At 60.6% G+C, this 101,085-nt stretch carries 96 protein-coding genes, 9 tRNA genes, 1 rRNA gene and 2 riboswitches (1 of these 108 only partly in view); of the genes, 64 read left to right on the top strand and 42 right to left on the bottom strand.

The window, feature by feature from the left end:
* Positions 1-158 precede the first annotated feature (158 nt).
* The 8 genes from H8695_RS06985 (at position 159) to H8695_RS06950 (ending at position 2,660) form a co-directional block, all read left to right on the top strand.
* Positions 159-234 (top strand) — tRNA-Lys (locus tag H8695_RS06985).
* A 1-nt stretch (position 235) separates the two neighbouring features.
* A tRNA-Glu gene (locus tag H8695_RS06980) sits at positions 236-310 on the top strand.
* A gap of 66 nt (positions 311-376) precedes the next feature.
* Positions 377-493, top strand: a 5S ribosomal RNA gene (gene rrf / locus H8695_RS06975).
* Between the two features lie 7 nt (positions 494-500).
* Positions 501-576 (top strand) — tRNA-Asn (locus tag H8695_RS06970).
* Positions 577-622: 46 nt separating this feature from the next.
* Positions 623-699, top strand: a tRNA-Ile gene (locus H8695_RS06965).
* A gap of 442 nt (positions 700-1,141) precedes the next feature.
* Positions 1,142-2,131 (top strand): AEC family transporter, encoded by a 990-nt coding sequence (locus H8695_RS06960; protein ID WP_346726800.1) that lies wholly within the window; start codon positions 1,142-1,144, stop codon positions 2,129-2,131.
* Between the two features lie 9 nt (positions 2,132-2,140).
* Positions 2,141-2,533 carry an ACT domain-containing protein gene (locus H8695_RS06955; protein WP_249300258.1) on the top strand — a complete coding sequence of 131 codons (393 nt, stop codon included), beginning with the start codon at positions 2,141-2,143 and terminating at the stop codon, positions 2,531-2,533.
* Positions 2,534-2,584: 51 nt separating this feature from the next.
* Positions 2,585-2,660, top strand: a tRNA-Trp gene (locus tag H8695_RS06950).
* Positions 2,661-3,104: 444 nt separating this feature from the next.
* Here the strand turns inward: H8695_RS06950 and H8695_RS06945 are convergent.
* Both H8695_RS06945 and H8695_RS06940 read right to left on the bottom strand, forming a co-directional pair.
* Complete coding sequence (locus tag H8695_RS06945) at positions 3,105-3,890, bottom strand: DeoR/GlpR family DNA-binding transcription regulator (protein ID WP_249300257.1); 786 nt, start codon at positions 3,888-3,890, stop codon at positions 3,105-3,107.
* Between the two features lie 11 nt (positions 3,891-3,901).
* Positions 3,902-5,416, bottom strand: coding sequence for an FGGY-family carbohydrate kinase (locus tag H8695_RS06940; RefSeq protein WP_249300256.1), 1,515 nt, complete (start codon positions 5,414-5,416; stop codon positions 3,902-3,904).
* Between the two features lie 373 nt (positions 5,417-5,789).
* Between H8695_RS06940 and H8695_RS06935 the strand changes: the two genes are divergently transcribed.
* From H8695_RS06935 to H8695_RS06885, 11 genes are all read left to right on the top strand, one after another.
* Entirely contained in the window at positions 5,790-6,764 is a 975-nt protein-coding gene (locus H8695_RS06935) for an ABC transporter permease (RefSeq protein WP_249300255.1), read from the top strand.
* Positions 6,761-7,630 (top strand): ABC transporter permease, encoded by an 870-nt coding sequence (locus tag H8695_RS06930; protein WP_249300254.1) that lies wholly within the window; start codon positions 6,761-6,763, stop codon positions 7,628-7,630. Before H8695_RS06935 ends, H8695_RS06930 begins: the two co-directional genes overlap by 4 nt.
* A gap of 13 nt (positions 7,631-7,643) precedes the next feature.
* Positions 7,644-8,684: an ABC transporter ATP-binding protein gene (locus H8695_RS06925; RefSeq protein ID WP_249300253.1), complete on the top strand. Its 1,041-nt coding sequence runs from the start codon at positions 7,644-7,646 to the stop codon at positions 8,682-8,684.
* The gene (locus H8695_RS06920) at positions 8,677-9,645 is read left to right on the top strand and encodes an ABC transporter ATP-binding protein (protein WP_249300252.1); all 969 of its coding nucleotides are present in this window, start codon (positions 8,677-8,679) and stop codon (positions 9,643-9,645) included. The genes H8695_RS06925 and H8695_RS06920 overlap by 8 nt, the downstream gene beginning before the upstream one ends.
* A 70-nt stretch (positions 9,646-9,715) precedes the next feature.
* Positions 9,716-11,320 (top strand): ABC transporter substrate-binding protein, encoded by a 1,605-nt coding sequence (locus H8695_RS06915; RefSeq protein ID WP_249300251.1) that lies wholly within the window; start codon positions 9,716-9,718, stop codon positions 11,318-11,320.
* A 138-nt stretch (positions 11,321-11,458) separates the two neighbouring features.
* Positions 11,459-12,277: an MBL fold metallo-hydrolase gene (locus tag H8695_RS06910; RefSeq protein ID WP_249300250.1), complete on the top strand. Its 819-nt coding sequence runs from the start codon at positions 11,459-11,461 to the stop codon at positions 12,275-12,277.
* Positions 12,278-12,308: 31 nt separating this feature from the next.
* Positions 12,309-12,848 carry a hypothetical protein gene (locus H8695_RS06905; protein WP_249300248.1) on the top strand — a complete coding sequence of 180 codons (540 nt, stop codon included), beginning with the start codon at positions 12,309-12,311 and terminating at the stop codon, positions 12,846-12,848.
* A 41-nt stretch (positions 12,849-12,889) separates the two neighbouring features.
* On the top strand, positions 12,890-13,993 hold the full coding sequence (ulaG, locus tag H8695_RS06900) for an L-ascorbate 6-phosphate lactonase (RefSeq protein ID WP_249300246.1): 1,104 nt from the start codon (positions 12,890-12,892) through the stop codon (positions 13,991-13,993).
* A gap of 17 nt (positions 13,994-14,010) precedes the next feature.
* On the top strand, positions 14,011-15,048 hold the full coding sequence (locus H8695_RS06895; RefSeq protein ID WP_249300244.1) for a hypothetical protein: 1,038 nt from the start codon (positions 14,011-14,013) through the stop codon (positions 15,046-15,048).
* 2 nt (positions 15,049-15,050) lie between these two features.
* Positions 15,051-15,764, top strand: a complete 714-nt coding sequence (locus H8695_RS06890) for an L-ribulose-5-phosphate 4-epimerase (RefSeq protein WP_249300242.1) — start codon at positions 15,051-15,053, stop codon at positions 15,762-15,764.
* 1 nt (position 15,765) lies between these two features.
* Positions 15,766-16,620 carry an L-ribulose-5-phosphate 3-epimerase gene (locus H8695_RS06885; protein WP_249300240.1) on the top strand — a complete coding sequence of 285 codons (855 nt, stop codon included), beginning with the start codon at positions 15,766-15,768 and terminating at the stop codon, positions 16,618-16,620.
* Between the two features lie 181 nt (positions 16,621-16,801).
* Here the strand turns inward: H8695_RS06885 and H8695_RS06880 are convergent, their stop codons facing one another.
* A complete protein-coding gene (locus H8695_RS06880; RefSeq protein WP_249300239.1) occupies positions 16,802-17,683 on the bottom strand; it encodes a LysR family transcriptional regulator in 882 nt (293 codons plus the stop codon).
* Between the two features lie 303 nt (positions 17,684-17,986).
* Between H8695_RS06880 and H8695_RS06875 the strand changes: the two genes are divergently transcribed.
* From H8695_RS06875 to H8695_RS06850, 6 genes are all read left to right on the top strand, one after another.
* Positions 17,987-19,339: a sodium/glutamate symporter gene (locus H8695_RS06875; protein WP_249300236.1), complete on the top strand. Its 1,353-nt coding sequence runs from the start codon at positions 17,987-17,989 to the stop codon at positions 19,337-19,339.
* An 88-nt stretch (positions 19,340-19,427) separates the two neighbouring features.
* Entirely contained in the window at positions 19,428-20,417 is a 990-nt protein-coding gene (locus tag H8695_RS06870) for a carbohydrate kinase family protein (RefSeq protein WP_249300234.1), read from the top strand.
* Complete coding sequence (locus tag H8695_RS06865; RefSeq protein WP_249300232.1) at positions 20,395-21,261, top strand: class II fructose-bisphosphate aldolase; 867 nt, start codon at positions 20,395-20,397, stop codon at positions 21,259-21,261. The genes H8695_RS06870 and H8695_RS06865 overlap by 23 nt, the downstream gene beginning before the upstream one ends.
* Before the next feature lie 46 nt (positions 21,262-21,307).
* Positions 21,308-22,156 (top strand): transketolase, encoded by an 849-nt coding sequence (locus H8695_RS06860; RefSeq protein WP_249300231.1) that lies wholly within the window; start codon positions 21,308-21,310, stop codon positions 22,154-22,156.
* Positions 22,156-23,109, top strand: a complete 954-nt coding sequence (locus H8695_RS06855) for a transketolase family protein (protein WP_249300274.1) — start codon at positions 22,156-22,158, stop codon at positions 23,107-23,109. Before H8695_RS06860 ends, H8695_RS06855 begins: the two co-directional genes overlap by 1 nt.
* Positions 23,106-23,780: an aspartate/glutamate racemase family protein gene (locus tag H8695_RS06850; RefSeq protein ID WP_249300230.1), complete on the top strand. Its 675-nt coding sequence runs from the start codon at positions 23,106-23,108 to the stop codon at positions 23,778-23,780. The genes H8695_RS06855 and H8695_RS06850 overlap by 4 nt, the downstream gene beginning before the upstream one ends.
* A 53-nt stretch (positions 23,781-23,833) precedes the next feature.
* Here H8695_RS06850 and H8695_RS06845 read toward each other — a convergent pair whose 3' ends face one another.
* Both H8695_RS06845 and H8695_RS06840 read right to left on the bottom strand, forming a co-directional pair.
* Positions 23,834-24,193 (bottom strand): hypothetical protein, encoded by a 360-nt coding sequence (locus tag H8695_RS06845; RefSeq protein WP_249300228.1) that lies wholly within the window; start codon positions 24,191-24,193, stop codon positions 23,834-23,836.
* Between the two features lie 18 nt (positions 24,194-24,211).
* Complete coding sequence (locus tag H8695_RS06840) at positions 24,212-24,652, bottom strand: cell wall hydrolase (protein ID WP_249300226.1); 441 nt, start codon at positions 24,650-24,652, stop codon at positions 24,212-24,214.
* Positions 24,653-24,807: 155 nt separating this feature from the next.
* On the opposite strand from H8695_RS06840, the gene H8695_RS06835 reads away from it, so the two are divergent.
* The 3 genes from H8695_RS06835 (at position 24,808) to H8695_RS06825 (ending at position 31,292) form a co-directional block, all read left to right on the top strand.
* Positions 24,808-24,884: transfer RNA gene (locus tag H8695_RS06835), tRNA-Asp, on the top strand.
* A 185-nt stretch (positions 24,885-25,069) separates the two neighbouring features.
* Positions 25,070-25,145 (top strand) — tRNA-Thr (locus tag H8695_RS06830).
* 260 nt (positions 25,146-25,405) lie between these two features.
* A riboswitch (cobalamin riboswitch) is annotated at positions 25,406-25,642 on the top strand.
* A 187-nt stretch (positions 25,643-25,829) separates the two neighbouring features.
* Positions 25,830-31,292: an S-layer homology domain-containing protein gene (locus H8695_RS06825; protein ID WP_249300224.1), complete on the top strand. Its 5,463-nt coding sequence runs from the start codon at positions 25,830-25,832 to the stop codon at positions 31,290-31,292.
* Between the two features lie 122 nt (positions 31,293-31,414).
* On the opposite strand, the gene H8695_RS06820 is transcribed toward H8695_RS06825, so the two are convergent.
* Positions 31,415-32,092, bottom strand: a complete 678-nt coding sequence (locus H8695_RS06820; RefSeq protein ID WP_249300222.1) for a cyclase family protein — start codon at positions 32,090-32,092, stop codon at positions 31,415-31,417.
* A 219-nt stretch (positions 32,093-32,311) separates the two neighbouring features.
* Between H8695_RS06820 and H8695_RS06815 the strand changes: the two genes are divergently transcribed.
* The 3 genes from H8695_RS06815 to H8695_RS06805 are packed head-to-tail and all read left to right on the top strand — an operon-like array spanning position 32,312 to position 35,024.
* On the top strand, positions 32,312-33,808 hold the full coding sequence (locus H8695_RS06815; RefSeq protein ID WP_249300220.1) for an FGGY family carbohydrate kinase: 1,497 nt from the start codon (positions 32,312-32,314) through the stop codon (positions 33,806-33,808).
* A 3-nt stretch (positions 33,809-33,811) separates the two neighbouring features.
* On the top strand, positions 33,812-34,498 hold the full coding sequence (locus tag H8695_RS06810; protein ID WP_249300218.1) for a beta/alpha barrel domain-containing protein: 687 nt from the start codon (positions 33,812-33,814) through the stop codon (positions 34,496-34,498).
* Position 34,499: 1 nt separating this feature from the next.
* Positions 34,500-35,024, top strand: coding sequence for a nitroreductase family protein (locus tag H8695_RS06805; protein ID WP_249300216.1), 525 nt, complete (start codon positions 34,500-34,502; stop codon positions 35,022-35,024).
* Between the two features lie 59 nt (positions 35,025-35,083).
* Here the strand turns inward: H8695_RS06805 and H8695_RS06800 are convergent, their stop codons facing one another.
* Positions 35,084-35,863 carry a DeoR/GlpR family DNA-binding transcription regulator gene (locus tag H8695_RS06800; protein ID WP_249300214.1) on the bottom strand — a complete coding sequence of 260 codons (780 nt, stop codon included), beginning with the start codon at positions 35,861-35,863 and terminating at the stop codon, positions 35,084-35,086.
* Positions 35,864-36,060: 197 nt separating this feature from the next.
* Here H8695_RS06800 and H8695_RS06795 point away from each other — a divergent pair, with 197 nt between their 5' ends.
* Both H8695_RS06795 and H8695_RS06790 read left to right on the top strand, forming a co-directional pair.
* Complete coding sequence (locus tag H8695_RS06795; protein WP_249300212.1) at positions 36,061-36,888, top strand: transketolase; 828 nt, start codon at positions 36,061-36,063, stop codon at positions 36,886-36,888.
* Entirely contained in the window at positions 36,885-37,847 is a 963-nt protein-coding gene (locus H8695_RS06790) for a transketolase family protein (RefSeq protein WP_249300210.1), read from the top strand. The genes H8695_RS06795 and H8695_RS06790 overlap by 4 nt, the downstream gene beginning before the upstream one ends.
* On the opposite strand, the gene H8695_RS06785 is transcribed toward H8695_RS06790, so the two are convergent.
* Positions 37,830-38,621 (bottom strand): AraC family transcriptional regulator, encoded by a 792-nt coding sequence (locus H8695_RS06785; RefSeq protein WP_249300208.1) that lies wholly within the window; start codon positions 38,619-38,621, stop codon positions 37,830-37,832. The genes H8695_RS06790 and H8695_RS06785 overlap by 18 nt on opposite strands.
* Positions 38,622-38,862: 241 nt before the next feature.
* Between H8695_RS06785 and H8695_RS06780 the strand changes: the two genes are divergently transcribed.
* From H8695_RS06780 to H8695_RS06755, 6 genes are all read left to right on the top strand, one after another.
* Positions 38,863-39,738, top strand: coding sequence for a branched-chain amino acid ABC transporter permease (locus H8695_RS06780; protein ID WP_249300206.1), 876 nt, complete (start codon positions 38,863-38,865; stop codon positions 39,736-39,738).
* Between the two features lie 14 nt (positions 39,739-39,752).
* A complete protein-coding gene (locus tag H8695_RS06775) occupies positions 39,753-40,787 on the top strand; it encodes a branched-chain amino acid ABC transporter permease (RefSeq protein WP_249300203.1) in 1,035 nt (344 codons plus the stop codon).
* Positions 40,787-41,509, top strand: a complete 723-nt coding sequence (locus tag H8695_RS06770; RefSeq protein ID WP_249300200.1) for an ABC transporter ATP-binding protein — start codon at positions 40,787-40,789, stop codon at positions 41,507-41,509. Before H8695_RS06775 ends, H8695_RS06770 begins: the two co-directional genes overlap by 1 nt.
* A 45-nt stretch (positions 41,510-41,554) precedes the next feature.
* Positions 41,555-42,853 (top strand): ABC transporter substrate-binding protein, encoded by a 1,299-nt coding sequence (locus tag H8695_RS06765; protein ID WP_249300197.1) that lies wholly within the window; start codon positions 41,555-41,557, stop codon positions 42,851-42,853.
* A 65-nt stretch (positions 42,854-42,918) separates the two neighbouring features.
* Positions 42,919-43,629, top strand: coding sequence for an ABC transporter ATP-binding protein (locus H8695_RS06760; RefSeq protein ID WP_249300195.1), 711 nt, complete (start codon positions 42,919-42,921; stop codon positions 43,627-43,629).
* A gap of 17 nt (positions 43,630-43,646) precedes the next feature.
* Complete coding sequence (locus H8695_RS06755) at positions 43,647-44,561, top strand: DMT family transporter (RefSeq protein ID WP_249300193.1); 915 nt, start codon at positions 43,647-43,649, stop codon at positions 44,559-44,561.
* 77 nt (positions 44,562-44,638) lie between these two features.
* Here the strand turns inward: H8695_RS06755 and H8695_RS06750 are convergent, their stop codons facing one another.
* The gene (locus tag H8695_RS06750) at positions 44,639-45,919 is read right to left on the bottom strand and encodes a DUF1015 domain-containing protein (RefSeq protein WP_249300191.1); all 1,281 of its coding nucleotides are present in this window, start codon (positions 45,917-45,919) and stop codon (positions 44,639-44,641) included.
* A 183-nt stretch (positions 45,920-46,102) separates the two neighbouring features.
* Here H8695_RS06750 and H8695_RS06745 point away from each other — a divergent pair, with 183 nt between their 5' ends.
* Together H8695_RS06745 and H8695_RS06740 are read left to right on the top strand one after the other, a co-directional pair.
* The gene (locus H8695_RS06745) at positions 46,103-46,273 is read left to right on the top strand and encodes a hypothetical protein (protein ID WP_249300189.1); all 171 of its coding nucleotides are present in this window, start codon (positions 46,103-46,105) and stop codon (positions 46,271-46,273) included.
* Between the two features lie 141 nt (positions 46,274-46,414).
* Positions 46,415-47,119 (top strand): DUF6882 domain-containing protein, encoded by a 705-nt coding sequence (locus tag H8695_RS06740; protein WP_249300187.1) that lies wholly within the window; start codon positions 46,415-46,417, stop codon positions 47,117-47,119.
* A 58-nt stretch (positions 47,120-47,177) separates the two neighbouring features.
* Here H8695_RS06740 and H8695_RS06735 read toward each other — a convergent pair whose 3' ends face one another.
* From H8695_RS06735 to rsxC, 7 genes are all read right to left on the bottom strand, one after another.
* On the bottom strand, positions 47,178-48,164 hold the full coding sequence (locus tag H8695_RS06735) for a putative glycoside hydrolase (protein WP_249300185.1): 987 nt from the start codon (positions 48,162-48,164) through the stop codon (positions 47,178-47,180).
* A gap of 74 nt (positions 48,165-48,238) precedes the next feature.
* Positions 48,239-49,105 carry an RnfABCDGE type electron transport complex subunit B gene (locus H8695_RS06730; RefSeq protein WP_249300183.1) on the bottom strand — a complete coding sequence of 289 codons (867 nt, stop codon included), beginning with the start codon at positions 49,103-49,105 and terminating at the stop codon, positions 48,239-48,241.
* Positions 49,106-49,142: 37 nt separating this feature from the next.
* On the bottom strand, positions 49,143-49,727 hold the full coding sequence (gene rsxA / locus H8695_RS06725; protein WP_249300181.1) for an electron transport complex subunit RsxA: 585 nt from the start codon (positions 49,725-49,727) through the stop codon (positions 49,143-49,145).
* On the bottom strand, positions 49,720-50,376 hold the full coding sequence (rsxE, locus tag H8695_RS06720) for an electron transport complex subunit RsxE (protein ID WP_249300179.1): 657 nt from the start codon (positions 50,374-50,376) through the stop codon (positions 49,720-49,722). Before rsxE ends, rsxA begins: the two co-directional genes overlap by 8 nt.
* A 1-nt stretch (position 50,377) precedes the next feature.
* The gene (locus H8695_RS06715; RefSeq protein WP_249300177.1) at positions 50,378-51,061 is read right to left on the bottom strand and encodes an RnfABCDGE type electron transport complex subunit G; all 684 of its coding nucleotides are present in this window, start codon (positions 51,059-51,061) and stop codon (positions 50,378-50,380) included.
* A complete protein-coding gene (locus tag H8695_RS06710) occupies positions 51,051-52,019 on the bottom strand; it encodes an RnfABCDGE type electron transport complex subunit D (protein WP_249300175.1) in 969 nt (322 codons plus the stop codon). The genes H8695_RS06715 and H8695_RS06710 overlap by 11 nt, the downstream gene beginning before the upstream one ends.
* Positions 52,020-52,039: 20 nt before the next feature.
* On the bottom strand, positions 52,040-53,362 hold the full coding sequence (gene rsxC / locus H8695_RS06705; RefSeq protein ID WP_249300173.1) for an electron transport complex subunit RsxC: 1,323 nt from the start codon (positions 53,360-53,362) through the stop codon (positions 52,040-52,042).
* A gap of 362 nt (positions 53,363-53,724) precedes the next feature.
* On the opposite strand from rsxC, the gene gatB reads away from it, so the two are divergent.
* From gatB to H8695_RS06690, 3 genes are all read left to right on the top strand, one after another.
* A complete protein-coding gene (gatB, locus tag H8695_RS06700; protein ID WP_249300172.1) occupies positions 53,725-54,003 on the top strand; it encodes a PTS galactitol transporter subunit IIB in 279 nt (92 codons plus the stop codon).
* 30 nt (positions 54,004-54,033) lie between these two features.
* Positions 54,034-55,374: a PTS galactitol transporter subunit IIC gene (locus H8695_RS06695; protein ID WP_249300170.1), complete on the top strand. Its 1,341-nt coding sequence runs from the start codon at positions 54,034-54,036 to the stop codon at positions 55,372-55,374.
* A 131-nt stretch (positions 55,375-55,505) separates the two neighbouring features.
* Positions 55,506-56,861, top strand: a complete 1,356-nt coding sequence (locus H8695_RS06690; protein ID WP_249300169.1) for an MATE family efflux transporter — start codon at positions 55,506-55,508, stop codon at positions 56,859-56,861.
* A gap of 32 nt (positions 56,862-56,893) precedes the next feature.
* Here H8695_RS06690 and H8695_RS06685 read toward each other — a convergent pair whose 3' ends face one another.
* From H8695_RS06685 to H8695_RS06640, 10 genes are read right to left on the bottom strand one after another with little or no spacing between them, the layout of a single operon-like run.
* The gene (locus H8695_RS06685) at positions 56,894-57,568 is read right to left on the bottom strand and encodes an HAD family hydrolase (protein WP_249300167.1); all 675 of its coding nucleotides are present in this window, start codon (positions 57,566-57,568) and stop codon (positions 56,894-56,896) included.
* Entirely contained in the window at positions 57,565-58,233 is a 669-nt protein-coding gene (locus H8695_RS06680) for an HAD family hydrolase (protein ID WP_249300166.1), read from the bottom strand. The genes H8695_RS06685 and H8695_RS06680 overlap by 4 nt, the downstream gene beginning before the upstream one ends.
* 12 nt (positions 58,234-58,245) lie before the next feature.
* Complete coding sequence (gene yfbR, locus H8695_RS06675; protein ID WP_249300164.1) at positions 58,246-58,833, bottom strand: 5'-deoxynucleotidase; 588 nt, start codon at positions 58,831-58,833, stop codon at positions 58,246-58,248.
* 10 nt (positions 58,834-58,843) lie between these two features.
* Entirely contained in the window at positions 58,844-59,374 is a 531-nt protein-coding gene (locus H8695_RS06670) for a hypothetical protein (protein ID WP_249300163.1), read from the bottom strand.
* Positions 59,375-59,390: 16 nt separating this feature from the next.
* A complete protein-coding gene (locus H8695_RS06665; RefSeq protein WP_249300161.1) occupies positions 59,391-60,746 on the bottom strand; it encodes a polysaccharide deacetylase family protein in 1,356 nt (451 codons plus the stop codon).
* The gene (locus H8695_RS06660) at positions 60,737-61,567 is read right to left on the bottom strand and encodes a PHP domain-containing protein (protein WP_249300159.1); all 831 of its coding nucleotides are present in this window, start codon (positions 61,565-61,567) and stop codon (positions 60,737-60,739) included. The genes H8695_RS06665 and H8695_RS06660 overlap by 10 nt, the downstream gene beginning before the upstream one ends.
* Entirely contained in the window at positions 61,564-62,733 is a 1,170-nt protein-coding gene (locus tag H8695_RS06655; RefSeq protein ID WP_249300157.1) for a carboxylate--amine ligase, read from the bottom strand. The genes H8695_RS06660 and H8695_RS06655 overlap by 4 nt, the downstream gene beginning before the upstream one ends.
* Before the next feature lie 12 nt (positions 62,734-62,745).
* The gene (locus H8695_RS06650) at positions 62,746-63,504 is read right to left on the bottom strand and encodes a TatD family hydrolase (RefSeq protein ID WP_249300156.1); all 759 of its coding nucleotides are present in this window, start codon (positions 63,502-63,504) and stop codon (positions 62,746-62,748) included.
* Between the two features lies 1 nt (position 63,505).
* Positions 63,506-65,470 carry a methionine--tRNA ligase gene (metG, locus tag H8695_RS06645; protein ID WP_283243606.1) on the bottom strand — a complete coding sequence of 655 codons (1,965 nt, stop codon included), beginning with the start codon at positions 65,468-65,470 and terminating at the stop codon, positions 63,506-63,508.
* Positions 65,463-66,509, bottom strand: a complete 1,047-nt coding sequence (locus H8695_RS06640; RefSeq protein WP_249300154.1) for a DUF975 family protein — start codon at positions 66,507-66,509, stop codon at positions 65,463-65,465. The genes metG and H8695_RS06640 overlap by 8 nt, the downstream gene beginning before the upstream one ends.
* Before the next feature lie 727 nt (positions 66,510-67,236).
* On the opposite strand from H8695_RS06640, the gene spoVAE reads away from it, so the two are divergent.
* The 4 genes from spoVAE to H8695_RS06620 all read left to right on the top strand — a co-directional run bounded on the left by spoVAE (position 67,237) and on the right by H8695_RS06620 (position 68,820).
* On the top strand, positions 67,237-67,614 hold the full coding sequence (gene spoVAE, locus H8695_RS06635) for a stage V sporulation protein AE (RefSeq protein WP_249300153.1): 378 nt from the start codon (positions 67,237-67,239) through the stop codon (positions 67,612-67,614).
* A 60-nt stretch (positions 67,615-67,674) separates the two neighbouring features.
* Positions 67,675-67,763: transfer RNA gene (locus H8695_RS06630), tRNA-Leu, on the top strand.
* A 20-nt stretch (positions 67,764-67,783) separates the two neighbouring features.
* A tRNA-Met gene (locus H8695_RS06625) sits at positions 67,784-67,860 on the top strand.
* A 180-nt stretch (positions 67,861-68,040) separates the two neighbouring features.
* Complete coding sequence (locus tag H8695_RS06620; RefSeq protein ID WP_249300152.1) at positions 68,041-68,820, top strand: SDR family NAD(P)-dependent oxidoreductase; 780 nt, start codon at positions 68,041-68,043, stop codon at positions 68,818-68,820.
* A gap of 49 nt (positions 68,821-68,869) precedes the next feature.
* Here H8695_RS06620 and H8695_RS06615 read toward each other — a convergent pair whose 3' ends face one another.
* The 12 genes from H8695_RS06615 to H8695_RS06560 form a co-directional block, all read right to left on the bottom strand.
* Entirely contained in the window at positions 68,870-69,124 is a 255-nt protein-coding gene (locus H8695_RS06615; protein WP_249300150.1) for a hypothetical protein, read from the bottom strand.
* Positions 69,125-69,240: 116 nt separating this feature from the next.
* Positions 69,241-69,323: riboswitch (cyclic di-GMP riboswitch) on the bottom strand.
* Between the two features lie 177 nt (positions 69,324-69,500).
* On the bottom strand, positions 69,501-72,368 hold the full coding sequence (locus tag H8695_RS06610; RefSeq protein WP_249300148.1) for an ATP-binding protein: 2,868 nt from the start codon (positions 72,366-72,368) through the stop codon (positions 69,501-69,503).
* Positions 72,369-72,493: 125 nt separating this feature from the next.
* On the bottom strand, positions 72,494-73,495 hold the full coding sequence (locus H8695_RS06605) for a phosphoglycerate dehydrogenase (RefSeq protein WP_249300147.1): 1,002 nt from the start codon (positions 73,493-73,495) through the stop codon (positions 72,494-72,496).
* Between the two features lie 13 nt (positions 73,496-73,508).
* Complete coding sequence (locus tag H8695_RS06600; RefSeq protein WP_249300146.1) at positions 73,509-74,423, bottom strand: dihydrodipicolinate synthase family protein; 915 nt, start codon at positions 74,421-74,423, stop codon at positions 73,509-73,511.
* Positions 74,424-74,425: 2 nt separating this feature from the next.
* On the bottom strand, positions 74,426-75,355 hold the full coding sequence (locus tag H8695_RS06595) for a dihydrodipicolinate synthase family protein (RefSeq protein ID WP_249300144.1): 930 nt from the start codon (positions 75,353-75,355) through the stop codon (positions 74,426-74,428).
* A gap of 51 nt (positions 75,356-75,406) precedes the next feature.
* On the bottom strand, positions 75,407-76,129 hold the full coding sequence (locus tag H8695_RS06590) for an ABC transporter ATP-binding protein (RefSeq protein ID WP_346726799.1): 723 nt from the start codon (positions 76,127-76,129) through the stop codon (positions 75,407-75,409).
* Complete coding sequence (locus H8695_RS06585) at positions 76,107-76,910, bottom strand: ABC transporter ATP-binding protein (RefSeq protein WP_249300143.1); 804 nt, start codon at positions 76,908-76,910, stop codon at positions 76,107-76,109. Before H8695_RS06585 ends, H8695_RS06590 begins: the two co-directional genes overlap by 23 nt.
* Before the next feature lie 5 nt (positions 76,911-76,915).
* On the bottom strand, positions 76,916-77,914 hold the full coding sequence (locus H8695_RS06580) for a branched-chain amino acid ABC transporter permease (protein ID WP_249300142.1): 999 nt from the start codon (positions 77,912-77,914) through the stop codon (positions 76,916-76,918).
* 4 nt (positions 77,915-77,918) lie between these two features.
* On the bottom strand, positions 77,919-78,788 hold the full coding sequence (locus H8695_RS06575) for a branched-chain amino acid ABC transporter permease (protein ID WP_249300140.1): 870 nt from the start codon (positions 78,786-78,788) through the stop codon (positions 77,919-77,921).
* 54 nt (positions 78,789-78,842) lie between these two features.
* Entirely contained in the window at positions 78,843-80,051 is a 1,209-nt protein-coding gene (locus H8695_RS06570; protein WP_249300138.1) for an ABC transporter substrate-binding protein, read from the bottom strand.
* Between the two features lie 259 nt (positions 80,052-80,310).
* Positions 80,311-81,318: a 2-dehydro-3-deoxygalactonokinase gene (locus tag H8695_RS06565; protein ID WP_249300137.1), complete on the bottom strand. Its 1,008-nt coding sequence runs from the start codon at positions 81,316-81,318 to the stop codon at positions 80,311-80,313.
* Positions 81,315-81,992, bottom strand: coding sequence for a bifunctional 4-hydroxy-2-oxoglutarate aldolase/2-dehydro-3-deoxy-phosphogluconate aldolase (locus H8695_RS06560; RefSeq protein ID WP_249300136.1), 678 nt, complete (start codon positions 81,990-81,992; stop codon positions 81,315-81,317). Before H8695_RS06560 ends, H8695_RS06565 begins: the two co-directional genes overlap by 4 nt.
* Positions 81,993-82,473: 481 nt before the next feature.
* Here H8695_RS06560 and H8695_RS06555 point away from each other — a divergent pair, with 481 nt between their 5' ends.
* The 8 genes from H8695_RS06555 to mnmL all read left to right on the top strand — a co-directional run bounded on the left by H8695_RS06555 (position 82,474) and on the right by mnmL (position 88,686).
* A complete protein-coding gene (locus H8695_RS06555) occupies positions 82,474-82,734 on the top strand; it encodes a helix-hairpin-helix domain-containing protein (RefSeq protein ID WP_249300135.1) in 261 nt (86 codons plus the stop codon).
* On the top strand, positions 82,731-83,015 hold the full coding sequence (locus tag H8695_RS06550; protein ID WP_249300133.1) for a DUF503 domain-containing protein: 285 nt from the start codon (positions 82,731-82,733) through the stop codon (positions 83,013-83,015). Before H8695_RS06555 ends, H8695_RS06550 begins: the two co-directional genes overlap by 4 nt.
* Positions 83,012-83,560: an RNA 2',3'-cyclic phosphodiesterase gene (gene thpR, locus H8695_RS06545; RefSeq protein WP_249300132.1), complete on the top strand. Its 549-nt coding sequence runs from the start codon at positions 83,012-83,014 to the stop codon at positions 83,558-83,560. The genes H8695_RS06550 and thpR overlap by 4 nt, the downstream gene beginning before the upstream one ends.
* Positions 83,561-83,602: 42 nt before the next feature.
* On the top strand, positions 83,603-84,568 hold the full coding sequence (locus H8695_RS06540) for a 3'-5' exonuclease (RefSeq protein WP_249300130.1): 966 nt from the start codon (positions 83,603-83,605) through the stop codon (positions 84,566-84,568).
* A gap of 22 nt (positions 84,569-84,590) precedes the next feature.
* Entirely contained in the window at positions 84,591-85,307 is a 717-nt protein-coding gene (deoD, locus tag H8695_RS06535) for a purine-nucleoside phosphorylase (protein WP_249300129.1), read from the top strand.
* Positions 85,304-86,479: a phosphopentomutase gene (locus H8695_RS06530; RefSeq protein WP_249300127.1), complete on the top strand. Its 1,176-nt coding sequence runs from the start codon at positions 85,304-85,306 to the stop codon at positions 86,477-86,479. The genes deoD and H8695_RS06530 overlap by 4 nt, the downstream gene beginning before the upstream one ends.
* Positions 86,480-86,619: 140 nt before the next feature.
* Positions 86,620-87,735 carry a 4-hydroxybutyrate dehydrogenase gene (locus tag H8695_RS06525; protein WP_249300125.1) on the top strand — a complete coding sequence of 372 codons (1,116 nt, stop codon included), beginning with the start codon at positions 86,620-86,622 and terminating at the stop codon, positions 87,733-87,735.
* Between the two features lie 45 nt (positions 87,736-87,780).
* Positions 87,781-88,686, top strand: a complete 906-nt coding sequence (mnmL, locus tag H8695_RS06520; RefSeq protein ID WP_249300124.1) for a tRNA modification radical SAM protein MnmL/YtqA — start codon at positions 87,781-87,783, stop codon at positions 88,684-88,686.
* Between the two features lie 53 nt (positions 88,687-88,739).
* On the opposite strand, the gene H8695_RS06515 is transcribed toward mnmL, so the two are convergent.
* Positions 88,740-90,077 carry a CCA tRNA nucleotidyltransferase gene (locus tag H8695_RS06515; protein ID WP_249300123.1) on the bottom strand — a complete coding sequence of 446 codons (1,338 nt, stop codon included), beginning with the start codon at positions 90,075-90,077 and terminating at the stop codon, positions 88,740-88,742.
* 166 nt (positions 90,078-90,243) lie between these two features.
* On the opposite strand from H8695_RS06515, the gene H8695_RS06510 reads away from it, so the two are divergent.
* From H8695_RS06510 to H8695_RS06480, 7 genes are all read left to right on the top strand, one after another.
* Complete coding sequence (locus tag H8695_RS06510) at positions 90,244-91,554, top strand: Na+/H+ antiporter NhaC family protein (protein ID WP_430413289.1); 1,311 nt, start codon at positions 90,244-90,246, stop codon at positions 91,552-91,554.
* 106 nt (positions 91,555-91,660) lie between these two features.
* The gene (gene recQ / locus H8695_RS06505) at positions 91,661-93,496 is read left to right on the top strand and encodes a DNA helicase RecQ (RefSeq protein WP_249300119.1); all 1,836 of its coding nucleotides are present in this window, start codon (positions 91,661-91,663) and stop codon (positions 93,494-93,496) included.
* Entirely contained in the window at positions 93,496-93,837 is a 342-nt protein-coding gene (locus H8695_RS06500) for an arsenate reductase family protein (RefSeq protein ID WP_249300118.1), read from the top strand. Before recQ ends, H8695_RS06500 begins: the two co-directional genes overlap by 1 nt.
* 4 nt (positions 93,838-93,841) lie before the next feature.
* Entirely contained in the window at positions 93,842-94,054 is a 213-nt protein-coding gene (locus tag H8695_RS06495) for a DUF896 domain-containing protein (protein ID WP_249300116.1), read from the top strand.
* Positions 94,051-96,210, top strand: coding sequence for a Tex family protein (locus H8695_RS06490; protein WP_249300115.1), 2,160 nt, complete (start codon positions 94,051-94,053; stop codon positions 96,208-96,210). The genes H8695_RS06495 and H8695_RS06490 overlap by 4 nt, the downstream gene beginning before the upstream one ends.
* On the top strand, positions 96,203-97,213 hold the full coding sequence (locus H8695_RS06485; protein WP_249300114.1) for a CPBP family intramembrane glutamic endopeptidase: 1,011 nt from the start codon (positions 96,203-96,205) through the stop codon (positions 97,211-97,213). Before H8695_RS06490 ends, H8695_RS06485 begins: the two co-directional genes overlap by 8 nt.
* A gap of 48 nt (positions 97,214-97,261) precedes the next feature.
* Positions 97,262-98,707 (top strand): FAD-dependent oxidoreductase, encoded by a 1,446-nt coding sequence (locus tag H8695_RS06480; RefSeq protein WP_249300112.1) that lies wholly within the window; start codon positions 97,262-97,264, stop codon positions 98,705-98,707.
* Between the two features lie 28 nt (positions 98,708-98,735).
* Here the strand turns inward: H8695_RS06480 and H8695_RS06475 are convergent, their stop codons facing one another.
* Positions 98,736-99,557, bottom strand: a complete 822-nt coding sequence (locus H8695_RS06475; protein WP_249300111.1) for a metallophosphoesterase — start codon at positions 99,555-99,557, stop codon at positions 98,736-98,738.
* A complete protein-coding gene (locus tag H8695_RS06470; protein ID WP_249300110.1) occupies positions 99,554-100,561 on the bottom strand; it encodes a M15 family metallopeptidase in 1,008 nt (335 codons plus the stop codon). Before H8695_RS06470 ends, H8695_RS06475 begins: the two co-directional genes overlap by 4 nt.
* Positions 100,562-100,686: 125 nt before the next feature.
* Here H8695_RS06470 and H8695_RS06465 point away from each other — a divergent pair, with 125 nt between their 5' ends.
* Positions 100,687-101,040: an MmcQ/YjbR family DNA-binding protein gene (locus H8695_RS06465; protein ID WP_249300109.1), complete on the top strand. Its 354-nt coding sequence runs from the start codon at positions 100,687-100,689 to the stop codon at positions 101,038-101,040.
* Positions 101,041-101,073: 33 nt separating this feature from the next.
* Here H8695_RS06465 and H8695_RS06460 read toward each other — a convergent pair whose 3' ends face one another.
* On the bottom strand, positions 101,074-101,085 hold the end of the coding sequence (locus H8695_RS06460; RefSeq protein WP_249300108.1) for a winged helix-turn-helix transcriptional regulator. It continues 321 nt past the right edge of the window; only the last 12 of its 333 coding nucleotides appear in the window; its start codon lies beyond the right edge, outside the window; its stop codon occupies positions 101,074-101,076.

Below are 101,085 nucleotides of genomic sequence, written 5' to 3'. Positions count from 1 at the left end.
GTGTAAGTGCAGTAATGTATTTAGCTGACCGGTACTAATAGGTCGAGGACTTGACCTTACTACGGTTTGATTTGTGAGTTCTGCCTCTTCTCTTTTCATTCAATTTTGAGGGTGTGAACTGCCCTTCGATACCGAGGGGTGTGTGACTTCCCTGTTATGCGCCTTTAGCTCAGTTGGTAGAGCAACTGACTCTTAATCAGTGGGTCCCGGGTTCGAGTCCCTGAAGGCGCACCATGGCCCGTTGGTCAAGCGGTTAAGACGTAGGCCTCTCACGCCTGAAACGGGGGTTCGATTCCCCCACGGGTCACCATTTTTTCCCTCGTATGCGCGAGGGTTGACAATCAAATAGATAATGTAGTAATATACTATATTATTAGCCGGTGTCAATGACGCTGAGGATCCACCCGTTCCCATACCGAACACGGTAGTTAAGCTCAGCAGTGCTGAAAATACTTGGTGGGAGACCGCCCGGGAAGATAGGTCGATGCCGGCACAAACATTCCTCAATAGCTCAGTTGGTAGAGCATGCGGCTGTTAACCGCAGGGTCGTTGGTTCGAGTCCAACTTGGGGAGCCATGTCAAGCCGCCGATAGAGGAATTTATCGGCGGTTTGTTCTCTTTTGGGCCTTTAGCTCAGTTGGTTAGAGCCACCGGCTCATAACCGGTTGGTCCCGGGTTCGAGTCCCTGAAGGCCCACCAATAAAAAGGACGCACGCAGGTGCGTCCTTTTTATTGGTGGGCCTTCTTTCGGCAGAGCCGAAAGTGGGCTCGTTCATCGCCTGCGGCTCGAACTCACCTCACAGGGACATCGGGCTAAAAACATGCCACCGGCATGTTTTTTTAACGCCCTCACTGAAGGCCCACTGCTGTTGACGTATGCAGGTGCGTCCTTTTTATTGGTGGGCCTTTCTGCGCCTGCTGACGCAGACGAATTCACGCAGGATCCTCGAGATAACAAATATGCTGTAGAATTGGCGTTGCGTTGTCTGCCTCACTTTTTTATGACGGAGTTGGTATGGAATAGTATTGCCGCGCCATTGGACTGCACCAATGGAATAAATGGTATGTGCACAATGTGATTTTCTCAAAGGAACCACTGCTTTTCTCGCATCTGCAATTGCCCGGTGCGGGGCAATGAGTTATGATAATATCATACAATAATAATACAAGAGGGGAAGTAATTCCGTTGGGGAACCTACTGTTTAGTATCAATACTGTCATGCCACTGTTTCTTATTATGATAATCGGCTGGTTTTTACGCCGGCTTGGCATGATAACCGCCGAGGTAGTGCAGAAAGTCAACCAGATTGTCTTTTATCTTGCACTGCCGGCAAGTATGTTTCTTGACCTTGCCACGGCGGATATCCGAGAGGTCTTTGACGCCAAGTTTGTCCTATTCGCGGTGGGAGTGACTGTTGTTGGCTTCATCGTCGCGTGGGTGCTTGGTGAGTTGGTTCTCAAAGACAAATCTCAAGTCGGCGCTTTTGTGCAGGGGGCCTTTCGCAGCAACTATGTCTTTATCGGCGTGGCTCTCGTGAAAAATGTATTGCAGGTGGATGATGTCGCAGTGGCACAGCTGGTCATTGCCTTTGTCATACCGTTTTACAATGTTCTGTCTGTGCTTGCGCTTACCACGCGTGGTGTGACCAAAGAGAAAGTCACCGTGTCAAGACTGCTGAAAAACATTGCGACCAATCCTCTGATCATCTCCATTCTGATTGCGTTGCCGTTTTCGCTTTTACGGGTACAATTCCCGTTTCTCGTGACCAAGACACTGGACTACTGCGGAACCATTGCAACGCCTCTGGCACTGATGATGATCGGTGCCAATTTCAACTTCGGTAATATCAAAAGCCGCCTTGGCGGGACACTTCTCGCCTGCGCCTACAAGCTGGTACTTCAGGGGTTGATTTTCATTCCCATCGCTGTGAAGCTCGGATTTGGCACACAGGAGCTTTTGGTGTTGCTGGTCATGCTCTGCTCGCCCACGGCGGCAAACAGCTATATCATGGCGAAAAATATGGGTGGAGACAGTGAATTGGCATCCTCTATCATCGTCGGGACAACACTGTTTTCCGTGGTCACATTGACGGCCTGGATCTTTGTGTTCCGCACGGTCGGCATCCTGTAGGAGGCTGATATGGTCATTGAGGTTCTTCCATGGGAATTTTCGGTCTGCAAGGTTGAGGCCGTTGTGTCGAATCTGCTGAACCGGCCGTTTGTCTTTACCGCCACGACGGATATGGAGTGCTCGCTTGTCTGCCGTACACAGGATGTCCCACCGGAGACCGTGGCGCGGGAGGACGGGTGGAGGGCCATGCGCATTGAGGGACCGCTGCCGTTTTCCATGGTGGGTATCCTGGCAAAAATCAGCGGGGAACTTGCGCGAGAGGATATCAGTCTTTTCGCTGTTTCGACTTTCGACACAGATTACATACTGGTGCGGGCGGAGAACTTGAACCGGGCCGCAGTTTGTCTCGAGACACTGCCGGAAATCACGGTGCGACGGGGGAAAAGTGAAAGCGCTTCTTGACAGACTGCGCCGTTTGTTGGTATAATGAAATCCGCCGTAAAAAGGCGATATAGGGGTATAGCTCAGCTGGTAGAGCAGCGGTCTCCAAAACCGCGTGCCGAGGGTTCGATCCCTTCTGCCCCTGCCAAGAGAGAATCCGAGGAGACTCGGGTTCTCTTTTTTTGCGCGAAAACAGTACAAGCGGGATCGAACCCGAGAGGGTTTCGGCGTTAAAAAAACATGCCGGTGGTATGTTTTTAGCCGAAAGATCGTCGCCGCAAGCTCCATATCGTTTGCGACAACTTTTTTCAAAAGTTGTCGGCGCACTCATTGCGCTGCGCCTCCTCATCCCCACGAAAACCCCGTGTTTTCGTGGGGACCCCTGAACGAAAGGCCGAGCGTATGGGACGCGAAGCGGCCTGCGATCCCTTCTGCCCCTGCCGAAAGAGAATCCGAGGAAAATCGGGTTCTCTTTTTTGCGCTGCGAGATAAAAGAGCCGCCCTGCTGGGGCGGCTCTTTTGTTACTGGTGAAAAATTTATTTTGGCGAGCCCAACTCGAATTGGAGAAAGTGAATGTACAACAGCTTGTACTTATATTGTCTCGACCACATCCACGATGACGCCCGCTCGACGGATATCATCCAGCTTGGAAGGGTCTGCGTTGGAATCGGTAATGAGGCGGGTAACGTCGGCCAGATTGCCCGTAAAGAAGTTGTGTTCCAAGCCGATCTTGGTGTGATCCGCAACCACAATTTTTTCGCCCGAACAGCGCTGAAGCATGGTACGGTTGATGGCGGTCTCCTGGATGACGCGGCTTGTGATACCACCCTCCACACTGATGCCGCTGACGCCCAGAACACACTTTGTCGCTGTTATGCCGGAGAGCATCTGCACTGCGAATTCACCGACCAGACTTTGCTTGTTGCCCGAGACTTCGCCGCCGGTGAGCAGCAGCTCCACGTTGACGGGGCGATTGACCAGAAGACTTCGGCCGTTGTTGGTTATAACCATTACATTTTTGGTGATGTAGGGATAGATGAGCAGGGCGGTGGCACTCGAGTTGATAAAAACGGTATCGCCGTCCTGCAAAAGCTCGGCCGCCCGGCGAGCAACCGCCTGCTTACAGTCCAGATGCTGCGTGGTGGTGCTCAGGTAGGCAACCTCATCATCTTCGGTGACAGAACCAACTGCCTGGGCACCACCAAAATAGCGGGTAACCAGCTTCTGCTCTTCCAGGTAATCGAGATCGCGGCGAATTGTGATGGGGGAAACCTCCAACAGTTCGGCGAGATCACTCACCGAGGCAGAACGCCTCTGACGAAGAGTCTTGAGCAATTGGGTCTGTCGATGCTGGATGGTAGTGCGACTGTTTTTCATGAAAAACCTCCTTATAGACCCGGAGTGAGCAGGTCGGTGAGCTGCCGACCAGGGATGCTTTCATACAGGATTCGTCGGGCCTGGTTGATCCGTCTGTAAAGAGAGACACGCTCTGGATTCGGTGTGTAGTGCCCGTTCCCTTGGCTGCTGCTGAAAAGGGCGGCTTCCTCTGGGGAGCCAATCTGCCCCAGAGCACAGGCAGCAACTACGAACGCACCAATGGCTGTGGCTTCCTCATTATGGCATTTATTGACAGGAAAGTCAATCATATCAGCGATTATTTGATTGAATATACACGATTTGGTCAGCCCTCCGGTCACACTGAGACCAGCCAGGGAGGGAAGCAGTTCCCGAAAGACCTGATAGCACTCGGCAATCTCGGCGGCGAGCGCTTCCAGCATGGCGCGGGCGCAGTCTGAGCGGGTGGTGGAGAGCCCCATGTTATAAAAAATACCGTGGGCGTAATGATCCCAGTCCGGACAGCCCTTTCCCGCCAGATCGGGAAGCATTAAGACACCGTTGGCTCCGGGTGGAGCAGCTTCGATCTCGTGATACAGATCTCTCAATGGAGCACAGCTGCTCGAAGGGCCGTAGAAAGTGCGGTCGAACCAATCCTGTACGGTGCCGCTGGAAAGCGTGCTGGCCTCCAGAATCCAGTGCCCGGGCGTCACAGCGGCATTCAAGTTGACTCGAGCTTTGGAGTCGAAGACGGGCTGATTGGTAACGGCGGCCAGATATGCGCCACTGCCGCAGGTAAGCCCTGCCATGCCGGGGCGAAACAGGCCCTGCCCCAGAACGCTGCACTGCTGATCGCCGCCGGCCGAGACGACCGGAATTCCAGCGGTGAGACCGGTGGCCTCGGCAAAGGTGGGCGTGACGTATCCCGCGACGGACCCGGCTGGCAGCAGCTGGGCCAGCTTTTCCTGATCGACCTCAAAGATCTCCAGCAGACGTGGACTCCAGGTGAGAGAGCGGGCATCCATCAGATTGGTCCGGCTCGCCAGAGTCACATCGGTGACGAGTTCACCAGTACAGAGATAAATCAGGTAGTCATGGATGCCCAGAATTTTGTGGGAGGCGGCATAGATCCTGGGTCTGTGACGTCTCAGCCAGGCGATCTTGGGGGCGGAGAGAACGGGGGTGGGCAGCATACCGGCAATCCGATAGATCTCCTGAGCGTGGCGCTGCTTTAACTCTTCACAGATGGCTGCGGCCCGTTTGTCATACCAGGTCATAATGCGGCCGAGAGGCTTGCCCTCGGCCGATAGGGGCAGGATACTGCTGCGCTGGCTGGTGAAAGAGAGCGCGCCGATGGAGACGCCGCTGTCGCCGGCCCACCGGACACAGCAGCTACAGATCGCCTGAAGACAGCTCTCAAAATCGCCGGGGTCATACTCGGCGATGCCGCCGGGCGCAGTATACATGGTGTATTTTTGCTGCCTGGTGAATGCCATACGGCCCTCCTCATCAAACAGAATTCCGCGCATGCTGGAGGAGCCGGTATCGATGACCAGAATGGAAGACATGACAGATCACTCCCTATCTATCTGAACAACTTTACTTCTACAATAACGAATAATACTCAAAAAATCAATCATAAAAATATTATAATCTAAAATAAAAGAGTAAAATTCAGAAATATTTACAAATTTAGAATCGAAATTAGGACTAAAACAGAAATAAATCTGCTATTAAAACGCTAAAATAATCATTAAAAGATAATAAAAAGAATAAATTAAGACAAAATTCACGAAAAAGTCAAATTGATAAGAGTTGACTTTGTAGAAAAATGTGCTACAATACGCCTATAGATCAATATGGGTCATTAAAATAATCATAAAATAAATTATTTGTTCATTTAATTAGATCAGAGGGGAGAGGCGGGAAATGGTAAAGTATGTGTTAAAACGAATTCTTCAGCTCATTCCGGTACTCATTGCGGTGATCTTCCTGATTTATGTGCTCCAGTTTATGGCCAAGGGCGACCCCGCGTTGATGAAGCTGGGGCCTGACGCCACGCCGGAGCAGCTGGAGGAGTGGAGAGAATCTTATGGGTTAAACGATCCGCTGCTTGTTCAGTTCGGCAAATACCTGTGGGGCATTGTGACCAGAGGCGATTTGGGGACCTCCTACCGGACGGGTCAGTCGGTCACCTCCGAGATCCTCGCCCGCTGGCCGGTGACATTTGTTCTGGCCATTGCAACCAATGTGGTGGGCTTTTCGCTGGGATTGATTCTCGGGGTCGTATCGGCTCTGAACCGCGACACATGGAAAGATAATCTGGCCCGTGTCTTCGGCATGCTGGGAAGCTCAATACCGACTTTCTGGTTTGCGTTGATGCTGATCATTCTGTTTGCCGTCCAGCTCAAATGGTTCCCAGTATCGGGGTGGTATGGACCAAAATACTGGGTGCTGCCAGCTCTGGCGCAGGGCATTCTGTCCGCTGCGGCCTACATGAGAAATGTGCGCGCTTCGGTACTGGACAATGTGCGTCAGGATTTTGTCCGGACAGCGCGGGCCAAGGGGCAGAAAGAGAGCGTGGTGGTATGGCATCACATCATGGGCAATGCCATGATTCCCATCGTGACCGCAATTGGAATGCACTTTGCCACCGCCCTGGGCGGCACCATGATCATTGAACAGATGTTTGCCATCCCCGGGCTGGGCCGCTTCATGGTGGAGTCGATCAACAACCGGGACTTCCCCCAGCTGCGGGCCTCCATCATTCTGACTGCTATCACGGTTACGGTTATCAATCTGCTGATCGATGTGGCGTACGCCTTTATTGACCCGAGAATCAAAGGGACGTTTGCCCGGTCGGCAAAGCGCTCAAAAAAGAGAGAACTGCCGGAGGAAGGAGGAGCTGCAGCATGAGTAAGACCACGAGAACGATTCGCCAGCGCTCCCTCTGGAGCGAGGCCATGGGCCGCTTCATCCGAAACCCTCTGGGTGTGCTGGGCCTGTCCATTATTGTCATTATGGTAGTGGCCTGCCTACTTGCCCCGGTGCTCTATCCCGGCGGATACGATGTGCAGGACACCAGCCAGATGTTTCTCTTCCCCAGCGCGGCCCATCCCTGCGGAACGGATAATCTGGGGCGGGATGTTCTTTGTCGGCTGCTCTACGGCGGGCGGACCAGTCTGCTGATCGGCGCAGCGGCAACTGCATTCGCCACTGTGTTCGGCACGCTGCTCGGCGCGCTGGCCGGCTTTTACGGTGGCCGGGTGGACGCCGTCATCATGAGATGTATGGATATTCTGAGTTCCATACCCAGTGTGCTGCTGGCCATTGCCATTTCCTCGGCGCTGGGCGGAGGTCTTCAAAACGCGATTCTAGCCATCAGCATTTCCTTTGTCCCGCCCTTTGCCCGGATGATGCGCGGGCCGGTGCTGTCGGTCAAGGAGCAGCAGTACATCGAGGCTGCCCGCGCGACTGACGCCAACGATCTTCGGATTATCTGGAAGTACATTCTCCCCAATGTGTCGTCTCAGCTGATTGTGGAGATCACCATGCACATGGCTGTGGGTATCCTGACATCCTCCTCGCTGGCTTTTATCGGCCTGGGCGTGACGCCGCCTACCCCCGAATGGGGCAGCATGATCTCTGCCGGCCGAAATTACATTCTCAAGCAGGCATATCTGGTCACATTCCCCGGCATCTGCATTGCGCTCACCGTACTGAGTTTCAATCTGGTCGGCGACGCGCTGAGGGATGCGCTGGATCCCAGACTGAAGCGTTAAGGAGGGAAGAACAATGGCTGATGTGAAGCACGGCGTCATTCCGGGCAAAAAGGATGTCGAGCTGGGCGAGGAGCTTCTGAAGATCGACGATCTTTCTGTTTACTACATCTCCAGAGAGAGTACCAGCAAGGCGGTCAACCATGTGTCGCTCACCATCAACAAGGGAGAGACTCTGGGACTGGTGGGAGAGACCGGAGCGGGCAAGACCACCATTGCCCTGAGCATCCTGCGGCTGCTGGACAGTCCGCCGGGCAAGCTGGTAGGCGGGACGATCGAATACAAGGGCATGGACATCTACAGACTGAAAAAGAGAGAGATGCGGCAGATACGGGGCTTTGAGATCAGCATGATTTTCCAGGACCCCATGACCGCTCTCAACCCGGTCGATACCGTGGGTGAGCAGATCACCGAGGTCATCCGGCTTCACAGGCAGTGCAGCCGGATGGAGGCAAGGAAGCTGGCGGGAGATATGATGGAAACAGTGGGCATTCCCCGCGAGCGGTACGACGAGTACCCCCACCAGTTTTCCGGCGGTATGATACAGCGTATCGTGATCGCCATCGCCCTTGCATGCTCTCCGGAGCTGCTGCTGGCCGATGAACCCACCACCGCCCTGGATGTGACCATTCAGGCCCAGGTGCTGGATATGATGAACGACCTGAAAAAGAAATTTGGAACATCGGTGCTGATGATCACCCACGATCTGGGCATTATCGCAGAGATGTGCGACCGGGTAGCGGTGATCTACGCCGGCGAAGTAGTGGAGCTGGGCGACCTGGAGGCCATTTTTCACCACACCGCCCACCCGTATACCAAGGGTCTTTTTGACTCTCTGCCGAACGCTGCAGGGGACAGTAAGAGGCTGCAGCCCATTAAGGGGCTGATGCCGGACCCTGCAAATCTGCCGGAGGGGTGCAAGTTCTGTGAGCGTTGCCCCTACGCTACGCAGGAGTGTGAAAGCGCTCTGCCGGAACTCAGGGAGATATCTCCCGGCCATCTGGTTCGTTGTCATCACCACTCCTGCTTTAGAAAGGGGGAAGCCGATCATGTCTGAGAGAGAACCCATTCTTGACGTCAGACACCTGAAAAAATATTTCCCCGTCGCGGCAGGCGTTGTTCACGCGGTGGATGATGTCACCTTTACCATCGAGAAAGGCAAGACTCTGGGCGTAGTGGGAGAATCCGGCTGCGGCAAGTCCACTCTGGGGCGGACGATCCTCCACCTGCAGGAGAGCACCGCAGGACAGATCTTCTTTGAGGGACAGGACATCACGCATGTGAACCGCAAGGAGCTCTCCCAGCTGCGCCGGAAGATGCAGATCATCTTTCAGGATCCTTTCTCCTCTTTGAATCCCCGCATGAGCCTCTACCAATCCATCGCCGAGCCTCTGCGCATCATGACCGATGCAGGGGAAGAGGAGATCAAGCAGCGCGTCTATGAAACCATGAAGATCGTGGGGCTTGCCGAGCGATATGTGAACACCTACCCTCATGAACTCGACGGCGGACGGCGGCAGAGAATCGGCATCGCTCGGGCGCTTATCATCAATCCCAGCTTCATCGTCTGCGACGAACCGGTGTCCGCTCTGGATGTGTCCATTCAGGCGCAGATTCTGAATCTGATGCGCGACATTCAGGATGAGCGGCAGTTGACCTACATCTTTGTGACGCACGACCTGTCCGTGGTGAAGTACATATCGGATGACATCATGGTCATGTATTTGGGACAGACGGTTGAGAAAGCCGCGTCAAACGAGCTGTTTGAGTACCGGCTTCACCCCTACACGAAAGCGCTGTTGTCAGCTGTGCCTCTGCCCGACATCGACCACGAAAAGAAGCACATCGAGCTCAAAGGGGAGATCACTTCTCCCATCAATCCCAAGCCCGGCTGCCGGTTTGCTCCCAGGTGTCCCTATGCCGCCGACGTCTGCTTCCGGACTACGCCAGCCCACGAGGAGGTCAGACCCAATCACTTTGTATCCTGCCACCGTGTTCGAGAGCTGAACGGACTGTAGGCGTATGACTCTGTACCCCATCCGCGGAAACCGGAAAAATAAACAAAGACCAAGGAAAGGTGGAATTACCATGAAAAAGAGAATCATCGCGATCTTTCTGGCTGCCGTCCTGTGCCTGTCACTGGCGGCCTGCGGCCCCAAGGAGAGTGTCGATCCCCAGAATCCCGACGGCCCGCAGACTGGAGAGGTGAAAAAATCCTCCAAGGATACGTTGACCATCGCTGTGGCGGGCGATATCCCCTCGCTGAAAGGCGGACAGAACAGCCGCACCACTGCCAGCCTCTGCTGGCCGACGCTCTTCACTCTCAACGAAACTGCTGAGGGCGGCTACGAGTATGTCATCGATGAATACAGTGCCGCGGAGTCTGCCGAGTGGAGTGAGGATCAGAAGAGCCTCATCGTCACACTCAAAGATGGGATTACCATGCACAACGGAACACCCCTTACTGCGGATGACGCTGTTTTTTCCATCGCCTATGAGTGCACCACGGGAAACACCTTGAACGCCTCCCCCAATATGCCTGAGGATGGTTCCGGCGTGGAAAAAGTGGACGAGAAAACCGTGAAACTGACATTCAATACCGTCAGTGTAGACAACTGGAATCTGGCGGCACAGTTCCGTATCTTCGACAAGGAGTCCTTTGAGGCTTCGAATGCCTCCGATCTGACAGTCTACGGCGCAGACGCCAAGAACTTTGTCAGCTACGGCCCTTACAAACTTAAGGAATTTGCCGTTGGCGACCATGTGACCTTTGAGAAGTTTGACGACTACTTCGCCGGAAACGACTCCACCATCAAAACAGTGATCGTGCGTCGCATCGACGAATCTACCGTGGCCATGATGGAGCTTCAGACCGGCGGCGTGGATGTGATCATGTATCCTGCTGAGAGCGACATCGCGGATGTGGAGAATGGAATGTACGACAACATCAAGTACAACTCGGCGGCGGGACTCTATCAGCAGCTGATCGTATTCAATCTGGACGGCAACTCCCTGTGTTCCAACGTCAATGTCCGCAAGGCTCTGTGCTATGCCATTGACCGCAAGGCCATGTGGGAGGGAGCTTTTGAGTCCAGTGGTCTCTTCGCCGATACCCCCGTGTCCCGAACCCAGGAGTTCATTCAGACCTATGAGGAGCCCTATCCCCAGGATCTGGCCAAGGCCAAGCAGATGCTCGAGGCCGAGGGGATTGAAGAGGGCACCACGTTTACCGTACTCGTGGACAACGACGCCTACCGCACCACTGCTGTTGAGATGTTCAAGAATGTCATGGTGGAAATGGGTTACAACGTGGAGATCCGCACCGGTGACAATGCCGCGTACCTCAACGATGTGCTCAATACCACCGACTGGGATCTGGAGTTCGGCAAGTCCGGCATGATTGGCTCTGTTGCCTACTGGATTGGCAGCCAGTGGCCTTTCTTCCACCACGGCAACACCGCTGTGGAGGACTTCAGCGACTTCTACGCCATGCAAAACGCAATTCTGGCTGAGTTTGACGATGCCAAGCGCAATGAGCTGACCCAAGAGTTTATGGATGCCTATGTCAACGAGTACTGCATCAGCTACCCCATCCGCCAGGATGTCTATGGCAACCTGATGGCCAAAAATCTGGAGGGCGTGACCCGCTGGGGCGAGCAGTGGAATCTGATCGGAGCCTATTTCACCGAGTGATTTCCTCCACACTCGTGATTGCCTGAGAGGGGAATCACTGCTCAAACGAAACATCGCTGCGCCATTCCGACAGGCAGTTGCGTCGGAATGGCGCGGCGGTATGCCAGAGGACCATACGAAAGTTGAGAGGGATAACTTATGAACAAAGATTGTGAACAGGTGCTGTTTGTCACCTTTGCCAAGGACGGACTCTACCAGATCCAGTGCAGCGGGCTGGTTCCCGGCCCTGGTCATGTCTGCTGCACTCTGATTGTGGGGCAGGAGAAGTGCCTGCTGGTGGACAATGGCATTGGAGACGACGACTTTGACGATTTCCCGCCGGAACTGGTGCCGCTAATGGCGGGAAAGGAACTCATCTGTGCGGCCACCCACGGTCATCTGGACCATGTCGGCGGCTCAAAGTGGTTTGACTCCATCTGGGTCATGCCGCAGGACAACCATCTGGTAAAGAGCACATTCGGCTCAGAATACGATGAAAAGGCGGGCCTTATCGCCGGGAAGACTAGAGTTTTGCCTCTGGAGGACGGCCAGATCTTCGATCTGGGCGGCAGATCGGTCAGGGCCATTGCCACGCCCGGCCACACGTGGGGAAGCTGCTGCTTCTACGATGACAGGGCTGAAATCATGCTGACCGGAGACGCTTTGAACCGCCATGTGATGTATCAGTGTGAGATGCCCCCTGTCCCGCTGAGAGTCTGCGCTCAGGGCCTTGAAAATCTGCTGACCTACCCCTTTGACCTGTTTCTGGGCGGGCATCACGGCGAGCCGTTTGCGCGGGAGTTTGTCAGCCGGATGGTGAAGCTGATCCGGTCTTTCGACATTGAAAAAGCACCGCCCTACAAGCGGGAGGGCATGCCCGAAAACATCCGCAACTTCCACGTGGGGCGCGGTTACGGAGACCCGGAGTATGTCTCCATCATCGTCAATGCAGATTACCTGGAAGACTACCTCAAATAGACAGGGAGACTTCTTATCAGGAGGCGGCGGGATGAAAAAATATGCGGCGAATCCTGTGGGACTGGGCGTCTTTGCGGGCAGTGTTCTGATTCTGCTGCTGCTCGAGGCGGTCTATCTGGCGCTGGGCAATTTCCCCGCGGCGGCGCTCTTTTTGGGGTTGATTGTCCTTTACGCAGCCTTTCATGTCAGTTCCCTGCACACTGTCCATTTGAGCAGAAAAGGTATTTCAAAGCACATTCTCGGCTTTCAAAGTGCCGCCTATCACTGGTCGGAAATCCGTGAGGTGGGAGTGCTGTATCCAAAGGTCACAAAACGGCTGGGAAAAAACAGACGCGCCGGCCAGTGTTTCATCTACTTTTCACCTCGAAAGATGGACTCGCAGACAAGACTGAAAGCCTGTGTCAACTGGCCGCCAAAGGATATCATCGCGATGACCTATACCCCCGAGCGTTTTCGGCAGAGTGTTTCTCTGTGGGACGGGAAGTTTGTCTTTTTCAACATCACGACACGGGAGCTGTTTGGGCAGGACACCGCCCTTTTTGACTTCGATGTGCAGGAGATACGGTACTGAGGCCACAGATCTGCGACGCCGCAACAAAAGGAGAGATCAATATGAGTAAAGTGAGTGAGCTCACCAGAGAGTCCTGGATCATGTCCACTTTCCCGGAGTGGGGGACCTGGCTGGTTGAGGATATTGAAAACGAGGTTGTCCCGCCGGGGAATATCGCCATGTGGTGGCTGGGCTGTACCGGTATCTGGTTCAAAACACCGGAGAACACCAACATCACCATCGATTTGTGGTGCGGAAACGGCAAGCGAACACATGGCGATGGAAAGATGGCCGTGGGACACCAGATGGCCAATATGTGCGGGGCCAGAGCCATGCAACCAAACCTGCGCAATGTGCCCTTTGTCATCGACCCGTTTGCGTTCAAACACGTCGATGCCGTGCTGGCGACCCACTACCACCAGGATCACATGTCCGCTGAATGGGCGGCACATGTGATTCAGAGCGGTATGACGACCACGGATCATACGGGAAAGACCATTCCTGTGCCTTTCATCGGCCCCAGTAAATCGGTGGAGACCTGGGTGAAATGGGGAGTCCCGCCGGAGCGGTGCGTCACGGTCAGGCCGGGGGACATCGTCAAGATCAAAGACCTCGAGATTGTCTGCCTGGACAGCTTCGACCGCACCTGCATTGTCACCACCGACTCCACCGGTCCCGACCGGGAGGAGCTCAGCGGAAAATGTCCCACGGACATGGACGACAAGGCGGTCAACTACCTCATTAAGACCCCCGGCGGGAACATCTATCACTCAGGCGACAGCCACTTCTCGATCTACTTTGCCAAACACGGCAAGGACTACGACATCGATGTGGCGTTCGGCTCATTTGGAGAAAACCCCATTGGAATGCAGGACAAGATGTCCTCGGTGGACATTCTTCGCATGGCGGAGAACCTGCGCTGCAAGGTGGTCATCCCCATCCATTGGGATGTGTGGACCAACTTCCAGGCCGACTGTGAAGAGATCAGGCTTCTCTATGACTTTAAGAAAGATCGCAATGAGTACGGCTTTCATCCTTTCTTCTGGCAGGTGGGCGGAAAGTATGTCTATCCCCAGGACAGGGACAAACTCTACTATCATCATCCTCGGGGCTTCGAGGACTGCTTTGAAGCGCCGCAGAACATTCCCTACCGATCCTGCTTGTGAGAGAGGCGAAAGACGGCATGAAGTATCGTAAAAAAACAATACAGAAGCTCGACCACTGCTACGCCGTAAATGTGATGGATGTGGCAGGAGAACCCTACGCGTTTTTTGCCGCTGAGAATAAAAACCCGTGCATTGCCGTGGACTGTGCCACGCAGAGCAGACACCTCACAGTGTGGGAGGAGCCCGGCGGCACCATGGGCCTCGTGCCCATCCCCGGCCGGCCGGGTGAGTTTCTCGCCGGTCAGAAGTTCTATCGTCTCTACGAGTGGGAGGAGGCCTGCATCGCATGGGTCAAGCCCGACGGCAGAGGGGGTTACATCTCGAGAGAGATTTGCACCAAACCCTATCTTCACCGGTTTGATCTGCTTCAGCGTGACGGCAGAACCTGGCTGATTGCCTGTACGCTGGCCGCCCACAAACAGACCAGAGAGGACTGGACCTGGCCGGGAAGTATCTATGTTGCCCCCTTCCCCGACGACTGGGACGGGGAGCTCGACCTCACTGAGCTCAAAGGCGACTGCTTTCAAAATCACGGCTACGCCCGCATTTCCCGGGATGGCCATGATGTGGGGCTGGTCACCTGTGCACAGGGAGTGTTCGAGTTCTTCCCGCCCCGCGCGGGGAGTGAAGACTGGGAAATCAGACAGATCATGACCCAGGCCACCAGCGATGCCGACATCATTGACATCGACGCAGACGGCCAGGAGGAGATCGCAACCATTGAGCAGTTCCACGGCAGCTATTTCCGCATTTATAAGAAGATTGACGGGAGATACCAACAGGTCTTTGAGCATCCCGAGGTCACCGAGTTCTACCACGTGGTCAAGGCCGGCCGGCTGGCGGGAAGACCCTGCTTTGTAGGCGGATTCCGCCGGGGAAAACAACAGCTCTTCGTGGTCTGGTGGGACGAGCACAGACAGGAGTTTGTCGTTGATACTGTCGACGAGGGCGTGGGCCCCAGCAACGCCTGTATTTACAATGGCTCTGACGCAGACGCCCTGTATGTCGCCGACCGGGAAGTCGGTGAGGCAGCCGTCTATTTTGTGGAGGAATGAGCATGGAATACGAATCGCTCAGAGAGCGGGTGTGGAGAGCGAATCTTCTTCTGCCCGGATACAAGCTGGTCACGTTTACCTGGGGAAATGTATCCGAGGTTGACCGTGCCGCAGGAGTTTTTGCCATCAAGCCGTCCGGCGTGGAGTACAGCGATCTGCGCCCGGAGGATATTGTGGTGTTGGATCTGGCGGGACATGTGATGGCGGGGGCTCTGAATCCCTCGTCGGACACCGAGACCCACCTTGAGCTCTACAATGCCTTCCCCTCCATCGGGGGCATTGTACATACCCATAGCTCCCATGCGGTGGCATGGGCTCAGGCGGGGGAGGATATTCCCTGCTGCGGAACCACACAGGCCGATTACTTTTATGGGCCGGTGCCCTGCGCACCCCATCTGACACAGGCTGAGATCGGCGAGGCATATGAGAAGAACACTGGCCGCTCCATAGTCGAGACGTTTCTGAGCCGGGGATTGGATCCGACACATGTCCCCGGTGTTGTATGCGCCAGCCATGGCCCTTTCACCTGGGGCAGAGACGCGGCGCAGGCGGTCTATCACGCCGTGGTTCTCGAGGAAGTGGCCAAGACGGCGCTTTTGACCCGCCAGGTTTGCGGCGAGGCCCGGCCGGCACCGCAGCGCTATCTGGACAAGCACTTTCTGCGCAAGCACGGCCCCAATGCCTACTATGGGCAAAAGGCACGAAAGGGGGAATAATGTGGCGGAGTATCGGCTGGGGCTCTATGAGAAGAGCATGCCGGACACCTTGACGATCCGGGAGAAGCTCGAGCACACCAGACAGGCGGGCTTTGACTATATGGAACTCTCCATTGACGAAAGCGATGCCAAACTTGCCCGCCTCGACTGGACGGCGGAGCAGCTTTACAACCTGCGCGCGGACATGTGGCAGACGGGAACGCCCATTCACTCGATCTGCCTTTCGGGGCATCGCAAGTATCCTCTGGGCCATCCCGACTTCAAGGTGCGCCAGCGGAGCATGGAGATTATGGAGAAAGCCATCGTCCTGGCCTCCCAACTGGGGATCCGGCTGATTCAGCTGGCGGGCTATGACGTCTACTATGAAGAGGGCTGCGATGAGACCAGGGATTACTTCCTGGAGAATTTGAAAAAGGCGGTTCTGATGGCTGGGAAGTACGGCGTGATGCTGGGCTTTGAGACCATGGAGACCCCCTTTATGAATACCGTGGCCAAGGCCATGGCCTATGTGAACGCGGTGGGAAGCCCCTGGCTCCAGATCTATCCGGATCTGGGCAACCTGACCAATGCGGTCGGAGAGGAGGTCCCGACTGATTTGGAGGCAGGAAAGGGGCATCTGGCAGCACTCCACCTGAAAGAGACTGTCCCGGGAGTCTTCCGGGAGGTGCCCTTTGGCACGGGGCATGTGGACTTTGTCAGCGGCGCGGGAAAGGCCCTGGAACTGGGTGTACGGGCTTTTGTGGGAGAGTTCTGGTACGTCGGCGCGAAAAACTGGGAAGAGGAGCTGGCCGTGGCAAACTCTTTTTTGAGAGAGAAACTGCACGAGGGGGCGCAGCACAGCCGGACAGACAGCTGAAAACAGCCGCCGTTAGTCGGCGGCTGTTTTGACTGGCAGCGGAGAGGGTGCTCTGTGAAAAGAGCGTCGAACAGATTTTGTCCCACTGCGGCCGCGGGTGCCGGCAATGGCCTATGCAAGGCACGCGGGATATCGGGCAAAACCCCATAAAAAAAGAACCGTCTTTGAGACGGTTCTTTTTTTATCGTGTCCACTGCTGTGAAAAGCTGACAGCGGCGTCAATCAACGGGGAGGCGGCGTCACGCCGCCAGGATATGCCGACCTCTTTGACGATGGGCTCTCTGATTTTGAGCTCACGCACACCGGTGATGGAGCGGTGGCGAAACTCCTCCGAGGGGAGAAGTGCGACGCCGAGCCCACCCTGAACCATGTACAGGCTGGTTGTGGGGCTGCTGGAACGGCAGACAATGTTCGGCTCAAATCCGGCGCGCCGGCAGGCCTGCAGGCACAGCTCAGAGGCGACCTGGTTGCTCTGGTGAAAAATAAAGTGCTCCTCTCTCAGCTCCGACAGGCTCACACTGGTTCGGGCCGCCAGACGGTGGGGAATCGGTATGGCCAGAGAATAGCGGTCCTCCCCGAGCTTTTGAAAGTGGAGCTGTGAGGGAAGATGGTTGACGGGCCGGTTCATGATGGAAACGTCCAGACTCCGGTCGACCAACCGCTCAATCAGCTGATGGGTTCCCCCCTGCACAATGTTCACCGATATGTTGGGATAGGTGCTGCAGAAAGCCGACAGCATGCCGCCGAAGTCAATGCACTGCAGACTGGTGATGATGCCGAGATTCAGAGAGCCTTTCTGCACGCCGGAGAACTTTGCCATTTCGGCGTGAAGAGCATCCGCCTGCTGAATGATTTCTCTGGCCCGCCTGACAAACTCCTGCCCCGCCTGTGTCAGCGTGACCCCGCGGCTCCCGCGGGAAAAGAGCTGCACGCCAAGCTCGGACTCGGCCTTTGCAACCTGCTGCGACAGCGCCGGCTGCCCGACATGGCATGCCTGGGCCGCAAGCGAGAAGTTCTCGTGTTCGGCGACGGCTATGATGTAGCGCATGGAGTAAAGATCCATTTTGTCCCCTTTCGGCCTATATCACAAAATATGAGTGGCAAATTTGTACAAATAGCACAGAGCCTTTGACCAGGCGTTGCTCGTTGGGGGCACGCCACACCTGTAATATCCCTGTTTTTTTCGCATTTGTCAAGACAAAGCCCCCTTACTATTCATTTTTCTAATAGTAATTGATATTAAGAAGAATTGGACTTTGCACTGCCGATTGGCTATTCTTAAGCTACAGATTCACTCGTGAAGAGGCGCCTCGCGACGAAAGATTTACGGCTGTGAACTTTGAAAAAAAGAAAGGGGATTTGTGTTATGACGGTTGCGTCTATCTATGAAGACCTGGTTATATTCGGGCTGCTTCTGCTGGCCGGGTTTGCCGTGCGTGAGATCATCAAACCCATTCGCAAGCTGTATCTGCCCGCTTCGCTGATCGGCGGCGCGATTGGCCTGATACTCGGCCCACAGATCTGCGGTATCATTCCACAGCCCGAGAGCTTTTCGAGCTTTTCGGGAACGCTGATCAATCTGATGCTGACGGGCATTGTCTTCGGCGTGGTGATCAACAAAGACAAAGTGACAAGCTATTTGGACTACAGCGTTGCCAACCAGAGCGTCTACGGCATGCAGATGACGCTCGGGCCCGTAGTGGGTCTCCTGCTGGCAACCATCTGGACCTCTCTGCCCGAGAGTTGGGGCATCATGGGGCTCTACGCCTTTCACGGCGGCCATGGCACAGCAGCTACCGCCGGGGCTCTGTTTGAGGAGCTGGGCGTTGCCGACAACCAGACTGCGGGAGCCGTTCTCGCGACGATCGGCCTGATTGTTGCCATGACGATTGGCATGGCCGTTGTCAATTTCGGCATTCGCAAGGGCTGGGCAAAGTATGTTAAGGAGCCGCAGTCCCAGCCGGCGTGGGCTCTGGGAGGGCCTCTGCCCAAGGAAAAGCGCACGTCCATCGGCACCACGGTCACAAACTCCATTGGCATCAACCACCTGGCGCTTCAGCTCTCGTGGCTGTTTTTGTCCTACTTTGTAGGAAAGTGGCTGATCAAAGGCCTGACGATGCTCTGGCCCGCCGCGTCGAACATTCCCAGCATGCTCTACGGAATTCTGGGGGCGATGATTGTCTGGCCGCTGCTGAAAAAGCTGAAGCTGGACTGCTACGTTGACAAGCAGACCATCAGCCAGCTCTGCTCGCTGTGCATGGAGATTATCGTGCTGACCGTTGTGGCCACGCTGAACCTGAAATTCCTGGCGGCGAACATTGTTCCCATTTTGATCTACTCGGTGATTCTTGTCGCCATGACGCTCTTCCTGTCGTTCTATCTGCCCTACCGCTTTGCGGAGGACGAGTGGTTTGAGAAAGGCTGTATGATCTTCGGCCACACCACGGGCACCGGCGCGACCGGTTTTGCACTTCTGCGCGCCGTTGACCCGGAGTCGAAATCATCTGTAGGCGACGCCCATGGCGTCTACTCGGCGCTCTCCTGCTGGCAGAACGCGCTGCCGGCGGTTGTTCCTATCTGGATGATGTCGGGAATCGCTCTCACGGTCGGCGTCGGCGGTGCGATGCTGGTGGCCTGCCTGATCGTGGGATTCGGCTACTTTGCCCGCAGAAAGGCAAAGAGGAAAAAGGAAGACAGACAAAAGGTTGAAATCGGCTAGGCCGGTATTCACTCACAGGTTCCGGTACAGGCGGCCGGTGGCATGCGCCGCCGGCCGCCTGTACCACTCACTCGGGAGGAGTTTTTTTATGACGTTTGACATACTCTGCGCGGGGCTTGCCACATACGATACGCTTCTATCACCCATCCCGGAGGACATCATGCAAAAAGACGGTGCCATCGCGCAGGAAGTGCGCACCGGCAGCGGCGGCGATGCGGTGAATACGGCCATCAGCCTTGCGAAACTGGGAATCCGGGTCTGCGTATGCGGCTGCGTCGGCGACGATTCGTTTGCCGACATCATCCAGTCGGACCTGGAGCGCGCCGGCGCCTGCGCAGACGGGCTGGTGCGGGAGCCCGGCCTCTTTACCAACGCTCCGGTCGTACTGGTGTCGCCGACGGGAGAGCGCCACATCATCCGCACCGCAAAGGGCGGGAACCGTTTTTTCAACAGCGGGCACATCGCCCGCAGGCTGCTGGAAAACACGCGTCACCTCCATATCGCCAGCGTCAACATGCTGCCCGGGCTCGACGGAGAACCGCTTGCCGAGCTGTTTCGCACGGCTCACGAACTGGGCATCGGAACCTCGATGGACGCGTCCTTTGACCGGGAGGGCCTCTGGCTGAAACGCATTGAGCCGGCGCTGAGGCACTGTGACATCTTCATTCCCAGCTACCAGGAGGCGACCCACTATGCCGGCTCAGAGGATCTCGAGGAGATCACAAGGACCTTTTCGAAATATGGGCTGAAATACTTTGGCGTCAAGCTGGGGGCCGACGGCGTCTTTGTCACCGACTTTGAAAGGCGGCATTTCCTGCCGAGCTTCTTCCGGGGAAAACCGGTGGACACAACGGGGGCGGGCGACGCCTTTTTTGCCGGCTTTCTGGCCGGCTATCTCAGAGACATGGATTTGCCGCTCTGCGCCGCGCTGGGCAGCGCCCAGGCGGCGTCGGTCATGCGCGCAGTGGGCGCGAACCGCAGCGCGGGCTCGTGGGAGGACGCGGTGAGCTGCCTGAGAGAAAACGGATACGACTTACCAAGGAGGGATACGGCCGATGAGACTGGTAAACTGCAGTGAAATGCTGTGCCGCGCCGTGGCCGGACACTACGCGGTGCCGCAGTTCAACATCAATGGGCTCGAGTGGTGCAAGGGTGTGCTGGAGATCTGTCAGCAGCTGCGCTCGCCCGTTATTCTGGGAACCGCCATGCCTGCGGTGAAAGCCATGGGAGGCTATCGGACCGTAAGAAAACTGGTCGGGGGGCTTTTGGAGGATCTGGACATTACCGTCGCGGTCGCGCTGCATTTGGACCACGGCGACTACGAGGCCTGTCAGCTCTGTCTGAGAGCCGGCTACTCCTCGGTCATGTTTGACGGTTCCAGACTGCCGTTCTCTGAAAATCTGGCGATGACCCGCGAACTGGTGACGCAGTGCCGGGAGGCCGGCGTATCGGTTGAGGCGGAGGTGGGCGCCATTGGCGCCGTCAAAGGCGGGAAAGCGGGTATGGGCGAGTGCGCGGATCCCTCGCAGTGCAGAGAGATGGCCGCCGCGGGAATCACCATGCTGGCCGCGGGAATCGGCAACATCCACGGGGTCTACCCGCCCGACTGGCCCGGTCTGAGCTGGCAGCTGCTCGCAGAGATCAAAGAGGGCGTGGGAGAACTTCCGCTGGTTCTTCACGGGGGCAGCGGCATCCCTGTCGATATGCTGCAAAAGGCAATTGGGCTGGGCGTGGGAAAAATCAACATCAACACAGAGTGCCAGATCGCCTTTATGCAGGGCGCGCGCCGGTATTTTGAGACGGGCCGCGACAGGGAGGAAAAAGGATATTTTGTCCGCAATCTGACAGCCGTCGGGGTAGAGGCGATGAAGCCGGTCATCCGGGAGAAGATCGAGCAGTTTGGCTGTGCGGGCGCGGGTTGAATTCCGACGGAATATCGAAGACACATTCACAGGAAAGAGGGGTGCTTTGGTGAGCAGCTTCTACTATACAGCCGGCGATCTGCGGCGGCTCGAGGTGCAGGCGGCCCAAATCCGCAGGGACATCGTCACCATGATTCACGCCGCAAAAGAGGGACACCCCGGTGGTTCCCTCTCGGCGGTGGAGATCATCACCGCCCTGTACTTCAGCGTGATGAACATTGACCCGCAGAGGCCGCAGTGGGCCGACCGGGACCGGTTTATCCTCTCCAAGGGGCATGCGTGTGTGGCGCTGTACGCCGCCCTTGCGCGGCGGGGCTACTTTGACCCGGCGCTTCTGAGCTCGCTGCGCCGGTACCACTCCATTCTTCAGGGCCACCCGGATATGAACAAGACGCCCGGCGTCGACATGAGCGCGGGGTCGCTTGGAAACGGCCTGTCGGCCGGGGTGGGTATGGCTCTGTCGGGCCGGCTGCGCCGGCGAAATTACATGACCTATGTCATGCTCGGCGACGGCGAGCTCCAGGAGGGGATTGTCTGGGAGGCCGCCATGGCGGCGAGCCACCATCAGCTGAAAAACCTGGTCGCCATCGTGGACTGCAACGGCGTGCAGATCAACGGCTGGACCAATGACGTCATGACCGTTGAGCCGCTTGCGGAGAAGTGGCGCTCTTTCGGCTGGCGTGTGATCGAGGCCAACGGCCATGACATGAGGCAGGTGCTCGATGCGCTGCATACGGCGAGGACGATGTGCCACCCGACTGCGATGCTGATGCGCACAGTAAAGGGAAAGGGCGTCTCCTTTATGGAGGATGACGCCGGGTGGCATGGCAGACCGCCGGACGACGAAGAAATGGTCAGGGCCATTGCCGACATTGAGACAGGAGGTGCGGTGTGATGGTGCAGCCGCCGGCAACCAGAATGGCTTTCGGCCGGGAATTGATGGAAATTGCGAAGACCAACGACAGCTTCGTGGTGTGCAGCGCGGATACGAAGACCTGCGGCCTGGAGCAGTTCGGGCAATTTTTCCCCGGCCGGGAATTCTCCTTTGGAATCGCCGAACAGAATCTGGTGGCGGCCTCTGCGGGTCTTGCCGCCTGTGGGGAAAAGGTGTTTCTGGCAACCTTTGCGGTGTTTGCCTCCATGAGGGCATGCGAGCAGGTGCGCACATTTGTGTGCTACCCCAATCTCAACGTCACGATTATCGGCACCCACGCGGGTCTGCAGGTGGGCGGCGACGGGGCCACCCATGCGGCCATTGAGGATGTGGCGATCATGCGTGCCTTTCCCAACATGACCATTGTGCAGCCGGCGGACGCCGTGGCCGCCCGGGCGCTGGCCCATGCCGCGGTGGACTTCAGGGGGCCTCTCTACGTCCGTCTACACCGGAACCCGGTGGCGGACTGGTACTGTCCCGAGAGCTTTCACTTTGCGTGGGGCAGGGCCAACACAGTGGTTGAAAACGGCTGTGATATGACGATGATCGTCTCCGGCATTCTGCTCGGCAAGGCGGTGAAAGCGGCCGAGATTCTAAAACGGCAGGGTGTGGGGGTGCGCGTGCTGGATATGATGACCATCAAGCCTCTGGACCATGAGGCGGTTGTCCGGGCCGCCCGTGAGACCGGGGCGATCATGACCATTGAGGACCACACCGTCTTCGGCGGACTGGGGTCGGCGGTGGCGGAGGTTGTGGTGAGCAACTGTCCCGTGCCGATGGAGCTTGTGGGTGTGCAGGACCGCTTTGGCGAATCGGGGGACCCGGAGCTCATCTACCGGGATCACGGGATGGATGTGGAGTCTATTGTAGAAAAGGCGAGGGCTCTGCTGTTGAGAAAGAGAGGATCGAGATGAAAAAGCCGCATGTCTGCATTTTACAGACCAGCTTTGCCAGGCGGGATGACACCGTGGCATTTTTGAAAGAAAACGTTCCAGGAGTGAGAGTGGAATTCATCACCGACAGCACCATTCTCGCCGATGTGCGGGCAAATGGGGGCCCCACGCAGGAGATCATAGACCGGATGACGCTCTATGCCAGAGCGGCCGAAATATCGGGGGCAGACCTGATTGTCAACTCCTGCTCCACAGTGGGGGAAGTGGCTGACATCTATGCGCAGGCGGTTCACATTCCGGTCATGAAGATCGATCTGCCCATGGCCAGACAGGCGGTTGAGCTGGGTGAGAGAATCGCGCTCATTGCCACGCTGGAAACCACTCTCGGCCCGAGCGCACGGCTGATTGAGAGCGTGGGGCGGGAGCAGGGAAAACAGATGCGGTGCGACTCGTATCTGCAAAACGACGCCTGGGATGCGCTGCAGGCTGGAAGACCCGAGGAGCACAACCGTCTGCTGATGGAACAGATCCGCAAGCTGGACGGGATGCGCTATGACGCCATCGTCATGGCCCAGGTGTCCATGCGCGCACTGTTGCCGGAGCTGGGAGATGTGACAACGCCGCTGCTGTGCAGCTTTTACTCCGGCTACGGCGCGGTCGCAGAAAAGCTCAATGAGATGGCGGCTGTCTGATGTGAATTCAGCAAAAAAGGCGCCCGGCTGACAGCCGGGCGCCAAAACCATGTTCAGGATGGAAACGTGTTGAGATTGGGTACATTATTCAGTGAGGCGGGTCTTGTGCGCGAGTCGTAGAAAGTCACAAACTTGATGGAGTACATGTCGCAGACCGTGTAGTTGTCGGCGAGCGGGTCATAGAGCGTGACATAGTTGATGCCGACGGCATAGAGAACGCCCTCGCGCGCGACAAGCGTATTGGTGCCGATGAGAAATTGAATGACGACATAGTAGCCGATGTTGTCGGAGAGAACCCCCTGTATGGAGCCGCCCACAACCTCCTCGTTGGTCTGGGGATTCGCAAGGACCGCCTCGCTCTCCGTGGGGCGCGGCGACAGCTCCTCGGCCGGTTTGAAGTTGACATTGTACATGACAGATTCATTCCTTTCTCAGGTAGAATAATAGGCGTCAGTCGGGTTGTAAAAACAGTGGTCTCCGATGCGGACGACAAAAGTCCCGACGGTGGTGGGGAAGTAGGGGGGACAGGTCTCAGAGTAGGGGTTGAAAAACCACAGCGCCTGCCCCAGATTGTAAAGGCGGTTGCCCGCGATTGCCCAGTCGGCAATGTCGTAGTGAATCTGCTCCGGGCGCATGTTGTAGATGTTCTGCATATAGGGCTGCCCGCCGAGAGAGGTCTTCAGACAGGTGAACTGATCCTGCTGGTAGATGATGTTGCGGATGCTCTGCTGCCCGACGCGGGCATATTCGCCGCCCGGGGCATGCACACGGTTCATGACCACGCTCGCCACGGCACGCATGCCGTTGTCACCCTCGCCGCCGGCCTCGCACTGGATGAGACGCGCGAGCAGTTCCCGATCCGAATAGGCCATTGGCATCACTCCTTTCCAATAGTTCATCATATGAGACGGCGGGGGCAAACTATGAATAAAATCAAATAAGAACTTGACAGCAAAGGGCAAAGCCGATATAATAAATAAGCCGAACGGCCCAATATGCGTTGTGAGGCTTTTTTATTCGTCCATGTGGCCGAGTAGTTCAGCTGGTTAGAACGCTAGCCTGTCACGCTAGAGGTCGTGGGTTCGAGCCCCATCTCGGTCGCCAAAGACAAGCCCGGTTCTGTTTTCAACAGAGCCATGAAATAGAGAATCGCCCATTGGGCGAGAACCCGAGAGGGTTTCGGCGTTAAGAAAACATGCCGGTGGCATGTTTTCAGCCGAAAGCGGGAGGCCGCAAGGCCGAGCGTATCGCCTGCGCAGCAGGCGGGATCCCCATCCCGGTCGCCATATGCTGCTGTAGCTCAGTAGGCAGAGCACTTCCTTGGTAAGGAAGAGGTCACCAGTTCGAATCTGGTCAGCAGCTCCATAGAAAACCCGAAAGCCTTGATACAAGTGGCTTTCGGGTTTTTTCTTCGCCGGGGCTTTTGTGCGCTTTCTGCACGCGGAAAGCCTTGATACCAGCTAATTTTCATATCTTCAGAGTACCGCAGACGGGGAGCGGATACAGCGTGATTTTACTTCGGCGCAAAATGGGCTCGGGGGGAGAATTGGTCCGCTGAAATCTCCATTGGTCCACTTTACAAAGCCGGCGTGAAATGATATGGTAGAGACAGTTGATAACCTTAAAATGGAAAGAAGCTCTCTTGTGGCCCGCACCGGCATGTGTACGGTGCGGGATGAAAAGGGAATCAGGTAACCGCCGCCCGGCGGAAGTCCTGAACGGCCGCCGCCACTGTATGCGCTGAGGCTGTCCCCACGACGAAAGTCGGCCACTGGCTCTCGGGCTGGTAAGGCGGGGACAGACCGCTGACCTCTATGTCTGAAAGCGCAAGTCAGGAGACCTGCAAGAGAACTGCGGGTTCCGCTACGGTGTTGTATGGCGGACAGGCAAACAAAACGCGGAAAAACGGCCGCGGCATCATTCTTCTATGGAATGGCGCCGCGGCCGTTTTATTGTTTCCCAATAAAACGGCTGAATCCTGTCGGCGGGGTTGAAAAAACATAGCCACTGGCTATTTGAGATATTGTGCAAAGAATGAGGAGGTAAAACATGAAGAAGAGAATTTTGTCTCTGGCGCTTGTATTGGCGCTGGCTTTCAGTCTGCTGCCGGTGCCCGCAGTGGCCGCACAGGCGCAGACAACAACTCATATCATCGAGAGCGAAGAGGATTTGATCGCTCTCGGCGGTACAGAGATCACAGGCGACGTCGAACTCGCCTGCGATCTCAATATGGCAGGCAGACAGATGCAGCCCATTGCAAAGCTGACGGGCACGTTTGACGGCAATGGGTACACCATTTCCAATCTGAGTCTGTCGGGCGCGGCGGGAACCATGTGGGATCCTGTGTATACCGGCCTGATTGCAGAGCTCGACGGCACAGTACGCAATGTTGTCGTCGAGAATATCACAATAACGGCCGACCAGAACTACAACCATCTGGGTACTCTGGTTGGTGTGATACAGGCCGATGAAAGCAGCGTGGAAAACTGTCGGGTCAGCGGCGCGATCACGAGCACACATTCAACGGGCACCATTTACCTCGGCGGCCTGATCGGCTATGTCAACGGCGCAAGTGTCACGATTGAAAACTGTGTCACCGACGTTGCGCTCACCGGAACGGGAACGGATCAGCTCGGAGGAATGATTGGGTATATCGGCTATGCAAGCTCGGCGGCATTTGAGAACAGCGCGGTGCTGGGTGACGTCGCAGCTGGCAGCTCGAGCGGCCGAGGCGGCGGCTTCATCGGAAGCATTACCAGCGTTTCAGGCACCATTACGCTCAAAAACAGCTTTCTCGGCGCCAAGGTGACGGGCGGCAAAAAAGGCGGGATCGCCTATGTCGCATCGGGTACGCCGAGCGTTACTGTTTCAGACACTTTTTACTATGATAAGGAGAAAAACCCCGACAGCAGCGCATACAGCCCATTTGAAATGCTCCCCAAGAGCAGTGGGGCGGCGACACTGAACGGCACGGCTGTCGGGAAGACCACGGCCGAATTTGGTGAACTTGTGCTGGAGGGCTTTGTCAGCGACAGCACGGGCGGCTATCCCGTTCCGGCGTGGACAGCTGACCTGGCCGAGAGCGGCCGATCGCTGACTGTCACAGCGCCGGGAGCCAAGGCTGTCACACTGAGCGGGGACCACGTACTGAGTGCGCAGGGTGAAACCGATGCGAATGGCGTGCCTGCTTCGGGCCGGTTTGCCATTGAGGGCATTTCGACGGGTGTTTACACCTACAGCGCCACATCGGGCACGGCGGACAGAGGCGACGCGACCGGCAAGCTGGTTGTGGGCAAGATCCGGGAGAACAGCAAGACCATCGTCCTGCCCGAAAAGGTGCCGACCTACGCCGTTGTGCTGGCCGTGACACCGGTCCATGCGGAAGTGACCCTCTCGCGGGGAACCTCCGCCGGCGGTGAGACCGTCACAGCCAGTTCCTCGGAGAACGGCGCATGGACCTATGAGCTCGAGGCGGGCGACTACTACTACACGGCGGCTGCATTTGGCTATGAGAGCGGAACGGGGACTTTTCAGGTCTCTCAGGCCGATCGGATTGAGATCTCACTCGTCGGTGAGACGACAAGCGACGTCACTTTTGCCGTAGACGCAGGCGGTGAGACTGCAAGCGTGAGTGTCAAGCACGGTGAACTTGTCATGCAGCCGAAGCCGGACAATGCGCTCTGCTTTGCTCTGCCAGACGGGGAATACACCTACACGGTATCGGCTCCGGGCCATCTGCCAAAAGAGGGCAGCTTCACTGTCCCCGGCACAACACAGCTCGCTCTCACACTGGAGAAAAACACCGCCTGGGATGGTACCCTCGCCCAGTCGCTCGAGGGCGAGGGAAGTGAGCAATCGCCATATCTCATCCATGACGGACGAGAGCTCGCGCTGCTGGCCCAGAAAGTAAACGACGGCGATGCCGCCTACTCCAAGGCGTATGTGGAACTCGCCGGAGACATTGATCTGGGAGACGTCTCCTGGACGCCGCTTGGCAGCAAGTCGGTCAATCCCTTTATGGGTCACTTTGACGGAAAAGGGTATACGGTCAGCGGTCTCAACGTCGAGGAAGCCTTTGGTTACTATGGCTTCTTCGGTTGCCTTGTCGACGCAACGGTTGAGAATCTGACTGTTGACGGTGAAGTCTACTGCCCGGAGCCCTACGGCAGAGTGGGCGGTCTCACCGGTTATGCCCGCGGCAACGTCGTCATTCGCAACTGCACGAATCTGGCCACGGTCTCCTCGCTTGCGCGGGGCGGCGAGGGCATTGGCGGTCTGGTCGGCGGCTATGATGACAATGTGGAGTACCAGTGGGTCAGTGTCAGTCTGCAGATTGAAAACAGCTGCAATGCGGGCCTGATTGTCTGTACGGGCGCTGACGCCGAGCGCAAGGTCGGTGGACTGGTCGGCGCGAACAAGAACTGTGTTCAGCTGAAAAACAGCTATAACCTCGCCCCCATCTATGCGCCCGACGTCTGGGCCGCGGGGCTCCTCGGCGAGGCTGGCAGCCAGACGGGCAACTGCTACCCGTCCATCACAGATTGCTACAATACGGGAACAGTCACCGGCGCGACCGGCAAGAGTTTTGCGCTCTACGGCAAGGGGACCATTGCCCAGAGCCGTATTGCGGGCAGCTATTCTCTCGCCGGTGCGGCGGCAGATGCCCACGCGGGTACGGCTGTCGCCGATCTGGAGTCGATCAGAACACTCGCACAGAGACTCGGTCACACCTGGCCCGAAGTCTCCGAGGAGCTTCTCACCGAGTCGCTCAAATACAGCGATGTGATCGCGGCGCCGTCGGGAACTTCGATTCCCGGCAAGTTGACGCTGCTCAAGGACGGTGAGACCGCGGACCCCGATGTTGAGCTCATCTGCAGCCAGAGTGCCGATGATATTCAGAGCGGATATCTCCAGTGTGCAGACGGCGCCATTACGCTGATTAAGGCCAACATGCAAAACGAAGCGGTGACGGAGACGGCCACCCTGCGTTGGAGCAGAGACGGCAGACATTTCCGCAAACCGGTGTCGGTGGTCATCTATCCGTCCGCCTCTGTGCGCGCGACGATCGCAAACAACATTGCCAATTCCTATGTCGGAAAATCGGGAGACTGGGTCGTCTTCGACATGGCGGCGTATGAAAAGCTGGGCCTTGGTGAGGCAAAAACCTCTGAGGCTGCCCGGCAGAACTATCTGGATCTGACCATCAACGCTCTACAGAGCAGCAGCGCGCTTGTCACCGATCGCGCCAAGGCCGAGATCGTTTTAGCGGCAATCGGTGTTGACAGCACGCAGCTGACCGCGCTCGACGGTACCGTTTACAACAACGCCGAGAAGCTGCGTACAATGGACCTTGGCAGCAGTTACTATGCGGCGCCCTGGGTGCTTCTCGCCGATGAGCAGGGCAATGTGAACCTGAGTGAAAGCCAAATTCAGCGCATGGTCTCGCTGCTGACGGGTGCACAGGGAGACAACGGCCTGTTCTACTCCATCTGGGGCAATGAAAAATACGATGACGTCGACACCACCGGCACGGCTCTTGCTGCTCTGGCGCGATTCTATCTGGCACAGGAGGATCCCTACGGTGTCAAGTCATCCGTGACGGACTTTGTCGATCGGGCGCTCACGGGACTGAGTGCGGCTCAGGGGGCTAACGGCTCCTATGGCAACGTCAACTCCGATGCGATGGTGGTGACTGGGCTGGTCGCGCTGGGCATTGATCCGGGCAGCGACCCGCGGTTTGTCAAAAATGGCTGCAGCCTGAGTGATGCGCTCATGCTCTATGTCAATGAGAGTGCCACGGGTTTTACCGCCGGCTATGTGTCGGGCGAACAGGGGGAAAAGGCCCAGGCGCTGGCAACCGAGCAGGGCTTCCGGGCGCTGGTTGCCCTTGAGAGCTTTGAAGAACGAAACGGTGTGAGACGGGCGGCAGTACAGCCGTTTAACATCTACTGCGCAAGCGATGTGGTGGGCGGCGAACCCGTTCTGACCCCTGCTGGAGCCAATAGTGTTGGCAAGGTGGAGGCTTCCACCGAGCTCCCCGAGAGCGACACCAATGTGACGGTCGTATTCACGGTGCTGCCGGATGAGAGCAGCAGCTGGCTTGCCTCGAGCGTCACCATGCCTGAGGGCTCGAGCGTCGCACATCTATTGCAGAAGGCCTTTGCGGATGCCGATATGACCTGCGACGGCCTCAGCGACGGATACATCAAGTCCATTACCAAAGGGGCGGTCACTCTCGCTCAGTTTGACAGAGGGCCGAACAGCGGTTGGATGTTCAAAGTCAACGGCAAGATGCCGAGTGTCGGCATTGACGACTGCATTCTCAAGACCGGCGATCAGGTTGTCTTCTATTACACCGATGACTGGAGCAGAGAATCCGGCACCGATGACTGGGGCGCGGGCGGTACAACGGTCACAGCGCCCAGTGCGACTCTGACACCGAAAGCCTCGGTAGACGCTGACGGCAACGCCACGGCATCGGTGACAGCAGCCGAGGTCAAATCGGCAGCTGCTGCGGGTGGCCAGGTGGTTATCATCCCAGCTGATGCCGACGGAGCAGACAGTGTCGGCGTCACGCTGGCGAACGGCGCCGCACAGGCGCTCGCCGACGCCAAAGTTGGCGTCAGCGTTCAGACCGCGGTGGGAAGTGTGGCGCTGACCGCCGCCGGTGCGCAGCAACTCGCCGCCGAGGGCGGCGAGGTAAGGTTCTCCCTTGCCAGAGAGACCAGTGCCGCAGAGGAGACCGACACGTTTACCGTAGAGGTGAAAGTGGGGTCGCGGACACTTGAGACAATCGATGGCGGTATTCGGGTAAATCTGCCTGCCGGCACATCATCTGTGTGGGCGGTAGTCGCCGCTGTACAGACCGACGGAAGTCTCGCGGTGATCCCCAAGTCCGCTGTGGATAAGACCGGAGCGAAAGCTCTGCTGGATGGCACTGCCACGCTGTGTGTTATCGACAGCCCCAGAGCGTTCTCCGATGTCAGAGAGGGCGACTGGTTTGAGAGCAATGTGGCCTTTGCAGTGGCGCGCGGACTCTTCCAGGGGGTCAGTGAGACTCAGTTCGCCCCGAATGATCCGATGACCCGCGCCATGTTTGTAACGGTTGTCCACCGGCTCGAGGGGCTGCCGGCGGGCGGCGAGGGACGGTTTGACGATGTGCCGGCGGAGACGTGGTACTTTGAAGCGGTCAACTGGGCGGCGGAAAACGGCATTGTCGACGGCAAGGGAGACGGTTTTCTGCCGGAGGACTTCATTACCCGCCAGGAGCTCGCCGTCATGATGTTCCGCTATGCAAACACGCTCGGGATGGATCGGTCTGAGAGTGCAGAGCTCTCCCGCTTTTCCGACGGGGAGAAGACGGCCGACTGGGCAAGAGAGGCCATGCAGTGGGCGGTCGGCTCCTGGCTTGTTACAGGCAGGGAGGGAGCCGTACTCGACCCGACCGGAACCGCAAGCCGTGCGGAGGTTGCGACCATGCTTCAGCGGTTGATACAGGCACTTCTCAAATAGAAAAATTCAGCGCGAGAGGGCCGTCCTTTGGACGGTCCTCTTTTTTTGCTATGAGAAAGCCCGCTGCAGGCACTGTCTGCAGCGGGCTTTCTCTGTACGGGGGCAATAAGCGGCCTGGATGGTTACAGGCCGCGAACGGCGATGATCTGACAGGGAAAGGCATCCATGTGCTCGGCGGGCACCGGCAGAATAAACACGGTGGTACGCTCATTCTCGATCTCGCCGAGATTGGTCAGAGATTCCACAATGGCGACGTGGTTTTGAAAGCAGGTCACATGGATGGGTTCACCGTAGAGCTCTTTCATTCTCCCCGTGGGAGAGTAGCCGTCCACAATCTCGACGCCCGAGGCGTCTGTGCCCAGCACCTTGATGTCATTGCTCAGCAAAAATTCCAGCGCATCCATAGAGACATAGGGATACGGCTGCCAGTTCTCCTCGCGGAAGTACCGGTCGTAGCCTGTGTGGAGAAAGACGATATCGCCCGGGCGGATCCGGTCGGCATACTGTTTTAAGTCCTCGGCGGTGATGGCTTCACCCGGCGCCTTTCCCTCACAGTTCAAGACCACGCACTCACCGATGAGATCCTGCACAGGATAGCTCATGACGTCTGCGCCGTGCCGGTCGTGGTGGTAGGGTACCTCCACATGGGTCCCGCAGTGGGAGCCGAGTTTGCAGACACATTCGATATACCAGTCCTTGTCCTTTCGGCCGAGGCACTCCACCTCGTAGGGAAAGTTCTCCTTTCCATTGTCCAGCAGAGAATGACTCAGACTGACAATCTGATCTTCACGAAAAATCATAGCTTACCCTCCTTTTGATAAATTATGCTAACATTTTAGCAAGAAAAGCAAAAAAAGTCCAGCAAAAGTTATCTCTTTTTATAAATAATATTAAATTTCGTTTAATTTTAGCTTGATTGTTAAAAAGAAATGTGCTATTATTTAACCAAATTAAAGAAATTTATTAATAAAAGTGATAAAAATTAATAAATATTTCCTATTTTTACAAAAAGAGGGATTATGAAACGCTTTATCTTGGCCATCGACCAGAGTACAACATCCACAAAATGCCTGCTGTTTGATGAGACGGGCTCTCTGATTCAGCGCGTGGACCGGCGCCACCGAACGATTCGGCGCGACCCCGGCTTTGTTGAACACGACGCCCTGGAGATCGCGGCGATTGCCGAAGAGGGAATCACACGGCTGCTCGGCGAAGTTCCCGGCGAAATTGCGGCGATTGCCCTGTCGGTTCAAACGGGTGCGTTTGTCCTGTGGGACAGAACGACGGGTGAGCCGATCTGCCCCATGGTGGGCTGGCAGGACACACGCGGCGAGTCGGTTCTGCGCCGGCTTGACCGTTCGTATCTGTCCGCTCTCGAGCGGGCGGGCTATGCGCCGTCGGGCCGGACCATTCCGACAAAGCTGCTGTGGCTGCGCGAGCAGGTGCCGCGGTTTGATGAGCGTGCCCGCAGCGGGGAGCTGCTCTTCGGCACGGTGGACAGCTGGCTTGCCTGGCGGCTGTCGGGGGGCGGGAGACATGTCTGCAACGCGTGCAATGCAAGCATCACACGACTCTACGACCCGGCGGCAGGCGAGTGGAATCACGAGCTTTTGGAGCTTCTGGGAATTCCGCCGGTCATACTGCCCCGGGTGATTCAGGACGACGGGCTCTTTGGCACCTTTGAGACTGCGGGATGGAGGATTCCCGTCACGGGCGTTATGGGCGACAGCGCGGCGGCGCTCTTTGCGCAGGGCTGTTTTCATCCGGGCGATGTGAAAGTGACCTACGGCACAGGGGCGTCCTATCTTCTCAATATTGGCGGCACACCGCTGCCCCCGCCGCCCGGCATCAGCCTCAACATCGCCTGGAGCACGGAGTTCTCAAGGGTCTTTGTCTGGGAGGGAACGGTTGCCTATGCGGGAGCGGCGCTGTCGTGGCTGTCCGACAGCCTCTGTCTGCCCGTCGCGGCGGACGACTCCGAGCGGGGCGCCTCACGCCTCGCCGCCGCTCTGCCGGACAACGGCGGGGTCTACTTTGTGCCCGCATTCAACGGCCTTGGCGCGCCCTGCTTTGATTCCGACGCACGCGGATGCATCTGTGGAATCACGCCTGCAACAGGAGTTGCCCATCTGGCGCGCGCCGCACTCGAGAGCGCGGCCTATCAGGTCCGCGACATTGCGCAGTATCTCGCCGACTATGGAGGCGCTCCGCTTCCGAAGAGCATTGCGGCTGACGGAGGCGGCTGTGCCAACCGCTTTGAGATGCAGTTTCAGGCTGATGTCCTTGATGCACGGGTAGTGTGCGGCTGTGTTGAGGAGAGCTCGGCCCAGGGGGCGGCCTATATGGCAGGCCTCGCGGTGGGGCTCTGGAGCCGGCCTGAGGAGTTCTTGGCAGAGCGAAAGACGGGAGCCGTCTACTGCCCCGCGATGGAGCCGCAGACAAGGGAGAGGACCCTGCAGGGTTGGAGACGGGCCGTTCAAAGGACCCGTGACAATAAAAGGGAAACGGAGGACTGACCGATGGCACAGACGCAGCTGATTGTGATGCTGACCTGGCACGATGTGACGGTGCAAAACGCAAAGGAGATCTTTCTTGAGGCGAGGGACGCCCCGGCGAAATACTGGGGATTTAAGGATGTGGGAATCGATCCGGAGCAGATGAAAGATCTCGTCGCCTGCATGAAAGACGCCGGCAAGACCACGTTTATGGAGTGCCTTGCGACGGATGAGGCGGGCACCGAGAGGGGAATCCGAATCGCGGCGGACTGCGGCTTCGACTACCTGCTCGGCGCACACTACTATGAGGCGACAAACCGGCTTGCGGCCGAGAAGAAGCTGCGGCACATGCCCTTTGTCGGAACGCGGCGAAACCACAACCTCTACGGGACGATCGAGGAGATTGCCTCCGAGGCCGCACAGGTGTGCCGCAGTACGGTTACCGGCATCAACATCTCCGCCTACCGCTACCAGGACGGTGATCCGCGCGAACTCATCTGCTCGGTGCTCGCTGCGATTGACAAGCCTCTGAGCGTGGCGGGCAGCGTGAGCACCCTGGAGCAGATCGACTTTCTCAGGAGCGCCGGCGCCTGGGCTTTCACCATTGGCGGAGCATTCTTTGAAAAGAAGTTCGGCGAAACGTTCTCCGAGCAGATCGAGTTTGTCGATCGCCGCCTGAGGGAACCGTCCGCCGCCGGCGGGGAGGATTAAAATGGACGCTCTCACCTGTCTGATGACGCGCCGCAGCGTACGGGACTTTACCGGAGAGCCGCTCTCGCATGAGCAGCTCGAGGAACTCATTCGGGCGGGACAGCAGGCGCCGTCAGGTCACAATACACAGCCCTGGGTCTTTCTCAGCATCCGCCGGCGCGAGACGCTGCTGCGCCTTGTTCCTCTGACGCCCTGGTGGGGGCTGCTCGAGAACTGCGGCGCCGCAATCGTGGTATGTGCCGACACCAGAGTGCTCGGACAGAAGCCGATGCCCCGGGAGTTTCTGGTGCACAGCTGCGCTGCAGCCATGGAGAATATGCTTCTCGCAGCGCACGCGGCGGGCCTCGGCGGCGTCTGGCTCGGCATGTGCCCGGACGCGGAGAATTACGGGGAGTTTTGCCGCATTTTGTCCGTTCCGACGTGGGCCCGGGTGGTCGGCATGGCGGCCTTTGGCCGTCCCAGCACCACGCCGGCGCCGATCGCGCGCATGGATCCGGGCAAGTGGTTTGAGGAGCGATTCGAATAAAAAAGGCCGCCTCCCAAAGCTCACATGGCTCTGAGATGCGGCCGCTGCGCCGGTAGGTACTAGAGGGAGGACGGGGTCAGAAAACGGATGTTCTTCTCCCGGAAGAGTTCGCGGTAGCTGTCGGGGATGTCGTCGTTTGTGATGATGGTGTCGGCATACTCCAGATCTCCCAGCCGGAAGAACGCGGTGCGGTCAAACTTGCCCGAGTCGATGACAACGATGACCTCGCGGGCAATTTTGCGGATGAGCTCAAGCGTCTGACACTCGAGCACGTCGCCGACCGTGAATCCGGACGGGTCGATGCCGGCGACGCCGATGTAGGCCTGGTCCACCGTGAGCCCCACGAGGGCTTTCTGATACCACTCACCGTTGAGCATGAGATAGTTGTAGTGGCGGCGCAGATAGCCGCCGGGGATGAAGATCTCCACCGTGCTGCTCTCGCTGAGAATGACGGCGGCGTCGATGTTGCCGGTGACGACCCGAATGTTCTGGTTGAGCAGGCTTCTCGCTATTTCGCGGCAGGTGACGCCGTAGCCGAGCATCACCCACGACGCGCTCGCCACATGCCGCTGCACCACACCGCCGAGCTCGGCGAGACGCCGCATCTTTTCACTGGAGTCAGCTGGCACGGCTGCCGCAGAATCGGAGGCGTTCCCGTCCTTTCGCAGGACAGCGCCGCCGTAGGTGCGGTGGAGGAACCCCTCCTCCTCCAGATGGATCAGATCGCTGCGGATGGTGACCTTGGAGACGCCGGTGAGCGCACAGAGGGTCTGCGTATCGATCGCTCCCCGCTCGGTGAGAAGCTCTTTGATTTTCATCAGTCGTAAGGCCTTGGCCATAATGTTCTCCTATCTAAATATTGGTAATCGTATTATACCAATGCTTACAGAAAGTTACAAGTTTTTTGCAAAATTTATTTTGTTTGATAAGTTTTTGGCTGTTTGATAATGGCCGCGGAGAATGTGCGCTCCCATAGAGCGAACTTGCTTCACCATTCTTCGCTGCCTGTTAAAAAATGATGGAAAGCAGGTATGATATGGAGCTTAACGATTTAAAAAAGAAAGCGGTGGATGTGAGAGCGGGAGCCCTCGGCCTTGCCCACCGCTCCAAGGGACACATTGGCGGTACGCTGTCCAGCGCCGATCTTCTCACAGCCCTGTACTATCACATCCTGCGGTTCGACCCGGCAAAGCCAAACGACCCCGACCGGGACCGCTTCCTGCTCTCCAAGGGGCACACCTGTGAGGCCTACCTCTGGATTCTGGCGGACTGCGGCTATTTTCCGAAAGCCGAGCTGCAGCAGTTCAACGCATTCGGCTCAAAGTACATCTCCCACCCGAACAACGCCATCAGCGGTGTGGAGCTCAACACCGGTTCTCTGGGACACGGCCTGTCTCTGGCCTGCGGAATTGCTCTCGGGGCCAAGCTGTCGGGCAGGAGCTTTAACAGCTATGTTCTGCTGGGCGACGGCGAGACCGACGAGGGCTCCGTCTGGGAGGCGGCACTGTTCGCCTCGGCAAAAAAGCTCGACAATCTCTACGCAATTGTCGATCGCAATCACTTTCAGATCACCGGGCCCACCGAGCAGGTGCTGCCCCTTGAGCCCTATGCCGACAAGTGGCGTGCGTTCGGCTTTGAGGTGGTGCAGATCGACGGCAACGATATGGGCCAGATCCTGGGCGCCTTTGCCGACCTGCACGGCCGAAAGGGCGCGCCCAAGCTCATCATTGCCGACACCGTCAAGGGCAAGGGAGTCTCCTTTATGGAGAACAACAGAAAGTGGCACCACGGCTCGCTCACAGACGAGCAGTACCGCCTGGCGCTGACGGAGCTTGAAAGCACACGAAAGGAGCTGGAACAATGAGAGAAATGGCACTCAGAGAGGCCCTGACGCAAACTCTCGAGACGTTGGCGCAGCGGCGCGGCGACCTGGTTGTGCTGACCTCCGATGCGACCGGCTCGGCGAGCCTTGACGGGTTTGCAGAGCGCTGCCCGGAGCGGCTCATTGAAATGGGAATCGCCGAGCAAAACGAGATCTCGGTTGCGGCGGGCCTCTCCACCTGTGGATTTACGCCGTTCGTCTGCGCGCCGGCGGCCTTTCTGACCACCCGGGCACTTGAGCAGCTCAAAGTGGATGTGGACTACTCCGACACCAACGTCAAGATCATTGGAATCAGCGGCGGTGTGAGCTACGGCGCGACCGGAGCCACTCACCATGCGACGTCCGATCTGGCGGGCACATTGGGACTGGACCGGCTGACGGTTCTGCTGCCGGCGGACGCGGTGCAGATGGCCGCGCTGGTGCAGCAGATGGCCGACACCTGGGGGCCGTTCTACGTTCGCATCGGGCGAAATCCCGTCCCAGTTCTCTATGGTGAGGGGGAGAGCTTTCCGATTGGAAAGGCAAAGCTGCTGCGCGACGGCGAGGATCTGACCATTCTCTCGGCGGGCGAGGTGCTCTTCCATGCGCTGCAGGCGGCCGAGATTCTCGCCGCGCGCGGAATCTCGGCGAGGGTGCTCGACCTGTACAGTGTAAAGCCGATTGATACCGAGGCCATTCTGACGGCGGCGCGGCAGACCGGGCGGCTTCTGGTCGCCGAAGAGCACAACACAAAGGGAGGCATCGGCTCGCTGGTCTGCCAGATTGTAGCGGGCACTTGCTGCGGCGTACCGGTCAGGTGCCTCGGTATTCCGACCGGCCATGCCATTGCGGGCACAAGCGCCGAGCTGTTTCACTACTATGGGCTTGACGCCGAGGGGATTGCGCGGGCCGCGCAGACACTTGTGGGGGCCCCGACCCCGCTTTCAGCAGCCGCCCAGTAGCGCCAGAAGCTGGGCGGGGAGCATCCCGCAGCAGGCTTTGAACTCATGCAGAAAATGCGACTGGTCGTAGTAGTTGAATTCGTACGGGGTAAAGGGGACGTCTGTCGGCTTTACCAGCCGGTAGAGGGCATTTTGAAAGCGCAGTGCGCGGGAAAAGCTCTTGGGGCTCAGGCCGACGCGCCCGCGAAAGATGTTGTAGAGCTGGCGCGACGACAGCCCACAGGCGGCGGAGAGACCGGCGCCCGTAATCGAGCCGTTTGATACGATGATGTCCGAAATGGCCCTGTGCACGACGGGGTCAATGGGCGAATGCCGGAGCTTTGTGTCAAAGTAGGCGTTGATCGCCCTGCGCGCCTGTGCACGAACAGGCTCTCCGGACAGGGACCGGCACAGCTCGCCGATATCCGGGAATATGGCCCGCGCGTCGAGAACCCGGCCGGAGAACTCCCGCATACCGCCCAGAACCCGATAGAGCGCGTAGGAGGAGAGGGGAGTAAAACGCACGCAGTAATAGGCCCCCTGCGGCAGATCGAGACTGCGCTCCGGCGCATCGGCGGGCGCCGCCATCACGGGGTCAAAGTCCCCGCCGCAGCGCAGCAGCAGCGACGAAAAGCAGTCGGGCACCAGCTTCACCTGCGTGTGCCGGGCCAGTTCAAAGCAGGAGATCTCCGTTAGAAAATGGTCACGGGAGTGCTGCAGCTCGCAGTAGGTTCCAGCGGAGGCGGCCATGAGAAACGGCTGTACGGAGACCAGGCTGAGATGCGAGACGCTCATTGACGGTTCCTCTCTTTCCTCTTTCTTCACCTGGGGATGGAGCTTTCTGGAAATTCTTCTTTTGACTATTATAATAAATAAATTTTCTTAATTTTACAATATAAAATTAAGATATAACAGTAAAATGAACAAAAAATAATGTTTATATGGCAAAAAGTTGTTTTATTTAGACAGTGCGGCCGGGAGCAGGGGAAATGTTTCACGGCCGGCAATGAGAAATGGAAGAAGAGGTGGTTGCAAAGTGTACTACGGGGCAGTCGTTCAGGGTGTTGTGATGGGGTGTATCTATGGACTGACCACTCTGGGCGTCAACATCATTTTCGGAATCATGAAAATTGTCAACTGGGCCAACAACTCACTGCTGATGGTGAGCATGTACATCATCTTCGGCGTCGTCACCCTGACGGGAACCAATCCCTATGTTGCAATGCTGGTGGCGGCCCCCATCATGTTCTGCTTCGGGTGGGCCTTTCAGCACACGGTGATTCGCCCGCTCTACCGGCGTGAGACCGAAAAGAATCCCTACGGGCTTCTGCTGTGCACGGCGGGTCTCGGCATTGCGCTCGAGAACATCACGCTGATGCTGCTCAAGTCCACCCCGCGGACCATCAAGATGGGCATCACGCAGATCTATGTCGACGTCGGCTTCGGCGCATCGGTGAGTCTGGTGAAGATCATCGGAGCGGTCATCGCCGTCGCAACCACGGCCACTCTGTGGGCGTTCATGTCAAAGAGCTACGCGGGCCGGGCGCTGCGCTCCACCGCGCAGGACCGCGACGCCGCGCGGTTGATGGGAATCAACGTGATGCGCTACTACGATCTCGCTTTCGGTATCGGCTGCGGCATCTGCGCCATTGCGGGCTGCGTCTACTCCACCTTCTACCAGATCACCCCCTCGAGCGGGGCGACGGTCGGTCACAAGGCCTTTATCATCCTGGTGCTCGGCGGAATCGAGAGCGTACCGGGGTGTCTGCTCGCCGGCGTGCTGCTCGGCGTTGTCGAGGCCGTGGGGGCCATGCTGTTCAATTCCTATATCGGCGAAATGCTCTGCTTCGTGGTGTTCGTGCTGGTGCTGTTCTTCCGGCCCAACGGCCTGTTCGGCAGAAGAGCGCGCTGAGAGGAGGGGAGAAAATGAAAGCAAAACGATTCGGATCAGTCAAATTCATTCTCGGCGCTGCCGTGCTCGCGGCGGCCGTGGTGCTGCCCCGCTTTGTCAGCAACTACTACCTGTCGATCTTTGTGGAGATTGCCCTGTTCGCCTATCTCTCCTCGGCGTGGAACATTCTGGGCGGCTTTGCCGGGCAGTTCTCACTGGGGCACGCGCTCTACGTCGGGCTCGGCGCCTATACCTCCACGGTACTCTTCAACAACTGGGGAATCTCCCCGTGGCTCGGCATGCTCGCGGGCGGGCTGCTTGCGACACTGGTCGGCATTCTCATCGGGGTGCCCTGCTTCAAGCTCAGCGGCACGTTTTACACCCTCGCGTCGCTCGCGCTGTGCACCATCACCATGCTGCTCTTTCAGAGTACGCAGAAGATCGGTGACATCCGCATCGGCGGCGGCACGGGTCTGCCGGTCAAGGCGGTGCCGGGCAACAACTTCTGGCTGCTGCAGTTTCGCGACAAGATTTACTACTACTATGTGATGCTGGCGTTTCTGGCGGCGATTCTGCTGCTTTGCCGCTTCATCAAGAGATCCAAAATCGGCTATCAGCTCGCAGCTGTCGCAAACGACCAGAACGCCGCTGAGGCGCTCGGCGTCAATTCGCGAAATCTCAAGCTCAAGGCCATGGCACTGAGCACCTTTACTGCGGCGATGGGCGGTACGCTCTACGCGCAGTACATCATGGCGTGCAGCCCGGCGAAGCTCTTCGGCGAGCCCCTGTCGGATGAATTTGTCATCATCTCTCTCATCGGCGGCAAGGGAACCATTCTCGGGCCGACCATCGGAGCCTGTATCATCAAGCCGCTGGCACAGCTGACCACGGCTACCTTTGGGGCGAGCCTGCCGGGACTGAGCCTCGCCATCTACGGCATTCTGCTGGTGGTGTGCATCCGCTTCTTCCCGGATGGACTGTACTCTCTGCTCATCCGGCTCAAAAACCGCCTGGCGGAAAAGGCGGCACGCAGACGCTCCGTCGGGGAGCGGGCGGAGGTGAAGAAATAATGGAAATTCTCAGAGTGGAAAACCTGTCAAAGCAGTACGGCGGCCTCAGGGCGGTCGACGGTGTGAACCTTTCGGTGGAGAAGAACACCATTCACGGTCTGATCGGCCCGAACGGGGCGGGCAAGACCACCTTCTTCAGCCTGATTTCCGGCTTTGAGACGCCCACGGCCGGAAAGATCGTACTTGACGGCGAGGATATCACCGGCAAAAAGCCCTACACCCTGTGCCGGAAAGGACTCGTGAGGACCTATCAGATTGTAAAGCCATTCAAAGGTATGAGCACAGTCGACAACGTCATGGTGGGCAGTTTTGTCAACACCGACCATGTCGCCGCGGCCCGGGAGAAGGCCATGGACAGCCTGCGCCGGACCAAGCTCGACCACAAAGCCGGCGTCTTCGCGGGGTCTCTCAACCTCTGCGAGCAGAAGAGACTGGAGGTCGCCCGGGCACTCGCCAGCGACCCGAAGATTCTGCTGCTTGACGAGGTCATGGCGGGGCTGACCCCCTCGGAGGTCGCCGAGGTGATGGAGATCATTGTCGACATCAAAAGAGCCGGCGTCACCATCGTCATCATCGAGCACATCATGCAGGCGATCATGAGCATCTCGGATACGATTTCGGTGCTCAACTTCGGGCGCAAGATCGCCGAGGGCGGCCCGAAAGAAATCTCCACCGACCGGGAGGTCATTGCGGCCTATCTCGGCAGTGAATTTGCGCAATAACCGCATCCAACTGCGCGTTGCAGTTAAATAGAGAGGAGAAAAAACATGAAGATGAAGCGATTTCTGGCACTGTTTCTGGCGCTTGCACTGACCTTTACTCTCACGGCCTGTACCCCTGCTGACAATCCGGACTCCCCCGGCGGCACCGGAACCGAGGACGGGGAACTCGATCTCTCCCAGGGCGTCAAGATCGGCGTGCTCTTCCCGGTGACGGGAGCCGCCGCCTCAGTCGGCGAGGATGCCCGCAAGGGCATTGATCTCGCCATTGCCCACATCAACGAAAACGGCGGCATCGAAAATCTCGACGGGGCGAAGCTCGTGCCCGTCTACGGCGACACCCAGTCGGATGAGTCGGCGGCGGTCATCGAGGCCGAGCGTCTGATTGTGGAGGAGGAAGTCGTCGCAATCATCGGCTGCTACCAGTCGGCGATCACCATGCCCGTGCGCACGGTCTGTGAGCGGTATGGGTGCCCGCTGCTGATGTGCTGTTCCTCGAGCGACACACTCGTCGAGGGGGAGCACGAGTGGAGCTTCCTTGTGCATGAGACGAACTCCGTCAACAGCCGCTGTCAGCTCGACTACATCCGGGGCATCATGGACGAGGGCTTTGAGATCAAGACCGCGGGTCTGATGTACGAGAACAACGACAACGGCCAGGGCCTGCACGAGCAGTGGACCGCCGCGTTCAAAGAGATGGGCATTGACATCGTGGTTGACGAGACTTTCGCGATGGATGTCGCCGACGTCACCCCCATTGTGAATAAGCTCCAGTCGGCGGATCCCGACATCGTCATGTGCTTTGCAAACTTCGGCGCGATGGTGCTTTTGACCGACACCATGATGGGCAAGGGCTATGCCCCGAATCTGCTCATGTGCGCCTCGGGCGGCGAGCAGAACTCCGACTTCATCCCGACGGTCGGAAACAATGCGGACGGCTTCATGACCGGTATGGGCTGGGGCATTGACGTGCTCAACGCAAAACCCGATAAGCTCTGGATTGCCGAGGATTATGCCGCCGCCAACAACGGCGAGACTTTCACCGGCGAGTCGGCCGCCGGATGGGCCGATGTGTTCCTCGTCTACGAGGGTCTCAACGCCGCCGGCACGTACAGCCGCACCGCCCTGCGCGACGCACTGGCGGAAATTCACATCACCGAGGACGCCTCGTGGAACATCTACCCCTATGAGATTTGGTTTGATGAGACCGGGGCGAACCCCAATGCCATCACTCCCATCGGTCAGTTCCAGGATGCCGCGGTGAGAATCATCTGGCCGGAGAGCGCCGCGCTCGAGGGAACAGCCGTGGTTCTGCCCGGCAGCGAAATTTCCGCCATCAACAAGTAAACCGTTCTGCAGCGGGCCGGCTGCGGCCGGCCCGCTGCAGAACCCATAAGGGAGAGAGTATTGTCATGCATCTTCTGGAAACAAGAGATCTCTGTGTCAGCTACGGCGCCGTCTCGGCGCTCAAGGGCTGCAGCCTGTATGTCGACGAGGGAGAGCTGATCAGCATCGTCGGCTCGAATGGAGCCGGCAAGACCACTGTCTGCAAGGCGATTTCGGGGCTGCTCGACGCCGCGGACGGCGAGATTTTATTCTGTGGCGAACCCATCACGGCTGCGCCGAGCCATGACCGCGTCGAGATGGGAATCATCCAGTGCCCCGAGGGGCGCCATCTGTTCCCCGGCATGACGGTGATGGAAAACATCCAGATGGGCGCATTCTGCCGCCGCGCGCGGGCAAAGGCAGCCGAAAACACGCAGTATGTCTTCGGTCTCTTCCCCCGCCTGTTTGAGAGAAAGAGCCAGTATGCAAACACCCTCTCGGGCGGTGAACAGCAGATGCTGGCGATCGCGAGAGCCCTGATGGCCATGCCGAAGCTGCTGATTCTCGACGAGCCGAGTCTCGGCCTGTCGCCGATCAACGTGCAGCTGATCTTTGAGAAGCTCGAGGAGATCCGCTCCGGCGGCACAACGGTTCTGCTTGTGGAGCAGAACGTGGAGCGCGCGCTTCGGGAGTCCACAAGGGGCTATGTGCTGGAAAACGGCAGAATCGTCATGTCGGGCCGGGGCGATGAGCTGCTGGGCGACGAACAGCTGAAAAAAGCCTATCTCGGCATTTAGCGGCGCGGGGAGACTTAATGGGAAAGAGACAAACTCTGGGCATGATCTGCTCCGTTGCCTCAGCGGCGCTCTTCGGTCTGTGTGCGGCGCTGACAAAGCTCGCCACGGCCCGCGGCGCCTCGGTGGGAGTGATACTGTTCGCGAGAGGCCTGCTGGGAGCGGCCTTTCTGCTGCCGTACGGGGCACTGACCCGGCGGCCCGTGAGAGTCAGCCGGGGCAGTGGGAAAAAGGTGCTGCTGCTCGGCCTTGTGGGTACGGCCGCCACGCTTCTGCTTCTCAATCTCGCGTACTGCTTTCTCCCGGTGGGCACGGTCACCACCATACACTTTCTGTATCCTGCGGCGGTGAGCGCCATCTCAGCGCTGCTGTTTCATGAGAAAATTCCGCCCGTGACTGCGGTGGCGCTGGCCGTATCGACCGGCGCGATGGCACTGTTCTTCGAGCGCTTTACGGCCGACGCTCTTGCGGGGCTGCTCTGCGCCGCGGCCTCGGTGTTCACCTGGGCCTTTCAGCTTCTCTATCTCGACCGCTCGGGACTGCTTCACGAGAGCAAGAGCGCCGTCGCCTTTTGGATGTGCTGCATCACAGCGGCGGTGGGGGCCGGCTACGGCCTGCTCACGGGTGAGTTTGCACTCGGCGTGCTGCCGGAGATTCTGCCGGTCATGGCGGTGATCGCCGTGCTGAACAATGTCCTGGCGACCGTCCTCTGCGCGGCAGGGGTGGAGCATCTCGGCGCCGGTACGGCGGCGGTGTTCAGCGTCTTTGAGCCGATCGCGAGCATTGCGTTCGGCGCGCTGCTGCTCAGGGAGAGCCTGTCGGCAAAACAGATCGCTGCCAGCACGGCCATTCTGCTGAGCATTTTCACCCTCGTGAGCCATCGGGCTCTGACACAGAGGAAAAGCGCAAAGCGCCGGGGAGTGCGCCGCGCCTGACCCTGCATTTTGTCCCTCCACGCAAATGCAGAGAAAAAGGGGCGGGCCGCTGTGAAGCGGCCCGCCCCTTTGCGCCGTCACTCCTGCGGCGCGTCCATGATTTTGTTCATGACAAGACCCGTGATGAGCTTGGGGTAGAAGTAAGTGGACTTCTGCGGCATTTTTTCGCCCGCTGAGGCAACGGCGGCAATCTCGTCGACCCTCGTCGCATTGAGCAAAAACGCGGCGTTGCAGGAGCCGTTTTGCACGCTCTCGATCGCCTCGCGGATGCTGCGCGTGTAAATCAGGTTTTTCTGGGCGGCCATGTTGGCCTTGTCAATGCCCAGAAGCGGCTCGAGTATCAGATTGTGCAGAATCGAGACGTCGAGCATACACAGAGCGCCGCTCATTCCGGGGGCGGCCTCACGGGCAAAGGACTCGTCGCGCAGTGTGAGTTTGACATAGCTGTCGCCGCCGGTGTAGAGGGCGAGACATTTGCGGTCGCCCGCCGCAAGTTCCCGCTCGAGTGTGTCGAGCCCCGCCTTTTTCTCTGTGACAAAGGCGTGCTCAAGACCGCGCAGAAGCCGCTGCTCGTCAAAGCCGTCGAGTCCGCGGCAGAGCCGGTGGGTCGGCAGAACGACAAGACCCGGGTTCTCCATGGCGGTCAGGTGCATCATGACGAAATTCGCCTTGTGGTCGGGACCGTCGACAAGGCCGCGCTCTCTGAGCTCGTCGCGAAAGCGCAGCGCGGTCTCATAGCGGTGGTGGCCGTCGGCAATGTAGAGCTTGCGCGGGGCAAACTGCGCCTCGAGCGCGCGCAGAGCCGCCTCGTCGTAGACCGGCCAGAGGCGGTGCGTGACGCCGGCCTCGTCGACAAACGCAATCTGCGGCGCGCCGGCGCTGAGAGCGTCGATCAGCCGGCTCGTCTCGAGCCCCTCGTCGAAGTAGAGGCTGTAGATGGGGCTGAAGTTGCAAAAGGTCTCGCTCATGAGCTGAAAGCGGTCGTCTTTGGCCTTGGAGAGAGTCTCCTCGTGGGGCAGCACGATGCCGCGCTCAAATTCCTCGAGGCGGGTCAGACACAGAAAGCCCTTGACCCGGCGCACGACGCCGTCGAGCGAAAACTCCTCTTCGTAGATATAGATGCCGGGGCGTTCGTCCTCGGCGAGCAGATGGCGCTCGATGAGCTGGCGCAGATTGCTGCCCGCGTCGCGGTAGCACCCGTCGGGCAGCTCAAGGCGCACGATGTTGTGCAGATTTTTGCTCAGATAGCCACGCCGCTGCTCGGGGCTGATGATGTCGTAGGGGGGACAGCAGAGCTCGTCGATGGGACCGGCGGCGGGTGCAAAGCGCAGAGCGCGAAAGGGTTTGATTTCAGCCATGGGGGACACCTCGCTTTTTGCTTTTCTCTTATCATATCGGCCGCCCGGGCGAAAATCAATGAAAAATTTGAAATGCGTTCGCAAAAACAATGCTAAAATTTGCAGGTCATAGTTCGCTCTTTCTGTGCAAAAATAAAACCGTCGAGTTATGCTTCGACGTCAAAATGAAAGAGAGGGTTTGCTATGAAGATGGGCACATTCATTGGGGGCGTGGTCGCTTCGGCGATGCTGGGCACCGCGGCCGGCGTCATGCTCGCCTCCGACCAGAAGAGAACAAGACAGGTCAAGCGCAGCGTCAGCAAGGCGGTGCGGGCCGTCGGCTCGGCTGTCGACAGCCTGAATTTGATGCACTGAGGCGACCTCAGACAGGCTGGCGGCGCACAGGAAATTCCGTGCGCCGCCGTTTTACATATTGGACTTCGGCCGTCGATATGATAAAATAAAAATACGCAAAAAAGAGAGATTATCATGTTGAAAACCACGCGGAGGTGCGGTATGAAACGACCGGCAGAGAGCTTGATCAGCGCGCTGTCCCTTGACACCGGCAACTGGCATGAGGTCTATTGCGTGAGCCTCGGCAGGATGATTGCCACACAGAATGCCTGTCGCGAGCTTGTGGTGAGAGAGCAGAACTGGAACGTGGATTTTTCACGCGGCGTGATTCTGTTCGGCGGGCAGGAGTATGCGCTGCAGTTCATCGGCAGCGAGTCGGCATCAAGCGGCACCTGGCTCTGGGGCTGGGAGAACATCAACGGCTTCCCAGATGAGCTGATCGAGCTCGCCCGGCGGACAAGGCAGCTGGGTGAGCGGTGGGGTCTTGAGCCGCTGACGCAGGCCCAATTTTCGCTCGACGACACATTCAACGGCCACGCGCTGTCCACGGTGACCTGTGCGCTTGCCGGGGACTGCTGCTATTACCGGTGCCCCCACAGCGGCGGCGCGGCCTTTGTCGCGTTCTCCGGCGTGCCCGAAGAGGTGTTCGCGCCGGTCGACATGCAGAAATTTGTCTCCATCACCATGCAGTGCATCCGGGAGATCCCCCTCGACCACAGGCTCTTTGTGGAGGGCTTTCTGCTGGGCAACGGCACGCCCTACGAACGGGACGGCCTCAGCATCACCGCCCACTTTGAGCAGAAGCTGCATCTTGAATTTGAGCAGGCGGGCGGCGTTCTGCGCATCCGCTCCATCAAAAGCCGATAGCCGAATCAAAAGAGGCAGGCTCCTCCTGTGGAGGGGCCTGCCTCTGTCTGTGCGAATGCTACTGTTTGAGCGCGTAGTAGACGGTATCTTCGCTCAGAGCGGCGTCGAAAGTGCTGTGACTCTGCGGGAAGCGCTCCTCGGGAAAGAGCAGCCCTGCGTTTTGCGCGTAGGCGCTGTCGGTGAGAGCGCGCGACGGCACAGCGAAGAGGATGCTGTCAAAGGATTCGCCGAGGCGGCTCTCAAAGCCGTCGAGAAACGTGAGAATGGCGGCCGTGCGGTCGGTGTTTCCCACATCGGTGTAGCCGATGAGCCCCGTCTTGCCATAAGTCGGAAACGTGACGCTGGTGAGCAGCACATCGCGCAGACCGAGCGCCGCAAGTTCTTCGGCAATGTCAGCGAGATAGCCGAGTGACTGCTCCGAGTAGGGGGAGATCCAGCGGCGGTTGTTGCCGTCGAGCCAGTAGACTTTGTTTTTGGTGCGCACAGCGGCGTCGGGAATCTTCCTGTAGGCGCTGTTGTCCTCAAAGCAGCTCATCTGAGCGATCGGCGTCATGTCGTACTGCTCGCACAGGCTGAGCAGAGCCGTGAGATCGGCTGTGCTGTCGGCCAGCGCCGCTGCGGCGGTGCTGGCGTAAACGACTTTTCCGCTGACCGGCTTGACGTTGAGAAGCACCGCGGTGTATCCCTGCTCTTTCAGTGCGTTGAGCTCCTTTTCAAAGATCTCGGCCGAGTAGAGCGAGGCCGAGGAGACCGCCCCGATGCGGTAGACGGTGTTTGCCGTCGGCTGCGGGTCGTCGGGCGGCGTGACGGGCTGCGGATTGTCGCTGCCGGGCTCCGGCCCCGGGGTGGGGTCGGGGTCCGCCGGCTCGACCGGCTTTGCGTCCCCGCGCAGCGCCGAGAAGAGATTTTGTATGGACTGGCGAAAGTCCTCGTTGTTCTGGTAGGAGAAATAGAAAAAGCCCACAAGAGCCGCAAGCAGCAGCACGACCACAATCAGCACAGGGTGCCGGTTCTTCCTGCCGCGGTATCTGGGGTTGTATTTCATGGTATCCCTCCTCTGTTGCCGCCGGGACCGGGACTGGCCCCGGGCGGGCACATTGTCCATGTTCTGCGATGATATTATGGGATGTTTGCGGGCTGCTTAGTCGTCCCGCCCGGGCGGGACAGCTTTTTCTGTATGGCCGGCGTACGGCTTCTCAGATTCTGGATGATGCCGCGCGGGCACTTCTCGGCGCAGGCGCCGCAGTTTTGACAGCGGGAGAAATCAATCGCCGCGAGGTTGTCGCTCACGCGGATAGCCCCGTACTCACAGACTTTCTCGCAGAGCCGGCAGCCGATGCAGCCGACCTCGCAGACCTCGCGCGTGAGCGAGCCGCGGTTTTGAGAGGAGCAGCTCACCCCGAATTTGTTCTCATAGGGAATCAGCTCAATGAGATGCTTCGGGCAGGCGGCCGCGCACATGCCGCAGGCGGCGCACTTGACCTTGTCGACAAAGGCCACGCCGTCGACCAGGCTGATCGCGCCGAATTTGCACTGGCGCACACAGTTGCCGAAGCCCACGCAGGCGAAGGCGCAGTCCTTGTCGCCGCCGCCGACGAGCATGGCCGCGGCGCAGTCGCGCAGGCCGTTGTAGATGTATTTTTTTGTGGTGAAGCTGTCGCACCCGCTGCACTTGACATAGGCGCACAGCCGCGTGGTCTGCTCGGGCTCCACCCCCATGACCGCGGCGATTTTCGCCGCCGCCTCATCGCCGCCGACCGGGCAGAGGCTGCTCTTTGCGCCCTTTTTCACCACGGCCGCCGCGTAAGCCTGACAGCCCGAGTATCCGCAGCCGCCGCAGTTCGCGCCCGGCAGAATCGCCGTGATTTCGTCGATTCGCGTGTCGCTCTTCACGGCGAAGAGCCTGGATGCCCCGGCGAGAAGAGCGCCGAGCGCAAGGCCGCAAAGGCCCAGAGAGAGACAGGCCGCAACAATATTTAAAAACATAGTCGTCCATCCTTATGCCGTCTTGCGCGGCGTGTAATTAGAGGTTGATCTTGAGCCCCTGAAAACCGAAGAAGGCGAGGCTCAGCAGCGCCGCCGAGATCAGGGCAATGGGAAAGCCCTGAAAGGGCCTGGGAATGTCGCACAGCTCGATGCGCTCGCGCACCCCCGAGAAGATGACGATGGCGAGCAGAAAGCCGAGCGCGGCAAAGAAGCCGAATGCCACCGACTCGATGAAATTGTAGCCGCGCTGGATGTTCAAAAGCGCCGCGCCCAGCACCGCGCAGTTCGTCGTGATCAGCGGCAGATAGATGCCGAGCGACTGGTAGAGCGCGGGCATCAGCCGCCGCAGCGCCATCTCGACAAACTGCACCAGCGCCGCAATCACGAGGATAAACGCGATGGTCTGCAGATACCCCAGGTGAAACGGCTGCAGAATAAAGCGGTTGACCGCCCAGGTCAGCGCCGAGGAGAGCGTCATCGTAAAGGTGACCGCAAGCCCCATGCCCACGGCGGTGCCGGTTTTCTTTGACACGCCGAGAAACGGGCAGATGCCGAGAAATTTGACCAGAACGAAATTCTCAATGAGCATGGCGTTGATGGCGATCATGAAAATTTCAGCCATGTTTCCGGGCCCCCTTTCGCTGCATCAGGTACTGCACAAGCGCGATGAGACCGCCGAGCGCGAGAAAGCCGCCGGGCGGCAGCCCCATGAGCAGAGCGGGCTTGAAGCCCTCGCCGAACACGTGCACGCCGAAGAGCGTGCCGGCCCCGAGCAGCTCGCGCACCGCCGAGAGAACGACGAGCGCAAGCGTGAAGCCGAGCCCCATGGCGAGCCCGTCCACCGCCGACTTGCCGACGGGGTTTTTCGAGGCGAACGCCTCGGCGCGCGCGAGGATGATGCAGTTGACAACAATCAGCGGAATGAAGAGCCCGAGCGAGCTCGACAGCCCGGGCAGAAAGGCCTGAAGCAGCAGATCGACCGCTGTGACAAACCCCGCGATGATGACAACATAGGCCGCAATGCGGATTTTGGAGGGAATCAGGCGCCGCAGCGCCGAGATGACAATGTTTGAGCAGATGAGAACCGCCGTCGCCGCAAGACCCATGCCGAGACCGTTTGCAATCGAGGTGGTCGTGGCGAGTGTCGGGCACATGCCGAGCAGCTGCACCAGTGTCGGATTCTCATAGATCACGCCGTTTGCGAGCTGGCGCAGCAGCGCAGCGTTCGAAGACGGCTTTCTGCCTGGCTTTCCGGTATGTTCCGTTCTCATGTCACGACACCTCCCTGCCGGCGAGGCGAACCGCTTCGAGAGCGGCGTTGACGCCCTCGGTGATCGCCTTTGACGTGATGGTCGCGCCGCTGACGGCAAGGACCTCGTTTGGCTGATTGTGGGTGATCTTCTCGGTGATGATGGTACCCGATTTTCCGTTGTAGAGGGCGAGCTGCTGCTCCGCCGCAGCGTTGGTGCCGACGCCCGGCGTCTCGGAGAGCTTCAGCACCGACACACCGGCGACCTGCCCCTGCGCGTCGACGCTGACGAGCATCTCGATCTCACCGCCGAAGCCGTTCGCCGCGGCGCTCACACCGTAGCCGAGAAGCTCGTCGCCCGCGTAGACAGAGCGGATTTCGCTGACGGAGCGCGGAAGATCGATGTCCACGACGGCAAAGCGGTCAGCTTCCGGGAAGACCTCGGTGAGCGCGGCCTGCTTGCGCTGCTCGGCGTGCTGAGCGATGGGGCCGGCGGTGACGGCGTTTACAATGCCCAGCAGAAGAGCCACCACAAAGGTGATTCCGCCGAGCAGACAGCTCAGACGAAGCGGCTCGCTGCGCTTCCAAAGCGCGCGAAGCGAACCCAGAGCATCCGTTTGGCCGCCGCGTGCGGGACGCCGCTTTCTCGGGTGTTTGACCTCCGCCGGAGATGCGGCCTGCACCCGTTCCAGTGTCTTATTTTCCATGTGCGGCGCCTCCAAACTTTCGGGGTCTTGTGTACTTGTCAATGAACCAGACCATCAGATTCATCAGCAGTATGGCAAAGCTGACGCCCTCGGCATAGCCGCCGAAGCGCCGGATAAACACGGTGATCAGCCCGCAGCCGACGCCGAAGATCAGCTTTCCGACGCCGGTGCAGGGCGAGGTCGTGTAGTCGGTCGCCATGAAAATGGCGCCGAGCATGAGACCGCCCGAGAGCAGCTGGGTGAGCATGGCGTTTACAGGGTCCGCGCCGCCGGTGAGAAAGCTGATGAGCGCCACCGTGCCGAGAAAGCTGACGGGAATCTGCCAGGAGATGACCCGCCGGTAGAGCAGATACAGCCCGCCTGCCATCAGCAGCACCGCCGAGGTCTCGCCGATGCAGCCGGCGTAGTGGCCGAGCAGCAGCTCAAAGAGGGTCACATCGGGCGTGCCGCCCGCTTTCAGCACGGCGAGAGGCGTCGCGGAGGAGACCGCATCGGCGCCAATGTGGGCAAAGGGGCTGAACACCGGGTGGACAAAGCTGCTCATCAGGCTCGGCCAGGAGAGCATCAGAAACACGCGCGCCGCGAGCGCGGGGTTGACAAAGTTGCGGCCGATGCCGCCGTAGAGCTGCTTGACCACCACAATGGCGAAGAAAGCGCCGATGACCGGCAGCCAGTAGGGCACGCCGACCGGCAGATTCAGCGCCAGCAGCAGCCCGGTGACGGCCGCCGAGAAGTCGCCGATGTCGTTTGACTTTTTGAGCAGTTTCCGGTAGAGGTACTCAAAGAGCACGCAGCTTGTGACGCTGACGGCGACAAGGCCCAGCGCACGCAGGCCGAACAGATAGACCGAGAAGATCAGCGCCGGCGTCAGTGCGATGAGCACGTCGACCATGATGCCGCGCGTGCTGTCCGGGTGGCGCACATGCGGGGCGCTGGTCACGGTGAGTTTTTGTTCCACGGGTTTCACTTCCAATCCAGTCATCGCCCGGCGCGGCGGCGCTCGGCGATCAGGTTCTTTTTGACTTTGAACTGCGCGACCAGATGCATCCGGCCGGGGCAGACATAGGAGCAGGAGCCGCACTCGATGCAGTCCATGATGCCGAGGCGCTCGCACTCGTCAAGGCGGTCGGCCGCGGCGTACAGAGCGAGGTAATTCGGCATCAGGTGCATCGGGCAGGCCCGCACGCACCGCCCGCAGTGAATGCAGCTCGGGTGGTCGGCCTCCCGGGTCTCACGTCGGGTGATGCCGAGGATGCCGGAGGTGGTCTTGATGACGGGGGCGTCCAGCGAGTACTGGGGAATTCCCATCATCGGGCCGCCCATGATGACCTTGACCGGGTCCTTGCGAAAGCCGCCCGCCTGCTCAATGACATGGGAGAACGGTGTCCCGATGCGCACGGAGAACATGGAGGGCTTTGCAATCGCGGGCCCCGCGACGGTCACGATACGGGAGACAACGGGCTGACCAAAGCGCCACGCACGGCAGAGAGAGGCCACCGAGTCCACATTGAACACCACGCACCCCGCGTCGACGGGCAGCTTGCCCGAGGGGACCTCGCGGCCGGTGACGGCTTTGATGATCTGCTTTTCTCCGCCCTGGGGGTACTTGGTCTTGAGCACGGCAATCTGAATGGAGTGGTCGCTCACAACGAGGTTGTGCAGCGCGGCGATGGCGTCCTTTTTGTTGTCCTCCACGCAGATGGTCGCGCGCGAGAGCCCCAGACACCGCCGCAGAATCTGCGCGCCGCCGATGATGAGCTCAGGGTGCTCGAGCATGAGCCGGTGATCGCTTGTGAGATAGGGTTCGCACTCGGCGCCGTTGATGAGCAGCGTGTCGACCTTGCCCGCGGCGGAGGAGAGCTTGACGTGCGCGGGAAAGCCCGCGCCGCCCATGCCGACAATGCCGGCGGCGTGCATCAGCTCGATGGTCTGCCGGGCGTCCGGCAGAGGGTCGCTGTCGGTGTGGGGCGGCAGGGGAAAGCGCTCGCGGTCCTCAAAGTCGTTTTCGACGACGATGGTGAGCACTCTCTGGCCGTTCGGGTGAAGATGGGGCTCAATGGAGACGACCCTGCCCGAGACCGAGCTGTGAATGCGGCTTGAGACAGGCGCGTCGCTGTCGGCGATGCACTGCCCTACGGCGACGCGGTCGCCGACCTTGCAGACCGGCTCGCAGGGGGCGCCGATGTGCTGTAAAACGGGAAAGTAGAGCCGCGCAGGCGGCGGCAATATCTCGATGGAGAGGCCGGACGTCGCATCCTTACGGTATTCGGGATGGATGCCTCCCCGGAATGTATCTGCCATTTGGACACCTCGATTCTGCTGTTTGACGCATGACAAAAAGAGACTGAAAAAAGGGTATTCTCTCAAAATTATAGCACAAGCGCCCCCGCTTGACTAGAAACAAACGACTGTTTTGCGTAAAATGTGACGAAAAACGGTACGGAAACGGGGGGGTTTTCACAAAAGCTCTCTGCTGTTTTGGTCAAATCTCACTAAGATCGAGCGAAAATGTGGCTTTTTCTTATGGAACATGGTATGATGAGTCAAAAGCCGGAGTCACGGCGACACCAGAACCGGTAATGTATGGGCGGCCCGCGCGCGGCATATACATACCACAGGAAAAGGATATGTCGGCCGCCGGGCAGCACAAAGGGGGTGATTGCATGAAAAAGGTCATTGTAGCCTGCGGGGGCGGCGTTGCCACCTCGACGGTTCTGTGCGAGAAGATCAAGGAGATTGCGCGGGACAATGGGGTCGACGTCACACTGGCGCAGTGCACCGTCAACGAGATCGAGTCCCATCTCGATGGAGCCGATCTCATCGTGACCTCGGTCAAGGTGTCGAGAGACTACGGCATTCCGATGATTCTGGCGCTGAGCTACATCATCGGCATGGGACAGGAGGAGACGACCGAAGAGATCCTGTCCGTATTAAAGGGGTAGAAAAGGGATTCATTTAGAAGGAGAGAGTGTATGGAGATTATTCAAAACATCTTCGAAGGCATCAGCAATCTCGGTTCTCAGATCATGATCCCGCTGATGATTATGATCATCGGCCTGATCTTCCGACTTGGCTTTGCAAAATCTTTCCGCGCAGGCCTGACCATCGGCATCGGCTTCATCGGCGTCAACATGGTCACCAATTACATGCTCGAGTGCCTCGTTCCGGCGTCGAATCTGCTGCTTGACAAGTTCAATCTCAATCTGCAGTACATCGACGTGGGCTGGACGGTGGGCTCGGCCATCGCGTTTTCCACCTCAATCGGCGCATTTATCATCCCGTTTATCATCATCATCAACGTCATCATGCTGGCGACAAAGCTCACCAAGACCGTCAACATCGACATCTGGAACTACTGGCACTACGCTTTCTGCGGCGCCATGGTTGCGACCCTGACGGGCAACATCGTCTACGGTTTTATCGCGGCGGCTCTGCAGGCGGCCCTGTCGCTTAAAGTGGCGGACCTCGCGGCCGACAAGGTCCAGAGCGTCATCGGCATCCCCGGCGTCTCCATTCCGCAGGGCTATGCGGTGTCCTCTGTGCCGCTGGGACTTGCGATGGAGTGGGTCTACAACAAGATTCCGGGCTTTAATAAAATCAAGACCGACTCCGAGACCCTCAGCCGCCGTCTCGGCATCTTCGGCGAGCCGGCCACCATCGGCTTTGTGCTCGGCGTGCTGTTCGGGTTTCTCGTCGGCTACGGCCCGAAAGAGGCTGTCACTCTCGGCATCCAGCTCGGCGCTGTCATGCTGATTCTGCCGCGCATGGTCAAGATCCTCATGGAGGGCATGGTACCGATCTCGAACGCGGCGCGCGACATGATGAACCGGCGCTTTGCGGGCAAGTCGTTCTACATCGGCATGGACTCCGCGATCACTCTCGGACACCCGACCACAATCGCGGCAGGCATCCTGCTTGTGCCGATCACCATTCTGCTCGCGGCTGTGCTGCCCTACAACTCCATGCTGCCCGCGGCTGACCTCGCGGCCGGCGCGTTCTATGTGTGCATGTTCACGGCGCTCCACCACGGGGATCTCGTGCGCACACTCATCACCGGCACGGTGATGCAGGCATTTTTGCTCTTCTCGGCGTCCTACTTTGCGCCGGCCATCACGGCGCTTGCCAAGGCCAACAACTACGCGTTCCCCGAGGGGGCTGTCGGCGTCACCACCGCGGTCAACCCCTTTGCGACGCTCATCGCCCTCATCATGCAGAACAAGCTCATCGGCGCGATCATTGCCATTGCCCTTGTGGTTGCGTTCTTTGTCATCTGCACCATGTGGGAGAAGAAAAAGGCGGCCAAGGCGTCCTGACGCCTTGGGCAATCAGAGAAGAAAACAGGCGCGGCCAAGGCCGCGCCTGTTTTTTGTGCCCACCTTGACAGAGCGGGCGGCGGGGCCTATCATAGAAAGCAGTTTTGCAATTTTGACAGGGGGCGCACGCTTTGAACAACGACTATCTGATTCAAAAGAGACCGCTTCACGCGCTGATTCTCTTCGCGCTGCCAATCATCGCGGGCAATCTCTTTCAGCAGCTCTACACCATGGCCGACTCCGCGATCGTCGGGCGCTACGTCGGCGAGCAGGCGCTCGCGGCGGTCGGCGCCTGCTACGCGCTGACCAACGTCTTCATCTGTGTTGCCATCGGCGGCGGCATCGGCGCGTCGGTCATCATCAGCCGCTATTTCGGCGCGAAACAGTACGCCGACATGAAGACGGCAGTCACAACGGCGCTTCTAGCCTTTCTGGGGCTGAGCGTGCTGCTCGGCCTTGGAGGGCTTCTCCTGGGGCGGCAGATAATGGTCCTGCTGCGCACGCCGGCGGACGCCCTTGAGATGGCGGCGGAATATCTGCGCATCTACTTTCTGGGGCTGCCGTTTCTGTTTATGTACAATGTGCTCTCCTCGACGTTCAACGCGCTGGGCAAATCGGTCATTCCGCTTGCGTTTCTGATCTTCTCTTCGGTGTTCAATGTGGTGCTCGACATCTACATGGTCACGCAGCTCCACCTCGGGGTCGCGGGCGTGGCCTGGGCGACGCTGATCGCGCAGGGCATCAGCGCTGTGCTCTCTTTCGCGGTGCTCGCGGTGAAGCTGCGCCACCTCTGCCCGCAGCGTACACGCCTGTTTCACCGCGGGGAGCTCGGCCGCATGACCCGCATCGCCCTGCCCTCCATCTTACAGCAGTCGACTGTCTCCATTGGCATGATGCTCGTGCAGTCGGTGGTCAACAGCTTCGGCTCGTCGGTGCTGGCGGGCTTCTCGGCGGCCATGCGTGTGGAACAGCTGTGCATCGTTCCCATGACGGGCGTGGGCAACGCCCTGTCCTCCTTTACGGCGCAGAACATCGGCGCGCAGCGCATTGACCGGGTACGCCGGGGCTACCGCGCGGCCGTCGGCATGATCGTCTTTTTTGCGGCGGTCAGCTGTGTGCTGCTCGAACTCTTTCACATGCCGATTGTGTCGATGTTCCTCGACAGCGACGCGACGCCCGTGGCCCTGGCGACCGGCGCGGGATTTCTGAAGTTCATCGGCTGGTTCTATATTCTGTTCGGCCTCAAGGTGGTGGTCGACGGTCTGCTGCGCGGCGCGGGGGACATGAAGATGTTCACCATCGCCAACATGGTCAATCTCTTCATCCGGGTTGTGGCCGCCGCGGCGCTGGCACCGGTTTTCGGCGTCGCCATGGTGTGGATTGCCGTGCCGTTCGGCTGGCTTGCAAACTTTTTGATCTCCTTTGCCCAGTACCGCACGGGCAAGTGGAAGACCGTCTACACCGTCCGCACGGAACAGACCGAATGAAAAGAGCCCCCGTCCTCGGACGGGGGCTCTTTTTAAACCCGGTTTATCTCGCCGATGAGATCGGTGAGCTGGGAGGGGTGCTCGAGTATGGCCCGGGCTCCCGTCTCGCGCAGCACCTGCGTCGGCTGGTAGCCCCAGGCGACGCCCACGGGGAGCATGCCGGCGGCCGTGGCCGCGAGCATGTCCTGGCGCGAGTCGCCGACAAAGGCGCACTCGCCCGGCTCGACGCCGAGCGCGGCGGCAATTTTGAGCGCATGGTCGGGGTGGGGCTTGAGCGGTGTCACGCGGTCGTTGCCCTGCCAGGCGTCAAAGAGCGGCTCGCCGCCGAAGACACCGCGCAGAATATCGGGCAGATAGTCGTGCATTTTGTTGGTCTGAATGGCGGTTTTGATTCCCAGCGCGCGCAGGGTGCGCAGAAGCTCCACAATGCCGGGAAAGGGACGCGTCAGATCGGTCATGTGGGGGATGTAGTGCTCGCGGTAGAGCGCCCACATCCGGTCGACTGTCTCGTCGTCGTCCCACAGGGCCGCTGGCAGCATGCGCATGACAAGCTGGCGCTCCCCGTCGCCGAGAAAGGGGTAGAAGGTGCGCTCCTCGGCGTGGGTGGGGCAGCCGAGAATGGCGAGCGCCCGATTCCCGGCGGCGGCGACATCGGGCACAGTGTCGGCGAGCGTGCCGTCGTAGTCGAACAGGACGGCGCGAATCATGCCCGCCCCTCCAAAAGCAGACGGAGCATCTCATCGACCGAGTCGACAAGGTAAGTCGGCTGCTCCTCGACGAGCTCCTGCCGGGGGCGGTAGCCCCAACTCACGGCGAGTGTGTCCATGCCGGCGTTTTTGCCGGTGCGCACGTCATGGTAGCCGTCGCCGATGAACAGGCAGTCGGCGGGCTTGACGCCGATGGCCTCACAGACGAGAAAGGCCCCGTCAGGCGCGGGCTTTAAGGGGAAGCCTTTCACCCCGCCGCGCACGAAATCAAAGGCGCCGTCGCCGAAGTAGCGCCGGGCGCTGCGGTTGGCGAAAGCATCGTTTTTGTTGGTAAGAACCGCGAGTTTGTAACCGGCGGCCCGCAGTTTTTGCACCGCATCGACCATGCCGGGAAAGGGCGTGGTCAGCGTGTCGGCGTGGGCGGAAAAATAGGTGGAGTAGAGCTCGGAGAACTTCTCAATGTTCTCCTGCGTACAGTCCTCGGGCCGCAGAATCTTTTTGATGAAAGCCACCTGTCCGTCGCCGACGACATTGCGGTAGTAGTCCACATCGTGGGCGGCAAGGCCCATGCTGGTGAGCACATGGTTGCCGGCGGCGGCAATGTCGGGCAGCGTGTTCGCAAGCGTGCCGTCAAAGTCAAAGATCAGAGCCTGGTAGTGTTTCATTGGTATCATCCTTTACTTCAAGTCCATTTCATCCAGTGTCAGCTCAAAGCTGCCCAAAAAGTGCTCGCAGAAGTAGGTAAGCTCCGGCAGCTCGAGCCGGTCGAGCGCCTCGCGGTTTGAAAGCGCCGCCCTGTGAAACTCGCGGTTGCCCGCCTTGAGCTCCTCGAGGCATTTGATGTAGGCCGCGAGCTTGTCGGCCGCCTTGACATAGCGGTAGAGCTCCGCCTCGTTCTCCTCCCCGGTGAGGCAGGCGCGGTAGGCGGGCGCGAGCTCCTCGGGCAGCATGCGCAGCAGCTTTTCGACCGAGTCCTGCTCAACCTCGCGGTAGACGTCGCGCATCTTCTCGCTGTAGTATTTCACCGGCGTCGGCAGATCGCCCGTGATGATCTCGGGCGCGTCGTGGTAGAGCGCAAGGCACGCGACCCGCTCGGCGTCGATGTCGCGCGAATAGATCTCACGGCCGATGAGCGCGAGCGCGTGCGCGAGCACCGCGACCTCGAGCGAGTGCTCCTCGATGTTTTCGCTGACGGTGTTCTTCATCAGACCCCAGCGATTGATGTATTTCATGCGAAAGAGAAAGGCGAAAAAGGGATGCTCCATACTCTGCTCCTTAGATTGCTTTTTTGAGAAGCCGCCCGAAGAGGACGGCGAGCGCCCCGCCTGCGAGGGCGAAGACGAGTTGCGGCCAGCCGTAGACAAAGCGCACGCTCGCCGTGCGCAGAGACGCGGGCAGTAGCTTTGGAAAGAGCCCGAACGATACGAGACTGTAGAGAATGACGTACTTTGCCGTGGCGCTGATGAGAAGCGCAGCCGCACGGTTCTGGCGCAGCATGAGCCAGAAGATCAGAAGCTGCGCGGCGTTTGCCCCGAAGAGGACCAGTGCGAAGCGCCAGTCCGGAACGGGGCCCTGCCACAGGGCGAAAGCGAGGGAGACGAGGCTGACGATCAGCCCGCCGAGAAGCCCGGTCGCCGAGACCGCGCCGTAGAGCGTCATGTTGATGAGCACGCCGATGACGATGGTCGATACCACGAAAAGGCCCACCCGCGCATCGAAGCCCGGCACGCGCCGCAGCAGCTGTAGGGCGACCGCCAGCAGACAGAACAGCACCGTGCGCGCGGCGTATTTGGTGTTTTTGCGCATGGGTTCGCTCCTTTCCTCAGCGCCCGGCGCCGCTGCCGCCAAGCAGGGTGAAGAGCGTCGTGAGAATGTCGGCGCGCGCGGTCGAGACCTGCACGTCGCTGCCGCCGAGCTGCGGGTAGAGGCCCTGCAGATCCGCCGGGGTTATGGGGGCCGCCGGGTCAAATTTGCCGCCGGCGAGGGAGAGAAGCCCCCGCTCGAGCGTGTAGCGCACCGCGCCGTAGTAGGGGTGGCGCGCGTCGAGCCCGCCGATGGCGGAGAGCGGCTTTCCCTCCATGCGCTCGCGCACCGTGCGCACGAGCTCGTCGCGGGGGGTGACGAACATCGCAAGCTCCCCGCGGGTGACGGGCAGATGGAGCTTGACGCGGTTGTCGCGGTAGACGACGGTGTAGCCCGCGCGCAGCAGGCCGCTCACAGTCGGATAGAGCGGATCGTCGGGCCCGAGGTCCTCAAACTGCGACAGGGCCGTCAGCTCCCCGACCGGGACGACGCGGTAGCCGTATTTGCGCAGCAGCTCGAGCTGCTGCGCAAGGCCGTCGGCCACGGGCGTGCGCTTTTGCATGTTGTAGCCGTCTTTCTGGAAGACGATCTGGCCGCACAGGGCGTCCGGATCCGCCTCGAGCAGCGCGCGCATGGGTTCGACCATGGCGCGCACCTCCTCGTCGTAGGTGGGCTTTGGCAGCCAGCCGTCGCCGTCGAAGCTCGCGCCCATGTACTGGTAGCCGAGCAGCAGATAGATGTCGTAGGATGTGAGTCCGTCCGGCAGCCTGTCGACATAGTGCGGCGGACGGCCGAGGGAGAGGCTGTAGCCGTGGTATTCGCGCAGCAGGTCGTCGAGCTTTTTGAGATCGTCATAGACCTCCCGGCCGCTTTGCAGATACCGGCGCTTGCCGTAGATGACGCCCTTTTTGCCGAAGATGATGTGGCGGTAGCCGTGGTTTGACAGGTCGTGGCCCTCGGCGAGAATCCGGCCGATCAGACGGCTCTGGCTGACGGCGCCGGCCATGTCGTCGCAATTGAGGTCGGGGTAGTGGTCGTAGGCGATGCCGCCCCACTGGGGAGTGCCGGGCTTTCCCGCCCGGTCGGGGTAGTTTTCAGCCGTGGAGCCGATGACGTCAAACGTGGCGTGCGCGCCGTACTCGCGCAGCACGTCGAGAAGATGGTCGGTCAGCGCCCGGCCGCCGGTGTGGTCGGGCTCCGGGGGCAGAGCGGTCGGCCCGTCGTCAAAGGTCATGGCGCAGACGCGCTCGGACAGGGCGACGCGGTTGATGCGGCGCACGGGGCTGAGCACGCCGCGCTCGTCGACCGGACGCAGCTTTTTGAGTGTCCGCTTGGCCCACTTGGCCGTGCGGATGATCTGGGCTTTCATGGACATGTCAGTTCTCCTCCCTCGATGAGTGTGGCGCCGCGGTTTTTCGGCTTGATGTGCAGGGCCTTGAGCAGGTCGATGCCAAAGGAGGCGGCGTAGACCGCCAGCCGCCGGGGCAGCTTGTGAAGACACTTTGGCCAGGGCCGCTTGAGACACTTGTTGAGCTGGGCGCGCGCGAGCTTGGCGCGGCTCGCGTCGCGGCCCCAGACCGAACCGCGGCGCCTGAGCAGCGCCGTGCGAAAGCCGTCGAGAGTGAATTCGTCGAGCTCCAGCGTCAGCACGGCGTTGCCGATTTCGCCGGGGTTGTGCGCGTCGCTGCCGGCGGTAAAGAAGAGCCCGCGCCCGATGGCCGCGCGCGCCGCAAGACGGTTTGCACCGTCGTAGCCGTCGCGGATGCCGACGTGGCCGTTGTGGGCCTCGACGCCGTCGACATGGGGGAGCGCGGGATGGTTTTCCAGAGTGTAGCGGGCCTTGTCAAAGGGGTGGGCCACCACGGCGAGCCCGCCCGCCGCGTGGATGCCCTCGACGACCTCGCGAAATTGAAAGTGGTAGTCGTCGATGGGCACGAGATAGCGCTCCTCGAGCTGGTGGGGCACGAAGAGCGCCAGAATATGGCCGCACTCGGTGGCATACTCCGCCGAGGGAACGACGAGAAGTCCCTCAGGGGCGAGAGCCTGCAGCTTTTCGGAGCCCGAGTAGGAGTTGTGGTCGCTCACGGCGATGATGTTGAGACCCGCCGCACGGGCCTCGCGGACAATCTGCTCGAGCGACAGGATGCTGTCGACACTGTCGAGCGAGTGGATATGTAAATCGGCCTTGCAGATCAAATGCCCTGCTCCTTTCTGCGGTGGAGGATGGCCCGCAGATACACAAACGCGGGCTTGGGATCGTCCCAGGTGAAGATGCCGCCGCTGACACGCGGGTTGAAAAAGCAGCCGACCGCCGAGAAGAGCGGCCCGATGTGTCCCGCTTTGAGCCAGCTCAGCGCAGCCATCAGGTCGGAGACCGAAAACTGCATGCGCTTTGACACCTCATAGGGAATGGTGAGCTCGTCGAGGGGCTCTGCGATGCCGAGCGCGGTCTCGGCCCAGGCGGTTGCGAAGCGGCAGCCTGCCGCGTAGGTCAGCGGAAAAGTGCCCCAGATGCGGGGGTTGACCTCCATGAGGGTGTAGCCGGTCTCGGGCGAGCCCTTGAACTCGACCATGGCCACGCCCTCGAGCCCCGCCGCGCGCAGCAGCCGAACGGCCTGCGCGTGCAGCGTCTTGTCGTACACCGTGCGCGCGAGGGTGGAGGGGCCGCCGCCGATGGGATACTCGCGCAGCCGCCGGTGACAGATGTAGCTGTAGACTTCGCCGCCCTTCATGAGCACCGAGACGCCGTAGCCGTCGCCCTCGATGTAGCGCTGAATGAGCGTGCCCGGGTCGCGCGCGGCAAAGGCGGGATAGTACTTTTGAAACTGCGCGCTGTTTTTGACGATGCGGTAGCGCCCGGCGGCCTTGATGCCGAGCGCCTCGCCGTTTCGGTACTTGATGACGGCCGGGTAGGGCACGCGCGCGGCAAGTGATTCAACCGTCTCACCGTCGCGGCAGACGATCTGCTCCGGCACGGGGATGCCGAGCTCGGCCGCGAGGGAGAGCACCCGGCTCTTGTCGCCGAGCAGCTCGAGCGTCGCCTGGTCGGGCACATGGGTCCACGCGGCGTCGCGAAAGCGCGCGTCCGAGGCGATGAGCGCCGTCGTGCGCGCGCCGAAAGGCAGAAGAATCGGCCGGTCGCCGTCGCGCCTGCGGTAGTGCTCGCAGAGCTCGAGCAGGCTCTCGGCGTAGCGGGCGCTCTCCAGAACGTGTCTGGCGCCCACACAGTTCGATGAGAACGCAAGCGGCAGAGCGGGTTCGCCGTCGTCGGTGGTGGCCGCGACAAAGAAGCCCTCCTTCGAGAGCTCCCGTATGGCAGCGAGCGTCATGCGGTATTTGGCGTCGGTGATGATGACGGTCATGAAGTCCCCCTGTCAGTCGATGGCGAAGAGCTCACAGGCGTTTCGGCAGGTGAGACGCGCCATTTCGTCGAACGACACGCCCTTGATCTCGGCCAGGCGCTCGCAGGTCAGGCGCACCAGCGTCGAGTCGTTGCGCTCGCCCCGGTGGGGCACGGGCGCGAGATAGGGCGAGTCGGTCTCAATGAGAAGCCGGTCAAGTGGAATGACCTCGGCGGCCTCCACTGCCCGGCGGGCGTTTTTGAATGTGATGACCCCGGTAAACGAGATGTAGAACCCGAGCGCGAGCAGCTCCTTTGCCATCTCGGCGCTGCCCGAGTAGCAGTGGACTACCCCGCGCGGCCGGTGGCGGTGCAGAAGCTCCATGGTGTCGGCGTGAGCCTCGCGGTCGTGGACGATGACGGGCAGCCCCAGCCGGTTTGCGAGCAGAATCTGCCGCTCGAACCAGTCGCGCTGAAGCGCGCGCGGGTGGAACTCCAGCGCGTAGTCGAGCCCGATCTCGCCGATGGCAACGCAGCGCTCATCGGCGGCGTAGCGCTCGATCTGTTCGAGCGCGTCAAAGCCGTAGGCGCCGCACTCGTGGCAGTGGATTCCGGCCGCCGCCCAGACGTGGGCGTAGCGGTGGGCGAGCTCCAGGGAAAAAGCGGTCTCCTCCGGCGTGGAGGGGCAGGTCAGAACATGGCTGATCCCGTGCGCCGGCAGGCTTGAGAGAAGCTCGTCCCGATCGTCGGCAAAGCGCTCGTCGCAGTAGTGGGCGTGGGAGTCAAAGAGCATCTCAGCGCACCTTTGCGCCCGGCTCACAGCAGTCGGCGAAGAGCACGCGCACACCGTCTTCGCCGTTGTCGGCGGCGAGAATCATACCCTGGCTCTCAATGCCGCGCAGCTTCGCGGGCTTGAGGTTCGACACGAGCACCACACAGCGGCCGACAAGATCCTGCGGCGCATACCACTGGCGGATACCCGAGACAACCGTGCGCTCCCCGCTGCCGAGGGTGACGGTGAGCTTCAGGAGCTTGTCGCTCTTTTTGACCTCCTCGCAGGCGAGAATCTTCGCGACACGCAGCTCCACTTTCGAGAAGTCGTCGATGGTAATCAGGGATGCGACCCCCTCGGGCGCGCCGGCGGGCGCTTCGGCCGGCGCCGCGTTTTTCGCGGCGGCCTCGGCCATTTTCTTCTCAGCCAGAGCCTCGAGCTCGGCCAGATCCTTTGCGACGTCGATGCGCGGGAAGAGATTGTCGCCCTTGCTCACGCCGAAAGAGCCGACCGGCGCGATCTCGCCGAGGGACTCCCACTGCACATGGGGCGTGCCGGCGAGGCCGAGCTTTCGGGCAATCTCCGCCGCCGTGTCGGGCATGGCGGGGGTGATGAGAATCGAGACGGCGCGGATGGTCTCGCAGAGGTTGAAGATCACCTGCTCGAGGCGCTCGCGCTTCGACTCGTCCTTGGCGAGCACCCAGGGCATGGTCTCGTCGATGTACTTGTTCGCGCGGGAGATGAGCTTCCACACCTCGGCGAGCGCGAGCGGGAACTGGAGCTCGTCCATCAGGCGCGCATAGTTTTCGATCACCTCGCGGCGCAGCGCGACAAGCTCGCCGTCGAGGGGCTCGTCGGCGCCGGTGTTTCTCACGGTGGCGCCGAAGTACTTCTCGCCCATGGCGACTGTGCGCGAGACGAGGTTGCCGAGATCGTTTGCAAGGTCGGTGTTGATGCGGTTGATCAGCGACTCGTTGGAGAAAATGCCGTCCGAGCCGAAGGGAATCTCGCGTAACAGATAGTAGCGAACAGCGTCGCGGCCGTACTTGTCGATGAGAACGATCGGGTCGACGATGTTGCCCTTGGACTTCGACATCTTGCCGCCGTCGAGCAGCAACCAGCCGTGGCCGAAGACTTTTTTCGGCAGCGGCAGATCGAGCGCCATGAGCAGCGCCGGCCAGATGATGGTGTGAAAGCGCACGATCTCCTTGGCCATCATGTGCACATCGGCGGGCCAGTAGTGCTCAAAGTCGTGGTAGCGCTCGTTTTCGTAGCCGAGCGCGGTGATGTAATTGGTCAGAGCGTCGACCCAGACGTAGACGATATGTTTGTCATCAAAGCTCACGGGAATGCCCCACTTGAAGCTCGTGCGCGAGACGGCGAGGTCCTGAAGCCCGGGCTTGATGAAGTTGTTGAGCATCTCGTTCATGCGGCTCTTCGGCTCCATGAAATCCGGATGCTCCTCATAGAGCTTGACAATGCGGTCGGCATAGGCCGAGAGGCGAAAGAAGTAGGCCTCCTCCTCGGCCTCGTAGACCTCGCGCCCACAGTCGGGACACTTGCCGTCGACGAGCTGCGACGGGGTCCAGAACGCCTCGCAGGGGGTGCAGTACATGCCCTTGTAGACGCCCTTGTAGATATCGCCCTGGTCGTAGAGACGCTTGAAAATCTTCTGCACGGCTTCGACATGGTAGTCGTCGGTCGTGCGGATGAAGCGGTCGTAGCTGATGTTCAGGCGGCTCCACAGGTCCTTGATGGTCACGACGATGTCGTCGACATACTTCTGGGGCGTGACGCCTGCGGCCTCGGCCTTCTGTTCGATTTTCTGGCCGTGCTCGTCGGTGCCGGTCAGAAACAGAACGTCACACCCGCGCATTCTCTTGTAGCGCGCCATGGTGTCACAGGCCGTGGTGGTGTAGGCGTGGCCGATGTGGAGCTTGTCCGACGGGTAGTAGATGGGGGTTGTGATATAAAATTTCTCAGGCATGCTGTTCGTCTCCTTTGTCATTGTCAATGGGGGCCTGGGGCTCAAATACCGGCCCCACAGGGCGCGGCGGCTCGGCCGGTGAGATGCTCTGCGGGGGCTCTGGCGGCTCGGGCTCGGACACGGCCTGCGGCGCAGGCTCCGGCTGGGGCTGCGCCGGCGGTGCGGGCGCCTCATCTGGGACAGCCGACGCCGTGTCGTCGCCCCGGCGCATTCGAAGCTCGTGAGTGTCGTGGCAGTAGTTGTAGAAGACTGTGTAGCATTCGCGCAGATAGGGCATGGTGAAGATCAGAGACAGGCCGAATGTGAGAGCCACGAGCAGAAACCACCCGAAAAAGGAGAGGGTGAAGACCACATGCTCGAGCTTGTGGCCGCGCATGAAGCGGCAGCTCTCGCGGATGATCTGGCGGATTTTTTTATCGGGGTCGCGAACCAGCAGATAGTCGCACATGGCATAGCGCCGCGTGAAGATCAGAAACCAGACCAACGCCACGGCTGTCACCAGAATCAGCGCGCCGGTGATAAGCCCCCCGAGCAGCGGGTCGAGCGCAAGGTCGGTGAGCATCCGCCCGACAAAGATGGCCGAAAAGACGCCGGCCGCCACAGGGATGGATCCCCAGAAGACCAGGCGCAAAACCACATTCAGCCGCAGGGCGAGGCATTTGAAATAGAGCTTTGCGCTGCCATACCAGTTGAACAGGGTCACAAAGCTGCCGGGATTTTCGTCGGTCAGGTGATAGTGCCACTCGCAGATGCCAAAGGAGAGCGGCAGCACGATCAGCGAAATGACAAACAGCGCCCCGCCGTAGAGGCCGAGCTGCCACAGCGGCAGAAAGAGCCGGCCGCGCATGAGATTCTCGATGTTTTCAACTGTGAAGAGATTGACGCGGAAGACCGTGAACATGGTGTTCTGCACGGCCGTGATACCGAGCAGGATCAGCAGATGGGTCAGCAGCATCGCGATCCCCGTAAAGTAATACCCGTTCAGACAGCGCCGGGCAATGCGCTTGATGTTGCGTCTGACGACGCCCTGATCGGCCATAAGCACTCTCCTATAAGCAAGATTCGAGGCGCCGGCAAAGCCGCCGCCGAAGTGATGAAACAAAACAGACGTCCCCTCGGCAAAGAGCCGCGTCTGCGGCCGTGTTTTCGCCGAAGCTGCCGCCGGGCAAGCAAAACATGTTTTCCTTATCATAGCCGTTTCGCGGCGATTATAAACCATGAACGCCACGCGTTCATGGTTTATACGGCCATGTTTTTCGGTTGCCCCGAAAGGGGCGAGAAAAACGGCCTAAATTCCATATCACAGCCGCAAATGCGGCTATGATACCATGAACGCCACGCGTTCATGGTTTATACAGCCATGTTTTTCGGTTGCCCCGAAAGGGGCGGGAAAAACGGCCTGAATTCCATATCATAGCCGCGAATGCGGCTATGATACCATGAACGCCACGCGTTCATGGTTTATACGGCCATGTTTTTCGGTTGCCCCGAAAGGGGCGGGAAAAACGGCCTGAATTCCATATCATAGTCGCGAATGCGGCTATGATACCATGAACGCCACGCGTTCATGGTTTTTTATGCGGCCGGTTTTTCAGCTGTGCAGGAGCACGGCTGGAATCCCGTTATAAACAGCCGCTTTGCGGCTATTATATCACAAAAGAAAGGTATTTTTAACGGAATTTGACAAGTTTTTCTGCACAGAAAGTTTGTCCCGCATGCGGCGCATATTTGGCGGGGTGAATCGGATACTAAAGAAAACTGTTTGAATGCGAGGAATCACTATGTTTGCGGAATTTGTCAAGACGTTTGTCGTGGGCGGGCTCATCTGCGTCGTGGGCCAGCTTCTCATCGACCTGACCAAACTCACTCCGGCGCGCATCGTCGTACTCTTTGTGACGGCGGGTGTCATACTCACCGGCGTCGGCGTCTATCCGAAGCTCGTCGAGTACGCCGGCTGCGGCGCGACGGTGCCCATTGTGGGCTTTGGGTATCTGCTCGCGACCGGCACCAAACAGGCCATTGCCGAAATGGGGCTCATGGGCGCCATGACAGGCGGTGTGACGGCGGCGGCGGGCGGCATCACGGCGGCGGTCTTCTTCGGATACCTGTTCGCGCTGCTGTGCCGCCCGGCGGAAAAAAAGTAGGGTCTTGACTTCACCACTCCGGCGTGCTATACTTATTAAGCGTTCAAGATCGGCGTTCACGCCGGAGTGGCGGAACTGGCAGACGCCCGGGACTTAAAATCCCGTGAAGGGTGACCTTCGTACCGGTTCGATCCCGGTCTCCGGCACCACTTCCGCCAAAACCAGATATCGCAGAGTGGAGCAGTCTGGCAGCTCGTCGGGCTCATAACCCGAAGGTCGTAGGTTCAAATCCTGCCTCTGCAACCAAAAAAATCAGCTCCCGCGTCAGCGGGGGCTGATTTTTTGGCCATAGGGGTGAATCCAAACGGAGTGCCGAAAGGTTGCCGCAGAGTGGGAAGTTTGACGAATACCCGGCAGCGAAGTATACTGTGACAAGAATCGAGGAATGCTCTAAGAGCACCAAATATATGAGGAGATGGATTTATCATGGGTATTTTTGACGGAAAAGTTGCCATTATCACCGGCGGCGGCAAGGCCAAGTCGATCGGCTACGGCATTGCGGTCGCCTACGCCAAGGAGGGCGCAAATCTGGTTCTGACCGGCAGAAACGAGCAGAAGCTGCTCGACGCGAAAGAGGAGCTTGAGCGCCTCTATGGCATCAAGGTGCTCGCGCTGCAGGCGGACGTCACCCCCGACGAGGAGTCGGAGCAGCGGGTCAAGGAGGTTGTCAGGCAGACCGTCGACACCTTTGGCCGTATCGACGTGCTGATCAACAACGCCCAGGCCTCGGCCTCGGGCATTCCGCTTGCCATTCAGACGAAGGACCACTTTGACCTCGGCATCTACTCGGGCCTCTACGCCACATTCTACTATATGAGAGAGTGTTACCCCTATCTCAAGCAGACCCAGGGCTCGGTCATCAACTTCGCCTCCGGCGCCGGCCTGTTCGGAAATTCCGGCCAGTGCTCCTACGCAGCGGCAAAAGAGGGTATCCGCGGCCTGTCGCGCGTGGCTGCCACAGAGTGGGGCCCTGACAACATCAATGTCAATGTGGTTTGCCCGCTTGCCATGACAGCCCAGCTTGAAAACTTCAAAAAGGGCTATCCTGAAGCCTATGAGAAGAACCTCAAGGCCGTTCCCATGGGCCGCTTCGGCGACCCGGAAAAGGACATCGGCCGCGTCTGCGTGCTGCTCGGCTCGCCCGACTTCAAATACATGTCCGGCGAGACCCTCACCCTCGAGGGCGGCATGGGCCAGCGTCCCTGACACAATGTAAAAAAGCAGCCCCCGCCTCTTGCGGGGGCTGCTTTTGTTTTCAAATGGCGCACGGCAGCCCGTCCTCCACGGGAACCGCATAGCCGGTGATCGGAGCCGGCCTCGCGAAAAAGTCCTCAAGCTCGTCCGCGAGGTGACACGGCGCCAGAGCGCCGTGGTTGCACTGTGCCAGAAAGGCGGCGAGTGCCGGCCTGTTTGTCGTGACGTCCTCAATTCTTGTGTCGCCGCATTGGATCCCATAAGATGTGTAAGATCTCCCATCCAACCGGTAGGTACCGCTGATCATCTGATACATTCTCTTATCCCTTTCCCTCTGCGCGTCGTGACAAAACAATGACCTGCGAGACAAAGTCCTGCAGGCCGGCGGGCGCAACGATTTAACCGCTTCCCCCCTCCAGAGTAAGCGCGTTGAACCGCAGCTGGCTGCCATGTCCGAAGACGAAGACCCTCTAGCTTTGCGTCGCCGGTTTTCACCGGTTTTGCCCATTGTTGAATTGCATCTACCATATTAGATTTTCCTATAAATGTCAATTACAATATTGAAAAATTAGCAGTTTATTAACGAAAAGTATAGTTATTTGGCGCGTAAAGAGAGGACCGGCAGTTGCCGGTCCTCTCTCAGGGGAAAAATCCATATGCCGCCGGGCAGTGGAGGACCCGGGGCGGAGATGTCACACGGGTTGGGGCTTGCCGCTCTCGTTGAGGCGCTGATAGATCTCGTCGAGCAGCGCCGGCATCTGGTTGTCCCGCAGCAGCTCGGCTATGCGCAGCGCCTCGTGGTAGTGGCCGACCGCCTGCTCGGCCGCCCCCTGCCGCAGCAGCAGAAGCGCAAGGTGTGCCTCAACCCGCTGGCGGCCGTAGATCACACCGGTCTTCTCGTGCAGAGCCGCGGCCTCGCGGTAGTAGGTCTCGGCCTCGTCGAACAGGCGCGCGTGATAGAGGGCCTGGCCGGCGTTTGCATAGATGCAGGGCAGGGCATTTACCAGCACGGTCTTTTTGCCGATGCGAATGGCCTGATCGAAGTAGCGCAGCGCGGTCAGATCGTCCCCGCAGGCGCTGTAGCAGAGCCCGAGGATGTTGTAGCAGCCCGGCACGCCGGTCAGGTAGAAGCTGTGTTTGGTGTTGCACTTTTTGTGCAGATCGAGCGCGTCGAGCAGCACATTCTCCGCGTCCGTGTACTGCCTCTCGCGCAGCAGGTAGAGCCCCCGCATCTGCATGAACCAGCACCGCTCGAGCATATCCTCCCGCCGCTCAAGCAGGGAAAACGCCCGCCCCAGGTAGTCGCGCATCACCTCCTGGTTTGCGGTCAGAAGACTGTGGTAGACCATCTGGCGGTAATTTTTGAGCTGCTGCACGTCGTCCTCAAGGCGCGCCGCGAGTTCCATGCTGCACCGCAGATGCTCGAGCGCCGCGACGCTGTCGCAGGCATGCACAGCGCTGCGTCCGAGCACAAAGCTCATCTTCATGGCAAGCGGCAGCGCGTCGTCGTCGCGCTGGGCGAGCTGTGTGACCTCGCCGTGAAGCTGTCGGATTTCCTCGGGATCGACGACAATCTCCCGGTTTGCCGCGCGGCGCTCCACCGGTCCCTCGAGAATGGGGTACAGTTCGTGGTAGAGGGTCAGCACGCTCTCAAGGTAGTCCACACGGTACTGGTAGACGCCTGCCTCCCGGCCGCACTGGCGGTAGTGGTAGACAATCTTGGGCAGAAGCTCGGCGCTGTGGGAGCGGTGGTAGGACTGCTCAAAGTCCTGGGCGATGCTGCTGTGGAGCACATTGCGCTTGCCGAGGGACATCTGGGTGTGGATGTAGTCGCGCAGCAGCGGGTGGGTGAAGTGGTAGCGCACCGAGCGGCCGGCCGGGCTCTCAATGAGAATGCCCTTGGCGAGAAGCCGCTCGATCACGGCGAAAATTTCGAGCTCAGGCAGCGGCAAAAGCCGCTTGAAATCGGCGAGTGATACCTCGTCCGGGTAGAGAGAGGCCATCTGCAAAAGCTGCCCCTCGCCCTCGGAGAGATCGAGTAGCACACTCTTGAGCGCGTTTGTAATCCGCGGCGTCGGCTCGCCCTCTGCGCCGCGCTCCAGTGTGCCGAGAAGTTCCAGAAAGAACAGCGTGTTGCCGCCGCAGCGGCGCGAGAGCTTCGCGAGGGTCTGCCCGTCACAGTCGGGGCAGAGATCTCCCGCGAGGCGGCGCATGTCGGCCTCCGTGAGCCGCGGAATGGCAATCTCGGTGAGAAGTTCCCTCTCGAGCAGTGGCACCACAAAGCCGCCGAGCTCGGGGCGCCAGTCCTCCCGGCAGCTCGCAATGAGGATGATCCGCCCCGGTCCCAACTGGGAGAGCAGACTCGATAAAAGCTGTCTGCCGATGGCATCCATCCACTGGATGTCGTCGAGCAGCAGCACAACTTTCTGATTTTTCAGCTCATGGGAGAAGAGATCGGTGATCAGATCCTCCGCGTATTTGACGCGGTGGCGCCCGGACGGACCGCCTGTGACGAGATCGCCGGCGGCTGTGGTGGGAAAGAAGTTCATCAGCTTTCGCTCGGCCTCGGCGCTGAGCGAGACGCCCCCCTGCCGGGCGGCACGCGCAAGCTGCGAGAGCATGTCATACCACGACTGGAGATACAGCTCGCGCTCGGCGCGCGTACAGGTGTGAAACAGGGTCAGAAGATCCTCGTTTTCGGCGAGATGCCGCGCTGCGCGCAGCAGCGTCGTCTTGCCGATTCCCACCTCGCCGCAGAGCAGAATCGAGGCGGCGCGGTCCTTTTTGAACTCGCCCAGATGGGTCGCAATCTGGTAGTTGCCGGGAAACCACTCAAAGGGCGTCGCGGCGGCTGCGGCGCTCTCGGGCTGCTCCCCCTTGAGGCGCAGAATGTCCCGAAAGAGCTGGGTGGTCTCCGCGGACGGCTCCTCCTCAAGATCGGTTGAGAGAACCGAGCAGAGCTTATAGTAGAGTTTGACCGCCGAGCCATAGTCCCCGTTGCGCGCATAGATGCGCATGAGGTGGCGGTAGGTCTCCTCGTTGTAGATGTCGTTTTTGATGAGCAGAGAGCTGTACTCGCTGATCTCCTCGAGGCGCCGCTCGTCGGCCATACGGCCGAGCTGGTCCTGAAGCGCCAGCTTGTAGAGCCTGCGGCAGACGCCGCGCTGGTCCTCGACCCAGCTCTCAAACTCGTAGCAGTTTTTGATGAAGAAGTAGCTTAAAAAGTCGCCTTTCCACCGTGAGAGGATATTCTCGCCGCTGAGATCGTCCAGATCGGTGACGATTTTGGCCTGGGGATTCAGACGGACCGTGGTGTTGCCGCCCATTAGAAGCACATCCTCCCCGAGGACACGGCGTATTTTGTAAATCGCGTCGCGCAGATTCTTCTTGGCGGTCTTCTCATCGCTGCCGGCCCAGAAGATGCCGGTGGCCTCCTCGCGGGTGATGCTCTTTCTGACGCAGAGAAAATAGAAGAGCCCCTCCGCCTTGCGGTAGGGAAAACCGACGGGTTCCCCGTCCCGGCGGATGGACGGCGTGCCGAGCATCTGAACCTCAATCATGCGCAAATCCCCTCCTTTTTCTCCTATTATAGCGAATGGAGCCAGTAGATGAAAATCCAATTTCATCCGTTTGAAATGAAAATGGGGAGGCGTCCCGCGGCTGCGGCGGCGCCTCCCCCGGGGGCCTATTTCGCGAGGGCAGCCATGACGTCGGGGTTGACGATGTTCTGCCGCGGGGGCAGGCCGTTTATGACGTCCTCGATGTCCTCGGTGAGAAGCTTTGCGATGCGAAAGACCGTCTCCGGCGTGTTGGCGCCGATGTGGGTCGTGGTGATGACCGACTCAAATTCCGCGAAGATGTTGTCCATGTAGGGCTCCTGCTCGAAGACGTCGAGCCCGGCGCCCGCAATCTGGCCGTTCTTCAGGGCGTTGTAGAGCGCGCGCTCGTCGACGACACCGCCGCGGGAGGCATTGATCAGGTAGGCCGTCGGCTTCATCAGCGCGAGCTTTTCACGCCCGACAATTCCCCTTGTCGAGGGCAGTAGCGGGGTGTGGATGCTGATGTAGTCCGACTCGGAGAAGAGCGTGTCGGAATCGACATAGCTCACGCCGAACTGCTCGACAAGCTCGGGATTCTCCACCAGATCGTGAGCCAGAATCCGCATGCCGAAGCCGCTCTTGGCAATGCGCGCGAGCTCGCCGCCGATGGCGCCGACGCCCATGATGCCAAGCGTCTTGCCGTGCAGCTCCGTGCCCAGCCGCGAGCGCCAGAGGTTCTTTCTCATCTCGTCGTGCATCTCGGGGATGTGCCGCGAGAGGGAGAGCATCATGCCGAGCACAAGCTCCGCCACCGCGATGGCGCCGCCGCCGCGGCCGTTGACCACCGGGATGCCCCGGGCGGTGGCGGCCTTGACGTCGATGTGGTCGTAGCCGGCGCCAAAGGTGGCGATCATCTTCAGATTCGGCGCGAGATCCATCATCTCGGCGGTCAGCTTCCCGAGACAGACCACGCACACGTCGCAGCCGGCGAAGAGGCGGTTGACCTCCTCCTGGCCGATGACGTCGAGGTCGTTGCCGTACACGGTGCGCACGTCATAGCCCCGCTCGCGGAACTGGTTGACAAAGCCCGGATAGACCCGATCGTAATTGCGGGTGGTCTCAATGTAGATTTTCGGCGTATGATCCATGACTGCCGCCTCCTTACACGCGGTAGAACTGCTCGACGGGCTTGAGAAGTTCATCCATCTCGGCATAGTTTTCGGCCTTGTACTTGAAAGCGCGCGAGCGGAATTTGTCGGACTTTATCACGCCGCGCTTTTTGAGAATGTAGTAGAAGCTCGGCCCCCAGTACATCCCCTCATAGAGCAGAAGCGGCGCGCACTGCTCGTGGATTTCCCACGCGCGGTCGAGATTGCCCGCCTCGAGCTCATCCCAGATGCGCACGAAGATGTCGCCGAGGTGGTTCGCCGGCATACAGCCGCAGGCGCCACGCAGATAGTTCTCGATGATGGTCAGACCGCTCTGGCCGCTCATGACGCCGCCGAACACGCCGGGAGCCTCCGCCTTGCCCATCTCGACGAGCTCGCTGATCAGCGGCATCTCAAAGGGAGTCTCCTCCTTGACAAAGCTGACATGCTCGCACTCGCGCGAGATCTGCATGATCTGCTCGGCGGTCATGACGGGGCCGGTGGGGGGAGCGTTCTGGATGATGATGGGCAGATTCGTCGCCCGGTCGAGATCGTGGAAGAAGCGGCGCATCTCGTCCCAGGTGACGGGCTTTGTGACGGGGGGCATGCTCATCACGGCGTCCATGCCGATGGACTCGGCGTACTTCGCGTGGAAGATGCAGTGCTCGGTGGAGCGGCCGTTGATGCCCATGACGAGCGGCACACGCCCGGCGGTCTGCTCGGTGATGACGCGGTTGAGCTCGTGGTGCTCCTCGTCGGTGAACGTGTAGAACTCCGCGGCGTTGACGGTGGTGACAATGCCGTGTACGCCGCAGTCGATGGTGAAGTCGGTCATCTTTCTGACATCGTCCCAGTCGATCTCGAGATTGTCTTTATAGGGTGTGATGACCGGAACATAGATGCCTCTGTAGTCAAATTTTACGCTCATCTTCAGGCCCCCTTCCCAGTGTGTGCCAGTTTTTTCTTCAGTGATGCGAGCGTGCGGTCGAGGTCGCGCTCGTTGCGCTCGTCGAACTGCGGCCGCCCGGTGGAGCGCAGCGTCGTGTGGGCAATGACGCCGCGGCGCCGGAGGATACTCTTCTCCATGTCGAGGGGATAGAGGCGCTCGATGAGATAGACGGGGCTCACAGCGTACTGGAGCTCCTTTGCGCGCGCCTCGTCGCCCGCCTCGAGGGCGTTCCACAGCGCCACCGACAGATCGCACAGGTGCACGCCCGGCGAGAAGAGTCTGGCGCCGCGCCGGTAGTCGTGAATCATGTCGTAGCCGTTCTCGCCGGTTGACACGCCGTCAAAGGAGCCGGAGGGGAGCTTTTTCGCCGCGTCGAGAATCGAGGTGATCGCGGCCTGTAGCGTCGCGGTCTCGGTCTTGACATAGCGCACGTTTTTGAGCAGGCCGATGACCTGCATCTGCTGACCGACGCCGATGCCGACGCCGCGCTCGGGTGCGTCGAGCAGCATGATCGGAATGTGCAGCGCCGCATCCATGGGCTTGAGGCCGAGCTCGACCACTTCGTCCCAGGCGTAGCCCGACAGGTAGGGGAGCCCGAAGAGCACCGCGGCCGCGCCGTGTTCCTGCGCGTGGACGGCCCACTGAACCGCGAGCATGGGGCTCATGGCCGACACGCCGACGATGACCGGCACCCGGCCCGCCGTGTGGCTGAGTACGGTCTCGACGACCGCGCGGCGCTCGTCGTCGGTGAACTTGACAAATTCGCTGCCATAGTCGCAGACCGTCAGGCCCTGCACGCCCTTTTCAACCGCGAAGTCGACCACGTTTTTGAGACTTTCAAAATCGATCTCGCCACCCTCGAAAAAGGGCGTGGGCAGCGAGGGAAAGATCCCTTTGAGTTTCTCTTGCATATTCCATTTCTCCTCATAAACAGTTGGTTGTGTTGTACGTTTGTCCGTGGATCAGCCGCCGCCGCCGAGATAGGCCTTGGTGACGGCCGGATCGTGAATGAGCTCGCTGCTTGCCCCGTGCATGACCATCACACCGTTTTCGAGCACATAGGTCTCATTCGAGACCTCCATGGCCATGTAGGCATTCTGCTCGACCAGGATGATGGAGATGCCCAGGCGCTCGTTGATCTGCCGGATGATCTGAAACATGTCGTCGACGATGATCGGCGCAAGGCCCAGAGACGGCTCGTCGAGCAGCAGAAGTTCGGGCTTGTTCATCAGCCCCCGGCCGATGGCGAGCATCTGCTGCTCGCCGCCGGAGAGAGTGCCGCCGTTCTGGCTGTTTCTCTCACGAAGCCGCGGGAAGATGTCGTAGACCTCCTCGATGTCGCGCTGGAGCTCGCTCTTTTTGATTTTGCGGCTGAAAGCGCCCATCTCAAGATTTTCGCGGACCGTCAGCTTCGGGAAAATCTTGCGGCCCTCCGGCACACAGGTGACCCGGCGCTTGACGATGTCGTGGGTCTTGAGCCCGGTGAGCCGCTCGCCCTTGAATTCGACCGAGCCGCTGCGGGTCTTGACGACCCCCATGATGGTGTTGAGCAGCGTCGTCTTGCCCGCGCCGTTGGCGCCGATGACCGAGACGATCTGGCCCTCGTCGATGGCGAAAGAGACGCTGTGCAGAGCCTGGACCTCGCCGTAGAAGGAATTGACCTCATTGACCGTCAGAATTGCCACTTTGTGCTCCTCCCCTCTTTGCGCCGAGATAGGCCTTGATGACGTCTTCGTTTGTCTGCACCTCACCGGGCGAGCCCTCGGCGATTTTGACGCCGAAGTTCATCACGCTGATGCGCTTGGAGATCTTCATGACAACGTCCATGTTGTGCTCGACAATGAGCATCTTGACGCCGGTGTCAAAGAGCTTGAGCAGCATCTCGATGAACTCGGCGCGCTCGGTCGGGTTGAGACCCGCCGCCGGCTCGTCGAGCAAGATGAGCTTCGGGTCGGCGATCATGGCGATGGCAAGCTCGGTCATCTTCTGAATGCCGTAGGGCAGCGAGAGCACGTTTTCGTTTTGAAAGCGGCTCACCCCGAGAAATTCGAGAATGCCCCGCGCCTTGTCGGCGAGCTCGCGCTCCTCGCGCCGGTAGGTGCCCGGCATGAGCACGGTCTTCACGACGCCCGCTTTCGCCTGCATGTGGGCGCTGACCATGACGTTTTCAAGCATGGTCAGCGACCCGAACAGCTTGAGATTCTGGTAGGTTCGCCGCATGCCCAGCCGTGCGATCTGGTAGGGCTTTCTGCCGGTGATGGGCTGACCGTCAAAGAGGATCTCGCCCTCATCGGGCTTGAGCACGCCGGTGATCATGTTGATGGTCGTGGTCTTGCCGCAGCCGTTCGGACCGATCAGGGCGTGTACGCCGCCCTCCTCGAGGTCGATGGAGAGATCGGAGACGGCGACCAGCCCGCCGAAGCGCTTGGTGATGTTTTTGATCTGTAAGAGCGGTTGTTTTTCCAAGCCGATCAGCGCTCCTTTCTCTTGCGCAGGCCGAGGTTCTCAAGGAAACTCGAGTGCACTTTTTTGTTCTTGCTGAAAAGGGAGATCAGACCGCCCGGCATCGCAATCGCCATGATGAACACGACGATGTAGAACACGAGCCAGTAGTAGTCGCCCAGGAACTTGAGAAATTCGGGCAGTAGCGTGACCATACCCGCGCCGAGCAGACCGCCGAAGACGTTGCCCCAGCCGCCGACCATCATCATCAGAATATAGCGGTTGGACAGATCGCCCGAGAAGTCGTTGGGGGTGATGTAGCCGGCCATGCTGGCATACATGGTGCCCGCGACGCAGGCGAAGATGGCGGCGGTGATAAAGGCTTTGATCTTGATAGAGGTGACGTTGATGCCGCAGGTCTGCACCGATTCGTCATTGTCCTTGACGGCGAGGAAGACACGCCCCCACTTGGAGTGCATGACCCGCCAGCAGAAGAGCACCGAGATCACCAGAATCACCAGAAACACATAGTAGATCGAGGCGTTGCTCTTGAGCTGTTTGCCGAAGAACGTGAAAGACGGAATCTGGCTGAGACCGATTGCGCCGCCGGTGAACTCCGGCAGATTGATCAGCATGATGCGCACGATCTCGGCAAAGGCCGAGGTCATCAGCACGAGATAGATGCCCTTGAGGCGCAGGCAGGGGCCGCCGAGGCCGACGCCGATGATGACGCCCATTCCGACGGAGGCGATCAGGCCGATCCACACCGGCACGCCCAGGCGCAGAGCCAGAAGCGAAGAGGTGTAGGCGCCGAGGGCGACCATGCCGACCGCGCCGACGTTGAGAAGCCCGACGTAGCCCGAGAGCAGATTCAGCCCCAGAACCACGACCATGTTGACAATGGCCTGGTTGATCAGGCGCCCCCAGTAGGCGCTTTTGACAAAGACCGGCACGAGCAGGGCGAGCACGAGAGCGGCCGCCGCGAGCGCGATCTTGAGAGATTTGGAGTGGTGCAGCTTCTTTGTCATGCGCTCAGCCCCCTTTCTTGCCCAGAATCCCCTGCGGGCGGAACATCAGAAATCCGACGATCAGCACAAAGGAGATGATGTCCTTGTAGATGCCGGGGCCGCCGAGAATGGAGTAGATCGCCTCGACGATGCCGACGAACAGGCCGCCCGCGATCGCGCCGTTGAGGCTGCCGAAGCCGCCGACAACACCGGCGACAAAGCCCTTGGAGCCGATCATGGTCGTCATGTTCAGGCTGATGCCGTACAGCGGGATGAGCAGCGCGCCGATCAGGCCGCAGATCGCGACGCTGACGCCGCAGGCGAGCAGCATCATGCGGTCGACGTTGATGCCCATCAGCGGGGCCGCCTTGTAGTCCTGCGAGACGGCGCGCAGGGCCTTGCCCATCTTGGTCTTGGTCATCAGCAGCCACTGGAGAACCAGAATGAGGATGCCGACGATGATCATGGCGATCGAGGCCTTGGTGATGGGCGCGGGGCCGATTTTGACGACGCCGCTCAAAAAGTCCGGAACGGTGAAGCTGACCGCGCCGTAGACCAGCCGTGCGATCTCGCGGAGCATCAGCGAGAGCGCGAGGCACCCTGTGATGGCGTAGGTCGTCGGCAGGTGGCGAAGCGGGTTGAAAGCCACCTGTCCAAGCGCCACGCCGAGGGCGGCCATCACGAGGATGGTGCCGATGACGCCGGCGAACCCGCCGATGCCGAAGCCCAGAACAAAGGTTCCGCCGAAGATGTAGGCGCCGAACATGATGTATTTGTCGTGGCCGAAGTTGATCAGTCCGCTCGTGTTGAACAGAAGCGTGTATTCAATCGCAATCAGACAGTAGATAAACCCCATGGCCACGCCGTTGACGAGCAGCTGGATTGCACTTTGCATGGCGTTGACCACCTCCCAATCTGTGAAATATCGACCATGCAGACGGGGCGATGGTTACTCGGGATCGACGCTGAACAGGTCGATGAAGCTTCTCTCGCCGTTTTTCATCTCATAGACAATGCCGCTGTGGCAGAAGTCCTGATTGGAGTCGCAGGTGAGATAGCCGGTGATGGCCGGGAAGTCCTTGGTCTCGCGAAGGGCCTCGGCGACCTTTGCAGGGTCGGTGCTCTGGGCGCGCTCGATGGCGTCGCAGTAGAGGTAGATGGCGGGCACGAGCGAGCAGACGTTGTTGTTCGGGGACTCGCCGTTGAATTTCGCCTTGTACTGCTGCTCAAACTCGGTGAAGTACTCCCACTGGTTGCCGGGGCAGGACTCGCCGATGGCCACAATGCCCTCGGACTCCTCGGTCGAGACGAGGTTGTTGAAGTCCGGATTGCCGATGCCGTTGCTGCCGAAGACCGGAACATTGTAGTCGAGTTCCAGCCGCTGGCGGACAAGAATGGCGTACTCCTCCTCATGGCCCCAAAGAAGCATGGTGTCGCAGCCGGCATTTTTCAGAGTGAGAAGCTGGCTGTAGTAGTCTTTCGCACCGACGGTGTAGCCGTCTGCGATGAGCTCTTTGCCGTTCTTTTCGCAGTAGCCCTTGGCGACCTCATAGGCCTGGGTGCCGTAGTCGTCCATGCTGTAGATCATGCCGAGCTTTTTGGCGCCCATCTCCTGGAAGACATACTCCACGGCAAGCGTGACCATCAGCTGGTCGTTCGGGCGCATGCGGAACAGCCAGGGGTTGTTAAGCTCCCAGATCGAGGGGCTCGAACCGCCGTACAGCACCGGCCGGCCCGCCTCCTTGGCGATGTCGGAGATGCCCATGACCTGCGAGCTGTACATGAAGCCGAACACGCCGACGACGTTCTTGTCGGAGAACTGGCGGTTGATGGCGTTGACCGAACCCTCAACGGTGCCCTGGGTGTCCTCCTGCTTGATGACGAGCTTCTTGCCCATGACGCCGCCCTCGGCGTTGATCATGTCGGCCACCATCTGATAGGCCTTTGCCTCACCCTCGCCGTTGGAGGCGCCGGAGCCCGAGAGGTCGCTGCACGCGCCGAGGACGATCTCGCCGTCGAACTGGTTCTCTGTACCGCTCTGACCCGGGTCAGAGGTGCCGGGGTCGCTCTGCGCCGGCTTGCAGCCCACAAAAACCGCCGCCAGCATGACTGTGGCCAGCAATATGGCCAACCATTTTTTACCGTTTCCCTTTAACATGTCGTACCCTCCTTAAATTGTGTTCTCTGCCGGAATATCGGATCGATCGCCTGGTGATGCTTTCATCTTATCGTCGAAACGTCGAAAAAATGTCTATAATTTGGGCGAGGCAACCAAAAAACCAAAAAAAGGCAGTGAAAAATTGGGCAGTTTTGTTGTGCAAAATGCGCAACAGGGCGGGGAGGAGCGACTGACGGGGTGGCACGGGCGCAAAAAAAGGGCACCTGTCCGAAGACAGGCGCCCCGTGGGACGGAGAGATTACAGCAGACCGAGCCGCTGTGCGACCATACGCGCGCCGAGCGCAGCGAGCGGCGCGCCGTCGGATGGGCGCTCCTCGCGAACCTGGGCAAATGCGCCGGTGTCGCGCAGCACATCTGCGATGGCCTGGCGCAGAGGCTCCTTGCCGGTGACGACGACCGTGGCGTCGCGCCCGGCCCGGAGCGCCGACGAGCCGAGAAGTGCGGCAGCGTCGTTTTGAAGCACCGCACCGAGGATGAAGTTTGCAATTTTTTCGGCGTCGTTTTGGGTGAACTGGCTGAGGATGCGCCCGGCGAAACAGGCGCGCCCGAGCCCCACCCGCTCGGCGGTGCGCCGGCCGAGCAGGACCATGTCGCGGTCGTAGCTCTGCGCGGTGACAAAGCCGTGCCCGACGGCGTCTGCGATGATGGTGTTTTTGGTGATGACATCGAGCAGTTCGCCTGTGATCGACGTCACGCAGGCGCTGATACGGCCGTCGGCTCCGACGCCGACAAATTTGGTGTGGGAGCCCGGCAGGACCAGCAGCAGGGGCAGCTCCCCGCGGTGGCTCTCGATCAGCGGCAGGCACTCGGCCTCCTCGCCGCGCATCATGTCCATGCGCTCGAAGTTGCCGGTGTCGACGGGGGTGGTGAAGTTTTTGACCCCCGGAATAAACCAGATGGGCGTGGGGCAGACATCCTCGAGCAGTACGCTCTTCGCGCCTGCCGCGAGCTCGTCGACCCCGGCGGGGGCGGCGACGTGTGGCAGCTCGTAGAGCCCCACATTCGAGGTGATCATGCCCGAGGCGAGCACACACTGCAGCTGCGCCCCTGTGAGCGCCGCGCCCTCGAGCAGTTCCCGCACGCAGTCGCGCACCGCCGCGCGCAGCTTTTCGCTGTTGCCGTCAATGGCGGTATTGCGCACTCCCACCGGTCGGGAGGCCGAAGCAATCAGGGCAAAGTCCTGGTCAAAGAGATGTACGCGGGTGTTTGTTGTGCCCGCGTCGATGGTGATGACATACCGGCTCATTCTGCACTCTCCTCTCTCTCAAAGGCGTCGACGGCCTCGCGGCAGAGGCGGGCCGACTGTGTCAGAGCGTCGAAGTTCTTCGACGCAATGGCGGGCAGACTGACGAGCTTGCCGCCGAGGCCGAGGCAGCAGGCCCCGGCGCGCAGAAAGTCGGCGGCGTTTTTCTCGTCGACGCCGCCGACGGCCGAGAAGAGAAGATGGGGCAGCGGGGAGCGCAGCGCCCGCAGATAGGCCGGGCCAAACTGGCCGGCGGGGAAGAGCTTGACAATATCGGCGCCGCACGCGTGGGCACGCACAGCCTCGCTCGGCGTGAGCGCCCCCGGCATGGACACAAGGCCGAGGGCCTTTGTCGCGGCGATGACCGCCTCGTCCGTGTTCGGCGAGATGATGTAGCGGGCGCCCGCATCGGCCGCCGACACAGCTTCGTCGGCGGAGAGCACCGTGCCCGCACCGAGCAGCAGCCGGCTGCCGAATGCCCTGTCCAGCGCGCGAATGGAGGCGAGCGTCCGGTCGACACCGTCCTCGCGGGAGTGGTCGAGAGCCAGCTCCAGACAGTCAATGCCGCCTGCCAGAAGAGCCTCGGCCACGGGGCCGACGTCGTCGGGCGATACGCCGCGCACAATGGCGATCAGGCGTCGCTCCCTGATTTTTTGCAGCACAAAACCTGGTGACATGTGAAAGACTCCTTTCCATTTCACCAGGCTCTTCTTGCGATCCGATCGATTCCAGTGTCAGACTACATCAAACAGGGGTGTCCTGTCAACTGCTTTGTGGTATAATAGCCGCAAAGCGGCTATTATATGGAATTCAGGCCATTTTTCTCGCCCCTTGCGGGGCAACCGAAAAATATGGCCACATTATATCATGATCGCTTCGCGCTCATGATATAATAAACCGCAAAGTGACTATTATATGGAACTCAGGCCATGCTCTCGCCCCTTGCGGGACAGTCCCTGCGGGACGGCTGAAAATATGGCCGCACCACCGTTTGCATTGCGCGCTCATGGCGTTTATGCTGCAGAGCTGCTGGCAACATTGATTTTGGGCCGTACGCTCGCCCCCGCGGGAAGTCGAAGACATGGCATCGTATGCCCGCGCCCGTTCGGGTGCGGCAAGACAGACAAGAAAATGATACAAAAGGGGTGCAACCGCACTGTGAAGACGGAACTCAGAACCATTCCGGGTGTGGGGCCGGAGACCGAAAAGGATCTCATCGCCCTCGGCTATACCACGATTGAATCCCTGCGCGGCGCCGATCCGGAGGAACTCTACCGCCGCGACTGCCTGCGCCGGGGCGTGCAGATCGACCGCTGCCAGCTCTATGTCTACCGGTGCGCGGTCTACTTTGCCGAGACCGAGAACCCCGACCCGGAGAAATGCAAGTGGTGGAATTGGAAGGATGGTGGACTCAGATGAATATCGGCTTTCTGGTGCTCGATTTTGTGGCACCTTTCTGCAACTCGCTCAAGGACAAGCGCATGATTGTCCGAAGTCTGCGCGACAAACTGACAAAGCGCTTCAATGTCGCCTTTGCCGAGGTGGGCGAGCAGGACAAGTACCAGCGCATTTTGATCGCTCTCGTCACCATCGCAAACACGCCCGAGCGGGTACACGAGGTGCTCGACCAGGCGCAGGCCTTTGCCGAGGCAAACGCCAAGGGAGCCGAGCTTCTCTCGGCTGAGAGGGAGATGCTTTGAGCGCCGCCGAGCGGCTCTTCGCGGCGATTCTGCTCGATGAGGACTGCCGGACTGCGGCCGCGCAGGCGATCGACGGGCTGCGCGCGGGTGCGGCGGCAGGCAGCTTCACCCCGCGGGAGAATCTGCATCTGACGCTCGTCTTTCTCGGCGAGACCGACCGCGCCGACGCGGCGCGCCGGGCGCTTCGGTCGGTGGAGGGCGCGCCCTTCCCGCTCACGTTCGGTGCGGCCGGCCGCTTTCGCCGCGACGGGGGCGACATCTGGTGGCTGGGCGTCGAACCCTGCGCACCGCTTCTCGCCATTCAGCGGCGTCTCGCCCAGGCTTTTCGCGGCGAGGGCTTTGAGCTGGAGCGCCGCGCCTACCGGCCCCATCTGACCCTCGGGCGGCGGGTGGCGCTGCGCCCCGGCTTTGGCGCCGGGGAGTGGAGCGCGGGTCTGCCGAAGCTGCGCTGTCCCGTCCGGGCGCTGAGCCTCATGCGCTCCGAGCGCACGGCGGGCGGCATGCGCTACACCGAAATTGAGAGACAGCAGCTCTCGCGTGGGTAGCTCCTCTTTGCAAAGAGGGACGCGCCGGTGTAAAATAGAGCAATGTTACTTGGAAATGAGATGGAGATCGAGATGAACTACATTGTGTTCGATCTGGAGTGGAATCAGCCCTGGAACAAGCCGGCTCCGGGAACGCTCGGCAACGAGGTCATCCAGATCGGTGCAGTCAAGGTGGACGAGAGCGCAAAGCCGGTGGCGGAGTTTGACCGGATGATCCGCCCGGTTCACCACAAAAAGCTTCACCCCTATGTCAAAAAGCTCACGGGTCTTCGAAGCGCCGACGTCGCGCGCGGGGGCTCCTTTCACGAGGCGGTGTCCGATTTTCGCGCCTGGTGTGGAGAGGAGGCCTGCTTTGTCACCTGGGGCGGCGAGGATGTGCCGGTGCTGAAAAACCACTTGTCGTTTTGCGGCCTTGCGGACGACTGGCTCGACCCCTGGATTGACTTACAGCGCATCTTCGCCTCGCAGGCGGGCCTCGGCCGTCAGCAGAAGTCGCTGCAGTTCGCGCTGGAGTACTTCGGCATGGAGCAGGAGAAGACCTTTCACGACGCCTGCAACGACGCGCGCTACACCGCGCAGATCATGGCGCGGCTCGACATGGCGCGGGGCCTCGCCGAGTACGAGAGCCTGATCGCCCCCGAGCCAAAGCCCGGGCTTCGCGTGATGAAGACGCTCACCGGCCTTGCCACCCGGCGCGACGCCCTGCGGCACGAAGAGGTGTCCCAGATGCTCTGCCCGGACTGCGGCGCTCTTCTCGACGAGAGCCGCCCCTGGCTCAGCCAGCCGGGCCGGCGCTATATGCGGGTGGTGCGCTGCGGCGAGCACGGTGAGTTTCTCGAGCGCCTCAAGATGACAAAGACCGCCGACGGCTGCCTTGACGCCACGGCCATGCTCTTTGACGCGCAGGAGGAGAGCCTTGCGCTCTATGACCGCCGCGCGGCGAGCCGCGACGAAAAACGACGCGCCCGCCGCGCAAACAGACCAAAACCGGAGCAGCCCCGGCAGTAGAATGAAACCAGGAGGGATTGCAATGTCACAGGTTCCGACACCCCACATCGGCGCGCCGGAGGGCGCGTTCGCCCCGACGGTGCTCATGCCCGGCGACCCGCTGCGCGCTAAATTCATCGCCGAGCGCTTTCTCGACGAGCCGCAGCTTGTCACTTCGGTGCGCGGCATGCTCGGCTACACGGGCGTCTACCGCGGCGTGCCACTCTCGGTGATGGGCAGCGGGATGGGATGCCCGTCCATGGGCATCTACTCCTATGAGCTGTTCCACTTCTACCAGGTGGAGAACATCATCCGCATCGGCTCGGCCGGGGCCATTCACCCCGATTTGAAGCTGCGCGATATCGTCGCGGGGCTCGCGGTCTGCACCGACTCGCACTACAGCGACCAGTTCGGTCTGCCCGGCACCTTTGCCCCGGCGGCCTCATACACATTGCTCGAGCGGGCGGTGACGGCCGCGCGGGAGCAGAATGTCGAGCTCGTCGTCGGCAGCCTGCTCTGCTCGGACAAGTTTTACGACGATGCGGCGGGCCTCGAAACATGGCGGCGGGTGGGAACGCTCGCCGTTGAGATGGAGTCGGCGGCCCTGTACGCGAACGCCGCGCGCGCCGGGAAGAGGGCGCTCGCCCTCTGTACCATCTCAGACCGGCCGCTCGAGGGCGAGTCGCTGCCGAGCGAGGAGCGCGAGCGCAGCTTCACCCAGATGATGCGCATCGCGCTGGAGGCGGCGATCAAACGATGAGCGTGCGGCGGGTCTTTGTCATTGTGATGGACAGCTTCGGCATTGGCGCGCTGCCGGATGCCGGCCGCTTCGGCGACGCGGGCAGCGACACGCTGCGCGCCGTCGCGGCACAGTCGGGCTTCTGCGCGCCCACACTCGCGTCGCTCGGTTTATTCAACATTGCGGGTACGGACCACGCCCGTGCGGTCCGTGCGCCCCGGGGCGCATTCGGCCGCATGGCGGAGCGCTCCGCCGCCAAGGACACCACCACCGGCCACTGGGAGCTCGCGGGACTGATTTCCGAGAGTGCGCCGCCCACGTTTCCCGGCGGCTTCCCGCAGGATTTCATCGACCGCCTGGAACAGGCAACCGGCAGAGGGACGCTCTGCAACCGCCCCTATTCGGGCACACAGCTTCTTCTCGACTACGGCCGCGAGCACGAGGCGACGGGAAAACTCATCGTCTACACCTCGGCCGACAGCGTCTTTCAGATCGCGGCCCACGAGGCGGTGGTGCCGCTGCCCGAGCTCTACGCCGCCTGCGAGACGGCGCGCGGGCTGCTCACGGGGCCGCTCGCCGTCAGCCGGGTGATCGCGCGCCCCTTTGTGGGCGAGTATCCGCGCTACACCCGCACGGCGAACCGCCACGACTATTCTCTGCCCCCGACGGGCCCCACCATGCTCGACCGGCTCACCGGCGCCGGGTACGATGTGATCGGCGTGGGCAAGATCGGCGACATCTTTGCGGGCGTCGGCGTCGGGGAGAGCCTGCGCACAACGGGCAACGCCGACGGCATGGCGCGCACGCTCGACTGCCAGAGGAGGGACTTTACAGGGCTCTGCTTTGTCAACCTCGTCGACTTTGACATGCTCTACGGCCACCGAAACGACGCGGCGGGCTACGCTGCGGCCGTCATGGAGTTTGACCGGTGGCTGCCGGCCTTTCTCGGCGGCATGCGCGGGGGAGATCTGCTCTTTGTCACGGCCGACCATGGCTGCGACCCCTCCACGCCGAGCACGGACCACTCGCGCGAATATGTGCCGCTGCTCGCGGCGGGCCCCACGGTGCGCGCCGGGGCGGATATCGGCACACGCGCCTCTTTCGCCGACCTCGCAGAGACGGTTCTCGACGCGTTCGGCCTCGACGGGCTCGGGACGGGAACGAGCTTTCTGCACGATATTGTATCAAAGTAAATACAATCAATCAAAAACCGGGGCAACCTGCATGGGCGCGCCCCGGTTTTGCGCGCCCGGGGCGTGACAGCGGGCAAAAAAAGTGGTACATTGTACTTAAAACGAACGGCGCGCGGCGCCACTGGAAAAGAGGAGTACCAATGAGACAGTTTTTACTCAAGACGGAAATTCACAAATTTGCCCACTTTGACGAGTTCGCGCGGGAGTTTTCCCTCGGCGAACACGATCTGATCCTGACGCAGGAGTTCATCTACAAGCCCTTTATGGAGAAGCTGAAACTGCCCTGCCAGGTGGTCTTTCAGGAGAAGTACGGCGCGGGCGAGCCGACCGATGAGATGACCGACGCCATTGCGCGCGACGTGTCGGCGCGCCGCTATGACCGGGTGATCGCCGTCGGCGGCGGCACGGTCATCGACATTGCAAAGGTGCTGGCGCTCAAACCCTTTGAGCACCTGACCGAGCTCTTCGACGACCCGGCGCGCATCGTCAAGCAGAAAGAGCTTATCATCGTGCCCACAACCTGCGGCACGGGCAGCGAGGTGACCAATGTCTCCATTTTCGCGCTGCTGTCGCGCCACACCAAGATGGGCATTGCAAACCCCGAGCTCACGCCGGACTATGCGGTGCTCATCCCCGAGCTGATTTCGACGCTGCCGATGAAGTTCTTTCTCTACAGCTCCATCGATGCGCTGGTTCACTCGGTCGAGAGCTATCTCTCTCCGCGTGCGAGCGTCTACAATGAGATGTTTGCCGAGCGCTCCATCGACATCATTTTGAAAGCCTACCAGAGGCTGCTCGCCGAGGGCGAGGGCATCCGCCCCGAGATTGAGGAGGATGTGCTCATCGCCTCGAATTTCGGCGGCATCTCCTTTGGCAACAGCGGTACGGGCGCGGTTCACGCCATGAGCTATCCGCTCGGCGGAACCTACCATGTCGCCCACGGCGAGAGCAACTACCAGTTCTTCTGCGCAGTGCTCAAGCGCTACGAGCAGAAACACGACGCGGGCAAGCTTGTCGCCCTCAAAGAGCGGCTCTCAGGGCTTCTCGGCTGCGCGCCCGGCGAGGCGTTCGACCAGCTCGACGCGCTGCTCGGCCGGCTCATTGAAAAGCACAAGCTGCGCGACTACGGCATGAAGCCGGAGGAGATCGAGCGCTTTGCAAAGAGCGTCATCGAGGGCCAGCAGAGGCTGCTTGTCAACAATTTCGTGCCCCTGAGCGAGGAAGAGATCGCCGACATTTACCGCAAACTCTATTAAAACAGTGAGAACCCCCGCCGGTCGGGGGTTCTTTTTGGAGGACGCATGGAGCGCTATCGTTCCTTTCGGCAGCACTGCCTTGAGCGCTACGGCTGCCGGCTCTACAAGCTCGCGCTCGACGGGGGCATGACCTGCCCGAACCGCGACGGCACACTGGGAACGCGGGGGTGCCTCTTCTGCAGCGCGGGCGGCTCGGGCGAGTTTGCCGCGCCCGCCGCGCTCGGCGTGGCGGCCCAGATTGAGCAGGCAAAGAAGCTTGTCGCGCGCAAGAGCCGCGAGGGGGCCTATATGGCCTACTTTCAGTCCTACACCAACACTTACGCGCCGGTGGAGCGGCTGCGCGCTCTCTTCACCGAGGCGCTCGCCCAGCCTGGCGTCGCCGCGCTCTCGGTCGCGACCCGGCCCGATTGTCTGCCCGATGAGACCGTGGCGCTTCTCGCGCAGCTCAACCGGGAAAAGCCGGTGACGGTAGAGCTCGGTCTGCAGACGGCGGACGAGGCGACGGCGAAGCGCATCCGGCGGGGATATGAGCTGCCCTGCTTCGACGATGCGGTACGCCGCCTCGCGGCGGCGGGGCTCGAGGTGGTGGCCCATGTGATCATCGGCCTGCCGGGCGAGGGGGAGCGCGAGCTCAGCCATACGATCGGGCATTTGAACGCCCTGCCGGTCGGCGGAGTGAAGCTGCAGCTTCTGCATGTGCTCGAGGGCAGCGACCTTGCCGACCTCTGGCAGCGCGGGGAAGTTGAGACGCTCACGCCCGAGCGGTATGCGGAGCTTCTCTGCGGCTGCATCGAGCGGCTGCGGCCGGACATCGTCATCCACCGCCTCACCGGCGACGGGCCGAAGAGGCTGCTGCTCGCGCCGCTGTGGAGCGCCGACAAAAAGAGGGTGCTCCAGTTTCTGCGCGACGAGATGGAGCGCCGCGACACCCGTCAGGGGCGGCTGTTTTAAAAGCAGAGAAGAGGCCGGGACACTGTCCCGGCCTCTGTCGTGTGGTGTGGGGCTCACGGCGTCTGTGAGCGAAGCTCTTCCGCATAGCCGAGCAGTACATCCCGCTCGTTTTGACAGCGGCCCTCGATGACGGCGTCGAGCAGTTTCTGCAGCAGCGCGCCGAGCCCGGGGCCGGGCGGTATGCCGAGGGCGATCAGATCGCCACCTTTCACGGCGAGATCCCGCAGGCAAAAACAGGCCCCCTGCTCGAGTACGCGCGCGAGAATCGACTCGACCTCGTCGAGCTGCTGGGCGCGGCTCGAGACGCCGGGCGCATGGGCGGCATTGTCGGCGCGCTTGACTTCCAGCAGAAGCCGAAGCCGCTTCTCGCCGAGCCGCCCGAGCCACCGGCGCACCGCGCGCTCGGAGCGCTCGATGGGAATGTCGTGGGAGAGAATCAGCTCGCACACGGTGTCAACGGTCTCGTTGTCAAAGCGCAGGCGGCGCAGTATGTCACGCGCCATCTCGCTGCCGCGCAGCGCGTGGCCGTAGAAGTGGCCTGCTCCGTCGCGGCCGAGAGTGAAAGTTTCGGGCTTTCCGACGTCGTGCAGCAGCAGAGAAAGCCGCAGCACGGGGACGGGGCGCACTGCCGCGAGCGCCTCGACGGTGTGGGTGTAGACGTCGTAGAGGTGGTATTTGGAGCGCTGCTCAAACCCGACCATGGGCAGAAGTTCCGGCACAAACACCCCGAGCACGTCGGGGTACTCGAGCAGGATCTCCCGGGCATCCTGCCCGCAGAGAAGCCGCACAAGCTCCGCGGCGATCCGTTCGGCCGACACACGCTCGAGAAGCGCGCGGCACTCATGCACGGCGCGGGCTGTGTCAGCCTCAATGGCAAAGCCGAGAACCGAGCCAAAGCGCAGCGCGCGCAGAATGCGCAGTGCGTCCTCCTCAAAGCGGTGGGCGGGCTCGCCCACCGCGCGCAGCAGCCGGCGGCCGAGATCGTCCCGCCCCCCGAACGGATCGACAAGCTCCCCCTTCGGGGAGAGGGCCATGGCGTTGACGGTGAAATCCCGCCGGGCGAGGTCCTGCGTGAGTTCGTCGGTGAAGCGCACCGAGTCAGGGTGGCGGCCGTCGGAGTAGCCGCCGTCGACGCGGTAGGTCGTGACCTCGACGGCCTGCCCGCCGGCGAGCGCCGTGACGGTGCCGTGGCGCAGGCCGGTCTCGATCACCCGCAGGCCGCACAGCGCACATTTGACCTGTTCGGGCAGGGCGCTGGTCGCCACGTCAAAGTCGTGCGGCTCACGCCCCATGAGCAGATCGCGCACACAGCCGCCGACAAGATGGGCCTCAAATCCGAGGCCGGTGAGCCGCCCGAGCACCTGCCGCACGCCGTCCGGTATCGAAAACAAATCGCCGCCCCCTCTCTTTTTATGGTATCGTGTGTCCCCCCACAGGAACCTGTCCTGCGGGGGACACACGCTCTGCGTTTCGTATATGGCCATTTTCAACTATTATATCATTTTGGCTTGCCGTCTGTCGAGTGAGCCCTTGCGCGCCGCGGGAGCGCAGGTTACAATAGAAGACAGACAAACGGGGGTGGAAACAGTGAACAAAAAGGGAAATCCTCTGGCGCTGCTGCCGATCGGGGTCTTTCTTGCACTCTTCGTCGGCGTTGGCGTCGCCTCGGGCGACTTCTATGTCATGCCGGCGGTGGTGGGCTTTGTCATCGCCTTTGCAGTGGCGCTCTGCCTGAACCCGAAGAGAAAACTCTCGGACAAGCTGGCCGTTGCCGCGCGCAGCATGGGCGAGGAGAACATCATGACTATGTGTCTGATCTTCATTCTCGCGGGCGGCTTCTCGGGAGCGGTGTCGGCGGCGGGCGGTGTCGAGAGTACGGTCAATCTCGGCCTTTCGGTTCTGCCGGCGCGTTTCGCGGTGGCGGGGCTCTTTGTCATCGGGTGCTTCATCTCCCTGTCGATGGGCACCTCGATGGGAACCATCGCCGCTCTCGCGCCGATTGCGGCAGGCATCAGCGAAAAGACCGGGATTGAGATGGCCATCTGCATCGCGGCGGTGGTCTGCGGCGCCATGTTCGGCGACAATCTGTCCATGATCTCCGACACCACCATCGCCGCTGCGCGCACCCAGGGCTGCGACATGCGCGACAAGTTCACGGAGAACTTTCTCATTGTTCTGCCCGCCGCGGTGATCACGGTCGGCATCTTTCTCGCGCTGACCTGGAACAGCTCCTTTGAGCTGCGCGAAGAGCTCACTTTCAACCTCTGGCGCGTGCTGCCGTATCTGGTGATTCTCGTCGGCGCGCTCGTGGGGGTCAATGTGTTTGTGGTGCTGCTCTCGGGCACGGCGCTCGCGCTTGTCGTGGGCATTGCGACTGGTGCGTTTGCCCTCGCGGAGTGTTTTCAGGTCGTGGCGGGGGGAATCGAGTCCATGTATGAGATCACGGTGATCTCCATGCTGGTGGCGGGCATTGTCGGGCTCGTGCGCGAGGCGGGCGGCATCGACTGGATCATGGGGCTCATCCGCCGGCGGGTACGCAGTGAGCGCGGAGCCGAATTCGGCGTGGCGGCGCTTGTCTCAGCGGTGGATGTGGCGACCGCCAACAACACCGTGGCCATCGTCATCGCGGGGCCCATCGCAAAGGAGATCAGCGACGAGTTCCACGTCGAGCCCAAGCGCACGGCGTCTCTGCTCGACATCTTCGCCTCGGTCTGGCAGGGGGTCATACCCTATGGGGCCCAGCTTCTGTCCGCGGCGGAGCTGACGGCGCTGACGCCCTTTGCGATCATTCCCTATCTCTTCTATCCGCTTCTGATGGCGCTGAGCTCCGTTGGCTTCATTCTGCTGAGAAAGAGAACCCCGAGATGACAGAGGGCGCGCAGCACAGCGCGCCTTCTGTATGCGCCGCGGGCTTTCCTTGCCGCCGGCTTTCTGGTATACTGTAAACTCAAGCAAACAGGAGAGGAAGACCACAGTGGACGAACTGTCAGTCTTAAAGGAAATATTCGGCTACCAGAGCTTTCGCGCGGGGCAGAGCGAGCTCATCGCCGCCGTGCGCGGCGGCCGCGACGCGCTCGGCATCATGCCGACGGGCGCGGGCAAGTCGATCTGCTACCAGGTGCCGGCGCTGCTATTTTCGGGCATCACACTCGTGGTGTCGCCGCTGATCTCGCTGATGAAAGACCAGGTAGGCGCGCTGCGCCAGGCGGGCGTCGCCGCGGCGTTTTTGAACAGCTCGCTGACTTCGGCACAGTTTCTGCGCGCGCTGCAAAACGCCGAGGCGGGCGAGTACAAAATCATCTACGTCGCGCCCGAGCGGCTGCTCACCGATTCGTTTCTGCGCTTTGCCGTGCGCGCCGACATCTCGATGGTGACGGTCGACGAGGCCCACTGTGTGTCGCAGTGGGGGCAGGACTTTCGCCCGAGCTATCTGAAAATCCCCGAGTTTTTAGAACAGCTGCCGCGGCGGCCGGTGGTGTCGGCTTTCACGGCGACCGCCACCGCCCAGGTGCGCGAGGACATTGTCGCCATGCTGGGGCTGCGCGACCCGGCGGTTGTCACAACCGGCTTTGACCGGCCGAACCTCTACTTTGAGGTGCAGCGGCCGCCGGACAAATTTGAGGTGCTCTACCGCTATCTGGGGGAGAACCCCGACCGGTCGGGCATCGTCTACTGTGCCACCCGCAAGACGGTCGAGGAGGTCTGCGGCCGTCTGCAGCGGCTCGGCGTCGACGCCACGCGCTACCACGCGGGGCTTGAGGACGAGGAACGCGAGCGAAACCAGGACGACTTTCTCTATGACCGCGCGCGCGTCATGGTGGCGACCAACGCCTTTGGCATGGGCATCGATAAGTCAAATGTCGGGTTCGTCATCCACTACAACATGCCGAAGAATATGGAGAGCTACTACCAGGAGGCGGGCCGCGCCGGACGCGACGGGTCGGCCGCCGACTGCATTCTGCTCTACTCGGGGCAGGATGTGGTCACCAATCGCTACTTCATCGACCACGCCAGTGAAAACGAGGAGCTCGACGCCGAGACGCTCGCAGCCGTGCGCGAGCGCGACCTCGAGCGCCTGCGCCAGATGACATTCTACTGCACGGTCACGACCACCTGTCTGCGCGCGGCGATTCTCGGCTACTTCGGCGAGCAGGCCCCCGCCTGGTGCGGCAACTGCTCGAGCTGCCTTGCCGTGCACGAGCAGACCGACGTCACCGAGACCGCGCGGCGCATTGTCGACATGGTGGCGCGCAGCGGCGGCCGCTACGGCATCGGCCTGATTGTGGATGCGCTGCGCGGCAGCGCAGGGCGGCGGGTGAGCTCAAGCGGCCTCTTCCGCCAGCCCTCCTACGGCACGGAGCGCGGACGCGACGAGAGGGAGCTGCGGGTCATCATCGACCATCTGCTCGCCAAGGGCTATCTCTACCAGACCGAGGGCGAGTATCCGGTGCTGCGCCCCGGGGAGCGGGCGCGCGAGCTCATGCAGGAGGGGGAGTTTCTCTTCGTGGAGCTGCCCGAGAAAGCCGAGGCCAGGCAGCCGCGCGGCAAGAAGCGGCGCACGGCCTGGCTCGCGGGGGAGGACCACGATCTCTTCGAGCGGCTGCGGCGGCTGCGCGCGCGGCTTGCGGCCTCGCAGGGAGTGCCCGCCTACGCGGTGTTCACCGACGCCACGCTCCACGAGATGGCGCGCAGCGCACCGCGTTCGCCGGAGGAACTTCTGGAGGTGCCGGGCGTCGGCCACGCCAAGCTCGCGCGCTACGGCAAGCTCTTTCTCGGTGAAATTGCCGACTATATCGCGGAGGGCTTCTGATGAACATACAGATTTTCGGCCGGGCGAAGTGCTTCGACACCCGAAAGGCGGAGCGCTGGTTTAAAGAGCGCGGCATCCGCTTTCAGAGCGTCGATCTTATGCGAAAGGGCCTGAGCCGGGGCGAATACGAGAGCGTGCGCCGGGCGGTGGGCTCGCTGCGGGCGCTCATTGACGAGCGATCAAAGGAATATGAGCGGCTCTTCATCGCCCACCTCGCCTACGAGGCGGACATCGAGCAGAAGCTGCTGGAAAATCCCGGTCTCTACCGCACGCCCATCGTGCGAAACGGCCGGCAGGCGACCGTGGGCTTTGCCCCGGACGTCTGGAAGACATGGGAGTGATGACATGGAACAGAGTAAAATAGAGCGCATCAACATCCTCGCGCGCAAGGCAAAGGGCGAGGGCCTGACCGAAAAGGAGCGCCTTGAACAGGCCGAGCTGCGCCGCGAATACATCGAGGCCTACCGCGAGAGCCTGCGCCGGGAGCTCGAGAGCGTGGTCGTCGTCGACGAGCAGGGCAACCGCCGCCCGCTTCGCCGCAGAGAGGAGCGCCCATGAATGAGACGGAGCGCCTCGCCGGCGAATTTGGCCTGAAAAGCGAGCACGCGAAGAACATCATCGCCCTGCTCGACGAGGGCAACACCATTCCCTTTATTGCGCGCTACCGCAAGGAGATGACCGGCTCCTGCGACGATCAGGTTCTGCGCGAGTTTGCGCAGAGGCTTGCGTATCTGCGCAATCTGAGCGCCCGCCGTGAGGAGATCCGCGCCGCGATTGAGGGCCTCGGCAAGCTCGACGACGAGCTCGCCGCCTCGCTTGAGCGGGCCGGGACACTCGCGGAGCTTGAGGATCTCTACCGCCCCTACCGCCCGAAGCGGCGCACCCGCGCCACCATCGCGATGGAGCGGGGCCTCGAGGGGCTCGCCGACGCGCTGCTCGCCCAGGGGAGCGAGGCGCCGGCGGCACTCGCCGCGCCCTATGTCGACGCGGACCGGGAGGTGCCGGCGGTGCAGGACGCCCTCGCGGGCGCGCGGGACATCATCGCCGAGCGCGTGTCGGACGACGCGCAGCTGCGCGCCGAACTGCGGCGCATCCTCCGGCGCGACGGCCGCATTGTGACCGCCGCCGCAAAGGAGGAGAGCTCCGTCTACGACATGTACTACGAATACGGCGAGCCGGTCTCCAAAATTCCGAGCCACCGCATTCTCGCGATCAACCGCGGCGAGCGCGAGGGCTTTTTGAAAGTTGCGCTCGAGACGCCTGAGGGGGCGCTCGAGAACGCCGCCTGCGCGCGCTTCGTCAAAAGCGGCCCCTGCGCCGGCGAGGTGCGCGACGCCGCCGTGGACGGTGTGCGCCGCCTTGCGGCCCCGTCGGTCGAGCGCGAGATCCGCGCCGAGCTCACCGAGCGCGCATCGACGCAGGCCATCGCCATGTTCGCGCTCAACCTAAAGCCCCTTCTCCTGCAGCCGCCGGTGCGCGGCCGCGTGACAATGGGGCTCGACCCCGCCTACCGCACCGGCTGCAAAATCGCCGTGGTCGACGCCACAGGCAAGCTGCTCGACCATACGGTGGTCTATCCGACCCCGCCCCAGAACCGAAAGGAGCAGGCGAAGCGCACCCTGACGGAGCTCATCGAGCGTCACAATGTCGAGTGCATTGCCATCGGCAACGGCACCGCCTCAAAGGAGTCGGAGCTCTTTGTCGCCGAGCTCATCGCGGGCCTCGACCGAAAGCTCAGCTATATGGTGGTTAGCGAGGCGGGCGCCTCGGTCTACTCGGCGTCGAAGCTCGCGGCCGCCGAATACCCGCAGCTCGATTTGACGGTGCGAAGCGCGATCTCCATCGCCCACCGGCTTCAGGACCCGCTCGCAGAGCTGGTCAAGATCGACCCGAAGTCCATCGGCGTCGGCCAGTATCAGCACGACATGCCGCCCGCCCAGCTCGACGCTGCGCTCGACGGCGTGGTGGAGGACTGCGTCAACAGCGTCGGAGTCGATCTGAACACGGCGTCGCCGGCGCTGCTCGGCCACATTGCGGGCCTCTCGGCCGCGGTCGCGCAGAATGTCGCCGCCCACCGGGACGAACACGGCCCCTTTCACAGCCGCGACGAGCTCAAAAAGGTCAAAAAGCTCGGCCCCAAGACCTTTACCCAGTGCGCGGGCTTTCTGCGCATTCCGGGCGGGGACAACATTCTCGACAACACCTCGGTTCACCCCGAGAGCTACCGGGCGGCACGGGCGCTCCTGAAGCGCTGCGGCTACGGACTTGACGATGTCGCCGCGGGGCGGCTGGACGGCCTTGGCGCCGCCGTGCGCGAGATAGGCGAGAGCGCTCTCGCCGCAGAGCTCGGCGTCGGTCTGCCCACGCTGCGCGACATGGTCGCAGAGCTTCAGAAGCCGGGGCGCGACCCGCGCGACGAGCTGCCGCCGCCGCTTCTTCGCACCGATGTGATGGAGATGAAAGATCTCCTGCCGGGCATGGAGCTCAAGGGCACGGTGCGAAATGTCATCGACTTCGGCGTATTCGTCGACATCGGCGTACACCAGGACGGCCTTGTGCACATCTCGCAGATCTGCGAGCGCTACATCCGCCACCCGAGCGAGGTGCTCCGAGTGGGCGAGGTGGTCACGGTCTGGGTGCTTTCGGTCGACCTTGACAAAAAGCGCATCTCGCTTACCATGAAGCGGCCAAAGGGGGAGCAAAGCCATGGATGACAGGCGTTTGCTGCGCCGCATCAGCGGCCACACGGCGCGCATGCTGCTGTGTAACATCGCGCTGCAGTTTTTGCTGACCTTTCTCCTCGAGGGCCTTGTGATGCTGGCGCTCGCCCTGCCCGACATTCTGGCGCTGCCCGACGTGAGCCTCTCGGCCGTGTGGGCGCTGATGCTCGACGCAGGCGGGCGCAGCGTCCTGCTGACCACGGGCGCGGGCTATGTGCTCGTCGCGCTCATCATGCTCTGCGCCAATCTTCTGCCCACGCTGCGTTGCGCGAAAAAGCTCTCGCTCACACCGCGCGCCCTCTTCGGCGAGAGCGTGCCGACGGCGCGCCGCACGGGCTGGTATGTAGCTCTCGCGCTCGGGCTCAACACGTTCGGCATCCTGATCTACAATCTGCTCAACACGCTGCTCTCGGCCTTTCGCGTCGAGGCGGAGGGCTCCGCCGCGTCGCTGCCGGCCGATTCGCTCTGGGGTGCGGTGGCCTATGTCCTCTTCGCCTGCCTGATTGCCCCGGTGACAGAGGAGCTCATCTTCCGCGGCGTGGTGCTGCACGCTCTCAAGCCCTACGGCGGTCTCTTCGCAGCTCTGGCCTCGTCGCTTCTCTTCGCGCTGATTCACGGCAACTTTGAGCAGATTCCGCTGACCTTTATGATCGGCATGCTGCTGAGCTACGTGACGCTTCAGACGGGAAACATCCGTCTTGCAGTCCGGCTGCACTTCATCAACAACGCCTACGCCGTAGCGACCGAGATCCTCATGCTGGCGCTGCCCGAGCAGTTTTTGCTCTTCGGCGGGCTGCTTGGGTATCTGAATCTGGGGCTTATGGTCTTTGCCCTGTGGACGCTCATCGCCCGCAGACGGGAGATTCACTTTGAGAGTCTCGCGCCGCGTACGGCGCAGGTGGAGCGGCCCGGGCGAAGCTATTTTACGACGTTCTCCATGCTGCTCTATTTTCTCGTGGTCGCGGCGCTCATTGCGCTGACATTTCGCACATTTTGATGGAAGAATCACCTTTCGCGGTACAAACTATCGCAGAGGTGATTTTTTATGGAGCGAAAGAGCGTCTGGAATGACAGGGACTATTTTGAGCGCCGGCCGCCTCTCGAGGGAGACCGGACGACCGATGTGCTCGTCATCGGCGCGGGTGCGGCGGGGCTGCTGACGGCTCTGCGGCTCACGCAGAGCGGCCGCGAGGTGACGCTGGTCGACGCCGGGCGCACCTGCGGCGGAGCGACCAACAACACGACAGCCAAAATCACAGCCCAGCACGGTCTGATCTATACGCGGCTCAAAAAGCAGTTCGGCGCGCGGGCCGCCCGCGCCTATGCCGCGCTCAACAGCCGCGCCATCGGCGAATACGAGAGCCTCGTTCAGAGCCGGGGAATCGACTGCGGCTTTGAGCGGCTGGCGAACTTTGTCTACTCGCTCGACGACGAGCGGATTTTGCGCGAGGAGACGCTCGCCGCGGCCGAGGCGGGGCTCGATGTGCACTTTGTGCGAGAGACCGGCCTGCCCTTTGAGACCGTGGGCGCGGTGAAGACCGAAAACCAGGCTCAGTTTCACCCGCTGCGCTTCTTCTCGGCGGTGGCGCGGGATCTGACGATTTTCGAGAACACGCGGGTGACCGACTTTCGCGAGGGTGAGGCGTGTACGCCGGGAGGCCGCATCCGCGCCCGTCAAATCGTCTTTGCCGGACACTATCCCTTTCTCAACCGGCCGGGCTACTACTTCATGCGCCAGCACCAGGAGCGCTCGCATGTGCTCGTGCTCGAGGGGGCGCAGCTGCCCGATGGCATGTTCATCGATGAAAAGGGAGGCGGGCTCTCCCTGCGCCGGGCGGGGCGGTATGTTCTGCTCGGCGGCGCGAATCACCGCACCGGTGAGCCGGGCGGCGGCTATGAGTGGCTTGCAGAGCAGGCACAAAAATATTTTCCAAATTGTAATATTATAGATAAATTTTCCAATCAGGACTGTATGCCGATCGATGGTCTGCCCTACATCGGCCGCTACTCCTCCCGGTGGGAGCGGGTCTATGTGGCCACCGGTTTTCAAAAGTGGGGCATGACGACCGCCATGGCGGCTGCCGACATTCTCGCAGCGCTCATTGAAAACCGGCCCTGTCCCGAGGCCGAGCTCTTCACCCCGGCGCGCGGGCCGTCACGGGGAGTGGGCAATCTGCTGCGCGACGGGGGAAAGTTTGTCAAGGGGATTGCGGTCGAGCACTTTGGCGGCGCTTCGCACACGGTTGAGGATCTTGCGCCCGGGCAGGCGCGCCGCGTCAAGCTCGACGGCCGCCGGCTCGGTGTCTACCGCAGCGAAACCGGCGAGCTCTTCGCCGTGGAGACCCGCTGCCCACACCTCGGCTGCTCGCTCGAGTGGAATCCGGATGAGCGCAGCTGGGACTGTCCCTGTCACGGCTCGCGCTTTGACTACCGGGGGCGCCGGCTCGACGGCCCGGCGGAACAAGGCGCAGCAAAAAAAGATCATCTGTAATAACAGATGGTCTTTCAACTTTTTGTTATTACCCCACAAGGTCAATGATGACCAGCTCCGGCGGGTTCCAGACCCGGGGCAGCCTGGGGGCAAAGGCGAGCCCGCGCCCGACGACAAGCGTCGTCTGCCCAAGAGAATAGACGCCGCCGGCGTACGCGGGGAAAAAGCCCTGGTTCGGCGCAAAGAGGCCGTTTAGAAGCAAAGGCACACGCGCCTGGCCGCCGTGGGCGTGGCCGGCAACGACGAGATCAAAGCCGCTCTCGGCATAGTCCGCAGCGCGCTCGGGGCGGTGGCTGACAAGAACGCGTATGCCCTCGTCCGGCAGAGCGGCTGAGAGGTCTTCGAGTGTGCGCTGCCAGAGTACGGCGGTCCCGCCTGTCGGGTCGTCGAGTCCCGCGACGGTGACCGGCACGCCGCGCACCTCGATGGTGGTCATGCGCCCGCGCAGAATCTCGGCGCCGGCGTCGGAAAACGCGCGCAAAATTTCGCCGAGGTCCCCGGCGCGGTGCTCGTGGTTGCCGGTCGCGTAGAACGTCGGGGCGATGTCGGCACAGCCGCGCACAAAGTCGACCGCCGGTGCGAGGGGCTCCCGGTCGTCGGCGATATCGCCGGGCAGCAGAATGGCGTCGGGCATGCTCGCGGCGATCTCATCGAGGATTTTTTGCTGTGCCGCGCCCGCGCGGCTGTGCAGATCGCTCGCCAGCACGAGGCGAATCCGCCGGCCCGCCTCGAGACGGTCGGTCTCGACGGTGTAGGTGCGCACGGCGAGACCCGGCCAGAGAGCCCAGACTGCGAGCGCCAGCCCGGTCCCCGCGGCAAGGCAGCTCACAAGGCGTCCCGCGCGCCTCATGCCGTTTTCACCGTGACGACAAAGCCGCCGGCGTTGTCGCCTGAAACGGTGTAGGCGAGCTCCTGCGGAACGGGGAGCTGCGTTTCGCCCTCAGCCTCGGCTTCTACGTAGTAGATCTCATAGCGGCTGCCGTCGGAGTCGTCAAAGATCAGATGCTCCCCCTCGTAGGGGTATTGCCGCAGCAGCTCGAGATATTCCTCCAGACACAGTCCGCGCTGCTGCATGAGACAGGCGTGGGCCCGGCCGACATAGCGAAAGTGCCACGGCTCATAGCTGACGCCGGTGACCGCGACCTTGTCGTCGGGGTAGCGGCGCACAAAGCCGTAGAGACAGGCGTTGTCGATGATCCAGCTGTAGTCGCCCTCGTCGGTGTAATTGTGCATGGTGCCGTCGCTTTTGTAGATGCTCAAGTCCACGGCGAGGCCGCTGTGGTGCTCGCTGTAGCCCGGGGTCGCGACATACTCGCGCACGTACTGCTCCCCCTGCTCGGCGAGGTACTTGTCATAGAGATTTTTCTGTGAGTCGTAGCTGCGCTCGCCCGATACGACGATCACGTCGCGCACGCCGGTGGCTGCGTAAAACTCGTCAAACATGGCGTTGAGATAGGGCACAATGGCCTCGTCGACGCGGACGTTGCGGTCGCGCACCTTGTAGGAGGAGGTCTTGTTCTCGTAGACCGAGACATAGGGCTCCTGCTCCGGGAATTCGTAGGCGTTCTGGCTGCCCACCAGAATGAGGTCGCCGCGGTGTATGTTCGCGCGGGGAGTGCTCACGGTGGTGTCGCCCTCGCGCAGCTGCGGTGCCTGCGGCTCGACGGGGTCGACAGGCGCCGGGTCGGGCTGTGCGGGGCCTGCCGGCTCGGCGGGGCCCGGAGCTGTCAGCGCGCCGACGGCCCACCGCCCGAGCGCAAAGAGCCCGACGGCGAGAAGCAGCGCCGCCGCAATCAGCAGCGCGCGCCGCAGCACATATTTTCGTTTGAGCCGGTAACGGCGATATTGTCTCATGAGAACCTCCGGTTTGTTTCATCAAGCTCTATTATAGCAGAGCCCGGCGCTGAAAAGTGTGAAAATTCTCTTACTTTTTGTAAGTTTGCGTGCTTTCTGCTATACTGAAACCGGGAGTGAGAAACATGACCAGACGGGAACTGATCGACTGGGGCCTTGCGCTGCCGGGCGCCTATGAGGACTACCCCTTTGACACGGTGGCCGACGGGAGCTGCTGGACGGCGCTGCGCCACAGGGGAAACCGCCGGTGCTTTGCTTTTATCTATGAGAGAGGCGATGTGCTCTTTGTCAATCTCAAGTGCGAGCCCATGCAGGGCGAGTTCTGGCGTCAGGTCTACGCGAGCTGGGTGACGCCCGGCTACCACATGAACAAGACCCACTGGGTGAGCGCCGCCATTGGACCGGACACCGACTATGACGCGCTGCGGCAGATGCTCCGTGAGAGCCACGCGCTGACCGCCCCGCGAAAAAAGAGATGAGAAAAGCCCGCGCCATTTGGCGCGGGCTCTCATTTACTGGCCGCA

Origin of the sequence: Feifania hominis (genome assembly GCF_014384765.1) — a bacterium.
Lineage (GTDB): Bacteria > Bacillota > Clostridia > Oscillospirales > Feifaniaceae > Feifania > Feifania hominis.
The sequence above is the reverse complement of the archived record's forward strand: the minus strand, read 5'-3'. Positions and strand labels throughout refer to the sequence as shown.

Excerpts from the sequence above, each read along its gene's own strand:
- H8695_RS06790 (WP_249300210.1), top strand. The coding sequence starts at position 36,885 with ATGAGAGAAATGGCACTCAGAGAGGCCCTGACGCAAACTCTCGAGACG.
- H8695_RS06770 (WP_249300200.1), top strand. The coding sequence starts at position 40,787 with ATGGAAATTCTCAGAGTGGAAAACCTGTCAAAGCAGTACGGCGGCCTC.
- H8695_RS06760 (WP_249300195.1), top strand. The coding sequence starts at position 42,919 with ATGCATCTTCTGGAAACAAGAGATCTCTGTGTCAGCTACGGCGCCGTC.
- H8695_RS06895 (WP_249300244.1), top strand. The coding sequence starts at position 14,011 with ATGAAGTATCGTAAAAAAACAATACAGAAGCTCGACCACTGCTACGCC.
- H8695_RS06735 (WP_249300185.1), bottom strand. The coding sequence starts at position 48,164 with ATGAAATACAACCCCAGATACCGCGGCAGGAAGAACCGGCACCCTGTG.
- H8695_RS06595 (WP_249300144.1), bottom strand. The coding sequence starts at position 75,355 with ATGCAAGAGAAACTCAAAGGGATCTTTCCCTCGCTGCCCACGCCCTTT.
- H8695_RS06730 (WP_249300183.1), bottom strand. The coding sequence starts at position 49,105 with ATGTTTTTAAATATTGTTGCGGCCTGTCTCTCTCTGGGCCTTTGCGGC.
- H8695_RS06575 (WP_249300140.1), bottom strand. The coding sequence starts at position 78,788 with ATGCAAAGTGCAATCCAGCTGCTCGTCAACGGCGTGGCCATGGGGTTT.
- H8695_RS06905 (WP_249300248.1), top strand. The coding sequence starts at position 12,309 with ATGAAAAAATATGCGGCGAATCCTGTGGGACTGGGCGTCTTTGCGGGC.
- H8695_RS06955 (WP_249300258.1), top strand. The coding sequence starts at position 2,141 with ATGGTCATTGAGGTTCTTCCATGGGAATTTTCGGTCTGCAAGGTTGAG.
- H8695_RS06870 (WP_249300234.1), top strand. The coding sequence starts at position 19,428 with ATGACGTTTGACATACTCTGCGCGGGGCTTGCCACATACGATACGCTT.
- H8695_RS06800 (WP_249300214.1), bottom strand. The coding sequence starts at position 35,863 with ATGGCCAAGGCCTTACGACTGATGAAAATCAAAGAGCTTCTCACCGAG.
- H8695_RS06850 (WP_249300230.1), top strand. The coding sequence starts at position 23,106 with ATGAAAAAGCCGCATGTCTGCATTTTACAGACCAGCTTTGCCAGGCGG.
- H8695_RS06825 (WP_249300224.1), top strand. The coding sequence starts at position 25,830 with ATGAAGAAGAGAATTTTGTCTCTGGCGCTTGTATTGGCGCTGGCTTTC.
- H8695_RS06680 (WP_249300166.1), bottom strand. The coding sequence starts at position 58,233 with ATGAAACACTACCAGGCTCTGATCTTTGACTTTGACGGCACGCTTGCG.
- H8695_RS06865 (WP_249300232.1), top strand. The coding sequence starts at position 20,395 with ATGAGACTGGTAAACTGCAGTGAAATGCTGTGCCGCGCCGTGGCCGGA.
- H8695_RS06845 (WP_249300228.1), bottom strand. The coding sequence starts at position 24,193 with ATGTACAATGTCAACTTCAAACCGGCCGAGGAGCTGTCGCCGCGCCCC.
- H8695_RS06840 (WP_249300226.1), bottom strand. The coding sequence starts at position 24,652 with ATGGCCTATTCGGATCGGGAACTGCTCGCGCGTCTCATCCAGTGCGAG.
- H8695_RS06530 (WP_249300127.1), top strand. The coding sequence starts at position 85,304 with ATGAGCGTGCGGCGGGTCTTTGTCATTGTGATGGACAGCTTCGGCATT.
- H8695_RS06620 (WP_249300152.1), top strand. The coding sequence starts at position 68,041 with ATGGGTATTTTTGACGGAAAAGTTGCCATTATCACCGGCGGCGGCAAG.
- rsxE (WP_249300179.1), bottom strand. The coding sequence starts at position 50,376 with ATGAGAACGGAACATACCGGAAAGCCAGGCAGAAAGCCGTCTTCGAAC.
- H8695_RS06560 (WP_249300136.1), bottom strand. The coding sequence starts at position 81,992 with ATGTCACCAGGTTTTGTGCTGCAAAAAATCAGGGAGCGACGCCTGATC.
- H8695_RS06815 (WP_249300220.1), top strand. The coding sequence starts at position 32,312 with ATGAAACGCTTTATCTTGGCCATCGACCAGAGTACAACATCCACAAAA.
- H8695_RS06665 (WP_249300161.1), bottom strand. The coding sequence starts at position 60,746 with ATGTCCATGAAAGCCCAGATCATCCGCACGGCCAAGTGGGCCAAGCGG.
- H8695_RS06930 (WP_249300254.1), top strand. The coding sequence starts at position 6,761 with ATGAGTAAGACCACGAGAACGATTCGCCAGCGCTCCCTCTGGAGCGAG.
- H8695_RS06650 (WP_249300156.1), bottom strand. The coding sequence starts at position 63,504 with ATGCTCTTTGACTCCCACGCCCACTACTGCGACGAGCGCTTTGCCGAC.
- H8695_RS06945 (WP_249300257.1), bottom strand. The coding sequence starts at position 3,890 with ATGAAAAACAGTCGCACTACCATCCAGCATCGACAGACCCAATTGCTC.
- H8695_RS06605 (WP_249300147.1), bottom strand. The coding sequence starts at position 73,495 with ATGGATCATACGCCGAAAATCTACATTGAGACCACCCGCAATTACGAT.
- H8695_RS06550 (WP_249300133.1), top strand. The coding sequence starts at position 82,731 with ATGAATATCGGCTTTCTGGTGCTCGATTTTGTGGCACCTTTCTGCAAC.
- H8695_RS06610 (WP_249300148.1), bottom strand. The coding sequence starts at position 72,368 with ATGATTGAGGTTCAGATGCTCGGCACGCCGTCCATCCGCCGGGACGGG.
- H8695_RS06655 (WP_249300157.1), bottom strand. The coding sequence starts at position 62,733 with ATGACCGTCATCATCACCGACGCCAAATACCGCATGACGCTCGCTGCC.
- H8695_RS06875 (WP_249300236.1), top strand. The coding sequence starts at position 17,987 with ATGACGGTTGCGTCTATCTATGAAGACCTGGTTATATTCGGGCTGCTT.
- H8695_RS06855 (WP_249300274.1), top strand. The coding sequence starts at position 22,156 with ATGGTGCAGCCGCCGGCAACCAGAATGGCTTTCGGCCGGGAATTGATG.
- H8695_RS06765 (WP_249300197.1), top strand. The coding sequence starts at position 41,555 with ATGAAGATGAAGCGATTTCTGGCACTGTTTCTGGCGCTTGCACTGACC.
- H8695_RS06600 (WP_249300146.1), bottom strand. The coding sequence starts at position 74,423 with ATGAGCGTAAAATTTGACTACAGAGGCATCTATGTTCCGGTCATCACA.
- H8695_RS06795 (WP_249300212.1), top strand. The coding sequence starts at position 36,061 with ATGGAGCTTAACGATTTAAAAAAGAAAGCGGTGGATGTGAGAGCGGGA.
- H8695_RS06565 (WP_249300137.1), bottom strand. The coding sequence starts at position 81,318 with ATGAGCCGGTATGTCATCACCATCGACGCGGGCACAACAAACACCCGC.
- H8695_RS06695 (WP_249300170.1), top strand. The coding sequence starts at position 54,034 with ATGGAGATTATTCAAAACATCTTCGAAGGCATCAGCAATCTCGGTTCT.
- ulaG (WP_249300246.1), top strand. The coding sequence starts at position 12,890 with ATGAGTAAAGTGAGTGAGCTCACCAGAGAGTCCTGGATCATGTCCACT.
- H8695_RS06775 (WP_249300203.1), top strand. The coding sequence starts at position 39,753 with ATGAAAGCAAAACGATTCGGATCAGTCAAATTCATTCTCGGCGCTGCC.
- H8695_RS06805 (WP_249300216.1), top strand. The coding sequence starts at position 34,500 with ATGGACGCTCTCACCTGTCTGATGACGCGCCGCAGCGTACGGGACTTT.
- deoD (WP_249300129.1), top strand. The coding sequence starts at position 84,591 with ATGTCACAGGTTCCGACACCCCACATCGGCGCGCCGGAGGGCGCGTTC.
- H8695_RS06540 (WP_249300130.1), top strand. The coding sequence starts at position 83,603 with ATGTTACTTGGAAATGAGATGGAGATCGAGATGAACTACATTGTGTTC.
- H8695_RS06960 (WP_346726800.1), top strand. The coding sequence starts at position 1,142 with ATGATAATATCATACAATAATAATACAAGAGGGGAAGTAATTCCGTTG.
- H8695_RS06495 (WP_249300116.1), top strand. The coding sequence starts at position 93,842 with ATGGAACAGAGTAAAATAGAGCGCATCAACATCCTCGCGCGCAAGGCA.
- H8695_RS06490 (WP_249300115.1), top strand. The coding sequence starts at position 94,051 with ATGAATGAGACGGAGCGCCTCGCCGGCGAATTTGGCCTGAAAAGCGAG.
- H8695_RS06570 (WP_249300138.1), bottom strand. The coding sequence starts at position 80,051 with ATGTTAAAGGGAAACGGTAAAAAATGGTTGGCCATATTGCTGGCCACA.
- H8695_RS06670 (WP_249300163.1), bottom strand. The coding sequence starts at position 59,374 with ATGCGCAAAAACACCAAATACGCCGCGCGCACGGTGCTGTTCTGTCTG.
- H8695_RS06910 (WP_249300250.1), top strand. The coding sequence starts at position 11,459 with ATGAACAAAGATTGTGAACAGGTGCTGTTTGTCACCTTTGCCAAGGAC.
- H8695_RS06750 (WP_249300191.1), bottom strand. The coding sequence starts at position 45,919 with ATGGCTGAAATCAAACCCTTTCGCGCTCTGCGCTTTGCACCCGCCGCC.
- H8695_RS06485 (WP_249300114.1), top strand. The coding sequence starts at position 96,203 with ATGGATGACAGGCGTTTGCTGCGCCGCATCAGCGGCCACACGGCGCGC.
- H8695_RS06785 (WP_249300208.1), bottom strand. The coding sequence starts at position 38,621 with ATGAGCGTCTCGCATCTCAGCCTGGTCTCCGTACAGCCGTTTCTCATG.
- H8695_RS06715 (WP_249300177.1), bottom strand. The coding sequence starts at position 51,061 with ATGGAAAATAAGACACTGGAACGGGTGCAGGCCGCATCTCCGGCGGAG.
- H8695_RS06615 (WP_249300150.1), bottom strand. The coding sequence starts at position 69,124 with ATGTATCAGATGATCAGCGGTACCTACCGGTTGGATGGGAGATCTTAC.
- H8695_RS06640 (WP_249300154.1), bottom strand. The coding sequence starts at position 66,509 with ATGGCCGATCAGGGCGTCGTCAGACGCAACATCAAGCGCATTGCCCGG.
- H8695_RS06820 (WP_249300222.1), bottom strand. The coding sequence starts at position 32,092 with ATGATTTTTCGTGAAGATCAGATTGTCAGTCTGAGTCATTCTCTGCTG.
- mnmL (WP_249300124.1), top strand. The coding sequence starts at position 87,781 with ATGGAGCGCTATCGTTCCTTTCGGCAGCACTGCCTTGAGCGCTACGGC.
- gatB (WP_249300172.1), top strand. The coding sequence starts at position 53,725 with ATGAAAAAGGTCATTGTAGCCTGCGGGGGCGGCGTTGCCACCTCGACG.
- H8695_RS06915 (WP_249300251.1), top strand. The coding sequence starts at position 9,716 with ATGAAAAAGAGAATCATCGCGATCTTTCTGGCTGCCGTCCTGTGCCTG.
- H8695_RS06685 (WP_249300167.1), bottom strand. The coding sequence starts at position 57,568 with ATGATTCGCGCCGTCCTGTTCGACTACGACGGCACGCTCGCCGACACT.
- H8695_RS06920 (WP_249300252.1), top strand. The coding sequence starts at position 8,677 with ATGTCTGAGAGAGAACCCATTCTTGACGTCAGACACCTGAAAAAATAT.
- H8695_RS06810 (WP_249300218.1), top strand. The coding sequence starts at position 33,812 with ATGGCACAGACGCAGCTGATTGTGATGCTGACCTGGCACGATGTGACG.
- H8695_RS06740 (WP_249300187.1), top strand. The coding sequence starts at position 46,415 with ATGAAACGACCGGCAGAGAGCTTGATCAGCGCGCTGTCCCTTGACACC.
- rsxC (WP_249300173.1), bottom strand. The coding sequence starts at position 53,362 with ATGGCAGATACATTCCGGGGAGGCATCCATCCCGAATACCGTAAGGAT.
- H8695_RS06755 (WP_249300193.1), top strand. The coding sequence starts at position 43,647 with ATGGGAAAGAGACAAACTCTGGGCATGATCTGCTCCGTTGCCTCAGCG.
- H8695_RS06475 (WP_249300111.1), bottom strand. The coding sequence starts at position 99,557 with ATGAGGCGCGCGGGACGCCTTGTGAGCTGCCTTGCCGCGGGGACCGGG.
- H8695_RS06880 (WP_249300239.1), bottom strand. The coding sequence starts at position 17,683 with ATGGATCTTTACTCCATGCGCTACATCATAGCCGTCGCCGAACACGAG.
- H8695_RS06890 (WP_249300242.1), top strand. The coding sequence starts at position 15,051 with ATGGAATACGAATCGCTCAGAGAGCGGGTGTGGAGAGCGAATCTTCTT.
- H8695_RS06470 (WP_249300110.1), bottom strand. The coding sequence starts at position 100,561 with ATGAGACAATATCGCCGTTACCGGCTCAAACGAAAATATGTGCTGCGG.
- metG (WP_283243606.1), bottom strand. The coding sequence starts at position 65,470 with ATGCCTGAGAAATTTTATATCACAACCCCCATCTACTACCCGTCGGAC.
- H8695_RS06500 (WP_249300118.1), top strand. The coding sequence starts at position 93,496 with ATGAACATACAGATTTTCGGCCGGGCGAAGTGCTTCGACACCCGAAAG.
- H8695_RS06580 (WP_249300142.1), bottom strand. The coding sequence starts at position 77,914 with ATGACAAAGAAGCTGCACCACTCCAAATCTCTCAAGATCGCGCTCGCG.
- H8695_RS06480 (WP_249300112.1), top strand. The coding sequence starts at position 97,262 with ATGGAGCGAAAGAGCGTCTGGAATGACAGGGACTATTTTGAGCGCCGG.
- H8695_RS06925 (WP_249300253.1), top strand. The coding sequence starts at position 7,644 with ATGGCTGATGTGAAGCACGGCGTCATTCCGGGCAAAAAGGATGTCGAG.
- H8695_RS06465 (WP_249300109.1), top strand. The coding sequence starts at position 100,687 with ATGACCAGACGGGAACTGATCGACTGGGGCCTTGCGCTGCCGGGCGCC.
- spoVAE (WP_249300153.1), top strand. The coding sequence starts at position 67,237 with ATGCGAGGAATCACTATGTTTGCGGAATTTGTCAAGACGTTTGTCGTG.
- H8695_RS06525 (WP_249300125.1), top strand. The coding sequence starts at position 86,620 with ATGAGACAGTTTTTACTCAAGACGGAAATTCACAAATTTGCCCACTTT.
- H8695_RS06745 (WP_249300189.1), top strand. The coding sequence starts at position 46,103 with ATGAAGATGGGCACATTCATTGGGGGCGTGGTCGCTTCGGCGATGCTG.
- yfbR (WP_249300164.1), bottom strand. The coding sequence starts at position 58,833 with ATGGAGCATCCCTTTTTCGCCTTTCTCTTTCGCATGAAATACATCAAT.
- H8695_RS06940 (WP_249300256.1), bottom strand. The coding sequence starts at position 5,416 with ATGTCTTCCATTCTGGTCATCGATACCGGCTCCTCCAGCATGCGCGGA.
- rsxA (WP_249300181.1), bottom strand. The coding sequence starts at position 49,727 with ATGGCTGAAATTTTCATGATCGCCATCAACGCCATGCTCATTGAGAAT.